Annotated in this window: 117 protein-coding genes and 1 tRNA gene (2 of these 118 only partly in view); 32 read left to right on the top strand and 86 right to left on the bottom strand. The window is 36.9% G+C overall.

The window, feature by feature from the left end; translation table 11 throughout:
• The 31 genes from PXG98_RS09360 to rpsL form a co-directional block, all read right to left on the bottom strand.
• Positions 1-846 carry the 5' portion of a DNA-directed RNA polymerase subunit alpha gene (locus PXG98_RS09360; RefSeq protein WP_276390520.1) on the bottom strand. It extends 147 nt beyond the left edge of the window, so only the first 846 of its 993 coding nucleotides appear in the window; it begins with the start codon at positions 844-846; its stop codon lies off the left edge, out of view.
• Positions 847-864: 18 nt separating this feature from the next.
• The gene (gene rpsD / locus PXG98_RS09365; protein ID WP_276390522.1) at positions 865-1,470 is read right to left on the bottom strand and encodes a 30S ribosomal protein S4; all 606 of its coding nucleotides are present in this window, start codon (positions 1,468-1,470) and stop codon (positions 865-867) included.
• A gap of 97 nt (positions 1,471-1,567) precedes the next feature.
• Positions 1,568-1,960: a 30S ribosomal protein S11 gene (rpsK, locus tag PXG98_RS09370; RefSeq protein WP_276390524.1), complete on the bottom strand. Its 393-nt coding sequence runs from the start codon at positions 1,958-1,960 to the stop codon at positions 1,568-1,570.
• Positions 1,961-1,970: 10 nt separating this feature from the next.
• On the bottom strand, positions 1,971-2,345 hold the full coding sequence (gene rpsM / locus PXG98_RS09375; protein WP_276390525.1) for a 30S ribosomal protein S13: 375 nt from the start codon (positions 2,343-2,345) through the stop codon (positions 1,971-1,973).
• A 2-nt stretch (positions 2,346-2,347) separates the two neighbouring features.
• Positions 2,348-2,464 (bottom strand): type B 50S ribosomal protein L36, encoded by a 117-nt coding sequence (ykgO, locus tag PXG98_RS09380; protein ID WP_010519235.1) that lies wholly within the window; start codon positions 2,462-2,464, stop codon positions 2,348-2,350.
• A 10-nt stretch (positions 2,465-2,474) separates the two neighbouring features.
• Positions 2,475-2,690, bottom strand: coding sequence for a translation initiation factor IF-1 (gene infA, locus PXG98_RS09385; RefSeq protein ID WP_088341556.1), 216 nt, complete (start codon positions 2,688-2,690; stop codon positions 2,475-2,477).
• Between the two features lie 4 nt (positions 2,691-2,694).
• Positions 2,695-4,038, bottom strand: coding sequence for a preprotein translocase subunit SecY (gene secY, locus PXG98_RS09390; protein WP_276390549.1), 1,344 nt, complete (start codon positions 4,036-4,038; stop codon positions 2,695-2,697).
• A gap of 10 nt (positions 4,039-4,048) precedes the next feature.
• Positions 4,049-4,501 carry a 50S ribosomal protein L15 gene (gene rplO / locus PXG98_RS09395; RefSeq protein ID WP_276390551.1) on the bottom strand — a complete coding sequence of 151 codons (453 nt, stop codon included), beginning with the start codon at positions 4,499-4,501 and terminating at the stop codon, positions 4,049-4,051.
• 12 nt (positions 4,502-4,513) lie between these two features.
• Positions 4,514-4,693: a 50S ribosomal protein L30 gene (gene rpmD, locus PXG98_RS09400; RefSeq protein WP_276390552.1), complete on the bottom strand. Its 180-nt coding sequence runs from the start codon at positions 4,691-4,693 to the stop codon at positions 4,514-4,516.
• A gap of 11 nt (positions 4,694-4,704) precedes the next feature.
• Positions 4,705-5,229: a 30S ribosomal protein S5 gene (gene rpsE, locus PXG98_RS09405; protein WP_276390554.1), complete on the bottom strand. Its 525-nt coding sequence runs from the start codon at positions 5,227-5,229 to the stop codon at positions 4,705-4,707.
• 7 nt (positions 5,230-5,236) lie between these two features.
• Positions 5,237-5,593 carry a 50S ribosomal protein L18 gene (gene rplR, locus PXG98_RS09410; RefSeq protein ID WP_276390556.1) on the bottom strand — a complete coding sequence of 119 codons (357 nt, stop codon included), beginning with the start codon at positions 5,591-5,593 and terminating at the stop codon, positions 5,237-5,239.
• A gap of 10 nt (positions 5,594-5,603) precedes the next feature.
• On the bottom strand, positions 5,604-6,146 hold the full coding sequence (gene rplF / locus PXG98_RS09415) for a 50S ribosomal protein L6 (RefSeq protein ID WP_276390558.1): 543 nt from the start codon (positions 6,144-6,146) through the stop codon (positions 5,604-5,606).
• 19 nt (positions 6,147-6,165) lie between these two features.
• Complete coding sequence (rpsH, locus tag PXG98_RS09420) at positions 6,166-6,564, bottom strand: 30S ribosomal protein S8 (RefSeq protein ID WP_276390560.1); 399 nt, start codon at positions 6,562-6,564, stop codon at positions 6,166-6,168.
• Between the two features lie 18 nt (positions 6,565-6,582).
• A complete protein-coding gene (rpsN, locus tag PXG98_RS09425; protein ID WP_276390562.1) occupies positions 6,583-6,852 on the bottom strand; it encodes a 30S ribosomal protein S14 in 270 nt (89 codons plus the stop codon).
• Between the two features lies 1 nt (position 6,853).
• Positions 6,854-7,405 (bottom strand): 50S ribosomal protein L5, encoded by a 552-nt coding sequence (rplE, locus tag PXG98_RS09430; RefSeq protein ID WP_276390563.1) that lies wholly within the window; start codon positions 7,403-7,405, stop codon positions 6,854-6,856.
• A gap of 2 nt (positions 7,406-7,407) precedes the next feature.
• Entirely contained in the window at positions 7,408-7,719 is a 312-nt protein-coding gene (rplX, locus tag PXG98_RS09435) for a 50S ribosomal protein L24 (RefSeq protein WP_276390565.1), read from the bottom strand.
• 11 nt (positions 7,720-7,730) lie between these two features.
• Positions 7,731-8,099 carry a 50S ribosomal protein L14 gene (gene rplN / locus PXG98_RS09440; protein WP_161437260.1) on the bottom strand — a complete coding sequence of 123 codons (369 nt, stop codon included), beginning with the start codon at positions 8,097-8,099 and terminating at the stop codon, positions 7,731-7,733.
• A gap of 2 nt (positions 8,100-8,101) precedes the next feature.
• Complete coding sequence (rpsQ, locus tag PXG98_RS09445; protein ID WP_276390567.1) at positions 8,102-8,359, bottom strand: 30S ribosomal protein S17; 258 nt, start codon at positions 8,357-8,359, stop codon at positions 8,102-8,104.
• Between the two features lie 13 nt (positions 8,360-8,372).
• The gene (gene rpmC / locus PXG98_RS09450) at positions 8,373-8,564 is read right to left on the bottom strand and encodes a 50S ribosomal protein L29 (protein WP_276390568.1); all 192 of its coding nucleotides are present in this window, start codon (positions 8,562-8,564) and stop codon (positions 8,373-8,375) included.
• A 17-nt stretch (positions 8,565-8,581) separates the two neighbouring features.
• Positions 8,582-9,004 carry a 50S ribosomal protein L16 gene (gene rplP, locus PXG98_RS09455; protein ID WP_276390569.1) on the bottom strand — a complete coding sequence of 141 codons (423 nt, stop codon included), beginning with the start codon at positions 9,002-9,004 and terminating at the stop codon, positions 8,582-8,584.
• Between the two features lie 23 nt (positions 9,005-9,027).
• Positions 9,028-9,744 carry a 30S ribosomal protein S3 gene (rpsC, locus tag PXG98_RS09460; protein ID WP_276390570.1) on the bottom strand — a complete coding sequence of 239 codons (717 nt, stop codon included), beginning with the start codon at positions 9,742-9,744 and terminating at the stop codon, positions 9,028-9,030.
• Between the two features lie 10 nt (positions 9,745-9,754).
• Positions 9,755-10,162 (bottom strand): 50S ribosomal protein L22, encoded by a 408-nt coding sequence (gene rplV / locus PXG98_RS09465; protein ID WP_276390571.1) that lies wholly within the window; start codon positions 10,160-10,162, stop codon positions 9,755-9,757.
• Positions 10,163-10,169: 7 nt separating this feature from the next.
• Positions 10,170-10,448, bottom strand: coding sequence for a 30S ribosomal protein S19 (gene rpsS / locus PXG98_RS09470; RefSeq protein WP_276390573.1), 279 nt, complete (start codon positions 10,446-10,448; stop codon positions 10,170-10,172).
• A 12-nt stretch (positions 10,449-10,460) separates the two neighbouring features.
• Complete coding sequence (rplB, locus tag PXG98_RS09475) at positions 10,461-11,285, bottom strand: 50S ribosomal protein L2 (RefSeq protein WP_276390575.1); 825 nt, start codon at positions 11,283-11,285, stop codon at positions 10,461-10,463.
• A gap of 9 nt (positions 11,286-11,294) precedes the next feature.
• Complete coding sequence (rplW, locus tag PXG98_RS09480) at positions 11,295-11,585, bottom strand: 50S ribosomal protein L23 (protein ID WP_276390576.1); 291 nt, start codon at positions 11,583-11,585, stop codon at positions 11,295-11,297.
• A gap of 7 nt (positions 11,586-11,592) precedes the next feature.
• Complete coding sequence (gene rplD / locus PXG98_RS09485) at positions 11,593-12,222, bottom strand: 50S ribosomal protein L4 (protein WP_276390578.1); 630 nt, start codon at positions 12,220-12,222, stop codon at positions 11,593-11,595.
• Positions 12,222-12,839, bottom strand: a complete 618-nt coding sequence (gene rplC, locus PXG98_RS09490; protein WP_276390579.1) for a 50S ribosomal protein L3 — start codon at positions 12,837-12,839, stop codon at positions 12,222-12,224. The genes rplD and rplC overlap by 1 nt, the downstream gene beginning before the upstream one ends.
• A gap of 152 nt (positions 12,840-12,991) precedes the next feature.
• Positions 12,992-13,297 (bottom strand): 30S ribosomal protein S10, encoded by a 306-nt coding sequence (gene rpsJ, locus PXG98_RS09495; RefSeq protein WP_160129219.1) that lies wholly within the window; start codon positions 13,295-13,297, stop codon positions 12,992-12,994.
• An 11-nt stretch (positions 13,298-13,308) separates the two neighbouring features.
• Positions 13,309-15,435, bottom strand: a complete 2,127-nt coding sequence (gene fusA, locus PXG98_RS09500; RefSeq protein WP_276390582.1) for an elongation factor G — start codon at positions 15,433-15,435, stop codon at positions 13,309-13,311.
• A 6-nt stretch (positions 15,436-15,441) separates the two neighbouring features.
• Complete coding sequence (rpsG, locus tag PXG98_RS09505; RefSeq protein ID WP_276390583.1) at positions 15,442-15,918, bottom strand: 30S ribosomal protein S7; 477 nt, start codon at positions 15,916-15,918, stop codon at positions 15,442-15,444.
• A gap of 22 nt (positions 15,919-15,940) precedes the next feature.
• The gene (gene rpsL, locus PXG98_RS09510) at positions 15,941-16,315 is read right to left on the bottom strand and encodes a 30S ribosomal protein S12 (RefSeq protein WP_013305196.1); all 375 of its coding nucleotides are present in this window, start codon (positions 16,313-16,315) and stop codon (positions 15,941-15,943) included.
• A gap of 507 nt (positions 16,316-16,822) precedes the next feature.
• Here rpsL and PXG98_RS09515 point away from each other — a divergent pair.
• The 5 genes from PXG98_RS09515 to rlmB all read left to right on the top strand — a co-directional run bounded on the left by PXG98_RS09515 (position 16,823) and on the right by rlmB (position 25,113).
• The gene (locus PXG98_RS09515) at positions 16,823-20,074 is read left to right on the top strand and encodes a SusC/RagA family TonB-linked outer membrane protein (protein ID WP_276390600.1); all 3,252 of its coding nucleotides are present in this window, start codon (positions 16,823-16,825) and stop codon (positions 20,072-20,074) included.
• A gap of 12 nt (positions 20,075-20,086) precedes the next feature.
• The gene (locus tag PXG98_RS09520; protein ID WP_276390602.1) at positions 20,087-21,817 is read left to right on the top strand and encodes a SusD/RagB family nutrient-binding outer membrane lipoprotein; all 1,731 of its coding nucleotides are present in this window, start codon (positions 20,087-20,089) and stop codon (positions 21,815-21,817) included.
• A gap of 23 nt (positions 21,818-21,840) precedes the next feature.
• Positions 21,841-22,644 (top strand): hypothetical protein, encoded by an 804-nt coding sequence (locus PXG98_RS09525; RefSeq protein WP_276390604.1) that lies wholly within the window; start codon positions 21,841-21,843, stop codon positions 22,642-22,644.
• Positions 22,645-22,918: 274 nt separating this feature from the next.
• Positions 22,919-24,247 (top strand): aryl-sulfate sulfotransferase, encoded by a 1,329-nt coding sequence (locus tag PXG98_RS09530; protein WP_276390605.1) that lies wholly within the window; start codon positions 22,919-22,921, stop codon positions 24,245-24,247.
• A gap of 128 nt (positions 24,248-24,375) precedes the next feature.
• The gene (gene rlmB / locus PXG98_RS09535) at positions 24,376-25,113 is read left to right on the top strand and encodes a 23S rRNA (guanosine(2251)-2'-O)-methyltransferase RlmB (protein ID WP_276390606.1); all 738 of its coding nucleotides are present in this window, start codon (positions 24,376-24,378) and stop codon (positions 25,111-25,113) included.
• A gap of 4 nt (positions 25,114-25,117) precedes the next feature.
• On the opposite strand, the gene PXG98_RS09540 is transcribed toward rlmB, so the two are convergent.
• On the bottom strand, positions 25,118-25,846 hold the full coding sequence (locus PXG98_RS09540; protein ID WP_276390607.1) for a rhomboid family intramembrane serine protease: 729 nt from the start codon (positions 25,844-25,846) through the stop codon (positions 25,118-25,120).
• A 165-nt stretch (positions 25,847-26,011) separates the two neighbouring features.
• Here PXG98_RS09540 and PXG98_RS09545 point away from each other — a divergent pair, with 165 nt between their 5' ends.
• The gene (locus PXG98_RS09545; RefSeq protein WP_276390609.1) at positions 26,012-27,280 is read left to right on the top strand and encodes a replication-associated recombination protein A; all 1,269 of its coding nucleotides are present in this window, start codon (positions 26,012-26,014) and stop codon (positions 27,278-27,280) included.
• On the opposite strand, the gene PXG98_RS09550 is transcribed toward PXG98_RS09545, so the two are convergent.
• The 6 genes from PXG98_RS09550 to radC form a co-directional block, all read right to left on the bottom strand.
• Entirely contained in the window at positions 27,277-28,260 is a 984-nt protein-coding gene (locus PXG98_RS09550; RefSeq protein WP_276390611.1) for a RodZ family helix-turn-helix domain-containing protein, read from the bottom strand. The two genes, PXG98_RS09545 and PXG98_RS09550, sit on opposite strands and share 4 nt — an antisense overlap.
• Positions 28,261-28,272: 12 nt before the next feature.
• Positions 28,273-29,709 carry a DUF5723 family protein gene (locus tag PXG98_RS09555; protein WP_276390612.1) on the bottom strand — a complete coding sequence of 479 codons (1,437 nt, stop codon included), beginning with the start codon at positions 29,707-29,709 and terminating at the stop codon, positions 28,273-28,275.
• Positions 29,706-30,254, bottom strand: coding sequence for a hypothetical protein (locus PXG98_RS09560; protein ID WP_276390614.1), 549 nt, complete (start codon positions 30,252-30,254; stop codon positions 29,706-29,708). Before PXG98_RS09560 ends, PXG98_RS09555 begins: the two co-directional genes overlap by 4 nt.
• Positions 30,255-30,337: 83 nt before the next feature.
• Entirely contained in the window at positions 30,338-31,027 is a 690-nt protein-coding gene (locus PXG98_RS09565) for a YjjG family noncanonical pyrimidine nucleotidase (protein ID WP_276390615.1), read from the bottom strand.
• Positions 31,020-32,315: a polysaccharide deacetylase family protein gene (locus PXG98_RS09570; protein WP_478284422.1), complete on the bottom strand. Its 1,296-nt coding sequence runs from the start codon at positions 32,313-32,315 to the stop codon at positions 31,020-31,022. Before PXG98_RS09570 ends, PXG98_RS09565 begins: the two co-directional genes overlap by 8 nt.
• A gap of 2 nt (positions 32,316-32,317) precedes the next feature.
• Positions 32,318-33,016, bottom strand: a complete 699-nt coding sequence (gene radC, locus PXG98_RS09575) for a RadC family protein (protein WP_276390617.1) — start codon at positions 33,014-33,016, stop codon at positions 32,318-32,320.
• Between the two features lie 64 nt (positions 33,017-33,080).
• Here radC and PXG98_RS09580 point away from each other — a divergent pair, with 64 nt between their 5' ends.
• Positions 33,081-33,524 (top strand): DUF1569 domain-containing protein, encoded by a 444-nt coding sequence (locus tag PXG98_RS09580; protein WP_276390618.1) that lies wholly within the window; start codon positions 33,081-33,083, stop codon positions 33,522-33,524.
• Between the two features lie 2 nt (positions 33,525-33,526).
• Here PXG98_RS09580 and PXG98_RS09585 read toward each other — a convergent pair whose 3' ends face one another.
• Positions 33,527-34,882, bottom strand: coding sequence for a UDP-N-acetylmuramate--L-alanine ligase (locus PXG98_RS09585; protein WP_276390619.1), 1,356 nt, complete (start codon positions 34,880-34,882; stop codon positions 33,527-33,529).
• A 123-nt stretch (positions 34,883-35,005) separates the two neighbouring features.
• Between PXG98_RS09585 and PXG98_RS09590 the strand changes: the two genes are divergently transcribed.
• Together PXG98_RS09590 and PXG98_RS09595 are read left to right on the top strand one after the other, a co-directional pair.
• A complete protein-coding gene (locus PXG98_RS09590; protein ID WP_276390621.1) occupies positions 35,006-35,323 on the top strand; it encodes a cupin domain-containing protein in 318 nt (105 codons plus the stop codon).
• A gap of 18 nt (positions 35,324-35,341) precedes the next feature.
• Positions 35,342-36,127, top strand: coding sequence for an SDR family oxidoreductase (locus PXG98_RS09595; RefSeq protein ID WP_276390622.1), 786 nt, complete (start codon positions 35,342-35,344; stop codon positions 36,125-36,127).
• A gap of 80 nt (positions 36,128-36,207) precedes the next feature.
• Here PXG98_RS09595 and PXG98_RS09600 read toward each other — a convergent pair whose 3' ends face one another.
• From PXG98_RS09600 to PXG98_RS09610, 3 genes are read right to left on the bottom strand one after another with little or no spacing between them, the layout of a single operon-like run.
• Entirely contained in the window at positions 36,208-36,744 is a 537-nt protein-coding gene (locus PXG98_RS09600) for a DUF4136 domain-containing protein (RefSeq protein WP_276390624.1), read from the bottom strand.
• A 46-nt stretch (positions 36,745-36,790) separates the two neighbouring features.
• Positions 36,791-37,801 (bottom strand): GTPase ObgE, encoded by a 1,011-nt coding sequence (gene obgE / locus PXG98_RS09605; RefSeq protein ID WP_276390625.1) that lies wholly within the window; start codon positions 37,799-37,801, stop codon positions 36,791-36,793.
• 54 nt (positions 37,802-37,855) lie between these two features.
• On the bottom strand, positions 37,856-38,980 hold the full coding sequence (locus PXG98_RS09610) for an adenylate kinase (RefSeq protein WP_276390627.1): 1,125 nt from the start codon (positions 38,978-38,980) through the stop codon (positions 37,856-37,858).
• 125 nt (positions 38,981-39,105) lie between these two features.
• On the opposite strand from PXG98_RS09610, the gene PXG98_RS09615 reads away from it, so the two are divergent.
• Genes PXG98_RS09615 through PXG98_RS09625 form a run of 3 tightly spaced genes read left to right on the top strand, consistent with a single transcriptional unit; the run spans position 39,106 to position 42,828 of the window.
• On the top strand, positions 39,106-40,263 hold the full coding sequence (locus PXG98_RS09615; RefSeq protein WP_276390629.1) for a 5-(carboxyamino)imidazole ribonucleotide synthase: 1,158 nt from the start codon (positions 39,106-39,108) through the stop codon (positions 40,261-40,263).
• Between the two features lie 4 nt (positions 40,264-40,267).
• Positions 40,268-40,756, top strand: a complete 489-nt coding sequence (gene purE, locus PXG98_RS09620) for a 5-(carboxyamino)imidazole ribonucleotide mutase (protein ID WP_276390630.1) — start codon at positions 40,268-40,270, stop codon at positions 40,754-40,756.
• Positions 40,757-40,800: 44 nt separating this feature from the next.
• A complete protein-coding gene (locus tag PXG98_RS09625) occupies positions 40,801-42,828 on the top strand; it encodes a M3 family metallopeptidase (RefSeq protein WP_276390632.1) in 2,028 nt (675 codons plus the stop codon).
• Here the strand turns inward: PXG98_RS09625 and PXG98_RS09630 are convergent.
• Positions 42,825-43,208, bottom strand: coding sequence for a rhodanese-like domain-containing protein (locus tag PXG98_RS09630; RefSeq protein ID WP_276390633.1), 384 nt, complete (start codon positions 43,206-43,208; stop codon positions 42,825-42,827). The genes PXG98_RS09625 and PXG98_RS09630 overlap by 4 nt on opposite strands.
• A gap of 45 nt (positions 43,209-43,253) precedes the next feature.
• Between PXG98_RS09630 and PXG98_RS09635 the strand changes: the two genes are divergently transcribed.
• Together PXG98_RS09635 and PXG98_RS09640 are read left to right on the top strand one after the other, a co-directional pair.
• Positions 43,254-43,814, top strand: coding sequence for a sigma-70 family RNA polymerase sigma factor (locus PXG98_RS09635; RefSeq protein WP_276390634.1), 561 nt, complete (start codon positions 43,254-43,256; stop codon positions 43,812-43,814).
• Positions 43,811-44,038, top strand: a complete 228-nt coding sequence (locus tag PXG98_RS09640) for a hypothetical protein (protein ID WP_276390635.1) — start codon at positions 43,811-43,813, stop codon at positions 44,036-44,038. The genes PXG98_RS09635 and PXG98_RS09640 overlap by 4 nt, the downstream gene beginning before the upstream one ends.
• Here PXG98_RS09640 and PXG98_RS09645 read toward each other — a convergent pair.
• The gene (locus PXG98_RS09645) at positions 44,035-44,856 is read right to left on the bottom strand and encodes a UbiA prenyltransferase family protein (protein ID WP_276390637.1); all 822 of its coding nucleotides are present in this window, start codon (positions 44,854-44,856) and stop codon (positions 44,035-44,037) included. The genes PXG98_RS09640 and PXG98_RS09645 overlap by 4 nt on opposite strands.
• A gap of 136 nt (positions 44,857-44,992) precedes the next feature.
• Here PXG98_RS09645 and gcvP point away from each other — a divergent pair, with 136 nt between their 5' ends.
• From gcvP to PXG98_RS09665, 4 genes are all read left to right on the top strand, one after another.
• On the top strand, positions 44,993-47,845 hold the full coding sequence (gcvP, locus tag PXG98_RS09650; protein ID WP_276390639.1) for an aminomethyl-transferring glycine dehydrogenase: 2,853 nt from the start codon (positions 44,993-44,995) through the stop codon (positions 47,843-47,845).
• A gap of 157 nt (positions 47,846-48,002) precedes the next feature.
• Positions 48,003-49,061: a 3-oxoacyl-ACP synthase III family protein gene (locus PXG98_RS09655; RefSeq protein ID WP_276390640.1), complete on the top strand. Its 1,059-nt coding sequence runs from the start codon at positions 48,003-48,005 to the stop codon at positions 49,059-49,061.
• 4 nt (positions 49,062-49,065) lie between these two features.
• A complete protein-coding gene (locus PXG98_RS09660) occupies positions 49,066-49,596 on the top strand; it encodes a class I SAM-dependent methyltransferase (protein WP_276390790.1) in 531 nt (176 codons plus the stop codon).
• Between the two features lie 25 nt (positions 49,597-49,621).
• Positions 49,622-50,473: a glycosyltransferase family 2 protein gene (locus tag PXG98_RS09665; RefSeq protein ID WP_276390641.1), complete on the top strand. Its 852-nt coding sequence runs from the start codon at positions 49,622-49,624 to the stop codon at positions 50,471-50,473.
• Here PXG98_RS09665 and pafA read toward each other — a convergent pair.
• Entirely contained in the window at positions 50,465-52,147 is a 1,683-nt protein-coding gene (gene pafA / locus PXG98_RS09670) for an alkaline phosphatase PafA (protein ID WP_338150233.1), read from the bottom strand. The two genes, PXG98_RS09665 and pafA, sit on opposite strands and share 9 nt — an antisense overlap.
• A gap of 113 nt (positions 52,148-52,260) precedes the next feature.
• Between pafA and PXG98_RS09675 the strand changes: the two genes are divergently transcribed.
• Both PXG98_RS09675 and PXG98_RS09680 read left to right on the top strand, forming a co-directional pair.
• Positions 52,261-52,998 (top strand): MlaE family ABC transporter permease, encoded by a 738-nt coding sequence (locus PXG98_RS09675; protein WP_276390642.1) that lies wholly within the window; start codon positions 52,261-52,263, stop codon positions 52,996-52,998.
• On the top strand, positions 52,998-53,765 hold the full coding sequence (locus PXG98_RS09680; RefSeq protein ID WP_276390643.1) for an ABC transporter ATP-binding protein: 768 nt from the start codon (positions 52,998-53,000) through the stop codon (positions 53,763-53,765). The genes PXG98_RS09675 and PXG98_RS09680 overlap by 1 nt, the downstream gene beginning before the upstream one ends.
• On the opposite strand, the gene PXG98_RS09685 is transcribed toward PXG98_RS09680, so the two are convergent.
• The 9 genes from PXG98_RS09685 to porV form a co-directional block, all read right to left on the bottom strand.
• Positions 53,762-55,222 (bottom strand): DUF389 domain-containing protein, encoded by a 1,461-nt coding sequence (locus tag PXG98_RS09685; RefSeq protein ID WP_276390645.1) that lies wholly within the window; start codon positions 55,220-55,222, stop codon positions 53,762-53,764. The two genes, PXG98_RS09680 and PXG98_RS09685, sit on opposite strands and share 4 nt — an antisense overlap.
• Positions 55,223-55,225: 3 nt before the next feature.
• A complete protein-coding gene (locus tag PXG98_RS09690; protein WP_276390647.1) occupies positions 55,226-56,311 on the bottom strand; it encodes a mannose-1-phosphate guanylyltransferase in 1,086 nt (361 codons plus the stop codon).
• The gene (locus PXG98_RS09695; protein WP_276390648.1) at positions 56,312-56,911 is read right to left on the bottom strand and encodes a SprT-like domain-containing protein; all 600 of its coding nucleotides are present in this window, start codon (positions 56,909-56,911) and stop codon (positions 56,312-56,314) included. It lies immediately after the preceding gene.
• Between the two features lie 182 nt (positions 56,912-57,093).
• On the bottom strand, positions 57,094-57,774 hold the full coding sequence (locus PXG98_RS09700) for an SDR family NAD(P)-dependent oxidoreductase (protein WP_276390650.1): 681 nt from the start codon (positions 57,772-57,774) through the stop codon (positions 57,094-57,096).
• Entirely contained in the window at positions 57,775-58,716 is a 942-nt protein-coding gene (locus tag PXG98_RS09705; protein ID WP_276390651.1) for a M28 family metallopeptidase, read from the bottom strand. It lies immediately after the preceding gene.
• An 84-nt stretch (positions 58,717-58,800) separates the two neighbouring features.
• A complete protein-coding gene (locus PXG98_RS09710) occupies positions 58,801-60,429 on the bottom strand; it encodes a pyruvate dehydrogenase complex dihydrolipoamide acetyltransferase (protein WP_276390653.1) in 1,629 nt (542 codons plus the stop codon).
• 4 nt (positions 60,430-60,433) lie between these two features.
• Entirely contained in the window at positions 60,434-61,432 is a 999-nt protein-coding gene (gene pdhA / locus PXG98_RS09715; protein WP_276390655.1) for a pyruvate dehydrogenase (acetyl-transferring) E1 component subunit alpha, read from the bottom strand.
• Between the two features lie 173 nt (positions 61,433-61,605).
• Entirely contained in the window at positions 61,606-62,091 is a 486-nt protein-coding gene (cdd, locus tag PXG98_RS09720; RefSeq protein ID WP_276390657.1) for a cytidine deaminase, read from the bottom strand.
• A 121-nt stretch (positions 62,092-62,212) separates the two neighbouring features.
• A complete protein-coding gene (gene porV / locus PXG98_RS09725; RefSeq protein WP_276390794.1) occupies positions 62,213-63,364 on the bottom strand; it encodes a type IX secretion system outer membrane channel protein PorV in 1,152 nt (383 codons plus the stop codon).
• Positions 63,365-63,819: 455 nt separating this feature from the next.
• Between porV and gldJ the strand changes: the two genes are divergently transcribed.
• Both gldJ and PXG98_RS09735 read left to right on the top strand, forming a co-directional pair.
• Complete coding sequence (gene gldJ / locus PXG98_RS09730; protein WP_276390659.1) at positions 63,820-65,493, top strand: gliding motility lipoprotein GldJ; 1,674 nt, start codon at positions 63,820-63,822, stop codon at positions 65,491-65,493.
• Between the two features lie 66 nt (positions 65,494-65,559).
• Positions 65,560-66,834, top strand: a complete 1,275-nt coding sequence (locus PXG98_RS09735) for a UDP-N-acetylmuramoyl-tripeptide--D-alanyl-D-alanine ligase (RefSeq protein WP_276390661.1) — start codon at positions 65,560-65,562, stop codon at positions 66,832-66,834.
• A gap of 302 nt (positions 66,835-67,136) precedes the next feature.
• Here PXG98_RS09735 and PXG98_RS09740 read toward each other — a convergent pair whose 3' ends face one another.
• Together PXG98_RS09740 and PXG98_RS09745 are read right to left on the bottom strand one after the other, a co-directional pair.
• Positions 67,137-68,009: an alpha/beta fold hydrolase gene (locus tag PXG98_RS09740; RefSeq protein WP_276390662.1), complete on the bottom strand. Its 873-nt coding sequence runs from the start codon at positions 68,007-68,009 to the stop codon at positions 67,137-67,139.
• Between the two features lie 157 nt (positions 68,010-68,166).
• Positions 68,167-68,241: transfer RNA gene (locus PXG98_RS09745), tRNA-Val, on the bottom strand.
• Between the two features lie 194 nt (positions 68,242-68,435).
• Here PXG98_RS09745 and PXG98_RS09750 point away from each other — a divergent pair.
• Complete coding sequence (locus PXG98_RS09750; protein ID WP_276390664.1) at positions 68,436-69,200, top strand: exodeoxyribonuclease III; 765 nt, start codon at positions 68,436-68,438, stop codon at positions 69,198-69,200.
• A 25-nt stretch (positions 69,201-69,225) separates the two neighbouring features.
• On the opposite strand, the gene PXG98_RS09755 is transcribed toward PXG98_RS09750, so the two are convergent.
• Complete coding sequence (locus tag PXG98_RS09755; protein ID WP_276390665.1) at positions 69,226-70,461, bottom strand: cation:proton antiporter; 1,236 nt, start codon at positions 70,459-70,461, stop codon at positions 69,226-69,228.
• A gap of 200 nt (positions 70,462-70,661) precedes the next feature.
• Between PXG98_RS09755 and PXG98_RS09760 the strand changes: the two genes are divergently transcribed.
• Complete coding sequence (locus PXG98_RS09760) at positions 70,662-71,135, top strand: Hsp20/alpha crystallin family protein (protein ID WP_276390666.1); 474 nt, start codon at positions 70,662-70,664, stop codon at positions 71,133-71,135.
• A gap of 98 nt (positions 71,136-71,233) precedes the next feature.
• On the opposite strand, the gene PXG98_RS09765 is transcribed toward PXG98_RS09760, so the two are convergent.
• The 3 genes from PXG98_RS09765 to pta are packed head-to-tail and all read right to left on the bottom strand — an operon-like array spanning position 71,234 to position 75,307.
• Positions 71,234-71,998 (bottom strand): patatin-like phospholipase family protein, encoded by a 765-nt coding sequence (locus tag PXG98_RS09765; RefSeq protein ID WP_276390667.1) that lies wholly within the window; start codon positions 71,996-71,998, stop codon positions 71,234-71,236.
• Between the two features lie 7 nt (positions 71,999-72,005).
• The gene (locus tag PXG98_RS09770; RefSeq protein WP_276390668.1) at positions 72,006-73,202 is read right to left on the bottom strand and encodes an acetate/propionate family kinase; all 1,197 of its coding nucleotides are present in this window, start codon (positions 73,200-73,202) and stop codon (positions 72,006-72,008) included.
• A gap of 2 nt (positions 73,203-73,204) precedes the next feature.
• A complete protein-coding gene (gene pta, locus PXG98_RS09775; protein WP_276390670.1) occupies positions 73,205-75,307 on the bottom strand; it encodes a phosphate acetyltransferase in 2,103 nt (700 codons plus the stop codon).
• A 499-nt stretch (positions 75,308-75,806) separates the two neighbouring features.
• On the opposite strand from pta, the gene PXG98_RS09780 reads away from it, so the two are divergent.
• Entirely contained in the window at positions 75,807-76,439 is a 633-nt protein-coding gene (locus PXG98_RS09780; RefSeq protein ID WP_276390671.1) for a WG repeat-containing protein, read from the top strand.
• A 35-nt stretch (positions 76,440-76,474) separates the two neighbouring features.
• On the opposite strand, the gene PXG98_RS09785 is transcribed toward PXG98_RS09780, so the two are convergent.
• Together PXG98_RS09785 and PXG98_RS09790 are read right to left on the bottom strand one after the other, a co-directional pair.
• The gene (locus PXG98_RS09785; protein ID WP_276390672.1) at positions 76,475-77,224 is read right to left on the bottom strand and encodes a slipin family protein; all 750 of its coding nucleotides are present in this window, start codon (positions 77,222-77,224) and stop codon (positions 76,475-76,477) included.
• Positions 77,225-77,429: 205 nt separating this feature from the next.
• Positions 77,430-78,302, bottom strand: a complete 873-nt coding sequence (locus tag PXG98_RS09790) for a universal stress protein (protein ID WP_276390673.1) — start codon at positions 78,300-78,302, stop codon at positions 77,430-77,432.
• A 205-nt stretch (positions 78,303-78,507) separates the two neighbouring features.
• Between PXG98_RS09790 and PXG98_RS09795 the strand changes: the two genes are divergently transcribed.
• Together PXG98_RS09795 and PXG98_RS09800 are read left to right on the top strand one after the other, a co-directional pair.
• Positions 78,508-79,101, top strand: coding sequence for a CDP-alcohol phosphatidyltransferase family protein (locus PXG98_RS09795; protein ID WP_276390674.1), 594 nt, complete (start codon positions 78,508-78,510; stop codon positions 79,099-79,101).
• A gap of 106 nt (positions 79,102-79,207) precedes the next feature.
• A complete protein-coding gene (locus tag PXG98_RS09800) occupies positions 79,208-80,101 on the top strand; it encodes a nucleoside hydrolase (protein WP_276390676.1) in 894 nt (297 codons plus the stop codon).
• Positions 80,102-80,137: 36 nt separating this feature from the next.
• Here the strand turns inward: PXG98_RS09800 and PXG98_RS09805 are convergent, their stop codons facing one another.
• Complete coding sequence (locus tag PXG98_RS09805; RefSeq protein WP_276390678.1) at positions 80,138-80,992, bottom strand: hypothetical protein; 855 nt, start codon at positions 80,990-80,992, stop codon at positions 80,138-80,140.
• A 284-nt stretch (positions 80,993-81,276) separates the two neighbouring features.
• On the opposite strand from PXG98_RS09805, the gene PXG98_RS09810 reads away from it, so the two are divergent.
• The 4 genes from PXG98_RS09810 (at position 81,277) to PXG98_RS09825 (ending at position 89,297) form a co-directional block, all read left to right on the top strand.
• Entirely contained in the window at positions 81,277-82,452 is a 1,176-nt protein-coding gene (locus PXG98_RS09810; protein ID WP_276390680.1) for an efflux RND transporter periplasmic adaptor subunit, read from the top strand.
• Positions 82,453-82,456: 4 nt separating this feature from the next.
• Complete coding sequence (locus tag PXG98_RS09815) at positions 82,457-85,621, top strand: efflux RND transporter permease subunit (RefSeq protein WP_276390682.1); 3,165 nt, start codon at positions 82,457-82,459, stop codon at positions 85,619-85,621.
• 1 nt (position 85,622) lies between these two features.
• Complete coding sequence (locus PXG98_RS09820) at positions 85,623-87,080, top strand: efflux transporter outer membrane subunit (RefSeq protein WP_276390683.1); 1,458 nt, start codon at positions 85,623-85,625, stop codon at positions 87,078-87,080.
• 216 nt (positions 87,081-87,296) lie between these two features.
• Positions 87,297-89,297, top strand: a complete 2,001-nt coding sequence (locus tag PXG98_RS09825; RefSeq protein ID WP_276390685.1) for an alpha/beta fold hydrolase — start codon at positions 87,297-87,299, stop codon at positions 89,295-89,297.
• 234 nt (positions 89,298-89,531) lie between these two features.
• Here the strand turns inward: PXG98_RS09825 and PXG98_RS09830 are convergent, their stop codons facing one another.
• From PXG98_RS09830 to PXG98_RS09885, 12 genes are all read right to left on the bottom strand, one after another.
• Complete coding sequence (locus PXG98_RS09830; protein WP_276390686.1) at positions 89,532-90,641, bottom strand: hypothetical protein; 1,110 nt, start codon at positions 90,639-90,641, stop codon at positions 89,532-89,534.
• 236 nt (positions 90,642-90,877) lie between these two features.
• The gene (locus tag PXG98_RS09835) at positions 90,878-91,510 is read right to left on the bottom strand and encodes a Pr6Pr family membrane protein (RefSeq protein WP_276390687.1); all 633 of its coding nucleotides are present in this window, start codon (positions 91,508-91,510) and stop codon (positions 90,878-90,880) included.
• Positions 91,511-91,542: 32 nt separating this feature from the next.
• A complete protein-coding gene (locus PXG98_RS09840) occupies positions 91,543-92,547 on the bottom strand; it encodes an alpha/beta hydrolase (RefSeq protein ID WP_276390688.1) in 1,005 nt (334 codons plus the stop codon).
• A gap of 472 nt (positions 92,548-93,019) precedes the next feature.
• The gene (locus PXG98_RS09845) at positions 93,020-93,472 is read right to left on the bottom strand and encodes a carboxymuconolactone decarboxylase family protein (RefSeq protein WP_276390690.1); all 453 of its coding nucleotides are present in this window, start codon (positions 93,470-93,472) and stop codon (positions 93,020-93,022) included.
• 64 nt (positions 93,473-93,536) lie between these two features.
• Entirely contained in the window at positions 93,537-94,112 is a 576-nt protein-coding gene (locus PXG98_RS09850; RefSeq protein WP_276390692.1) for a Crp/Fnr family transcriptional regulator, read from the bottom strand.
• A gap of 138 nt (positions 94,113-94,250) precedes the next feature.
• Positions 94,251-95,429 carry an alpha/beta hydrolase-fold protein gene (locus tag PXG98_RS09855; protein WP_276390693.1) on the bottom strand — a complete coding sequence of 393 codons (1,179 nt, stop codon included), beginning with the start codon at positions 95,427-95,429 and terminating at the stop codon, positions 94,251-94,253.
• A 330-nt stretch (positions 95,430-95,759) separates the two neighbouring features.
• Entirely contained in the window at positions 95,760-96,326 is a 567-nt protein-coding gene (locus tag PXG98_RS09860) for a class I SAM-dependent methyltransferase (RefSeq protein WP_276390696.1), read from the bottom strand.
• Between the two features lie 121 nt (positions 96,327-96,447).
• A complete protein-coding gene (locus tag PXG98_RS09865; RefSeq protein ID WP_276390698.1) occupies positions 96,448-97,248 on the bottom strand; it encodes a DUF6090 family protein in 801 nt (266 codons plus the stop codon).
• 81 nt (positions 97,249-97,329) lie between these two features.
• Positions 97,330-98,592, bottom strand: coding sequence for a hypothetical protein (locus tag PXG98_RS09870; protein WP_276390699.1), 1,263 nt, complete (start codon positions 98,590-98,592; stop codon positions 97,330-97,332).
• Between the two features lie 391 nt (positions 98,593-98,983).
• Positions 98,984-101,332 carry an arylsulfatase gene (locus PXG98_RS09875; protein ID WP_276390700.1) on the bottom strand — a complete coding sequence of 783 codons (2,349 nt, stop codon included), beginning with the start codon at positions 101,330-101,332 and terminating at the stop codon, positions 98,984-98,986.
• 306 nt (positions 101,333-101,638) lie between these two features.
• Positions 101,639-101,905: a hypothetical protein gene (locus PXG98_RS09880; protein WP_276390702.1), complete on the bottom strand. Its 267-nt coding sequence runs from the start codon at positions 101,903-101,905 to the stop codon at positions 101,639-101,641.
• The gene (locus PXG98_RS09885) at positions 101,862-102,644 is read right to left on the bottom strand and encodes a DUF6090 family protein (RefSeq protein WP_276390704.1); all 783 of its coding nucleotides are present in this window, start codon (positions 102,642-102,644) and stop codon (positions 101,862-101,864) included. Before PXG98_RS09885 ends, PXG98_RS09880 begins: the two co-directional genes overlap by 44 nt.
• Before the next feature lie 699 nt (positions 102,645-103,343).
• Between PXG98_RS09885 and PXG98_RS09890 the strand changes: the two genes are divergently transcribed.
• Positions 103,344-104,885 carry an FG-GAP repeat domain-containing protein gene (locus PXG98_RS09890; RefSeq protein WP_276390706.1) on the top strand — a complete coding sequence of 514 codons (1,542 nt, stop codon included), beginning with the start codon at positions 103,344-103,346 and terminating at the stop codon, positions 104,883-104,885.
• A gap of 546 nt (positions 104,886-105,431) precedes the next feature.
• On the opposite strand, the gene PXG98_RS09895 is transcribed toward PXG98_RS09890, so the two are convergent.
• The 11 genes from PXG98_RS09895 to PXG98_RS09945 all read right to left on the bottom strand — a co-directional run.
• Positions 105,432-106,214 (bottom strand): DUF6090 family protein, encoded by a 783-nt coding sequence (locus tag PXG98_RS09895; RefSeq protein WP_276390707.1) that lies wholly within the window; start codon positions 106,212-106,214, stop codon positions 105,432-105,434.
• A 167-nt stretch (positions 106,215-106,381) separates the two neighbouring features.
• Positions 106,382-107,257 (bottom strand): nuclear transport factor 2 family protein, encoded by an 876-nt coding sequence (locus PXG98_RS09900; RefSeq protein ID WP_276390709.1) that lies wholly within the window; start codon positions 107,255-107,257, stop codon positions 106,382-106,384.
• Between the two features lie 92 nt (positions 107,258-107,349).
• Positions 107,350-108,228 (bottom strand): helix-turn-helix domain-containing protein, encoded by an 879-nt coding sequence (locus PXG98_RS09905; RefSeq protein WP_276390711.1) that lies wholly within the window; start codon positions 108,226-108,228, stop codon positions 107,350-107,352.
• A 332-nt stretch (positions 108,229-108,560) separates the two neighbouring features.
• The gene (locus tag PXG98_RS09910) at positions 108,561-108,896 is read right to left on the bottom strand and encodes a hypothetical protein (RefSeq protein ID WP_276390712.1); all 336 of its coding nucleotides are present in this window, start codon (positions 108,894-108,896) and stop codon (positions 108,561-108,563) included.
• Positions 108,897-109,056: 160 nt separating this feature from the next.
• A complete protein-coding gene (locus PXG98_RS09915) occupies positions 109,057-110,784 on the bottom strand; it encodes an amidohydrolase (protein WP_276390713.1) in 1,728 nt (575 codons plus the stop codon).
• Between the two features lie 228 nt (positions 110,785-111,012).
• A complete protein-coding gene (locus PXG98_RS09920; RefSeq protein ID WP_276390714.1) occupies positions 111,013-111,519 on the bottom strand; it encodes a hypothetical protein in 507 nt (168 codons plus the stop codon).
• Between the two features lie 120 nt (positions 111,520-111,639).
• Complete coding sequence (locus tag PXG98_RS09925; protein ID WP_276390716.1) at positions 111,640-112,365, bottom strand: DNA alkylation repair protein; 726 nt, start codon at positions 112,363-112,365, stop codon at positions 111,640-111,642.
• Positions 112,366-112,689, bottom strand: coding sequence for a hypothetical protein (locus PXG98_RS09930; RefSeq protein WP_276390718.1), 324 nt, complete (start codon positions 112,687-112,689; stop codon positions 112,366-112,368). It lies immediately after the preceding gene.
• 926 nt (positions 112,690-113,615) lie between these two features.
• Positions 113,616-113,981: a hypothetical protein gene (locus PXG98_RS09935; RefSeq protein WP_276390720.1), complete on the bottom strand. Its 366-nt coding sequence runs from the start codon at positions 113,979-113,981 to the stop codon at positions 113,616-113,618.
• Between the two features lie 298 nt (positions 113,982-114,279).
• On the bottom strand, positions 114,280-114,924 hold the full coding sequence (locus PXG98_RS09940) for a class I SAM-dependent methyltransferase (RefSeq protein ID WP_276390721.1): 645 nt from the start codon (positions 114,922-114,924) through the stop codon (positions 114,280-114,282).
• 200 nt (positions 114,925-115,124) lie between these two features.
• Positions 115,125-115,343 carry the end of a nuclear transport factor 2 family protein gene (locus PXG98_RS09945; RefSeq protein ID WP_276390723.1) on the bottom strand. It continues 231 nt past the right edge of the window, so the window shows 219 of its 450 coding nt (coding positions 232-450); the start codon falls outside the window, past its right edge; its stop codon occupies positions 115,125-115,127.

Consider the following 115,343-nt stretch of genomic DNA (forward strand, 5'->3'; position numbering starts at 1 on the left):
CAAGGTATCAACTTCTGCTGCTTTTAAACAGTTAAGTGCTCTGACGGAAAGATCCATGTCTACCAACTTGGTCTTAAGAAGCTGTCTCATATGCAGAGATTCTTCATCATAGGTTTCTGTCTGAGCGATTTCATCAGCCTCCAAGGTAATTCTCTCATCAGAGAATAACATAAAATGATGAATTAAAACCTTAGCTGCTTCAGTAAGCGCATCTTTAGGATGAATAGAACCATCGGTTACTATCTCAAAAATCAACTTTTCGTAATCTGTTTTCTGCTCTACCCTAAAGTTTTCGATGCTGTATTTAACATTCTTAACCGGAGTGAAAATAGAATCTACGGCAATACTTCCTAAAGCAGCATTTGATTTTTTATTTTCCTCAGCGGGTACATATCCACGTCCCTTTTCAATAATAATCTCCATATTGATGGTGACCTTGGGATCCATATTACAAATTACCAATTCAGGGTTTAGTACTTGATAACCAGAAATGAATTTTTGAAAATCTCCTGCTGTAAGCTGCTCTTTTCCTCCTACAGAGATAGAAACAGTTTCTTCATTCACATCTTCAATCTGTCTTTTAAACCTAACCTGCTTAAGATTTAAGATAATCTCGGTTACATCTTCTACAACACCATCGATAACTGAAAATTCGTGCTCTACTTTATCAATTCTTACAGTTGTAATTGCAAAACCTTCCAAGGAAGATAGCAACACTCTGCGTAAGGCGTTCCCGACAGTTAAACCATATCCAGGTTCCAAAGGACGAAATTCAAATTTCCCTTCGAAATCTGAGGAATCTATCATTATAACTTTATCGGGTTTCTGAAAATTTAATAATGCCATAGTCGGATCTGTGTTGTTTTATTTAGAGTATAACTCCACGATTAATTGTTCCTTAATATTCTCAGGAATTTGAAGACGTTCTGGTACAGAAACAAAGTTTCCTTCCATTTTTTCTGAATTCCAAGTAATCCATTCATAAACACTGCTATTTGCACTTAATGCATCTTGAATAGTTTGCAATGATTTTGATTTTTCTCGCACACCAACTACGTCACCAGCTTTTAAGCTGTAAGAAGGAATATTAACTAATTCCCCGTTAACGGTTATATGTCTGTGAGAGACAAGTTGTCTTGCTCCACTACGGGTATTGGAAATCCCCATTCTGTATACCACGTTATCTAAACGTGATTCACATAATTGAAGTAGTACTTCCCCGGTTACCCCTTTACTTCTGTTTGCTTGTGCAAACAAATTTCTAAATTGGCGTTCTAATATACCATAGGTATACTTTGCTTTCTGTTTCTCCATGAGCTGAACAGCGTATTCAGATTTCTTTCCTCTACGTCTGTTATTCCCGTGTTGTCCTGGAGGATAATTTTTTTTCTCGAAAGACTTATCGTCTCCGAAAATAGCTTCGCCAAACTTACGTGCTATTTTTGATTTAGGTCCTGTGTATCTTGCCATCTTCTTTAAATTTAGGAGTGCGACTATGAATTAAGGCTTATCCTTCGATAATCGTAATTGCACTTCCCCGTGAATTAACCTTTTTATTATGATTTAATTAAACTCTTCTTCTTTTTGGAGGTCTGCAACCGTTGTGTGGTAATGGAGTTACATCAATAATCTCAGTAACCTCAATTCCAGAATTATGGATAGCTCTAATTGCAGACTCTCTTCCATTCCCTGGTCCCTTAACATAAACCTTTACCTTTCGTAAGCCAGCTTCATGCGCTACTTTAGCACACTCTTCTGATGCCACCTGCGCCGCATAGGGAGTATTCTTTTTTGATCCACGGAAACCCATTTTACCAGCCGATGACCAGGAAATAACATCACCCTTCTTATTAGTCAAAGAAATGATAATGTTATTAAAAGAAGCAGTGATATGTGCTTCACCACTAGACTCAACGATTACTTTGCGTTTTTTGGCGGTTTTGGTATTTGTCTTTGCCATACTATGCTAATTATTTAGTTGCCTTTTTCTTGTTAGCAACTGTTTTTCTTTTACCTTTCCTAGTTCTGGAGTTATTCTTGGTTCTCTGTCCTCTTAAAGGAAGCCCTGATCTGTGACGAATACCTCTGTAGCAACCGATATCCATCAATCGCTTAATATTCAATTGGTTCTCAGAACGCAACTCACCTTCAATTTTATAGGAAGCTACGGCATCTCTGATACGTCCGATTTCATCATCATTCCAATCAGATACCTTAGTATCGGCATTTACCTGAGCCTTTTCTAAAATCTCCTGTGCTCTACTTTTACCAATACCGAAAATATAGGTAAGTGCTATAACACCTCTTTTTTGTTTTGGTATATCTACACCTGCAATTCTTGCCATAATTACCCTTGTCTTTGTTTGAATCTAGGATTCTTTTTATTAATTACGTACAATCTGCCTTTTCTGCGTACTATTTTGCAGTCGGCACTTCTTTTCTTTATGGATGCTCTAACTTTCATTCTTTGTTTGTTAGTATCTATATGTGATTCTCGCCTTACTTAAATCATAAGGACTCATTTCTAATTTAACTTTATCACCGGGCAATAATTTGATATAATGCATTCGCATTTTACCAGAAATATGCGCAGTAACTACATGACCGTTTTCCAGTTCTACCCGAAACATTGCATTGGATAATGCTTCGATTATACTCCCATCTTGTTCTATAGGTGCTTGTTTAGCCATATTCTTATGCTACTTTTCTATTTTTACCCGATTTCATCAAGCCGTCGTAATGTCTATTTAGTAAATATGAATTTACTTGTTGTACTGTATCGATGGCTACCCCTACCATAATTAACAAAGAAGTACCACCATAAAACAGTGCCCATCCAGCCTGAATATCTAACAACTTTACTACCAGTGCAGGTAAGACCGCTAAGAGGGCCAAAAATACCGATCCTGGCAAGGTGATTAAAGACATAATCTTATCTAAGAAGTCGCCCGTTTCTTTACCTGGTCTAATGCCAGGAATAAAACCGCCACTCCTTTTAAGGTCATCAGCCATTTTATTGGTTGGAACCGTAATAGCCGTATAGAAATACGTAAAGATTATAATTAACACTCCGAATAAGATGTTATACGCCAAACCAAAAATATCCTGAAACTGCACTTCCATCCACTGCCCTACAGCAGTATTATTAAATGTCCTCCCTAAAAGTCCGGGTGCAAACATAATTGCCTGAGCAAAGATAATTGGCATTACCCCAGAAGCGTTTAATTTTAGAGGAATATACTGTCTTGATCCAGCAATATTCTTTTCATAGCCACCGGAAGCTGTCCGCCTTGCGTATTGGACAGGAATTCTTCTCGTTGCCATTACTAGTAGAACACTGGCAAGTATTACCAAGAACCATAAAATAACTTCAATCAGCATAAACATTAATCCACCAGTGTTATTTGCAGTTCTAGAGATAAATTCTTGTACAAAGGACTGCGGCATCGTGGCAATAATTCCAATCATTATTAATAAGGAAATTCCATTTCCTATACCCTTATCCGTAATCTTCTCCCCTAACCACATAGCAAATACACAACCTGTGACTAAAATAATAACTGATGGCACTATAAATCCTAATCCTTTTCCTAATAAAAAGGCACTATCTGGAACACCTAAAGCTCCTAAACTATAAAGATATGCTGGTGCCTGTACTATACAAATACCAATGGTTAACCATCTTGTAATCTGATTTTTTGTTTTTCTGCCGCTTTCTCCTTCTTTATCTAACTTTTGCAGATAAGGAACTGCAATACCCATAAGCTGCACTACAATAGAAGCAGATATATAAGGCATTATCCCTAATGCAAATACCGAAGCATTCGCAAAGGCCCCTCCAGTAAACGCATTTAGGATACCTAAAATACCTTGTTCAGTATTAGATGATAATTCGGCTAATTGAGCGGTATCAATACCGGGAAGAACCACCTGCGCACCAAATCGATACACCAACAGTAGACCAAGAGTAACTATAATCCTAGTTCTCAGTTCTTCAATCTTCCAAATATTTGATATGACCTCAAAAAATTTCTTCATAGTATAATTCTTATAAATCTATTGCTTCTCCACCTGCAGCTTCTATAGCCGCTTTTGCTGTTGCAGTAAATTTATGTACGGTGACTTTAAGAGATGCTTTTAACTCTCCTCCACCTAATATTTTAATCAAATCGTTCTTATGAGCCAACCCATTGTTAACAAGATCTTCTCTTGTTACGGTTTTCTTTACAACACCGTTGTCTACAAGCTCTTGCAGCTTTCTAAGGTTTATACCCTGGTAGTCCTTTCTGTTGATATTGGTGAAACCAAATTTGGGTACACGTCGTTGTAAAGGCATTTGACCACCTTCAAAACCAACTTTTCTAGAATACCCAGATCTTGATTTAGCTCCTTTATGTCCTCTGGTAGCCGTACCGCCTTTTCCAGACCCTTGACCACGGCCAATAGTCTTTCCGGCTTTATGTACAGATCCTTTAGCTGGCTTTAAATTCCCTAAATTCATTTCAAATATTTTTTAAGCTTCTTCCGTAGAAACTAAGTGTTTAACTTTATTTATCATTCCCATGATATTCGCAGTGTCGTCGTGAATTACCACATGACCAATTTTACGTAGACCTAAAGCCTCCAGTGTTCGTTTCTGGTTTTGCGGCCTCTTTATGCTACTTTTTACCTGCTTAACTTTAATCTTTGCCATACGATTATTTCTTATCCTTTAAAGACTTTTTCCATAGAAACACCTCGCTGTCTTGAAACAGTCCTAGCATCTCTTAATTGTAATAGAGCGTCAAATGTAGCTTTCACTACATTATGAGGGTTAGATGATCCTTGCGACTTAGACAATACATCATGTACTCCAACGGCCTCTAAAACTGCTCTAACAGCTCCACCAGCAATAACACCGGTACCATGAGAAGCAGGTTGAATATAAACTCTGGCTCCACCGTATTTACCCTTTTGCTCGTGAGGCACTGTTCCTTTATTCAAAGGAATTCTAATTAAATTTTTCTTAGCGTCCTCTATGGCCTTGGCAATAGCTGTGGCAACTTCCTTAGACTTACCTAAGCCATGCCCTACAACACCATTTTCATCACCAACCACAACAATGGCTGAAAAACCAAAGGCTCTACCACCTTTTGTTACCTTAGTAACTCTTTGAACACCAACTAGTCTGTCCTTTAATTCAAGTCCACTTGGTTTAACTGTTTCTACGTTTTTATACTTCCCGAACATAATTCTTTTAAAATTTAAGACCAGCTTCTCTTGCTCCTTCAGCCAATGATTTTACTCTTCCATGATATAAATTACCACCTCGATCAAAGGCTACTGCTTCAATTCCGGCCTTCTGAGCCTTTTCTGCGATTGCCTTACCCACTATTTTTGCAATTTCTGACTTGGTTCCTTTCTCCTTGGCCAAATCCTTATCTCTTGAAGAGGCAGCAACTATAGTATTACCTGTATTATCGTCTATTACTTGGGCGTAAATCTCTTTATTACTCCTGTAAACAGACAATCTTGGACGTTCAGCAGTACCAAAGGATACTTTTCTAATCCTTCGTCTAATTCTTTCTCTTCTTTCAGTTTTTGATAATCCCATGATTAAAATATTATGCTGATTTACCTGCTTTTCTTCTTAATTGTTCTCCTACAAACTTGATTCCTTTTCCTTTGTAAGGTTCAGGCTTACGGAAAGATCTAATTTTTGCCGCTATCTGCCCTACTAACTGTTTGTCATGCGAAGTCAGTTTGATGATTGGGTTCTTACCTTTTTCAGAAACTGTTTCTACCTTCACCTCCGGAGCCAAATTCATGACTATATTATGAGAAAAGCCCAAAGCCAATTCCAATTTCTGACCCTGATTACTAGCTCTGTATCCAACTCCTACAAGTTCTAATTCTTTAGACCAACCCTTACTAACTCCCAGAATCATATTGGAAACTAAAGATCTGTAAAGACCATGTTTGGCTTTGTGTTCTTTTGAATCAGAAGGTCTCGTAATAAGAACTTGTCCGTCCTCAGAAGAGATACTTACTGAAGAGTACTCTTGCGTAAGTTCCCCTAATTTACCTTTTACCGTAATTACATTATCCTGTACTTCAACTGTAGTACCTTCTGGAATCGCAACTGGATTATTACCTATTCTAGACATTTTCCTTTCTCTTTAAATCTTAATATACGTAGCACAAAACTTCACCACCCACATTGTCTCTTCTGGCTTGCTTGCTTGTCATTACTCCATGCGAAGTAGATACAATTGCAATACCCAAACCATTAAGAACTCTAGGCATATCACCTGAACTCGCATATTTACGAAGCCCTGGCTTACTAATACGTTGTATTTTTTTGATCACAGGTTCTTTCGTTAGCCTATCGTATTTTAGTGCTATTTTGATAGTTCCCTGAACTTCATTTTCTTCAAATTTGTAACTCAAAATATATCCTTGATCGAATAAAATTTTGGTAACTTCTTTCTTAAGATTAGAAGATGGTATCTCTACCACACGATGCCCTGCTCTGCTGGCATTTCTAACTCTTGTTAAATAATCTGCTATTGGATCTGTAAACATTTTTTTCCTTTTATTGGATTACCAACTTGCCTTTTTTACTCCTGGGATTAGTCCCTTATTGGCCATTTCTCTGAACATAACTCGGGAAATTCCAAATGTTCTCATGTAACCTTTTGGCCTTCCAGTTAGCTTGCATCTATTATGCATACGTATTGGAGAAGCATTTTTAGGCAATTTTTGTAATGCCTCATAGTCACCAGCTTCTTTTAAAGCCTTGCGCTTTTCAGCATACTTTTCTACAGCCTTTGCCCTTTTTCTTTCGCGGGCTTTCATTGATTCTTTAGCCATATTAGTTCTTTTTAAAAGGTAGTCCCAATTCCGTTAACAATGATTTTGCTTCTTTATCTGTTGGAGCAGAAGTCACAAATGTGATATCCATTCCATTTATTCTATTGATCTTGTCAATATTTATTTCTGGAAAAATAATTTGTTCTGTAATTCCCAAGTTATAATTTCCTCTACCATCAAATCCTGTAGCTCTTATTCCCTGAAAATCTCTCACCCTTGGCAAGGCTGTAGTTACCAACCTATCTAAAAATTCGTACATCCGCTCCCCTCTCAAAGTAACTTTTGCACCAATTGGCATACCTTTCCTAAGCTTAAATGCCGCAACATCTTTCTTAGACATTGTAGATATGGCCTTCTGTCCGGTAATCATTGTCAGCTCTTCCAAAGCATGATCAACCAGCTTTTTGTCCGCTACCGCAGCACCAACACCACGACTGAGTACAATCTTTTCCAATTTAGGCACCTGCATAACATTGCTATACCCATATTCTTCCTTTAAAGAAGCAATTATACGCTCCTTATATTCCTGTTTTAATCTTGGTACGTAAGACATAACTAAATTACTTCGTTAGATTTCTTAGAAAAACGCACTTTGTTACCCTCCCTCACTTCGTAACCTACTCTTGTGGTTTCACTCGACTTAGGGTCGATTAAAGAAAGGTTAGACAAATGAATCGGAGCTTCTTTTTTAACAATACCACCCTGAGGATTCTGAGCACTTGGCTTTTCGTGTTTGGACACCATATTAGCACCTTCCACAATTGCCTTATTCTTTTCACGATCTACCATTACCACTTTACCCTCAGTCCCTTTATGGTCTCCGGCAATAATTCTAACGGTATCTCCTGTTTTAATTCTTAATTTCATCTTTCTATTTTTTAAAGCACTTCAGGGGCTAAAGAAACTATCTTCATGAATTGTTTATCTCGCAATTCTCTGGCTACTGGTCCAAAAACCCGAGTACCTCTCATTTCACCCGTTGGATTTAACAAAACGCAAGCATTGTCATCAAATCGGATATAAGAACCATCTGGTCTTCTAACCTCTTTCTTCGTTCTTACCACAACCGCAGTAGAAACAGCTCCCTTTTTTATACCTCCATTAGGCGTAGCCTCTTTAACTGTAACAACAATTTTGTCGCCAACAGAAGCATACCTTCTTTTCGTTCCTCCTAACACACGGATAGTTAGTACCTCTTTGGCTCCCGTATTGTCCGCTACTTTTAATCTAGATTCCTGCTGTAACATAATTATTTGGCTCTTTCTAGGACTTCAACCAGTCTCCAACATTTGGTTTTACTCAATGGACGTGTCTCCATTATTTTTACAGTATCGCCAATATTGCAATCATTGGTTTCATCGTGTGCAACATACTTTTTTGTTCGTAATACGAACTTACCATACATAGGATGTTTTACGCGTTTTACTTCCGCAACAACAATAGACTTCTCCATTTTGTTACTAGTGACAACGCCTACTCTTTCCTTTCTTAAATTTCTTTTTTCCATAAAGCAGAACCAATTATTGGTTATCCCTTTTAGTTAATTCAGTAGCCAATTGAGCCACAGTTCTTCTTGCCTTCCTTATTTGGAGTGGGTTTTCCAGTGGAGTAACCGAATGAGCTATTTTAAGATCAGCATGTTGCTTCTTAAACTCAGCAATTTTTTCTTTCAATTCTTCTACTGTAAATTCTTTTATCTCTGATTGTTTCATGATCGCCATTCTAAAAATTAAGCCGCTTCGTAATCTCTGGCTACAATAAACTTAGTTTTCACTGGTAACTTTTGAGCTGCTAGTCTAAGTGCTTCTTTAGCCACATCCATTGGCACACCTGCTACTTCAAACATAACCCGTCCTGGTTTAACCACTGCTACGAAATATTCTGGAGCTCCTTTACCTTTACCCATCCTTACTTCTAAGGGTTTCTTTGTAATAGGCTTGTCTGGAAAAATTTTAATCCATAACTGCCCTTGTCTTTTCATGTATCTTGTTGCAGCAATACGTGCTGCCTCAATCTGACGTGATGTAATAAAACAAGAATCCAAAGACTTTATACCAAACATACCATTAGAAAGTTGAAATCCTCTTCCAGCATTTCCTTTCATGCGGCCTTTCTGCGCTTTGCGAAATTTTGTTCTTTTCGGCTGTAACATAACTCTGCGTTCTTCTTAAATTATTACTTTCTACTGCGTCGCTTTTTTCCTCCATCTTGTTTACCACCTTTAGACTGTCCTTTAGACATTCCTACTAGTGGAGACAATTCGCGCTTTCCATATACTTCACCCTTCATGATCCAAACCTTTATACCTAATCTACCATAAGTAGTGTGCGCTTCATGTAAGGCATAATCAATATCTGCTCTGAAGGTCGACAATGGAATTCTTCCATCTTTGTAAGATTCGGAACGAGCCATTTCTGCCCCATTTAATCTTCCTGATATCTGAATTTTTATACCTTCGGCATTCATCCTCATTGCTGCCGCAATTGCCATTTTTATGGCTCTTCTGTAAGAAATTCTACTTTCAATCTGACGAGCCACGCTGGCTGCAACTAAATTTGCATCTACCTCCGGTCTCTTTATTTCAAATATGTTGATTTGAACTTCCTTATCTGTAATTTTCTTCAGCTCTTCTTTTAGCTTGTCTACTTCCTGACCACCCTTACCAATAATAATACCAGGTCTTGCGGTAGTAATAGTAACTGTAATTAGTTTTAGCGTTCTCTCGATAATAACTCTAGAAACACTTGCCTTAGCCAAACGAGCATGAACGTATTTTCTAATCTTGTCATCTTCAGCTAGTTTATCGCCGTAGTCGTTTCCACCATACCAGTTAGATTCCCATCCTCTGATAATACCTAGACGATTTCCTATTGGATTTGTTTTTTGTCCCATACTAAATACTCTAGCTTTCTGTGTTATTATTAGTTCCCAAAACCAAGGTAACATGGTTGGAACGTTTTCTTATTCTATGTGCTCTTCCCTGAGGAGCAGGACGTAACCTTTTTAACATTCTTCCGCTGTCTACTTTTATTTCTTTTACAAAAAGTGCAGCTTCTTCAATATTTGCATCCTCATTCTTTGCCTGCCAATTTGCTATAGCAGAAAGAAGTAATTTCTCCATCTTTCTCGAAGCCTCTTTTGGACTAAATCTTAAAATAGCCAAAGCCTTTTCTACCTCCGCTCCACGTACCAAATCTGCTACTAAACGCATTTTTCTAGGTGAGGTTGGACAGTTATTTAACTTGGCAAAAGCAATTTTTTGCTTTTCTTCCTTTAGTCTTTCGGCCATTTGTTTTTTTCGAACTCCCATAGCTTACTTACTTTTTACCTTTATTTTTTGCACCTGCGTGACCTCTAAAAGATCTTGTTGGTGAAAATTCCCCCAATTTATGTCCAACCATGTTTTCTGTGACATATACAGGAACAAATTGTCTCCCATTGTGTACAGCGATAGTCTGACCTACAAAATCAGGTGTTATTGTTGATGCTCTGGACCAGGTTTTAATTACTGATTTCTTGCCAGAGGATACATTCATTTGAACTTTTTTATCCAAACTATAATGAACGTATGGTCCTTTTTTTAGTGAACGTGCCATTTTTTCTTCTTTTTATTTCTTTCTACGTTCTATTATATATCTATTGGTATCCTTAGTCTTCGATCTAGTTCTAAATCCTTTCGCAGGAATACCATTCTTAGATCTTGGATGCCCTCCAGAAGCTCTACCTTCACCACCACCCATTGGATGATCTACAGGGTTCATAGCTACTGGTCTTGTTCTTGGTCTTCTTCCTAACCATCTGCTTCTACCTGCTTTACCAGATACTAACAATTGTTGATCAGAGTTAGAAACAGCTCCAATAGTCCCTAAACATTTTACCAGAACTAAGCGTGTTTCCCCAGAAGGTAACTTTATTGTCGCATACTTTCCTTCTCTAGCCATTAACTGAGCGAAAGTACCGGCACTTCTCGCCATAATCGCTCCCTGACCCGGACGCAATTCGATACAAGAAATAATTGTTCCCAATGGAATCTTACTCAATGGAAGCGCATTTCCTATCTCCGGAGCTGCGTTTTCGCCAGAAGAAACTTTCTGACCCACTTGTAAACCATTTTGAGCAACAACATACCTCTTCTCTCCATCCTTATACTGCAAAAGAGCAATAAAAGCGGTTCTGTTTGGATCGTACTGAATAGACAATACCTCTGCCTCTACATTGTGTTTATCACGTTTAAAATCGATAATACGATACCTTCTTTTGTGACCTCCACCACGATGGCGAATTGTCATTTTTCCTTGACTGTTTCTACCTCCAGACTTTTTTAACGGGGAAAGCAAGCTTTTCTCCGGCTTATCAGTAGTAATCGCGTCAAATCCGTTTACTACTTTAAAACGCTGTCCTGGAGTGATCGGTTTTAATTTTCTAACTGACATTTCTTGTCTTTATAGATTACTGTAAAAATCGATTACTTCTCCTTCTTCTACATCTACAATTGCCTTTTTAAAGGCATTTGATTTACCATGCTGAACTCCGGTCTTGGTAAAACGAGTTTTACGCTGAGGTCCGTAATTCATTGTGCGAACTTTCTTGACAGAAACTCCATAAGCAGCTTCCACGGCATCTTTGATTTGTAGCTTATTCGCCTTGGGGTCAACAACAAATCCGTAGCGATTATACAACTCGCTATCCGCTGTCATTTTTTCCGTTATTATTGGCTTTATCAACACACTCATGATTACCCTATTTTGTTAAATTCGCTTCGATACCTTCTAGAGATCCTTCCAGAAGAACGATTTGATTTGCATTAAGTATTTTGTAAGTGCTTAATTCTGAGTTAGTTACGACATCGTACCCTTTCAAATTACGCGACGACAAATATACGTTATTATTTGAATCACCCAACACAAACAAGGACTTTTTGTTTTCTAATCCGAGAGATTTTAAAACCTGAACGAATTCTTTGGTCTTCGGAGACTCAAAATTGAAGTCTTCAACCACCATAATTGCCTTATCCTGTGTCTTTAAGCTTAAGGCCGATTTTCTAGCCAAACGCTTTACATTTTTATTTAATTTCTGAGAATAATCTTTAGGTCTTGGACCAAATATTCTACCCCCACCTCTAAAAATAGGGGATTTTATACTTCCCGCTCTAGCTGTACCAGTACCTTTTTGCTTTTTAATCTTCCTTGTACTACCAACTATTTCTGCTCTTTCTTTTGCCTTGTGCGTTCCCTGTCTTTGATGTGCCATATATTGTTTCACATCAAGATATACAGCATGCTTATTAGGCTCTATCTTATAAACGCTATCAGAAAGGTCTACCTTTCTTCCCGTTTCTTTTCCTTTGATATCTAAAACTGCTACCTTCATTACTTCTCTATAGTTATATAAGCGTTTTTATGACCAGGAACACAACCTTTTAAAACAATGAGGTTTTTCTCTGGAACTACTTTTAAAACTCTTAGGTTCTGTACGGTTACTTTAGTACCACCCATTCTACCGGCCATTTTCATTCCTTTGAAAACACGAGCAGGATAAGAAGCGGCTCCAATAGAACCCGGTGCTCTTAAACGGTTATGCTGTCCATGTGTCGCTTGTCCAACTCCCGCGAATCCATGACGTTTTACAACCCCCTGAAAACCTTTACCTTTAGAAGTTGCAGAAACATCTACAAACTCTCCTTCATTAAAAAGATCTACCCCTACGGTATCTCCTAATTTGTGCTCACCTTCAAAATCTCGGAATTCAACGACTTTCTTTTTGGTGGAAGAACCTGCTTTTTTAAAATGACCTACTTCAGCCCTATTAGCACGTTTTTCTGCCTTGTCATCGAAACCAAGCTGAAGGGCATTGTACCCGTCAACCTCTTCGGTTCTGACTTGGGTAACTACGCATGGTCCAGCTTCTACGACAGTACATGGAATGTTCTTTCCATTCTCGTCAAAAATACTGGTCATGCCTACTTTCTTTCCTATTAACCCAGACATACTTTTAATTATTAATTATTTAAATATTCAATTCTTATTTCAAAAAAAACAGGATCAAAAATAATTCGATCCCGAATACATTTTTGTTACCGTCTTTCCCTCGCGAAACGCTCAGGACATGTCTCCGTCTCCTTCTGAAACGGATTGTACTATCACACCTTAATCTCTACTTCAACCCCACTAGGAAGCTCTAACTTCATCAGAGCATCAATGGTTTTTGACGAAGAACTGTATATATCCAGCAGTCTTTTGTATGAACTTAGCTGAAATTGCTCTCGCGATTTTTTATTCACATGAGGTGAACGCAAAACCGTAAAGATTTTTTTGTGCGTTGGCAAAGGAATAGGCCCTGTTACAATAGCACCAGTTGTTTTAACCGTTTTAACAATCTTCTCTGCAGACTTATCTACTAAATTGTGATCGTATGATTTTAACTTTATTCTAATTTTCTGACTCATGATGCTATAATTTAAGCCGTTACTCCAGTTGCTGCTTTTATTACTTCTTCTGCAAGATTACTAGGCGTTTCCGCATAATGCGAAAATTCCATTGTTGAAGTTGCTCTTCCTGAAGATAAGGTTCTTAAGGAGGTTACATAACCAAACATCTCGGATAAAGGAACCTCCGCTTTTATAACTTTTGCTCCGGCTCTGTCATCCATATTGTTTACCTGTCCTCTTCTTCTGTTCAAATCTCCAACTATATCACCCATATTCTCCTCAGGTGTAAGTACTTCCAACTTCATTATTGGTTCCATTAAAACTGCTCTTGCAGCTTTGGAAGCTTCTTTATATCCAATCTTAGCCGCCAACTCAAAAGATAACGAATCTGAATCCACAGGGTGGAAAGAACCATCCTTTAAGGTAATTTTCATACTATCCATTTCAAAGCCGGCCAAGGGACCATTCTTCATAGCCTCTCTAAATCCTTTTTCTACAGATGGAATATACTCCTTAGGAATATTCCCACCCTTAATAGTATTTACAAACTCCAGTCCAGGCTTCCCTTCTTCAGCAGGTTCCATGGTGAATACAATGTCAGCAAACTTACCTCTACCTCCAGTTTGTTTTTTATAAACTTCCCGATGGTTGGCAGATCTTGTAAGAGCTTCTTTATACTCTACCTGTGGCTGTCCCTGATTAACATCTACCTTGAATTCTCTTCTTAAGCGATCCACAATAATATCTAAGTGCAACTCTCCCATTCCCGATATAATGGTCTGTCCGGAAGCCTCGTCGGTTTTAACAACAAACGTAGGATCTTCTTCTGCTAATTTCGCCAAAGACATGCCAAGTTTATCCACATCGGCTTTCGTCTTAGGTTCCACAGCTATACCAATAACAGGGTCAGGAAAATTCATACTTTCCAAAATGATCGGATTCTTCTCATCCGATAATGTGTCTCCTGTTTTGATGTCTTTAAAACCAACTGCCGCTCCAATATCTCCAGCTGCAATAGAATCCACAGCGTTTTGCTTATTAGAATGCATTTGGTATATTCTAGAAATACGTTCTTTATTACCAGAACGATTATTCAAGACATAAGAACCAGCATTTAATTTTCCTGAATACGCTCTAAAGAATGCTAAACGTCCTACAAAAGGATCCGTAGCAATTTTAAAGGCTAATGCGGAAAATGGCTCACTTACATCTGGCTTTCTTTCTATTTCGTTTCCAGTATCAGGGTCTGTACCAACTATAGCTTCCTTGTCTAAAGGAGAAGGCAAATATCTACAAACCGCATCTAATAAAAACTGTACTCCTTTGTTTTTAAAAGAAGACCCGCAAATCATTGGAATAATACTCATATCCATCACAGCCGCTCTTAAGGCAGCATGTACCTCATCTTCTGTAATAGAATCTTCATCTTCAAAGAACTTTTCCATTAGGTTCTCATCGTATTCGGCAACCGCTTCTATTAAAGCAGCTCGGTACTCATGAACCTCTTCCTTCATATCTTCAGGGATCTCTATAATATCAAAAGTAGAACCCATGTCTTCCTCATGCCATACAATAGCTCTATTCTTCACTAGATCTACAATCCCTTTAAAGTCTTGCTCCTCCCCAATTGGCAATACAATCGGCACAGCGTTAGACTTCAACATATCCTTAACCTGATTACAAACCATAAGGAAGTTAGAACCTTGTCTGTCCATTTTGTTTACAAAGCCCATTCTTGGAACTTTGTAATTATCCGCCAATCTCCAGTTTGTTTCCGACTGAGGCTCTACCCCATCAACGGCACTAAAAAGGAACACTAAACCATCCAATACTCGCAAAGACCTGTTTACTTCAACCGTAAAATCTACGTGTCCGGGAGTATCAATAATATTAAAATGGTAAGGTTTAGAATCAGAAGTTAATTGTCCATTTTGGGTTGGGAAGTCCCAAGTACATGTTGTAGCAGCAGAAGTAATGGTAATACCTCTTTCCTGCTCTTGTGCCATCCAGTCCATGGTAGCAGCTCCATCGTGTACTTCACCAATTTTATGGCTTACCCCAGTATAGAATAATATTCTTTCTGTAGTGGTGGTCTTTCCTGCGTCAATATGCGCAGCAATACCTATATTTCTTGTATATTTTAAATCTCTTGCCATTTTATCTTAGAATCTAAAGTGGGAAAATGCTTTGTTAGCTTCTGCCATCTTATGTGTATCTACGCGCTTTTTCACTGCAGCTCCCTCTTCTTTAGAAGCAGCTAACACTTCTCCAGCAAGTTTCTGCGCCATCGACTTCTCGTTTCGTTTTCTCGCAAAAAGTATAAGCCATTTCATGGCCGTAGATATTTTTCTATCTGGTCTTATTTGCATTGGAATTTGAAATGTAGCGCCCCCTACTCTTCTACTTCTCACTTCAACATGAGGCATAACGTTAGAAAGTGCGTCCTTCCATAATTCCAGAGCAGACTTTTCCTCATCTGTCTTTTTTGCATCAACTATATCGATAGCATCATAAAATACCTTGAAGGCAACGGATTTCTTTCCATCCCACATCAACATATTTACAAATCTAGTTACCAACTGATCGTTAAACCTTGGATCTGGTAATAATGGCCTTTTTTTCGCCTGTCTTTTTCTCATCTCTTCTTCTTAAAAGTTTTGATTACTTTTTTGGGCGTTTTGCACCGTACTTAGATCTTCTCTGGGTCCTTCCAGCAACACCTGCTGTATCTAAGGCTCCTCTTACAATGTGATATCTAACACCTGGCAAATCTTTCACCCTTCCGCCTCTAACCAATACTATCGAGTGCTCTTGAAGATTATGTCCCTCTCCAGGAATGTATGCGTTCACCTCTTTTCCATTGGTCAACCTAACTCTTGCTACTTTACGCATTGCAGAATTTGGTTTCTTCGGTGTTGTAGTGTAAACACGAGTACAAACCCCTCTTCTTTGGGGACAAGAATCCAAAGCAGCCGATTTACTCTTCTTGGTAATTGTGGCCCTTCCTTTTCTTACTAATTGTGAAATTGTTGGCATATTCTAATATATGTATATAAACTACCCTCGTTTAAGGGCTGGCAAATGTAGTAATTATTCGTAATAATTCAAATGCTATTAGATTAATTTTAAAGTTTTTTTTTAGCATCCAAAATCGACCCTTACGTTTTCCCAAAAAAAGGTCCTTTTATACCTTATATATATATATACATTAAAAAGTCTAAAAAAAAAGACTTTGCTGCGATCACTTCCCTCCTCAAACCCTCAACCCGCCCATATTCTTGTTATTAGGACCCCAAAATGCTAAAAAAAGCAGAATTACCAACTTCCTAATATATTTTGAATCTTATTTCGCTATCCACAACATTCTATCACCGATTCTGTATTTCTCCTATATTTTTAACATTTTTATTAGTTTATAGCGTAACAAAACACTGTTAAATTGTTTTTTTCTCACCCTTTCGTCTTAAAGTTTTATTAAAATAAGTTTGGATTATTAACATGAAATTAGGATTTTCGCATTTAGCTAATTCAAATTATTATAAAATGAGAACAAATTTAAATGGAATCTTGACGCTGCTATTGGCGTTTGTTGTGCATTTATCATTTGCGCAAGACAAGACGATTTCAGGTACGGTTACCGACTTTGAAGGTTTACCGCTCCCTGGTGTTAACATCTTGATTGAAGGTACTACTACTGGTACCCAAACTGATTTCGACGGAAACTTCGAAATTAGGGGACAGGAAGGTCAGGCGTTACTTTTCACTTACATTGGTCAGAAAAATGTAAGAGTCGTTATTGGTGCTAGCTCAAATTATTCTGTACAAATGGAAGAAGATGCACAGGCTCTTGAAGAGGTTGTTGTAACTGCCCAGGGTATTGAGAGAGAAGAGAGATCTTTGGGTTATGCGGTATCAACCGTAGATGAAGGGCAAATCGAATCAAGACCAGAAGCGGATATAGGTCGGGTACTACAAGGTAAAGTAGCCGGGGTAAATATCACAGCGAGTAACGGTCTTTCTGGTTCGGGTACCAACATCATTATTAGAGGTTATTCTTCTGTAACGCAGTCTAACCAGCCACTTTTCGTTGTAGATGGTGTGCCAATTGACTCAGGAACAAATAACCAGGGATCCATATTAGATGGAAACACTGCGTCGAGTAGGTTTTTAGATTTGGATCCAAACACTATTAAAGAAGTAAACGTACTTAAAGGTTTAAGTGCAACCGTTCTTTATGGTAACAGAGGTAGAAACGGGGTAATCCTTATTACTACAAAGAGTTCAACTACCGGAGACGCTCCTAGCAAAATGGAAGTAAGTGTTGCTTCTTCTGTCTTTATTTCGGATGCTATCCTTCCTGAGTATCAGGATAACTACGGTGGTGGTTTCCACCAAGGCTTTGGATTCTTCTTTAGTAACTGGGGACCTAGATTCGACAGAACGGATAACGATGCAGTTTCTTTGGCCGGACAATGGCTGGGTAACCCATCTGGTTTTGCACAGTTAAGTTCACCTTTGAACTTCTTGGCAGATCAGTCTTTAGTTGCAGGCTATGAAGATATTGCTGCACAGCCTTACCCATACAGACCATATAACGGTGTTGAAGAATTCTTCAGAACTGGTTATGTAAATACTACTTCCGTAAACCTTAGAGGTGGAAACGACAAGGCCAGCTTTAACTTTAACTATGGTAGAACCGAAGATAAAGGTGTTACTCCTGGAAACAGAGTACTGAGAAATAACTTTTCTTTAGGTGGTAATGCAAGACTAAATAACAAGTTCACCATCCAAGGATCTTTCCAGTTTATCAAGACAGACTTTAATTCACCACCAGTTGCACCTTCTTTAGGTAGTGGTTCAGCGTTTAATGGAGGTTCTGTTTTTGGTGATGTATTATACACACCACGCTCTGTAGATTTATCTGGACTTCCTTTCCAGGCAATTGACGGTAGAAGTATGTATTACCGTTCTGGTAATGATATCCAAAACCCTTACTGGACAGTTGAAAATGTTAAAACTAGCCAGGATACAGATCGTTTCATAGGAAATACTTCTATTTCTTATGAGATAAATGATTTCATGAACTTGTCTTACAGACTTGGTTTGGATACCTATACGGAACTTAACTCATACGGACAAAATAAAGGTGGAGTTGACGGACAGCCTTTAGGACTATTAAGAACACGTACTGTAAGAAATACTATCTGGAACCACGATTTAATTTTATCGGCGGATAAAAACCTAACGGAGAACTTAAACTTAAAAGCTATTCTTGGGGTTAATGCCAGACGTGATGTATTTAATTCAGATGGTCTTGAGAGTCAAGGACAATTGGTATTTGGTGTTTTAGAACACTTTAACTTTACCACTCCTTCTCCTCAAAACTCTTTCGTTAGAGTTGGAAATAATAATCTAGCACAAACTTTCGAAGAAAACCTATTGGGTGCATATTTAGATTTAACTTTTGGATATGAAGATTGGATCTATGTTAACCTTGTTGGTAGAAATGACTGGTCCTCTACATTAGAACAAGAGAATAACTCTTTATTCTATCCTGGAGCTAGTGTATCTTTTGTACCAACTGCTATTTTTGATGGGATTCAAGGAAATGCACTTAACTACATGAAGTTTAGATTTGGATACGGATCCTCTGCAGGTTTCCCAACTCCTTACAATACAAGAAATGTATTAGGACTTAATGCACGTGCCTTTGTTGATACAAACGGAACTGTAGTTTCATCGAATGACGTAAACAACACTCTGGGTAACCCAGCCTTACAGCCAGAAAGAGTTTCAGAATTAGAACTTGGTTTAGATACTAGATTATTTAACATCTGGAATTTAAATGTGAGTGTATTCGACAAGACTACAACAGATTTGATAACCAACAGACCATTAGATACGTCAACAGGTTTTACATCTACGACAGTTAATATTGGAGAAATAAAGTCTAAAGGTATTGAGGTAGACACTAATATTGATATTCTAAAAGAATACCAACATAAGGTAGGATTTAACATTGCAGCGAACTTTACTGCTATTGAAACTACGGTTACTGATTTAGCCGATGGTACCAATAACATTCTTCTTACTGCCGCTATTGCAGGGGAAGCAGCTAACTACGCTGTAGAAGGAAGACCATTTGGTGTATTCTTAGGAACTACTGTTTTAACAGATGATCAGGATAATTTACTTGTAAATGATGCCGGACGCTATTTGGTAGACAATGAGATCAAAGAAATTGGTGATCCTAACCCAGATTGGAATACTGCAATTATTCCAACCATTACATTTAAGAACTTCTCTCTATCAGCGAACTTTCAGTACCGCCACGGAGGAGATATCTACTCTACTACTGCAACTACTTTGATTGCTAGAGGTGTTGTAGACGATGATACTCCAATTCAAAGAGAAGCTCAGTATATTCTTCCTGGTGTAAGACAGGCAGATGGGCTACCTAACCAGAATGCAATTACTGCTACTGAATTAGGCTTTAGCACCTACTTTGCAGATGGTATAAACACATTCACGGTTTATGACGGAAGTACGTTTAGAATACAAGAAGCATCTTTAACCTATGCGCTACCGTCTAAATCTTTAGACAAGACACCATTTGGAAGTTTATCATTTACCGTTTCAGGGCAAAACTTATGGTTTAGAGCCATTAACATGCCAAAAGACGTAAATTACGATACAAACTCTTCCAGTACCGGTGTTGGTAATGGACAAGGAATTGATTTCTTTACAGGACCTTCTACAAGAAGATTTGGATTCACAGTAAGAGCTTCCTTCTAATAGTTAAGAGAAATGAAAAATATAAAGAATATTATGAAAAACAGGTTTAAGTTTATTGGTGTGGCCTTTGTTGCCTTATCAATGTTACTAATAAATGGATGCGAAACCACCAATTTAGACGTGCAGCCGAATCCAAACTTTTTGAGCCCAGAGTCTGCTGATATTGACTTCTTCTTGAATTCTATTCAATTGAAGGTAGCCAACTTGCATTCTGGAACAGAAGGTAGAGCAGAGAACGGATGGGCACAATTTGGTATGGAGCCCGTAAGAATACAACATGGTTTTGGACCAACGTACAGAGATTTTTACGATCCAGGAGATTTTGATCAAATTTGGGATGATATGTATTCTGAAGTTCTGATCGATATAAGAACTATGACGCCACTAGCTGAAGAAGCGGAATTGTTTACGCATATTGCGATTGGACAAGTTTTGGAAGCTTACGCTATGATGAACATGGTAGATTTATTTGGTGATGTGCCTTATTCTGAAGCAGCAAGAGGTGTTGAAGGAATTTTCAATCCTATTGTTGATTCAGGTGCAGATATCTATGCTGCCCTAGACGCACTTTTAGTTACTGCAATCGGTAATTTTGCCAAGAGTGAATTAACACTTCCAACAAATGATTTGTTTTACGGTGGAGATGAAATACAGTGGGTACGTGCTGCAAACACTTTAAGAATTCGTCTGGCTGTTCAAAGCAGGCTTGTTAACGCTGCACAATCTACAGCAACTATTAATACTATAGTTGGTGGAGGGCAGTTTATTGCTACTTCAGCAGATGACTTGCAGTTCCAATGGGGAACCAGCAATGCTGCTCCAGATAGTAGACATCCTTATTTTGATGCTAACTATGACGGTCAGGGACCAAGTTCAGATTTCTACACTTGTAACTACTTCATGGATTTAATGGCCAATCAGTATGGTGCAATTGATCCAAGAATTAGATATTATTTCTACAGACAGCAAAGTAACTTTGATGGAGCAGATAACATTACAAAAGAGTGTATCAACGAAAACACTATCCCATCTTGGTGGAATGATTTTGCTAATGTTTACTGTATAGTTCCTGCTACTAATGGTTATGGAGGTCTATGGGGAAGAAACCATATGGATGATGATGGTATTCCTCCGGATGACGCATTCCGTACTCTTCATGGGGTTTATCCAATTGGAGGTCCTTTTGATGCAGATGATTACAGAAACGTTTCTGGATCAACTGCAGTAAGTGAAGGTTTAGCAGGTGCAGGTATATCTCCTATGCTTTTAGCTGCAAATACACATTTGATGCTAGCGGAATCAGCTCTTACTTTAGGAACTGTTGGAGATCCTAGAACATACTTAGAAACTGGTGTTAGAGAATCTATGAACAAAGTAGCCGCTTTTGGAGCTGGCCTTGCGACTGGTAGTGGCTTTGAAGCTACACCTGCATTAATTGATGCACATATTGCTGAGATTTTAGCAGCATACGATGCTGCGGATAATACAGGAAAATTGCGTATTATTGCAGAACAAGTATTTATTGCATCTTGGTGTGATGGTATGAGTGCTTATAACACTTATAGAAGAACTGGGCAGCCAGATAATTTAACTCCTGCTTTTGTAGTAGAAAATCCTGGTACTTTCATGAGGTCCATGTGGTACCCACAGACAGCCTCTGATAACAATACCAATATCTCACAGAAAGCTGCACCTGATACACCGATATTCTGGGATACAAATCCACCAGATTTCACTAGATAATAAATAATTTAAAAATGTGCAATATGAAAAATTTAAACAAATTCATTTTAGGGATACTTGCCGTAAGTCTGGCCTTTGTATCCTGTGAGGATGACGACAAAGATCCATTAAGCGTTCATACGAACGATGCTAACAAATCAGCGTATGTACGTGCTTTGGTTAACCAAAATATCTACTTAGTAGAGGAGATCCCTAGTGCAATGTTTGAAGCAACTATAGAAGTTCCAGTAGATAATGTAGCTTCTTATGACTTAGCTTTTTCTTTAATTAGTTCAAGCGGGGAGTACGATACTATTCCATTGACCACTATCACTAGTTTTCCTACAGATATTAGCTATTCCTATTCGGAACTGGCTGGTTTATTAGGGCTAACTGCTGCTGATATCGCTGGTGGAGATATCTTCAACTTCATAGGAACAAGTACAGGCAAAGATGGTAAAGTTTTTGTTGCAGACAATTTCTCTGGCAATGTTACTGCACAACCTGCTCAGTTTAATGGTTTCACGTTTACAGTTTTAGTAGATTGTGCTCCTATTACTGACGTTGAAACTGCAGGTACTTGGTCAGTTGACATGCAAGATAGTTATGGTGATGGCTGGAACGGTGCAACCTTAGTCTTTAGTGTAGACGGTTCTACGGAAGCCTTTACTGTTTCTACAGCTCAAGGTACAGAAGCCTCGCATACGAAGGACGTACCTTCAGGTGCTTTATTGGAGATTTTCTTCACAAATGGCGATTGGGATTCTGAGATCACTTTCCAATTATACTCACCAGATGGTGCGCTTTATGGAGAATATGGTCCTTCGCCTGGAAAATGTGTAAACTAAATCTTTAGTTATTAGATGAGCACTTTTATTTAAGAACTCAACTAGTTTATAACTTGCAAAAACACCGTTACTAAGTAACGGTGTTTTTTTTTGAACTATTGCAACCCTCCTCTCCTCTATTGTTATTCTTCTTTTTCAATACAGCAACCAACTTCTATAAACTATGTGTGCTACTAACTATACAGCCAATTAAATAGAAAAGTTATAAGGCATTCTCCTCCCCATACTTAGAAATATTTCCCATACTTTTGCCAATAGCAAAGAAAATGCCCCTATGAACCTAGTTAGTTTTACACGGCTTTTATTACTTACTTCTTTAATTCCCCTGGTGTTAGTTAGCTGTAGTAACACAGAAGACGTTTCTATTGGTGATGCAGAAATAGAAACCCCTATTACAAAAGAGGAAACTTCAGACATCACGGAAGAAGAGGACCCGCAAGCGGAAGTCTTTTTTTTTAATGCTGATTTAGTTTACGACGGCTTTGTATTAGTAAGTGGTGCCACAGGTAACCGTGTCTATTTGATGGATAAAGAGTCTAGATTATTATTTGATTGGCCCTTAAATGATGCTAAACTTGGTAACGACGCCACTATCTTACCCACAGGAAAACTCCTCGCCATGTTGGAAGATCCCAACGCCCAAATTAAGTTTGGAGGATTTGGAGGAAAAATTCAAATCCTAAATAAAGAAGGGAAGGTAGACTGGGAGTTTCTTTATTCCACAGAAGACTATGTATTGCATCATGATGCAGAAATGCTTCCAAATGGGAATATAATAATGCAAACCTGGGAGCGCAAGACAATTGCAGAAGCCATAGCGGCTGGTTCTAACTTGAATGTTGAATTATTCCCTGATGGAATCATAGAAGTAAATCCTCAGACAAATGAAATTGTCTGGGAATGGCATTCCTGGGATCACCTAATTCAAGAATTTGACGCCACCAAGTCCAACTATGGTCTAGTTTCACAGAACCCACATAGAATAGACCTTAACTACACGCAATTGGAAGATGGGGATATGACCCATGCCAATGGTCTTACCTACGATAAGGAAAATGATGTTATTTATCTTAGTGTTAACTTCTTCAGTGAAATTTGGGTTATCGATCACAGTACTTCCACGACCGAAGCCGCCACCTCTAGTGGCGGAAATTACAACCAAGGTGGTGATCTTATATATCGTTTTGGAAATCCTGAGGCTTACCAAAACGTACTCGGTACCCGTAGATTCTTTAATAACCACCATCCGGTACTAGACCTTCGAAATAACCAGAAAAGTATCTATGTCTATTCTAACGGACAGGATCTTAACCAATCTACTGTATATGAGTTAGCGATTCCAACATTATTTTCCCTAGACGCAGATAAAGACAATGAACCAAAAGAACTATGGAGTTTTTCGGACCCCGAGCTTTATGCGCCAAAAGTATCTGGGGCTGTACCCTTACCAAACGGTAATGTTTTAATAACTGAAGGCGATTTTGGTTTATGGGAAGTGACTAGAACAGGAGAAGTAGTATGGAAGTTTGTCTTTCCCGGTTTTTATTGGAGAGCTTATAGTCTCGACAAGGATGCTCCAGAAATCCTTTCACTAGAATTATAGAAACAACTTTTTATGTGTACCCCAACTTCAATTGAGAAGTATTCTGCTCCTCCCCTAATCGATTTTTAAAAAGTGTACAAGAAAATACTCCGTTAGGCAAAGGAAACCTTTTTTCATACCTTTAAACCATGCAAAAATCCGAACAAATATACGGTATAAGAGCTGTTATAGAAGCCATTAATTCTGACAGTTCTATCGATAAAATTTACATACAAAAAGGCCTTGGCGGTATGCTTTACAAAGAATTGGAGAGTCTTATCAAAGAAAAAGGTCTCGTCTACTCCTATGTTCCAGTCGAAAAACTAAATCGCCTTACTAGAAATAACCATCAGGGGGTTGTAGGGCATATCTCTCCTATAGAATTTGCTGTATTTGAGGAATTAGTAGAGCTAACGCTAGAATCCAAAAAAGCGCCTTTGTTTCTCTTACTAGATCAACTCTCGGATGTTAGAAATTTTGGCGCAATTATTCGTACGGCCGAATGTACTCAGGTAGACGGTATAATCATTCAAAAAAAAGGAGCAGCTCCTGTAACCGAAGACACTATTAAGACTTCTGCAGGTGCCGCATTTAAAGTTCCCATTGCCAAAGTTGATCATATCCGAGATGCCATATACTATCTGCAATCTGCCGGAATAAATGTAGTAGCCGCAACAGAAAAGACACAAAAAAGTCTTTACGATATTAATTTTAAAATCCCGATGGCTATTGTAATGGGCTCTGAACAAAGAGGGATTTCTCCCGCAATATTAAAAACCGTAGATGACAAGGGTAAAATTCCTTTACTGGGAGATATTGAAAGTTTAAATGTATCTGTTGCCTGTGCAATCTTCTTGTACGAGGTTGTAAGACAACGGCTCCTTTAAGACTTTATTCTTCCGAATCCTCTTTCTTAAGATGGTAAATGATTTTTAAGGGAGTATTTTCCGCTTCCTTAGTTTGTTCCATAAAATTTCCATCCGCATCAAAATGTCTTAAGAATTCATCATCTTCCTCCCTGTAATTGTCGTCTTCCCATGCATACTTTTTTGGCTTTGGCACATTAGCTTTTAATATTATTGCCAAAAACAAGCCGGTTACAAAGCCTGCTAAGTGTCCTTCCCAGGAAACACCCTCTTTTATCGGAAAAATAAACCATATCAGACTCCCATATACAAAGACAACAATCAATGAAAGCGCAATAAGCCTAAAATACTTTGTAAAAACTCCTTTAAAAAATATAAAACTAGCCAAAAGATAAATCAGACCACTGGCACCAATATGATAGGCATCACGACCTACCAGCCAGGTAAAAACACCTGTAAGCAAAAGGCCATAAAGAAATACTTTCCAGGAAATATCTCGGTAAAAATAAACCAGCGCAGCGCTGAGAACAGCCAAAGGAATAGTATTGTTATACAGATGACTTATGGAACCATGAAGAAAAGGGCTAAATAATATTCCCTTGAGGCCATCTAAGGTTCTGGGATAAATACCCCAACTATTTAAATTAGTTTGAAATTTAATTTCAAACCAATAAACTGTCCAAATAGACAATACAGAAATCATGGGCACTAAAAGCACCCAATCGGTAAATTTATAATGATATTCCTCTGTCATTTCTAACTAACTAGAATATTCTAAACAAAAGCTTAGCCATTTTTATGCATACTGCTATATTGTCATGGCCCCGATTTTACATTTTAAAATTAGTAAATTCATTAAATCTTTTAGAATCCAATTATTCCTATCCTAAGGAACAAACGTATTTATTACATTTATCATATGAATGAACCTTTAGCAGAGAGAATACGGCCGAAAACACTGGAAGACTATATAAGTCAATCGCATTTAGTAGGAGAACAGGGTTCGCTCACAAGGCAGATAAAGAAGGGGATTATTCCTTCCCTTATCCTTTGGGGGCCCCCAGGGACAGGAAAGACCACTTTGGCCAATATCATTGCCAATGAAAGTGAAAGACCTTTTTACAGTCTGAGTGCCATAAATTCTGGCGTAAAGGAAATTAGAGATGTCATTGAAAAAGCAAAACGAAGTGGTGGTTTGTTTACCTCAAAAAATCCCATTTTGTTTATTGACGAAATACACCGATTTAGTAAATCGCAACAAGATTCCCTCTTGGGAGCTGTTGAGAAGGGATGGGTAACCCTTATCGGCGCAACTACTGAAAACCCCAGCTTTGAAGTTATACCGGCACTTTTATCTAGGTGCCAGGTATATATATTAAATTCTTTTGGGAAAGAAGACTTGGAGAAACTCCTAAAAAGAGCAATGGCCCAAGATACTATTCTTAAATCCAAACAAATTACTCTTAAGGAGACCGAGGCATTACTTCGCCTGTCTGGAGGCGATGGAAGAAAACTTCTCAATATCTTTGAATTAGTCGTTAATTCAGAAGAAGACGGTATTGTAATAACCAATGAGCTTATATTAAAAAAGCTACAAAAAAATACGGTGCTATATGACAAAACCGGAGAACAACACTACGACATCATTTCTGCCTTTATTAAGTCAATTAGGGGAAGCGACCCAAATGCCGCCGTATACTGGTTAGCCAGAATGGTTGAAGGAGGTGAAGATGTAAAATTTATTGCAAGACGCCTTTTAATTTCTGCTTCTGAAGATATTGGTTTGGCAAATCCAACCGCCTTAGTAATTGCAAATTCAACTTTTCAGGCGGTAAGCACCATAGGATATCCCGAAGCGCGAATTCTATTAAGTCAGTGTACCATTTATCTGGCAACATCGCCCAAGAGCAATGCCAGTTACATGGCAATTAAACAGGCACAAGAAATGGTGCATAAAACAGGAGATCTTCCTGTTCCCCTTCCCTTGCGAAATGCCCCTACCAAATTGATGAAAGACCTGGGTTATGGTGGTGACTACCAATACGCCCATGATTATGAAGGAAACTTTGTAAACCATGAATTCTTACCCGAGTCTTTGTCTGGAACTACTTTTTATAGTCCAGGTAATAACCATAGAGAAAAAGTCATAAAGGAGCATCTGAAGAATTTATGGAAAGATAAATATTAGAACTTTAAAAAGAGTTCTTCTACTTTCTTTTTACCCGATTCGTAGTATTCAAAAAACCATTTCCCTTCTCTTTTATACACCACGCCGTTGGTTTCCTCACTTTCGGCAATGTACATATCCGCGGTTTCTGTTTTATAAATTTTTAATCGAACCTTTGGCGATTTGTCTACAAGCTGATAACCATTGGGAATTTCCTGCGCATACCAAGTATTCTGATCAGGGCTACTACCCATGTTTACGGTAGCGACAGAAGTTGCGACTACGGCGGTCGACTTAGTAGTATTCGCTTGGGCAGCAGGAACTGCTGTTGTTTCCCTAGCCTGGACAGGGGAAGAAGGAGGCGTTGTTTTCTGTTCCGCTGTCGAAGCGTCTGCCACGGCGACAGTGCTCATTGTAGGTTCTGAATTAGTCGTTGAAACTGTAGAAGAAACTGCCTCCTTAGCTTTTTCCGGCTCATTAGAAGGCATATTTTGCTCTTCAACTCCTGCCACGGCAGTTGATCTTGTGTTGTTCACATCCGAGGACTTTGCCAGTGGCTGTTCCATTACCTTAGATGGTGTATAGGCATATGGAATGGCCATTATAGAAACAAAGGCCCCTTCAATTGCTTCATGATAACTCTTTTCAACATCTTTTGCTTTACTCTTTCCTTCTTGTGTTGTATACACTTCTTTTGAGGTACAATCTTTTAAAACCAATGTTGCGCCGGTATAAAACATATTAGAGCTGTGCACTAAATCTACCGTAACGGCACTACATCTGTCCGCATTTATTTCAAACGGGATATTGTTGTCATAATATACTTCAAAACCTTTCTTTGTAAAAAGATGCTTAATTAGTGTACTGGTTTTATACTGATTATCCTTTTTAAAACCATTAAAGCTAACTGGGACGATGACGTATTTATATTTATCTAATTGAGCGTATAAACCAAAACTTAAGCCCAGCATAAAAATGACCCCTAAAACTATTCTTTTCATTACTTCTGTCTATCAATTAAGGTTCCAAGATATGATATTTAATCCTAATTGGAAAGCAGCAAAATTGCTGTCTGCTATATTGCCATAAGACAATAAATTACTACCCATTAGATAAACATTTACCGGACCTGCTTGCACACTAAAGCCCAGGCCAATGTTGGTTGCAGAGAATTTATCCACAGTGTAGGTAGTTTTAAGCGCCAGTATATTTCCGAACCTTCTTTGATAAAACCCCGATAAGGCGGCCTGTGGCCCCCTGGGTCTGTTAATAGCAAATAATTGAAGACCTACACTATTTAAATATGCGGTATTCCTTGCCGGTGCGTCTATTTGTGTATCACAATCACAGGATCGCTGAGATTCGGCTTGCTTCCCGAAGTTATATCTAAAGGAAGAATAAAGTTTTACAGGCCGAATGGTGACATAATTATCATTATTTTCTTCGAAAGGGAGCAATTCTTCAATTTCATCCACAAGGTCTTGCCATAGGTCTGCTCCAGGATCGGCCAAGGCATCTGGCAGAATAACTTCTACTCCCTCAACAGACGCATTTCCTTTAAGACTATAATTAACAATATCTGTAGTATGATATATCATCCCCAAATCTAAAAGACTACCGGTAAGAAGCATTTGCTTGTTTAAATAGTAGGTAACGCCTACATCAATCCCCAGGCCTATATCTCCACCAAAAAAACCTCTTTGGGTAAAAAGACTTGTTACCGACCTTCCCGAATCGTCGAGGTTAAAAAGCTCGTTAAAACCAGAACTTCGAACTTTTACATCGGCACTAAGCGTATTTACTAACAAGTTATCCCGTCCAACATCCGTTAAAAAGTAGCCTTTGTTACTTGTGCTTTTATAATCAACAATGGCAGAATAAAGTTTCAGTCTTCCGCCTAAGGTAAGTTTATTATTTATTTCCCTATTGATTCCAAAGTGAAAAACATTTAGCATCTGGCCGCTAGAATTAAGATCGCTCAAATCAAAACGACGGCCAAGTTGATCGGCATTACCATCAAACGCTAAAAAGGCCAGGTCTTGAGGCCAGTAGTTTACTACGTAGCCTTCCGTATACAATCCAAAGGAGTAGAAATTCTTAGGATTATTTCTTCCCCTAAACCCCCCATTAAGGATGTCGATTTGAAATATTCCATTTACCTCGTCCTTTTTGGTGAGACTATTTAGGGCTCTCTCTCTTACTTTTTGATTAATATCTACTCCGTCAGCAGCAAAAAGATCATTGACCGTTACACCACTAGTAGCACCGGCGGCATATACTCCGGAAATAAAAGGTACACCCGCGTACCATTCATAGGATACCTCTCTGCCAGGATTTAGCAAAAGTGATTCAGGAATCTCAAGAAAATCATATAGAACCTCTTTATTTTGGGCACTTATTAGGTTAGAGCCTATTAGAAAGACCCAAAATAAATAGCGAAGACGCTTCATTTAAGATTGATAGAAAATTGGGCACTAGAGCGTAAGTAGATAGTTGGCTCTGGTAGTGGAGAAACACTTGTATTGTCACCTCGATTTACTGCCGAAACCCTGATGGCAGAAGTATTCCGGATTATATCCATACTTCTTCCGTTAGGTCCATAGGCAATTTCTCTAGTCAAAATTGCCGTCGGTGCTGCTTCTATAGAAAAGAATTCTATGTCCAAAGAATTACCAAATTCATCCAAAAACTCAAAAGTAATATCTAAGGGTTTTGAAGTTGTGTTTTCAACTTCATAGGTAATAACCCCTTCAAGAATATTCTCTTCCACGAAGGGCTCATTGAATGCATCAAAATTAAAGGTTTGGGTATAAAAATTAATACCGCTAACCTGGTTTATTATACGTTCTGGAGTTTCTACATAAAGCAAGCTAGCCTCAACATCGGGCACTATTGTTAGATCATCAAACTGATCAAAGTCCTGCCTATCAGCACAAGAAAATATTATACCAATAATCAAAATCTGTAAAAGAATAAAAATACCTGTTCTTTTCATCCTGCTATAGTTTCCAAGACTTTTAACCTCCTATAAAGCTTCTTATTTTATAAAAGGATTCCACTATTCTATAGAATATAACTCTATAAATAATTTTTTATTTCCCTTAAATCAAAAATGATTTTACCGTGCTGATGATCTGGCTCGTTATGAGCATTCAAATGCAGGGTATGCAAGCCAACTGCACGGGCTCCTATAATATCAGCTTCCAAACTATCCCCTATCATAATAGCCTTATTTGGCAGAACCTGAGCCTTTTCCAGTGCGAGCTCAAAAATTATTGGATTCGGCTTTTTAACACCAGCCATTTCCGAATTAATTATTTGATCAAAATAATCCATGATATTGGCATTACGCATTTTCTTATTTTGAATTTCTTCAAAACCATTGGTGATAATATGAAGTTTATACTTGGGTCTTAAATATTCCAATATTTCCACGGTATTTGGAAGTAGATTATTATGGCTACTTAGCCTAAGGATATAGGCTTCCGATAATTTATGGATAAGACTATCACTTATAGGATAGGAAAGCGTATCAAAACTGAGTTTCAATCTTTCATACCGGAGTTGGTTCTTGGTTATCCTTTCTTCTCTATACAATTTCCAATAAGATAAATTTATAGGAATGTATACTTCCAAAAAATCAGATAGGGATAGATTAATATTGCTATCCTTAAAAATTTCTGTAAAAGTCAAGGCAGAGTTTCTTTCAAAGTCCCATAGGGTATGGTCTAAATCAAAAAATACATCGGAAACCAAATCCCTAAACATGACAGTTGTTTATTGCTTTATGATATAGTTCTAGCCAACTAAATTTATGGTCCCCTCCTAATAATTCATTTGAAAAGACGGTGATAAAATGCCCATTGACTCTTTTAACTTCCTTATAGACTTCTTCTATTAAACCCAAAGCCTCTTCTTCTGATTGCACATTAGTTAATGAATAATCATGAACGGCAAAAGGATATATCTTAATTGGTTGCTGTGCATCTATGGCTGCATCGTAAAAATAAAAAGGGGTGCATGTACCAGCCTTGAAACCAATTTCATGCGTATAGCCCATAGTATAATCAGCGGTAAACTCAGATTCTACCATATCGCGATAGGTTTTAGGTATATCCAGTCTATTATACCGCATGCGAACAAAGTTTACAGGTTTATTAATCACATTTGAAAGTCTCTTTTTCTCTTCCTTTAACAAATCAACATCTCGGTACGAGCTAAAAGAAGCCGATAATGCCACTTCGCTATAATCGGCAACAGCTTTTATTAAATATTTAAAACTATTATTCTCAGGAGACACATTTTTGTCATAGGTTGAATACTCCGCAAATTGAAAAAAGAACATACTTTTAAGACGAAGTTTTTTGTGCCAGTCTATCAATTTAAAATAATTATCAAACGGGTCTTTTTTTAGCTTCAAACTAACGGAGATTCGCTGTATTACCCTTCTAAATTTAAACGTTCCTAAATCCAACATAAGTCCGGCGAAACCCCTAATTGGTCCTCGATGTGCAAAACAGTGAGATGTAGTTACATCAACAATGGAAGTGTATTTATATGACCTGGTTTTATACTTCAGTGCAGGAAAACGCTTTTTCAATTCATTTAAAAATGTAAAAGCCCATAAATCAACCAATGGATATTTAAGTAGCTTGTTTTGCATTGCAAAACTCTCCGAAGGTGGAAATCGGCCATGATGATCTTTTAGGAACGGTAAATACTCTTCGTATCTGCTTAATAAATAAAAACTTGCGGCAAAAATATCATAAGGTATCGCAGAAATTTCATTAGTTGGAAAAAAACAAGGATTGCCCTCCCATTCTGAAATTGGTATTTGAAAATCGCGTATTCCATTTTCAAAAAGCAGTTCGTGTGACCGAATAAAAAACTCGTTTTGAAGAGGGTTTTTACTATATGTTATTTTGGGGCCATTATGCTTAATAAAATCTTCCACTTTTGTGGTGTAAATGATCTCAATTCCCAATATCCTCGTAAAGATTTGCTTCATAATATAAATGAAACGAGGTGTAATCTTGTAGGTGTAAACTAGGAGCATATTTAGATTAAATTATTATCAGCAAAACTAAAGTATTTGTCATTAGCAATTATAACATGATCTAAAACCTTTATATCTAGAGCTTTTCCTGCAACACATAATTTTTTAGTCACATTTTTATCTGACCGGCTTGGTTTTAAGGTGCCGGAAGGATGGTTATGTGACAGGACAATTGCGACGGCATTCGCTTGCAGAGCTTGCTTCATTACTAATCTGGTATCCACGAGGGTTCCGGTTATGCCTCCCATACTTAATCGAGCCTTTTTTAATACTTGATTTGAATTATTTAGGTATAATATCCAGAACTCTTCATGGAGTAAATCAGAAAGAAGTGGTCTTAACAAATCAAAAACGTCCTCACTTTTAGCTATTCTTGTAACGCTGGCCTTCTTTTCATAACCCCTTCGACGTCCAATTTCCAAAGCCGCCGCTATAGTTACGGCCTTTGCTCGTCCAATTCCTTTGAAATTCATTAAATGATTAACCGAAGCATTTCCTAGTTGTTCCAGTTTATTGTTAGAAGCCTTTAGAATTCTTTTCGCCAAATCTACAGCCGTTTCTTGTTTCACGCCCGTACCAATTAAAATTGCCAAAAGTTCTGCATTAGAAACTGAGAAGGGACCCTTATACAAGAACTTTTCTCTAGGCTTATCCTCATCGGACCAATGTTTTATTGAGATAGAGTCTGTTTCAGCTTGCATAGGTTAAAGATAGTCAACTTAAAAAAAAATTGTAATTTCAAATTAGAATTTCTTTTTACACTCTATGAATTCTATTTTTGAATCTTCTTCTTACAAAGAAATAACCCAAAGACTAGGAAAATTAAGTCCCGAATCTAAAGGTCTTTGGGGCAAAATGAGTGCAGCCCAAATGTTATGGCATTGTCAATTCCCAATTCAATTAGCTATTAAGAATAAGAAACCTACTAAATCTCCAAATCTTCTAATGCGATTACTGTTTAAGAAGTCTATGTATAATGATAAACTGTGGCGAAAAAACCTACCTACTGTGACAGTGGCAAAAGCCACCGAAGCGAAAGAATACGAAGTGGAGCTTAAAAAACTTAGAGATAAATTAGAAGCACTTTATCAACTGAGAGAAAGAGAAGATTGGCAACCACACCCAAACTTTGGAGAATTTACCTCAACACAATGGGGTCAGCTTCAATACAAACACCTGGACCATCATTTTAGACAATTTGGAATATAGCCTTAGTCTATTAAATCTATTACTTCCTGCATGTCTAAACCACCATAGTTTCCTGAGCTCATAAAGAGGAGTACCGAATTATGTAAATTCTGTGTTTTAAGAAATTCTCGAAATTCCTGACCATCTCCAAAAATATTATCTGTATCTAGATTAAATGCCTCTGCAATTTCCTCGATCGTCAGAATTGCCAATCCCTTTATAGCCAGAGATTCTTGTATATAAAAAACAGCAGCAGAATCGGCGTCTTTTAAGCTATTTTTGTACTCCCGCAAAAAAGTACTGTTAAGGCTACTATAGGTATGTAGTTCCAAACAGGCAATAATCTTTCTATCGGGATACTGTTCTTTTACAGCTTTAGTAGTTGCGATAACCTTACTTGGGGAATGGGCATAGTCTTTAAATATTATGGTGTCTTTAGTTTCGGCGATTTTCTCCAGTCTTTTGGAAGCGCCTTTAAAAGAAGAAATTGCCTCATAAAAATCTTCTTCATCTACTCCCATATTCTGGCAAATCCACTTGGCACCTGCCAGGTTATTTAAATTGTGCCTGCCAAATACATTAATAGGTAAAGGTCCCTCAGGACTTTCTATAAAGGTTTGTTCATTTTCAACAAAGAATTCCGGAGTCTTATATGGAAATTTTCGAATAGAATTCTGAGACTCTTCTACAAGTTCCTTTACATGCTCATCCTCCTCGTTGTATGTAATACTTCCCCCATTTACAATGCTTTGAATAAAAATTCTGAATTGTTCCAGATAATTATCAAAGGTTGGGAATACGTTAATATGATCCCAAGCTATTCCACTCAACAGAGCAATATTTGGTTTGTATAAATGGAACTTAGGTCGTCGATCAATTGGAGATGAGAGATATTCGTCTCCTTCTAAAACGATAAAGTCATTTGTATTGGTTAGGTGGACCATTCGTTCAAATCCTTCAAGCTGCGCTCCAACCATATAATCTACTTCCTTGTTATGGTACTGCATAACATGCAATATCATGGAGGTTATGGTTGTTTTGCCATGGCTCCCGCCAATAACTACCCTGGTTTTATTTTTAGACTGCTCAAACAAAAACTCGGGATAAGAGTAAATTACCACATCTAACTCCTTGGCTCGTAATAATTCCGGATTATCCTCCTTAGCATGCATCCCCAGTATTACAGCGTCTATATCTGAGGTAATGCGTGTGGGATCCCATCCCATTTCCTTCGGTAATAGCCCTTGTGCAGCCAACCTACTTAGCGAAGGTTCAAAAATAACGTCATCACTTCCAGTAATTAAATCTCCTTTGTGATGAAGAGCCAGGGCCAGATTATGCATAGCGCTCCCGCCAATGGCTATAAAGTGTAATCGCATCCATTCTACATTTAAGCCCTAAAGATAGGAATTGAAAAGAGCATCTCAAATCTTATTGTGCGTTGTATTCTTTTTATCTTAGTAGAACAACTAAACGTTACTATCTTCTAAAAAATAAGAATAATGCATTTTAATCTAAGTGAGGTACAAGAAAAAGAAATAATGCCGGGGTATCACGGTAAGATGATCCATTCAGATCATATAACCATTGCCTATTGGAAGGCAGACAAGGGGGCAAAAGTTCCAGAGCATTCTCATCTAAATGAGCAAATTATGCAGGTATTGGAAGGTTCATTTGAATTTACAGTAAATGGGGTAACCGGCATTTATGGCCCAAATGAAGTGGTAGTAATTCCCCCTTATGCGAAACACAGCGGAAAAGCTCTTACGACTTGCAAGCTGATGGATGTTTTTAGTCCGGCCCGTGAAGAATATAAATAGCTAAAGAACGCAATCATTATGGAAATATCTTTACACAATAGAAATGCTCTTGTGGGTGGAAGTAGTCGTGGCATTGGAAAAGCAATAGCACTACAATTAGCCAAAAGTGGCGCAAAGGTTACCCTTATGGCCAGAAGTAAAGAAGGCTTAGAGAATGTTTTGCACGAATTAGCTGAATTTGGGGAGCAACCGCATGACTATCTTTTGGTGGATTTTAATAACTACGAATCTTTTGGCAATACACTAAAGGACTATTTTAGCAAAAACAAAGTAGACATCCTAGTTAATAATACCCAAGGACCTCCTTCAGGAAATAGCTTAGAGGTAAGTCCCTCAGACTATCAAAAAGCCTTCGATCTTTTATTCAAAACGGTGGTGCTAACCACAGAATTGGCTTTAGAGCATATGAAAAGTAATAAGTGGGGACGTATTATTAATGTGGCCTCTGTATCGGTAAAAGAACCCCTGTCTTATTTGGCCTTATCCAATACAATCAGGGCTGCGGTTGTAACTTGGGCTAAGTCATTAGCTACCGATATAGCGCCTCATGGTATTACGGTAAACAGTATCCTGACAGGCTATTTTAATACCGAAAGAATAGCCCAACTTACCCAGAAAAAGGCAGAACAATTGGGAATTAAAACAGAGGAAGTAAGAGAAACTATGAAGCAAAATGTTCCGATGCAAAGAATTGGAAATCCCGAGGAATATGCTTATTTGGTTACCTTTTTAGCCTCAGATAAGGCCGCCTATATTACCGGTTCAAATATTCCTATAGATGGTGGGCTCTTAAAGTCTCTTTAGCCTAATGGCTGGGAAATTACCTCATTTTCGAAAGAGGGTGATATTGAAATTTTATCCGATTATTAGGCCCAATTAAAGTTCTATTTTTTCGACACTTTAGCAGACGGGGGATATTTAGAGAATACTTTGGCAACAACTTTTTGAAGACGCAAAGCTTTTTGGGTTGGGGAATCATTTTCTTTAAAAGCAGCATTGCTCGTTGCCTGCCAGAAAAGAACATCTCTTTGACTATCAATCAGGTCGAAAACTAATTCTCTTTTTAGATTGGCTCCTCCAATTGGTACACCAACAGAAACTCCACCCCCGACATTTCCTCCGGTACCACCTAGACCTATACCTACAGAACTATTAGAAGGATTCTGATAGTAAGTACTAATGATATTAATATAAAAGTCCGGTTCTTCCGAGAGCTGAATACCCTTTATTCGCAAAGTAGAATCAATTGCCTTATAAAGCCTATTTGCATCGAGATTATTAAGTCCAGAATCCATCTCAGGGTAATAATTATAGGTGCTATAGGAAGAAAAGTCTACCGCCCTGTCGTAATCATAAGTAACGCTAATGGAAGAGCAGTTCGTGAACGCTAATACCACAAAAAGTATTATAAAATTTCTCATGATCAAGGATATATAAAAGTAACGTAAAAAATGTGGCTATGGTATGCTATCCTTCAGATTCGTTCAGAAGATTCCAAAGCTCGTCCTTCAAGTTTTGCATGCCCTGACCAGTAACAGAGGAAATAAAGATATGGGGGGTACCGGGAATATCCTTTTGAAGTTCCTCTGCCATTTCCTGCATTAGTTCTTCATCGAGCATATCGGACTTACTAATGGCAAGAAGGCGGTTTTTATCTAATAATTCTGGATTGTACTTCCGAAGTTCCTTTAGTAAAATATTGTATTCTTTAGCGATATCTGAACTATCTGCAGGCACCATAAAAAGTAAGGTTGCATTTCGTTCTATATGTCTTAAGAAGTAATGCCCAAGTCCTTTTCCCTCTGAGGCCCCTTCTATTATACCTGGAATATCAGCAATTACAAAGCTCTGAAAATCCCTATACTGTACAATCCCCAAATTTGGTTTTAAGGTTGTAAATTCATAGTCTGCAATTTTTGGCTTGGCTGCAGTCAAAACAGATAATAAAGTAGATTTACCAGCATTTGGAAAGCCTACTAATCCTACATCGGCTAGGACTTTTAGTTCTAAGGTATACTGTTTTTCTTCTCCGGGAATTCCTGGTTGAGCATAACGCGGCGTTTGGTTTGTAGGCGATTTAAAATGCCAATTTCCTCTACCTCCCTTACCGCCTTCTGCTATTATCCTTTCTTCATTGTGCTCCGTAATCTCGAAAAGCACCTCGTTCGTTTCTGGATTTTTTACAATAGTTCCTAAGGGTACTTCCAAAAATATATCTTCTCCATCGGCACCCGTACTTCTACTTTTACTACCGTGTTCCCCGTGACTTGATTTAAAATGTCTCTTAAACTTAAATCCCAATAACGTCCAAAGATTCTGATTTCCTTTAAGAATAATATGGCCGCCTCGTCCTCCATCACCCCCGTCAGGACCACCCTTGGGGATATACTTTTCCCTTCTGAGGTGAGCAGAACCCTTGCCCCCATTGCCCGAAGCAACATTAATCTTAACATAGTCTACAAAATTCCCTTCGGTCATCTGTGGTCAAATTATGGTTTATATGGTATTCCTGCTAATTCTTCGAAGGAACTATTAACCGGAGACTTCTAAACTACTTATAACTTCTCCAAGTCTATTGGTTACCTCTTCAATTTCTCCTATGCCATTAACACTAAAAAACTTGCCTTGAGACTCGTAAAACGACCTTAAAGGAGCCGTTTTAAGATTGTACTCTTCAAAACGATTCCTAATCTTATCTTCATCCTGATCGTCTGTTCTCCCACTGTCTTTTCCTCTTGCCAATAAGCGTTCAATTAAGATTTCATCATTGGCATCGAGAGCAATAGTGGCATGGATTTCCATATCCTTAGACTCTAACAAATTATCTAAAGCTTCGGCCTGTGCCACAGTCCTGGGAAAACCATCAAAAATAAAACCTTTGGCATCGGGATTTTTCTCTACCTCATCCCGTAACATCTTAATTGTAACTTCATCTGGCACTAGGTCTCCATTGTCCATATATTCTTGGGCCAATTTCCCTAAATCGGTTTTATTTTTAATATTATATCTAAAAACATCTCCTGTTGAAATATGTTTTAAATTATGCTCATTTTTTAAAAAAGAAGCCTGGGTACCCTTACCGGCCCCGGGCTTCCCAAACAGTACAATATTTATCATTTTCGTGTTGTTTAGTTGGTATACATTTCTCAAATTTCTCCCCTGTTCTTTATAATCCAAACCATAGCCTACAATAAACTTATTTGGTATTTCTAACCCAATATAGTCAATAGGATACTCCCCGTTATACACCTCAGATTTATAAAAAAGGCTGGCAACCTTAAACTCCTTTACATTTGTATTTGAGAAAAGATGCACCAATTCCTTAAGGGTTCTTCCTGTATCAATTATATCTTCTACAATAATTACACTTCTTCCTTCAATATTTTCAGGTACTTCTAATAGGGTTTCTACAATCCCCGTAGACGTAAGTCCGCGGTATGAAGCAAGTTTAACAAAGGACACTTCTGAGGGATAAGGATAGTGCTTTAAAAGATCTGCAATAAACATAAAGGCGCCATTAAGTACACCAACAAAAATGGGCACTTCGTCCTTAAAGTCCGCAGCAATTTCGCCTGCGATTCTCTTTACAGCAAGCTGAATTTCTTCCTCTTTTAAAAAGGGCTTAAACTCTTTATCATGTAGTTTTATTAGAGACATAATTTTAATAGGAAGGCAAAGATAAGGTTTTGGTTTTTCTTTTTTCTATGGGCAGTCTTCGATTCTCACAATATGATGTATTTTTGTGGGACTTATAAACTTAAATATACTTAAGGTTGATGTAGATGGAATACTTCTCTTCAGATTTTAAACTTGGAATATTAGGCGGTGGGCAACTTGGTAAAATGCTGCTTTATGAAACAAGGAAATTAGACATATATACAAAAGTTCTCGACGCTTCATTGGATGCTCCATGTCGTATTAGCTGTAATGAATTTGTACAGGGAAGTCTCATGGACTATGACACCGTGGTCTCTTTTGGGAAAGATGTGGACCTTCTCACTATTGAAATTGAAAATGTAAACATCGATGCCTTAGAAGCGTTAGAGACTAATGGGGTAAAAGTATATCCTACGCCAAAAGCCCTAAGAATTATTCAAAACAAAGCCAAACAAAAGCTTTTTTATGTAGATCATAATATTCCGACAGCAGATTTTTCACGCTTCGCATATTCTAGTGAAATAGAAGAAAGTATTGCAAATGGAGGCCTGCATTTACCATTTGTATGGAAAGCCGCTCAATTTGGTTATGATGGACAGGGTGTTAAAATTATTCGTTCCCTAAAGGACTTAAAAAGCCTTCCAAACGTAGAGTGTATTGCTGAACGTCTAATACCTTTTGAAAATGAACTTGCGGTAATAGTAGCTAGGAATGTAAAGGGCCAGGAAATTACTTACCCTGTTGTGGAGATGGAGTTTCATCCAGAGGCAAATCAGGTAGAATACGTACTTTGTCCGGCCAGAATAGACCATTCCATAGCTGAAAAAGCCAGATCAATTGCTGTGAATGTGGCAGAACAGCTAGAGCATGTTGGCCTCTTGGCCGTTGAAATGTTTCAAACAAAAGATGGTGAGATTTTAGTGAATGAAGTGGCTCCCAGACCTCATAATAGTGGGCATTACAGTATTGAAGCGAGTTTTACAAACCAGTTTGAACAGCACTTAAGGGCCATATTAAATTTACCTTTAGGAAAAACAGACAGTAAATTATCCGGGGTTATGGTAAATTTGGTTGGGGCTGAATCTTATCAAGGTCCGGTTCATTATGAAAATATTGAAGAAATTTTAGAATTGAAAGGCGTAACTCCTCATATCTATGGGAAACGAGAAACAAGACCATTTAGAAAAATGGGACACGTAACTATCGTAGATAGGGACATTAATAAGGCTAGAGAAGTTGCAGAGGAGGTGAAAAAAAGAATCAAAGTAATAAGCAAATCTTAATTAAATGAGCAAAGTAGCGGTTGTAATGGGAAGTACAAGTGATCTTCCAATAATGCAGGAAGCTGTAGACATCCTAAGTGGTTTTGATATTGAGGTGGAAGTAGATATCGTGTCTGCACATAGGACGCCTGAAAAGTTATATGAGTTTAGCAAACAAGCCCACAAAAATGGTTTCGCTGTAATAATTGCCGGAGCAGGAGGTGCAGCACATCTTCCTGGTATGGTAGCCTCGTTAAGCCCCTTACCTGTTATTGGGGTTCCTGTGAAAAGCAGCAATTCTATAGATGGATGGGATTCTGTGCTATCAATACTACAAATGCCCGGTGGTGTTCCCGTGGCAACAGTTGCTCTAAATGGCGCAAAAAATGCGGGTATTCTTGCTGCGCAAATTATTGGATCTCAAGATAAATGCGTTATGGACAAAATCTTACTCTATAAAGAAGGTCTTAAGGAGAAGGTAATCCACGGGGCCAAAGAACTGAAGAAAAAATAACTTACTTACTGCTTAAAAACGCCTTACTAAATTTTCCTTGAACTATGAATCCTTTATTAAAGCCATTCGATGTCCCGCCATTTTCTAAACTTAACGATTCGCACTATAAGCCCGCTTTTCTAGAAGCTTTGAAAATTGCCGAAAAGGAAGTGGAAACCATTGCCAACTCCGAGGAAGAAGCAACTTTTGAAAATACTATAGAAGCATTAGAGTTTTCTGGCCAACAATTAGAAAGAGTTGCCAGCCTCTTTTTCAATTTAAATTCCGCAGAAACAAACGATAAGATTCAGGAGATTGCCAAGGATATTTCTCCCTTGCTTGCCAAGTTTAGCAACGACATTGTTTTAAATGAAAAATTATTTGGCAGAATAAAGTATGTCTTTGAAACTATTGACAAGAATAGCCTATCCGCTGAAGAGAATACACTCTTAGAGAAAAAATATAAGAACTTTAGTCGGAACGGCGCAAATTTAAAGGAAGAGCAAAAATTAAGGTTACGGGAAATAGATGCAAAATTGGCTCCGTTGAAATTGCAGTTTGGAGAAAATGTACTCAAAGAGACACAGAGTTATGAACTTCATATAACCAGGGAAGAAGATTTGGCAGGGCTACCAGAAAGCGTCAAGGAAGCTGCAGCACAAATAGCGCAGTCTAACAATAAATCAGGTTGGATAATCACCTTAGACTATCCAAGCTATATCCCATTTATGAAGTATGCCAGCAACAGAGCATTGAGAAAAGAACTTTCCACTGCCTTTGGAGCTAAAGCCTTTCATGGTGATAGTTTAGACAACCAAAATAATGTACTTTCTATTGCAAAACTAAGACATGAACGAGCACAACTGTTAGGGTATAAATCTCACGCTCACTTCATTTTGGAAGAACGAATGGCAGAAACTCCAGAAAACGTCTTTGAGTTTCTGGATAACCTTTTAATAAAGGCAAAACCCGCAGCATTAAGAGAACTAAATGAATTAACAGATTTTGCAAAAGGATTGGATGGAGTAGAACGTCTTGAATCTTGGGACGCTGCCTATTATTCTGAAAAATTAAAACAACATCTTTTTCAATTTAATGATGAGGTCTTAAAACCCTTCTTTGAGTTAGATCGGGTAATTGCTGGCGTTTTTAAGATTACAGAAAATCTCTATGGACTAAGATTTGAGGAAGTATTCGACGTAGAAACCTATCATCCAGAAGTTAAAACTTATCGCATTTACGATCAAAATGGGGCATTTATTTCTTTGTTCTTTGCAGATTTTCATCCAAGGGAAGGAAAAAGAGCCGGTGCATGGATGACTTCCTTTAAATCGCAGTATATATTAAAAGGGAAAAACGAGAGACCTCTTATTTCTAACGTTTGTAATTTTACCAAACCAACAAAAGAAAAACCTTCCTTACTTACCTTCAACGAAGTAACCACACTTTTTCACGAATTTGGACATGCACTTCACGGTATTTTGGCAAATACTACCTACCCTAGTTTGTCAGGAACTTCGGTGTATTGGGATTTTGTAGAACTTCCTAGTCAAATTCTCGAAAATTGGTGTTATGAAGAAGATGCATTAAAGTTATTTGCCATTCACTACAAAACAAAAGAACCTCTTCCAATGGGTTTAGTGAAAAAAATCAAGGATGCCGCAAAATTTCAAGAAGGAATGGCTACTTTGAGGCAAATAAGTTTTGGACTATTAGATATGTCCTGGCATGCCCAAGACCCATCAGACATCAAAAGTGTAAAAGAGCATGAACTTAAGGCTTTTGAAAAGACGGCACTTTATCCAGATAATGCAGAAACTTGTATGAGCACTTCCTTCTCTCATATTTTTCAGGGTGGTTATTCGGCAGGATACTACAGCTATAAATGGGCAGAAGTATTAGATGCAGACGCATTTGATTACTTCAAAACAAAAGGAGTGTTTAATAAGGAGATTGCTGCTAAATTTAAAGAAAATATCCTCTCTAAAGGAGGAACCGAAAAACCCATGGTGCTATACAAACGCTTTAGAGGAAGAGAACCTCAAATAGATGCATTACTGAAGCGGGCCGGACTAACCGATGTATCCGACTAATTATGCTCGGCTAACCAAGCATCAAAGCCCCCAGTTAGGTTAATCACATTGGAATAGCCTAGGGATGCTAGTAATTCCTGAGCCTTGGTACTACGTCCTCCCTTTTTACAGTAAAGATAAATTGTTTTAGTCTTGGGAACTTCTTGTATTTGGTTGGCAAAATCCTCCGAAAACCAATCTATATTTAAGGCTCCATTTAAGTGACCTGCCGAATATTCTTCCGCTGTTCTAACATCTACCAATACGGCATCCTCTAAATTAATCTCTTCCCATGTAGTTATGGATTGGCTTTTAGTTTGCGCGGATAATACCACAGTTACCAAAAAAAATAGTAAAACACATAAACCTCTCATATAATACTCTTTAAATATTAAATTCATTTATTAGTCAAAATTAATTTATTTTTGGTTTCGATAAGGAACTAAATGACTTCGAATAAAATTAATCCTGAAAAGTGGGTAGGTAATTATGCTGATTACTTGTATAACTATGCCGTTGTTCGGGTAAGTGATGCTGAAATTGCAAAAGATTTGGTTCAGGAAACTTTTCTTGCTGGGCTTAAATCTGCTATTAATTACCAGGGGATTGCCTCTGAACGCACCTGGCTAATTGCTATTTTAAAACGAAAAGTAATTGATCATTACCGAAAAATAAATTCTAAAAAAGGGAAGGCAGAAGTGAGGATGAATTATAGTAACCAGACAGACGCTGAAGGAGATTGGTTAGAAGAACAGGTAGCCGACCCTCTTAGTCTTTTGGAAAATGACAACATTGAAAATGAAGAGCTAGGTTTTGCTATTCAAGAATGCATTGCCCAGCTACCCCAAAAACAGTCGGATGTTTTTACGATGAAAACCATTAAAGGCCTTTCTACGGAGGATATATGTAATGAATTAGATATTAATCCGTCTAATTTATGGGTAATGATACACCGGGCAAGAACCTCCCTGATGGGATGCCTTAATGAAAATTGGTTTGAATTATGATGAATTGTGAAGAAGCAGCCAAAGTGTGCAATAAATTGCAGTATAAAGAGGCTAGTTTATGGGAAAAAATACAACTCAAATTCCATCTTTTGATTTGTAAAGCCTGTGCCACCTTTTCTAAAAAGAATAACAGACTTACCACTTTAATGGATAAGGCCCCGTTGCAATGCCTATCTATTCAAGAAAAAAAGATTATGGAAGAAAGTCTGAAAACCGAACCCTAATTTACTTCTGAAATAATTACTACGAGTGCCCAAAGAATAGGAATTGCCTCTACATAGAAAGCGGCAAAATATTTTCGTTGTTTTTTTTTTGTTGCACCTATTACACAAAGCAGCAGAATTGATACAAGTGCCTTCTGGGTCATAAGGGAGTTAGATAAGGCATCTTGCAAATAGATTGAACCAAAATAACAGAATACCAATATAACTCCTCCTATTTTTGTTTTTTGTACACCAAATCTTTGTGGGATGGTTTTTAAATTGGGCTTATCCGTATTCAAATCTCTTATCTCAAAAGGAATCATTAGAATCAGCACTAATATAATTCGTTGAAACATCGCTAATCCAAGATCCCAACTGAGTTGCAAACGTGCATCCAGTATCGGTATTACAACCGTGGTCCCAGCCCAAACCAATGCAACTAACAACACCTTTGTGATTCCTAGGCTTCTTAAATTCTGACCCTTATTTGTAACCGGTAAGGTATAGCTACCTACTAAAATGAGTAGTAAAAAAACAAACAACCAGGTATTCTTATTCAGAAAACTAAAAAAATAAGCGCTTACAATTAGAGAAATTATACTAAGAAAAAAAATGATATTGCCATACGGGTAGTTATCATTTTGTTGAGGTCTTAGCTGCACCCCATATTTGATATAATTATAGGACCAAATGGTGCCAAAAAACACAAAATACAGAACTTCCTTTTTTAGGACTATGCCTATATTACTATAAGTAATAAGGGTAAGGCTTAATACCGCCAGAGCTACATGAATACTTGCATCTAGATAAAAATTTAGAAGAATTTTCGCTCTCGACATTAAACAAAATTAAGGAAAGTGTTTATAACCATACATTTCGGTTAAAAACTTTAATCCAGAGTCTTCAAAATTCTATATAAAATCGAGATTTAATCGTTAATTTTGTGAGCTAAATTTTTAGATAAATTCAAGACTTATGAGCACTGAATTATTTGCTTCCAGACATATTGGAATAACAGAAAATGATCTTCCAAAAATGCTTGATATTGTTGGTTCTAATAGCTTGGAACAGTTAATAACAGAAACCATCCCGGATGATATTCGACTTAACAAGCAGCTTCCTTTAGATAAGGCAATGAGCGAGCATGAATTCTTACTCCACACCAATAGTCTTGCTAAAAGAAATAAGATTTTCAAAACCTATATAGGCCTTGGGTATCATGAGAGCATAACTCCTTCTGTAATTAAACGAAACATACTGGAGAACCCAGGTTGGTATACAGCCTACACACCGTACCAGGCAGAAATAGCTCAGGGAAGACTAGAAGCGTTATTAAATTTTCAGACTATGGTTTGTGATTTAACGGCTATGGAATTAGCCAATGCTTCACTCTTAGACGAAAGTACAGCGGCTGCAGAAGCGATGACGATGCTCTTCGATGTTCGGAGCCGAGAACAAAAGAAAAATCAGGTGGCATGTTTTTTTGTCTCAGAAGAAGTCCTGCCTCAAACCATTGCATTATTAAAAACAAGATCCGAACCCTTGGGTATAAAATTAGTTATTGGTAGTCATGAGGAATTCGATTTTAGCCAAGATTTTTTTGGAGCACTTCTTCAGTACCCGGGAAAGTACGGACAGATATATGACTACCAAAGCTTTGTAAGCAAAGCTAAAGAGCAAAATATTAAAGTAGCAGTTGCTGCCGACATCCTAAGTTTAGTACTTCTAACCCCTCCAGGGGAAATGGGTGTTGACGTCGTGGTAGGTACTACACAGCGTTTTGGGATACCCTTGGGCTACGGAGGGCCTCATGCGGCATTTTTTGCCACAAAAGAAGCCTTTAAGCGAAGTATTCCAGGTAGAATTATTGGCGTAACCAAAGATACCAATGGGGATTTTGCACTCCGAATGGCACTTCAAACTAGGGAACAACATATTAAAAGAGACAAGGCCACTAGCAATATTTGTACTGCTCAAGTACTTTTGGCGGTTATGGCCGGGGCATATGCCGTGTATCACGGTCCAGAAGGCTTGAAGCGAATTGCTAAAAACATTCATACAAAAACCAAAGTATTATCCAGAAGCTTAGAAGAAATTGGATTTAAGTTAATCAATGATTCTTTCTTTGACACAATAGAAGTAGACCTAAATAATACTTCCGGTTTACAGCGTATTGCAGAAGGGAAAAACATTAACTTTTATTATACAGATAAAGGAAGTGTATCTCTTTCCATCAATGAGACTACTTCAGAGAAGGACTTATTAGACATATATAGTTGTTTTACGGAGCTCCAAAATATTGAACACCCTCTAAATTGGAATTCTGACGACTTAAATGTTATTCCCTTCGCACTGAACAGAAACTCTGCATTTCTGGAGAACGAGGTATTTAATTCCTACTATTCAGAAACGGAGTTAATGAGATATCTTAAGAAACTAGAGCGTAAAGACATGGCCTTAAACCATTCTATGATTTCTTTGGGCTCTTGCACCATGAAATTGAATGCAGCTACAGAAATGCTTCCTTTAAGCATGGCAGAATGGGGTAATATACACCCATTTGTACCTCTAGACCAGGCAGAAGGATATCAAATAGTCTTAAAAGAACTAGAAAAGGACCTAAACATCATTACAGGTTTTGCGGGCACCTCTTTACAACCCAATTCTGGAGCGCAAGGAGAATACAGCGGTCTAATGACCATAAGAGCATTTCATAGGTCTAAGGGAGAAGGGCATAGAAATATTTGTCTTATACCAGCTTCAGCTCATGGAACAAATCCCGCATCTGCTGTTATGGCCGGCATGAAAGTGGTGGTTACCAAAACAGATGAAAAAGGGAATATAGATTTTAAGGACTTAGAGGAAAAAGTATTAATTCACGCTGAGAATCTAGCTGCCTTAATGGTTACCTATCCAAGTACGCATGGCGTTTTTGAATCTTCCATTATTAGGATTACTTCCTTAATTCACGAACACGGGGGGATGGTATACATGGACGGTGCTAATATGAACGCTCAAGTAGGACTTACAAACCCTGCTACGATAGGGGCCGATGTTTGCCATTTAAATTTGCACAAAACTTTTGCCATCCCTCATGGAGGCGGTGGTCCGGGTGTTGGACCCATATGTGTTGTCAAAGAGCTTGTACCTTTTTTACCAGGTAATCCGATTATTAAGACGGGTGGGGAAGATGCCATTTCATCTATTTCAGCTGCCCCTTGGGGCAGTTCTTTGGTCTGTTTGATTTCCTATGGATACATTAAAATGTTAGGGGCTCACGGGCTAACACGGGCAACAGAAATAGCTATACTAAACGCCAATTATATAAAAAATCGCCTAAATGGTTCTTACGATGTACTGTACACCGGAGAAAAAGGTAGAGCAGCCCATGAAATGATTATAGACTGCAGGCCATTTAAACAAAAAGGCATAGAAGTAACAGATATTGCTAAACGTTTAATGGACTATGGGTTCCATGCCCCAACGGTATCTTTTCCTGTGGCTGGTACACTTATGATAGAGCCTACGGAAAGTGAGAGCCTAGCGGAACTGGACCGTTTTTGTGATGCTATGATTTCCATAAGAAAAGAAATTGAAGCAGCAGATACTAATCTCCTAAATAATCCTCTAAAAAATGCCCCTCATACATTAGCCATGGTAACAAACGACCAATGGGAATTCGCTTATTCAAGGGAAAAAGCTGCCTACCCATTGGCATACGTCAGAGAAAATAAGTTTTGGCCAAGTGTAAGAAGGGTTGACGATGCCTATGGCGATCGTAATTTAATATGTACCTGTGCACCCATCGAAGCCTATGCGGAAGCATAACTAATTGTTATTAAGTTAGTTACCACTAGTCGGAGATTAAAAACATAAATATATTTCAGTTAAAAATACCACTGACCATCGTATTCGTTTAAGGGTTCAGAATACAAAAGGGTTAAATTTTTAAGACATTCGTTTTAGACCAGCAGATGTATCAAATATGAGTATTGGAATAAGTGGAATAGGAAGTTACATCCCTAAAATTACAAGTGCAAATAAAGATTTTGAAACGAACATGTTTCTAAATACCGACGGCTCACCCTTAGGTTATTCTAACGAAGTTATTATCGAAAAGTTTAAAGCTATCACAGGAATAGAGGAGAGAAGATATGCGGATAAAGAATTAAATACGTCAGACCTTGGTTATTACGCAGCCAAGGAGGCAATAAAAGATTCCGGAGTAAATGCAGAGGATTTAGATTACATCATCTTTGCTCATAACTTTGGAAATGTTTCCTATGGGCAGTCACAGGGAGATACCGTCCCAAGTCTTGCTACTAGAGTAAAACACCGCCTTAAGATAAAAAACCCCAAATGTGTAGCCTACGATATGCTTTTTGGATGTCCGGGATGGATTGAAGGTGTAATACAGGCCAAAGCCTTCATTAAAAGTGGTATAGCCAAAAAATGTCTGGTTATAGGTGCAGAAACCCTTTCCCGGGTAGTAGACGAACATGATAGAGATTCTATGATCTATTCTGATGGCGCTGGAGCATGCATTATTGAAGACAGTGAAAAAGCAGGGGAGATTTTAGAACATATCTCTGCCACCTATACTAACGATGAGGCTTATTATTTGTTTTTCGGCAATTCCTATAATAAAGACAAAAAAGACAATATACAGTTTATAAAAATGTATGGTCGAAAAATTTATGAATTTGCATTAAACCACGTACCCCAAGCAATGAAAACCTGTTTAGATAATAGTGGAATCCCAATATCAGAATTAAAAAAAATCTTCATCCATCAGGCAAACGAAAAAATGGACGAGGCCATAGTTAAGAGGTTTTATCAACTCTACAAGCTGCCCGTGCCGGCTAATGTGATGCCCATGAACATAAAAGAACTGGGCAACAGCTCTGTGGCTACGGTACCAACACTGTTCGACATGGTGACTAGCGGAAAAATAAAAAATCAGCATATAGAAAAAGGGGATGTTGTTATCTTTGCAAGTGTTGGCGCAGGAATGAATATTAATGCCATCGTTTATAGATGCTGAAAATATGTACGAAAAAACCTATCCCAGTAAAAGGTATATAAATACACTGGAATTTCTACAAAAACATATTTCGAAAGACGAAACCATTCTCGATCTAGGCGTGAACAATCCCTTTTCCGAGTTAATGAAGGCAAATGGTTATGTGGTTACCAATACCAATGGAGAAGACTTAGACCTGGAGTTCAGCAGAGTTACCAAAGGAACGGAAGATGTTGTAACCGCCTTTGAAATATTTGAGCATATGCTGGCTCCATTTAATGTCTTAAGGGCAGTTAGGTCTAATAAATTAGTAGTGAGTATTCCGTTAAAACTATGGTTTGCCTCTGCCTACAGAAGTAAAACTGATCCCTGGGATAGACATTATCACGAATTTGAAGCCTGGCAATTCGATTGGCTGTTAGAAAAATCTGGCTGGAGAATAATAGATAGATCTACATTTACAAACCCAGTTAAAAAATTAGGTATCAGACCGCTATTACGATTATTTACCCCAAGATATTACTTAGTCTACGCCGAGAGAAAAAAGAAAGATTAAAAAACACTCACAATTACAACTCGTTTTGAGATATTTCATTGTTATCTGCGCGCATAATGAAGAAGAGTTTTTAGAACAGACTTTAAAGTCTGTTCTAGATCAAAGCATATTACCACAACAAGCAGTGGTCGTAAACGACAACTCTGTAGACAATACAGAAGGTATTATTGATCTTTTTGCAACTGAGTCCGCAGTCATTCACAAAATTAATCACAATTCTACGGAATTGCATATGCCTGGATCCAAGGTGATCGATGCCTTTTATGCTGGCTTATCTGTCATTCCAAAAGAGTACGACTTTATAGTAAAGCTAGACGCAGACATCATTTTACCCGAGAATTATTTTGAAAAAATTATTGAACTAATCCGGTCCAATCCAAAAGCCGGAATCCTGGGAGGATTTGCATATGAAGCAGATAACCATGGAAGTTGGGTGCTAAACCACCCAATGAACAAAGATCACGTCAGGGGAGCTTTTAAAGCATATACAAAAAACTGTTTTACAGCAATAGGTGGATTAAAAAAGGCCATGGGATGGGATACTGTAGATGAACTTTTGGCAAGATATCACGGGTTTACCGTCATCACCGATGCAAGTCTAAAAATAAAACACCTAAGACCGTTAGGTAGCTCCTATTCCAAAAAGGCCAGGTATTTACAAGGAAAGGCCATGTATAGAATGCGCTATGGTTTTGTTTTAACAGCCTTATCCTCTCTAAAGATGGCTTTCGCCCGTAAGAAAGTTGCTCTCTTTATGGACAGTATTAGTGGGTATTTTATGGCTAGCAAAGACAAAACTTCATTTTTAGTAGATAGTGATGAAGGTGCTTACATACGAAAATACCGTTGGAACTCTATCCGGAACAAGCTATTCTAAGGCCTTTACCACCGGTTCTCCAGTACTCCCATTAGGAAATGCAATACCCAAAAGAACAGCTATCGTAGGAGCAATATCAGTTATTTCAGTTCTTTCAATAGTTGCACCTTGAAGGATTCCCTTCCCATATAATATCAATGGAACATGAGTATCATATATATTAGAAGACCCATGGGTAGATCCTGTTTTGCTATAGTCAATATATCCAGTATTTGGCACTAGCATTATATCCCCTGATCGCATTCTATTGTATCCATTTTGTAGTATATACGGCAGTCCCTTGGTAAATTCCCCGTTTTGTAGTTGGTATGCTGTATAGACATTACGATAATGCCCTTGTTTTAAGAGCTCTTCCGCCAAAGAAGACTGCACTTCTTGAAGAGATAAATCCAGATTCTTTATAACCATATGATCTAAAAATATCTGATTATTGGAAACGTTCCTAATGAGCTCTGCAGCCCCATACGTATACTTTATATTTTCTTTCAGAGACTTTATCGCCGTTTGTTTATTCAAATACCCAGCTGGGATTTTATTATCTTCTAAAAATGCCGGAACATGTACTGCTCCATGATCTGCTGTTAAGAAAACGGTATAATTACCCTCACCAACTCCTTCATCTAAATAGTCTAAAAGGCGAATCAATTCCCCATCCAAACGCATATAAGTATCTTGGACTTCTTTAGAATTAACGCCATATTTATGCCCAACATAATCCGTACTTGAATAGGATATGGCTAAAAAGTCTGTGATCTGATCCTTCCCCAGATTTTCTGCCTCAATGGCCGCCAAAGCAAAATCGGTAGTTATACTATTTCCATATGGGGTACTTCTTAATATATTATAATCGCCGTTTGCATTCCAAATTTCATCTAGATTATGAGGAAATATCGGTGCCTTTTCCTCTTTAAAAACACCCTCGTACTTTGTATTATCCGGACCACTTTCTACATACGAATTAATATCTTCCAAGGTTGTCCAAGCTTTTTTATACTGGGAAACACTTCCTGCCTGATTAAAGGTCTGTACCCAATCAGGAAGCTTATTCATGTAATAGGAACTACTTATCCATCTGCCATCTTTTCCTCCTTCAAACCAATATGCAGCATTAGCTGTATGTCCGCCCGGTAATACGGCACCCCTATCTTTAAGTGCAATCGAAATAACTTTAGATCGCATTTGACTATGCAATCTTAATTGATCCGTTACAGTACTGACTAACATACGTCCTGGCGACATTTTCCCTGCTTCAGAAGATGAACCTATTGTATTGTATGCAGGATCCCCTGCACAATACACAGATTCCCCTGAAAGCTTATCGTACCAATTGTTACCTATAACCCCGTGAACAGAAGGAGTTGTTCCGGTATAAATAGATGCATGCCCTGGACCTGTACTGGTAGGAGCATAGTTATAATGGTTATTCTTACAATTAAAACCACCGTTTACCAATCGCTTAAATCCCCCATCCTGAAACCGGTTCCAATACCTAGTTAAATAGTCATAACGCATCTGATCCACCACAATACCAACCATTAGTTTAGGCTGAGTGTATAGGGAAACCTTATCGGGCAAAACTTCAGATTTTTTTGACTTTCGCTGGCCTTGAACTGTAGTGATACACAAAAGCAAGCATATGAACGAGAAAGAAAGAAAAGAAAGTCTAAAAGGCATAAATACAATATTAATTAGTCAAAAATACTTAATTAAAGTTTTTAAAATATGAAATCAAGGTCAAATCAATGCTAATATTACTATTTTTACGATTAGAATCGCAGAACGTTTTCATGGGATATTTAGCGTCAATTGGGAATTACTCTATTATGGTCAAAGAGGTTTTTAAAAAACCAACCAAATGGTCGATCATGAAGAATTTAATTCTAAAGGAGATAGACGAGTTAATCTATGGTTCGTTAGGGATAATAATATTTATTTCAATTTTTATTGGTGGAGTTGTTGCCATTCAAACGGCTCTAAACATGACCAATCCACTTATTCCAAAAAATTTAATTGGTTTCGCTACTAGACAATCCGTAATCTTAGAATTTGCCCCGACCTTTACTTCTATTATCATGGCGGGTAAAGTAGGCTCTTATATCACTTCTAGTATTGGCACCATGCGAGTTACAGAGCAAATAGATGCCCTGGAGGTAATGGGCGTAAATTCCTTAAACTACCTTATTTTTCCAAAAATAATTGCCATGCTTTTTTATCCTTTTGCCATAGCCATAGCCATGTATTTAGGTGTTTTGGGAGGTTTAATTGCAAATGTAATGGGAGAACATAGTACCACAGCAGAATTTATTGAGGGAATACAAATAGATTTTATCCCTTTTCATGTCACTTATTCATTTATTAAAACTTTGGTATTTGCTTTTTTAATTGCTACTATTCCCTCTTTCCATGGGTATTATATGAAAGGTGGAGCTTTAGACGTAGGAAAAGCCAGTACTACTTCGTTTGTTTGGACTAGTGTGGCAATAATTATTGCAAACTTTGTACTGACACAACTATTACTTGGCTGATGATTGAAGTTAATAATTTACATAAATCATTTGGAGAAACCCATGTTTTAAAAGGGATTACCACTTCCTTTGAAAAGGGTAAAACCAATTTGATCATTGGACAAAGTGGCTCGGGTAAGACGGTTTTTCTTAAATGCCTCTTAGGCCTTTTAATTCCGGATGAAGGAGAGATAATCTATGATGGTCGTTTTCTCTCCAAATTATCCATTACCGACAAAAGAGATCTTAGACAAGAAATTGGGATGGTTTTTCAAGGGAGTGCCCTCTTCGATTCTATGACGGTAGAAGAAAATGTAATGTTCCCACTAGATATGTTTACCAAGCAGGCGAAATCTGAAATGGAGGATCGCGTTAATGAAGTATTAATGCGGGTAAATCTAGAAGAGGCAAAAGATAAATTCCCATCAGAAATATCTGGGGGCATGCAGAAAAGAGTAGCCATCGCCAGAGCTATCGTGATGAAGCCCAAATACCTCTTTTGTGATGAGCCTAATTCGGGATTAGATCCCAAAACCGCCATCCTTATAGACAATCTGATTCAGGAATTAACCCAGGAAAACGATATTATTACGGTGATAAATAGTCATGATATGAATTCCGTCATGGAAATTGGGGAGAAAATTGTTTTTCTAAAAAACGGCCTCAAAGAGTGGGAAGGCACAAATAAAGAGATTTTTAAAACCGACAATAAAGCGGTGACTGATTTTGTTTATTCTTCCGAATTATTCAAAAAAGTAAGGCAAATGTATATTGAAGAGCGTAACTAAGACTGCCGCTGTTTTACCTGTGCCTTTTTATCATTAATTCGCAGTTTTAACCATTCTTGCAACTTTTCACTATCTTTTCTCACCTCTCGCTTTTTCGCTCCTTTTTTCCACACTACTTCAAAAATGGGAATAGTGTCCATTTTATTAAAATCTGTCACCAAGGTATAGGCGAATCCTAGACTTTCTAAATTTTCATAATTGGCCTTTGCCTCGGCACTTATCTGTTGAAAAGGTACTTGTCTGGTTGTTAGCTTACTAAGTTTGGCAATTTCATTTTCAAGCAACCTTATTCTTTCATCTTTGTTTTGGATTTCCACTTTTTTGGATTCATATAGTTCAGTAATGTAATTAAACTTCTCTTCAGAATCATCTCTTCCCCCCTGAACTATTTTCATTTCTGTATTCTTCAATCTGCTGTAGGTATTCTTCTTGGCAATCCAGGTTTCAATTACGTTGCTAGGTATCTCCTCATTACCCATACAAACAATTTCTATATTAGAGGTTCCCTTTCTGCTATAATTGATTTGGGTTAGATTATCCAAAAACCTTCCTTGTCCTTGAAATTTATAGGCCCCAATAGTAGTATTAACCAAGTCTTGTGCCTGCACCATAAATCGGGATTGCTCAAAAACATTGTAAAAAGTTATTATCGCCGGGATCATCACCAATACTGCAACCAAAGACGCTATTCTTGCGAAAATCATTCGTTTCTTAGAATTCACATACCTAACCATAGGAAAGCGCAAAAACTTGAGAACAATGACGGTGGCTAGGGCTATAAAAATGGTGTTGATGGTAAAAAGGTAAATAGCTCCTAAAGCGTATTCCATATTCCCAATTGCAAGACCAAAGCCAACGGTACAAAGAGGTGGCATCAAAGCGGTAGCAATAGCAACTCCGAATATTACTGTTGCCACAGTTCCTCTCTTTGCCCTGGCTATAACTAATGCAAAACCACCAAAAAAAGCAATAAGTACGTCTCTTATATCCGGCGCTGTACGCGCTAGAAGTTCAGAAGATTCGTCGCGGAGTGGGAAAAAAGTAAAAAACAAATAGGCAGTCAGAATACTGATAACTACCATTACAACAAAATTCTTTAAAGATCTTCTTAAGGTATCAATATCATTGATAGCAATAGACATCCCAATTCCCAGAATTGGTCCCATTAGGGGTGAAATAAGCATGGCTCCAATTACCACTGCAGTAGAATTGGCATTTAATCCAACCGAAGCAATAAAAATTGAACAAATCAATATCCATATGGTATGGCCCTTAAATGGAATATCGGCAATTATCGCAGCCTTGGTAGCTTCTTGATCCGTATCATTTCTAATATTAAGTAATTCCCATAAAAACTTTCTAGCGCTTCCTAAAAAACCCTGAAAGTCTTTTTGAACCTTTTCTCTGCTCTCTTTGGTTTCTTCTGATTGCAGGTCTTTTTGTTGTTCGTCTTTCATAACTTAGGTATAGTCTTCTCCAAAAGTAGTTTTCACTTTGGCCAAAATCTTTTTTATGTCCTGTTCTTTAGACTTAGGATAGATCATTAACACATCATCCTTGTCCACAATAATATAATCTGATATCCCATCAATAACAGCAACTTTGTTCTTTGGCAGGCGTATCATATTACCACTTGCGTCTTCTGTTAGAACTTGGCCATTTACTATGGCATTGTTCTGAGCGTCTTTCTGCAATTTATCAAATAACGAGCCCCATGTGCCAAGATCATTCCAATCAAAAGTTGCCGGTATTACATAGATAGTCTTTGCCTTTTCTAATATTGCATAATCTATAGAGACGTCCTCTGCTTTAGGGTAACTTTCTTCTATAAATGGGGCTTCCTCAGCTGTATTAAAAACTTCCATGCCTTGTACAAGTAAATTATAAATGTCTAATTGGTACTGTCGAAACTCTTCTAAAATAGTAGCGACACTCCAAATAAAAATACCCGCATTCCAGAGAAAATTACCTTGATCCAAAAACAACTTGGCGGTTTCATAATCCGGTTTTTCTCTGAATCGCTCTACCGGGTAAAAACCACTATCGAGCATTTTTTCGCGATATTCTATATAACCAAATCCGGTATTTGGAAAGCTAGGTCTTATCCCCAAAGTACAAATTGCACCCGGTTGAAGGGCCTGTTTAAAACTACTTAAAATATTTCTTTCAAACTCCTGCTCATCCTCAATCCAATGATCGCATGGGGCAACAATCATTAGAGCATCTGGATTTAATTTATGAACCTTTAATGCCGCATAGAGTATACATGGAGCAGTATTTCGCATTACTGGTTCCAATACCACCTGCGAAGCCGTTATCATTGGTAGCTGTTGCAAACATAAATCCTTGTATTTCCTGTTGGTAAGTATTAGAATATTCTCAGCAGGAATAAAACGATTTAAACGGGCAAAGGTTTTCTGAATTAAGGTATCCCCGGTGCCCAGCATATCGTGGAACTGTTTGGGGTAGTTTTTTGTGCTAACTGGCCAAAATCTTGAACCAACTCCACCTGCCATTAAAACGGCATAAAAATTACTGTTGTTCATCTATTCTTTTATTAATTCTACTTCGGCATGGGGTTGAAACAGATATACCCTGCCTGTTTTTAGTTCCACACACTGGATTCTTTTTACCTTTTTTAAACCTCTCCTAAAGAGTTTCCCATTGTAAAGTCTAAATATACTGCCATAAGGTAGTTCAAAAACAGGAATTAAATCGGATGGCAAATCATATTTTTTAAGAGCTAGGGCCAAAAGTGTATCTGTACTACTACTAGCTTTTGGGTTCTTAAAATGTCTGGCAATTAACGGCAAAAGGCTGTTTGGAAAAATCTCAGGTCTTATAAAGGGTAGCATAAGACTTTGGAAGGTCCGTTTCCATTCTAATCCATGTGGTTTAATATGCCTTCCATATTGCTCAAAAGCCATTAAATGAGCTACCTCATGGACTAAAGTGATTAAGAACCTATACTTATTTGGGCTAGAATTAATGGTAATTTGATGAGTTCCATCCGGCATTCTCCTGTAGTCTCCATGTCTTGTAACTCTCTGATTTACGATTTTTAAATGAACTCCATTTATCTTTACCAGTTCTAAACATGGGTTAACAGCATACTCGGGAAGATAGGAATGTAAGGCGTTATCCATTATATATCTAGCTAAAATTTATCCATCTTTCTAAATTAGTCTCAAGCCATTCTCTTTCAGCGTATACTTCCCTTTCCATAACTTAAAAATACTTTATTCTTATAACAAAGCTGACCCTCAGATTATAACTCTAATGGAGTCCTATTGGCAAATGAGAAACGCTATTGGACCTACTAGGCAATCTAAGGAGTACTCTTACTCACTGGTAAGAGTTTACCGTTGTAATACCTATGTCCATTTAATGCAAATTCCATGATATAAACCGCCATTTCAACAGCTGTTAAGGGAGCTTTGTATCCTGGAAAAGCTTCTTCTAACATCTCCGTTTGAACAGCACCTAAGGCAAGAACATTAAAAGAAGGGCCTGTCTCTTTAAATTCTTCTGCCCATAATTCTGTTAGGGTAATTACAGCAGCCTTACTAGAACTATAAGCCGCAAGTCCCGGAAACTTAGCGCTCCCCTGCACTCCTCCCATAGAACTAATCGTTACCACATGTCCTGTTTTTGACATGAATGGCAGAATCCTTCTGGTTACTTCTGCTACTCCAAAAACATTAACTTTATATATTGCCTCAAAATCTATAGAAGAAGTATCCAGAAATGGTTTATTTAACAACTTCCCGGCATTATTAATGAGTATATCTACCGTTTTCCATTCTTTCGCAATATATTCTATCAAATAGTCTACGTCTTCAGACTTGGAAATATCAAAAGGAAAAGTCTCAATATTTGGATTAGCTAAAGACTTAACAGGAACAACATTCCTGGAAATAGCCAAAACCTTGTTCCCTTCCTGTGCAAACTTTTGTGCCAATTGAAAACCTACGCCACGACTACAACCAGTTATAACTACTCTTTTCATTTAATTATATTTTATCTCCCTGTTCTCAGCATTTGTAATCTTTTCTACTACGGGAATCATTTTATTAATAACATTAGTCATATGCTCAAAATCCATAAGCTCAACCTCGTCCCCGGGTTGATGATAAAAATTAAAATTGGTAAAATCAAAGGATGAAAATGTCTGGGAGGGTGCATTAAAAACATTGTGAAATGGAAAATTATCAGACCTCTGAAAAAGACTGAACTCTTTTGCTTTCGGTAAAAAGCCTACAACTTTCTCACCGGCATAGCCATTGCCTACAGCGGCAAGATTTGATCGTTCATATCCGGATAAGTACAGCAGGTAGTCTTTATCTACCATTGGCACGCCAATCATTTCAAAATTAAGCATCACATACAGATCCAAATTTTGGCCTTTGAGTTTTTGCGCAAGATGTTTTGAGCCCAACAGTCCCTTTTCTTCAGCACTAAATAACACAAAAAGCATGCTTCGTTTATTACTCTTGGTCTTACCGAAATATTTCGCCATTTCCAAAACAGCGGTAGTTCCTGAAGCATTGTCGTTTGCTCCATTTGCTATTTGATCTTCTATGGCAGTGGTATCTACCCCTATATGATCATAATGGGCCCCAATAATAATGAATTCGTTTCTCAGGGATTTATCCTTCCCTTTAAGGTAACCTACTATATTATAGGCTGGTTGTTCATAGTTCGTCAAGGTATCTTTGTAAGTTTCAAAAAATGGCTTTACACCATTCGTCTTAAAAATCTGCTCGGTAAAAGTAGCCGCCTTTTCTATTCCATCAGAACCAGTATCTCTCCCCTGAAGTGCATCAGAGGCCAAAAAATTCATATCCACTGCTACTTCCTCCTTTGAGGTGTAATACAGTTCTTTATTTTTTTTAAAAGATCCGCAGGCGGTAAATAATACTAGAAACAAAATTATACTGCTGTATTTCATATAAGTGTTTTTAAAGTAAAAGGCATCCAAAAATATGGATGCCTCTGTTTATTTTAGTTATAATACATGTAAATCAATAGGCATTTAGGCCAACATGGTAACTGGATTCTCTAAATAGGATCTTAGAGTCTGTAAAAATTGAGCTCCAGTAGCCCCGTCTACTGTTCGATGATCGCAAGCAAGGCTAACTTTCATAGTACTACCCACGACAATTTCACCGTTTTTAACCACTGGTTTATCAATTATCGCCCCAACGGATAAAATAGCAGAATTGGGCTGGTTTATAATGGAAGTGAACTCCAAAATACCAAACATCCCTAAATTAGATACTGTAAAAGTACTCCCCTCCATTTCGGCCGGAGTAAGCTTTTTTATTCTGGCACGTCCGGCTAAATCTTTCACCTGAGCACCAATCTGAGTTAGGCTTAGCTGATCTGTAAACTTCAATACCGGAACTACCAATCCATCCTCAACTGCTACTGCAACCCCGACATGGATGTGTTGATTATATCTTGTGGTGTCGCCATTCCAACTTGTGTTAACCTGAGGATGTTTCTTTAGTGCCATAGCACAAGCCTTAACAACCATATCGTTAAAAGATATTTTAGTATCAGGTAGTCCATTAATCTGAACCCTAGAAGCCTTGGCATTATCCATATCTACCTCAATCATCAGGTAATAATGAGGAGCCGTAAATTTAGATTCGCTAAGTCTTTTCGCAATAACCTTGCGCATTTGAGAATTTTTCACTTCTTCGAAATGCTCTTCTCCAACAGCTAAAACTGACTGCTGCACTACTGGAGTTGTTTCTCCTTTAGTTGGACTTTCTCCTACTTCTCGGACAGAGGCTGCGACGGGTTTGTAATTTTCTATATCACGCTTAACAATTCTCCCTTGATCTCCAGAACCTTGTACCTCCTTTAGATTGATTCCCTTTTCTTCAGCAATTTTTCGCGCTAGCGGAGAAACAAAAATTCGTTGCCCTTCTGCTACCGTCTTAGTTTCAAGAGTTTCTGTATTCTCTACCGCCGTTTCTTTGGCAGGCAGATTGTCGCTGGCTTTGGAAGCCTCTTCGGTTTTGGGCTTTGCGTTTAAGACAGAATCTACATCTGTACCTTTTGGCCCTATTATCGCCAACACTTCATCTACAGGAGCCGACTCTCCCTCCTTAATTCCAATGTAAAGAAGATGTCCGGCATAAAAAGATTCAAACTCCATTGTTGCCTTATCCGTCTCTATTTCCGCAAGAATATCACCTTCTTCTACCTCATCGCCAACTTGCTTTAACCAAGTAGCCACAGTACCTTCCTCCATGGTATCACTTAAACGTGGCATTTTAATAATCTCCACATCGTCGGGAATAGAAACTTCAGCTTGGGAAGTACTTACCACTACTTCAGCCGGCTCGGGAACTGTTGCTTCTTCAACTGCCTGAGTACTTGATCCTCCTGAGATTAGACCAGTAATGTCCTCCCCTTCCTCACCAATAATGGCTAATAATGTATCCACAGGAGCTCCGTCACCTTCAGGAATTCCAATATGGAGGAGTGTTCCTTCATGAAACGACTCGAATTCCATAGTAGCCTTATCTGTTTCAATTTCGGCTAGAATATCCCCCTCCTCAATTTTATCTCCAACATTTTTTAGCCATTTAGCAACGGTACCTTCTTCCATGGTATCGCTTAATCTGGGCATATTAATAACTTCGGCCATTTACTTATATTTTATGTTCAATAAAGGGATAGTCTTCCTGTTCATATACCATATCGTATAGTTGTTCCACCGGAGGGTAGTCAGATTCTTCTGCAAACTTCTCACACTCCTTAACCAGGTTCTTTACACGATCATTGATTTCCTTAATCTCCTCTTCAGTGGCATACTTCTTATCCTGAATCACATCAAGAACTTGAGTTATAGGATCAATCTTTTTATACTCTTCAACTTCTTCTTTCGTCCTGTAATGCTGTGCATCCGACATGGAATGACCTCTGTATCGATAGGTTTTCATTTCTAAAAATGTAGGCCCCCCCCCACTTCTTGCTCTTTCTATAGCCTTGCTCATTGCCTCAGCAACTACGACGGGGTCCATCCCATCTACAGGAGCGCAAGGCATTTCATATCCCAGTCCAAGTTTCCATATATCAGTCGTATAAGCAGTCCGTGCTACAGAAGTACCCATTGCATAGCCATTGTTCTCACATATAAATACCACTGGTAATTGCCAAAGCATTGCTAAATTAAAAGTCTCGTGGAGCGATCCTTGTCTTACTGCTCCATCACCCATATAACAAAGTGTAACAGAATCTCTTTTAAAATATTTATCCGCATAGGCCAGGCCTGCGCCTAGAGGTATTTGGCCTCCAACAATACCATGGCCTCCATAAAATCTGTGTTCTTTTGAAAAAATATGCATAGATCCTCCCATACCCTTTGAGGTCCCTGTTACCTTCCCATACAGCTCCGCCATTACCCTTTTGGGGTCTTCTCCCATACCGATAGGTTGTACGTGATTACGATAAGCCGTAATCATTCTATCCTTGGATAAATCCATGGCGTGCAATGCACCAGCCAAAACGGCTTCCTGTCCGTTATACAAATGCAAAAATCCTCTTACCTTTTGTTGGATGTAGACAGCTGCTAGCTTATCTTCAAATTTTCTCCAAAACAGCATGTCTTCATACCATTTTAAATATACCTCTTTCGTGATTTTTTTCATTAATTACGTTTCTTTTAATGTCCCTTTGGTTGATTCCCTAGGCCTCTGCTTAGAATGGATATTTTTAAAGGAAAAACAAAAATACACATTAAATCAATAGTGTAAAAAAAATGACTAAAAAGGTATTGAATAGCTTTAAATAAATATTTGATCCGCAATAAGTTATTGAAATATTATTTTAAATAACTCGATTCAAAACCCAGTGGAAGAATGTCCGCTAGTGAATTAATCTTATAAACCGGACCTGTACTTCCCATCATTAAAATACGAATAGGAGATTTTTGTTTATGCTCATACTCCGCAATTGATTGACGACAATTACCGCAAGGTGCCGCAGGTTTATTCAGAATATATAATTCAGATGCTGCGGAAATGGCGATTGCCTTTATAGCAATTCCTGGAAAACAAGCTCCTGCCTGAAATACGGCTACTCGTTCAGCACACAAACCCGAGGGATAGGATGCATTTTCTTGGTTATTACCAAGTACAACTTCTCCATTTTCCAGTAATACTGCCGCCCCAACTTTAAAACTCGAGTAGGGAGCGTACGCCTTATTCCGACTCTTAATGGCCTTCTGTAATAAGCTTTGATCTTCTAAAGGCAACTTCACCAATGATTCATATGTATACAAATCAAATGAGATAGATAACTTTTCCATAAGTAAGCCAATTGATATATAGGTAAATATACTTACAATTCTCCCAAAGAGGTGTTTCAGAAAAAATGAGCAAAAAAAAACCCGTCAATTGACGGGCATATAGGTTTTGTAATCATGTCTTTTAATCATTGTAATACTCTTCACCAAGATTAAATGTCAATGAAAAACGCAAAGTATTTTCTAACGGATTTTTTACTTGAGATGTTGCAAAAAGATAGGATAAATCTACCTGCGCAGATTTAAATTTAAAACCGGCTCCTAAAGTAAAGAACTGTCGAGCCCCTTTATTTGGACTTTCGTGAAAATAACCTGTCCTAAAGAAAAATGCGTTTTGGAACGCATACTCTGCACTCAATGCCCATGTAACCTCCTGTAATTCTTCACTTAAACCGCCTGGCGCATCTCCAAAGGATTTAAAAACTCCTTCGAACCAACCAATTTGTTGGTAAATATCGTTGTCTTCCGAATCAATTACCCCATCACCATTAAAATCTTGCGGAGTAGGAACCAATAGTTTATTAAACTCTAGGCCTAGTGCCAGAACATTGTCTTGATCGAAAATAAAGTCAAATCCACCCCCTAGACCCAGGTTGGCAGGTAGAAAGTTCTGTTGTCCTCCTTCTTCGTATTGTATTTTTCCTCCAAGATTGGAAATGTTAAAACCACCTTTCCATCGACCATCAAAACTATTGTAGGCAATTTCCCTTGATCTAAAATACCCGGCAACATCTACAGCAAACGAGCTGGCAGACTGCGAATCAACACTGCCGTCATCAGGCAGTCTTAGATTAGAGTTGATATACCTACCTCCAACAGCCATGGAGAATTGATCGCTTAATTTAAGTGAATAAGAGCCGTCAATAGCTAATTCATTTGGCTTAACAATGGTGCCGGGGTCTCCAGCAAACTGTCTAAGTTCAATTTCTCCTAAAGTAAAATAACGTAACCCAAAGGCAAATGCACTTCTATCATTGAGTTTATTATAATAACTACCGTTTAATAGGGCTATATCCGTAATGATACTTTCTAAGTATGGTGTGTAACCTATACCAATTCCCATTTTTCGCTCCGCAAATGCAAATTTGGCGGGGTTCCACTGCTGGGAAAAAGCATCAACAGAGGTTGCCACTCCCATATCAGCCAGACCACCGGCTCTAGCGTCCGCTGCGATTCTTAAAAATGGTACGGCTGTAGTGATAACCCTATCCTGGTTATCTTGGGCCGATATTTTACAAAAACCCGCCAGCAGGATTAAAACGGTCAATTTTCTCATTTTTCTCATAAAAATAGAATTAGTGCAAAAATGTATATTATTCTGTAATAATTGCTATAAAAATCGTTGAATACTTGATTAGTAACGATGATTTAAAAAATATCTTGCCTAAAGACCAACTTTATTTACATATTATACCTTAATAATAAGCTCTAATAAATAAACTTGCCACAAACAGGGTTTAGGATTCAGGAGTTTCATGAAGAATTGCCCTCTAAATTTAATTCTTATCAAAAAACAATCATGTACATACTATATAGCTAAATACAGCGTTATGTTCATGAATATTTACCGTTGAAATACCGATGGTAAGTGATCCTAAAAAATTTTAATCGGCAATAAAATATAATGTTTAAAACATCGTTTAATTAGCCGAAAGAAATACATTTTTATTTAAATATCTTATCAAATTAACGCTAGGTTAGTTTGATTTGGAACCTAAGTCCTAAATACAGATGAAAAAACAGTTGATCAAAGTTGTACTTTCTTGTGCCGTGGTAGCCGGAAGTTTTACACTAAATAGTTGTAACAAGTCTTCCTCTTCTTCTTCCAAGAATGTTTCAAGAGCAACAGGATGGAAAATCAATGCCAAAGAAGGTGGTTTTCAGTATAATTCCGACTTTAAAGAACAAGAAACCGCACCAGGTCTTGTTTTTATTGAAGGTGGAACCTTTACAAAAGGTAAAGTGCAAGATGATGTTATGCATGATTGGAATAATACGCCAACGTCACAACATGTTCAGTCTTTTTACATGGATGAAACCGAGGTTACCAATGTTATGTATTTGGAATACCTAGATTATTTAAAGGCGGTATATCCACCTGAAAATCCTAAATATGCCAATATATATAAGGGTGCCTTACCAGACACCTTAGTATGGAGGAATAGATTGGGTTTCAATGAAACAATGACCAACAACTACCTGAGACATCCGGCTTATGCTGAATATCCTGTGGTTGGTGTTAACTGGATTCAGGCTGTACAATTTGCTGAATGGAGAACAGACCGAGTAAATGAAGCGATGTTAGAAAGAGAGGGTTATTTAGCACAGGATGCCAAATACAAGGCCTTAAATGGAGATTTAGAAGGCACCTTTAGTACAGAGGCTTATTTAAATAGACCAGAATCTGTCTATGACGGACAAATTGATTCTCTTCAAGGAAAGAAAAAACAAGACTCTATTTCTTCTTTTGCTAAAAGGAGTAGTGGTATTATAATGCCAGAATACAGACTGCCTACAGAGACCGAATGGGAATACGCAGCTGCTGCCCTTCAAGGTAGTAGAGAATACAATAACTATCGAGGTAGGAAAAAGTATCCATGGGAAGGTGATTATACTAGAAATGGACAGCGTGTTGGCCGAGGAGATCAGCTTGCAAACTTTAAACAAGGTAAAGGTGACTATGGCGGAATAGCTGGATGGTCAGATGATGGTGCCGATATTACTGCAGAAGTTAAGTCTTACAAACCCAACGATCTTGGATTATATGACATGGCTGGTAATGTTGCAGAATGGGTAGCTGATGTTTACCGACCAATTGTGGATGATGAAATAAGTGATTTCAATTACTATAGAGGTAATATATATATGAAGAATGCAATAGGAGAAGATGGAAAAGTAACCGTCTTAAGGGATAGCGTTATTTTTGACACCCTACCTAATGGTAAAGTTGTAGCGGTAAATTTACCGGGAGAACTAAAAATGGTGCCAGTAGATGAAGAAGAAACGTATTTGCGTACAAATTTCTCTAGTAGTGATAATAGAGGGTATAGAGATGGAGATCCGGGTTCTTCACGATTCTTTGACAGATTTGCAGATGAAGAAGATGCAACAGCCGCAAGAAAAATGTACGACGCTCCGAAACATAAGGTAGAAAGAGACTCCTCTGGAACGCTTATCAGAGAATACGATAAGAACAATAATAGAACCAGTTTAATCAATGATGAAGTTAGGGTGTATAAAGGTGGCTCTTGGAGAGATAGAGCTTATTGGTTAGATCCTGCCCAAAGACGATTCTTACCGCAATATATGGCCACGGACTATATCGGATTTAGATGTGCAATGTCTAGAGTTGGTTCTAAGTCTAAAACAAAAAACAAAACGGTTAGAGGCAAAAAAGCCAAATAAATCTAATCCTACTAACAACCATACAGCCCCGATGATTTTCATCGGGGCTTTTTATATATTTGACACATGAACATCGAAGAACTTCACAAGCTTTTTCTACAACATCCTTCCGTGTCTACAGACACTAGAAGTATTGCTAAGGGAGGAATCTTTTTTGCTTTAAAAGGCGAGAATTTTAATGGAAATGCTTTCAGTTCTCAGGCTTTAGAAAAAGGTGCCGCCTATGCCGTCATTGACTCCCCAGAATACAAGCTAGGCAAAAAAACTATTCTTGTAAAAGATGTCTTAATAACACTGCAGGAATTGGCAACATTTCATAGGCATTATTGTGATGCGAAAATAATTGCTCTTACTGGTAGCAATGGGAAAACAACCACCAAGACATTAATCAACGCAGTTTTATCTCAAAAATATAATACCATTGCCACCCATGGAAACCTGAATAACCATATTGGTGTTCCTTTAAGTCTTTTAAGGTTAAAGGAAGAAACAGAAATTGGAATTATTGAAATGGGTGCCAATCATCAAAAAGAAATAGAATTTTTATGTGACATCGCTCAACCAGACTATGGCTATATTACTAATTTTGGAAAAGCCCATTTGGAAGGGTTCGGAGGTGTGGAAGGAGTAATAAGAGGTAAAAGTGAATTGTACACTCATATTATTGACCATAAGGGTCTGATATTTTATAACGCCGACGATCCCATCCAGGTAGAAAAGACAAGAGATTACCAGTATAAGTTTGCGTACAGCGCATCAGACAAGGCAAACTTTAGTATCAAGCTGTTAGAAGTTAATCCTTTTGTTGTTCTAAAGACCCAAGGAACTATCATAAACACCCAACTAATTGGTTCCTATAATTTTCCCAACTGCTGTGCTGCTATACTCATGGGTGAGTATTTTAAAGTTCCCTTAAAATCAATTAAAAAAGCCATTGAGGAGTATAAACCAGATAACAATAGATCTCAAATCCTCGAAACAAATGGCCATAAAATCATTTTAGATGCCTACAATGCAAACCCCAGCAGTATGGAAGTTGCCCTGGAGTATTTTAATCTATTAGACGAGCCAAATAAAACTGTTTTTCTGGGAGATATGTTCGAACTGGGAGAGGACGCAAAAATTGAACATCAAAAAATTGCAGAATTAGCCCAGTCCATGAAGTTTGATATGGTGTTTCTTATTGGAGAAAATTTCAGCAAAACCACTGTTAAACTTAAAAAATACAGTTCTTTTGAATCGCTTGCTGCCCATTTAAAAAAGTCGCCTATTACTTCTTCTACCCTACTAATAAAAGGTTCTCGAGGAATGGCTTTGGAAAAAATCCTCGACTACCTTTAGAAGCAGCAAGAAAGTGGATTGCAATTGGGTTTTTCATCTAAGAGGATATTCTTTGGGCTGATCTTAACCTCAGATTTTTATTGGTTTGATCAGCCCGAAAGAGTTTTTATTGAAAATAACCGGTTTTATGGAAAACTGTATTTCGATTATCGGTTTAACAGCCCCGGATTTATAGCTAGACCCTATTCTAAGTTTGCCAAAAAAAGTGGGAATCTAAGGGATAAAATAAATGGTTTATTCGGGTCTTTTAAGGCAGACATGGAAAGGCAAAGACATTTGTAATATCATGATTTCATACGACCTTAGAACTCGGCCCAATCCATAATCCAGTTTTCAATTAGCTTGTTCTGTTCCTTGCTGGGGACGTGTTTAGTATTTTTAAGAAGTTTACTGTTTAACAGTGTAGGAAATATTTTAGAGGCTCTGTTAAGCAACTTTTTTCCAGGAAACATAAGGTCATTCTGAGAAGCAAAAATGGTAATTGGCGTATTTATTGTTTTTGCCTTATTTCTAGTGATAACTGGTACTGGTCTAAAGTCCATTCTAAATTCTAAAAAAACTTTCGAAAGATATTTTATGGCGAACTCATCTCGTTCTGAAAAAAGCTCTGATAGAAACTTCTCAACATATTTCAACTTTTTGGTGGCCATATATCTTTTTATTGGAATAAAGACTTTGAACAAGGCCATTATGGGGTTTCCATTAACAATATAAGCTGGGGAAGTCAAAAAGACCTCTTTAATTTTACTGTCATTATATTCAAGAGTTTTCAGAATTACTAAACCTCCAAAAGAAAATCCTGCCATAGTCACCTTTTCAATTTTCAGTTGCCCAATTATTTCATCCATCCATTCTCCGTACGAATCGTCTTTCATATCTAACCTGGTTTCCGCGCTTTTATTTGGCTGGGCTAAGACATCAATGGCGTAAACACAGAATAAAGCACTCAGATTCGGGTAGGTTTCAAGGGCTATAGGAGCGCAACCATTTGACCCGTGGACAAGAATAATTGGTGGTTTTTGTTTATCTCCGGTCCTTATGACAGTTGTTTGTCCAAATCTTGTATTAACTTCTATATATTGAAATTTTATGGCAAGCTCCTTCAACTTTTGATCGTATAGATTCAAAATTTCAACTTTAGCTGTTTCTGTTTTAAAGAGTGATTGCTTAGACATAACTTGTGCGATGAGTGTACCAAGAATAAAAATGTTCTCTTACGGCTGGGAATTATAATTATATACGGAGTTTGAAATAGTATTAGGACAATTGATTGCTTTTCCGATAAAAAGATGAAACAACTGTGCTGAAAAAGAAAACTATCCAAATAACAAGTGGAGTGTATTGGATTCGAACCAACGACCCCCGCCCTGTCAAGGCGGTGCTCTAAACCAACTGAGCTAACACTCCTTAAAACCACAATTCAAAAATCATTTTCTGAATCGGGCTGCAATATCGGAAAAAACTATAACACCACCCAAGAGATGGCCCAATGGAATGCCCTATTTCAAGGAATTTAAAGCAAAACATTTTTACAGTCTTTTATGTTCTTTACTTTAAGCTTCGTATTTTGTGTTTTGCTTTTAACTACAAAAGATAATTTTATGAGAATAGTATCCTGGAACGTGAATGGTATTCGGGCCATTATGAAAAAAGATTTTCAAAATTCCATTGAAAAAATAGGCTTTGATATTATTTGTCTCCAAGAAACCAAAGCACAAGACCAGGAAGTAGAAAAGGCTTTATCTGTTTTTCCAGATTTATATCTCTTCGTTAATTCTGCGGAAAAGAAAGGATATTCTGGCACAGCTATTCTAAGCAAACGTAAACCACTGGAGGTGTCTTACGGGATAGGGCAAAGCGAATTTGACAATGAAGGTAGAGTTCTCTGCGCTGAATATCAAGACTTTTTTTTAGTAAATGTTTATGTCCCTAATTCGGGTCAAAAACTAGACAGATTGTCTTATCGGGCTAAATGGGATACTGCCTTTCTGAAGTATCTCAAGGCCAAAGAAAAGAAGAAACCTGTAATCGTTTGTGGGGACTTTAATGTCGCCCATAGAGCCATCGACCTTAAAAATGACAAATCTAACTACAACAAAACTGCGGGCTATACACAGGTAGAAATTGATGGTATGAATAACTTTACCTCCAGTGGTTTTATTGATTCTTTTAGAACATTACACCCGGACGAAGTCTTATACAGTTATTGGAGCTACCGATTCAAGGCGAGAGAGCGCAATACGGGCTGGAGAATAGACTACTTTTTGGTAAGCAAAAATCTTTTTAAAGAGGTAAAAAGGGCAGATATTTTAACGACTTATTTGGGCTCTGATCATTGTCCGGTTTTGTTAGAACTTAAGCCTTAATATCAATAGAACACAAAGGGTTCGTTCATCGTAGTCTTTCAACTAATTTACCCACTGTGAGCCCTTGCACGATGATTGAAAAGATTACTACCACATAGGTCATCACCAAAAAAAGATCCCTGTGCATCTCCACGGTTAGTCCAAGTGCCAAGGCAATGGAAATAGCCCCTCGTAGCCCCCCCCAGGTCATAATTATATTTGTATATGGAACAAAATCTAACTTTTTCTTAAATATTGCTACCGGGCCCGATAACGAAATAAACCTGCATAAAAGGGCTATTGGAATTGTTAATACCCCTGCCAAAATAAACTCAGATTCTAGGTCTAGGACTAATAGCTCCATACCAATTAAAACAAATAGTATAGTGTTCAATAAAATATCTATCAACTCCCAAAACTTATCAACGTATCCCTGCGTTTGCTCTGACATGGCCTGCGCGCGTACTTTGTGCCCGCCTATCATTAATCCGGCAACGACCATCGCCAATGGTCCTGATATATGCAAATAAGACGCAATAGCGCTACCGGTCATCACTGCCGAAAGGGTTAGTATCACTTCTATATTGTAATCATTAATAGACTTCATTAACTGGTATGTAATCCATCCAAGTAAAGCCCCTAACAGTATTCCACCGCCAACTTCAACAACAAACAATTCCAATACACTTATAAGGGAAAACTCTTGGTTAGAACCACTTGCAAGACCATAAATAGTTAAAAAGATTACTACCCCAACCCCGTCGTTAAATAACGATTCCCCAACAATTTTCATTTCCAACTTCTTGGGTACCTCGGCCTTCTTTAGAATTCCTAAGACGGCAATTGGGTCGGTAGGAGAAATTAATGCCCCAAACAGAAAACAGTAAATTAAATCGACTTGCAGACCTATTCCCTCCAACATGAGAAACACTACTCCGCCTATTAGAAAAGTAGACACCAAGACTCCAAAAGTGGCAAATAAAAGTACCGGCCAACGCAGTGTTCGAAGTTGTTGCAAATCTGTATGCAAAGCTCCGGCGAAAAGTAAAAAACTAAGCATAATATCTAGAAGTACTGCTCTAAAATCTATATGACTAATGATATAGCGCTCGGCATTTAACAAGGTATCATCAAAATAGCTCAATGCAAAAATAAAAAAGGTAAAAACAATGGTAATTACTGTGAGGCCAATGGTACTAGGCAGCTTAATAAATCGAGTGTTTAAATATCCAAAGGTCGCTGAAATAAACACTAAAGCAGTTGTAATAAGATAATAGTCCATAGGCTGCGAATATATCCAAAAATGTCTTAAATAAAAACCGCTAGATTAATCTAAAAGACCAACTAACCATTGGAAACAGGCGACATCATATAACTTCCTCTAGGAAAGTGGTTTCCTAAGCTGATTTAAATCATTTCAAGGGAGTTATAATGACCTTACTTTTAAGCTTAAATAAAGTTGAACCCAAAAAATTTACTACTATGTCACGTATTAAAATGAATAAAAAAAGAAAGCCATTTGTGACGGACTTAGTCACTTCCGATTTTTTTGATATGGAAGATTTTTTTGACAATCGATTTTGGAGCAATCGATGGTTAAATGACAATTTCTGGAATGGCAGAAAAGGAGAACCTGCTCTAAACATTAAAGAAACAGAGGATAAATTTGAAATTGAAATAGCGGCCCCAGGTTTCGAAAAAAAAGACTTCGTAGTTACTCTGGAGGAGGGCACCTTAATTGTTAAAGCTGAAAAATCTTCTGAAGAGGACGAAAAGGATGAAAGTTTTACTCGCAAAGAATTTAGCTACAGGGCTTTTGAAAGAAGGTTAGTCTTACCCGAAAATTTAAAAGAAGAAGAAATCAAGGCGGTTTATGAAAATGGCATTTTACGCTTTAATCTTCTAAAAAAAGAAGAAATTGAAAAATCCAAACCTACCATCGTAGAAATTAAATAAATCCCTTGGATTTTCTGGGTGTTCCTCATACAACTAAACTCGTCCATGTAGTAAGGTCTTGAGGGGCACCCTATTTTTTTAAGTTCTCCTACTTATTTTTAAAATATCAAATGCTTATGCTGCTCTAGAGACTCTACCGCTGCCTGATATCCAAGATTAAAAACAGCATCCATATCTTTTACGGTAAAAGTACCATGATTCACCAAGTCTTTTGGTGAAATAACAAGACTACAATCATTAAATTTTTCCAAAGAAGTCTTAGCGGCCCTTATTTGGTATGCCCTTTCCAATACATTGTAGGAATACTTTAAATCGTTCATGGTGACTTTCACAAAGGGATTAACATAAGCCCCAATTATCTTATCACAGTGGTCTTTAATGAGATCTACCGGAAAATTATTCAGTACTCCTCCATCTACGTAGAACTCCTTATCTATTTCTACCGGAGTAAACATACCTGGAAAAGCGGCAGAAGCCAACAAGGGTTTAATTAATGGGCCACTTGAAAATACACGCAAATTACCTTCTAATATATTTGTAGCGGTAATATATAGGGGAATGTTTAAAGACTCAAAGCTATCTTCTTTAAATAAGTGGGTAAACTCCTTGTGAAACTTTTCTGAATCAACAAGACCTGGTTTCGTAAGGGCAAACTTCTTTAAACTAAAAACATCTACTGTTTTAAAAAAATGAAGTATTTCTTTCCAGTTTAATCCAGCCGCAAACAAGGCACCTACTATTGCTCCTGCACTTGTCCCAGCAATAGAAGAAGGAACTATTTCTCTTTCTTCTAAAGCTTTTAGAATTCCTATATGGGCTAACCCCCTAAAACCTCCTCCGGAAAGCACCAAGCCTGTTTTCATCTCTCAATTAAATTTTATTCTCTTTTACTAAGGCATAGGTTTGTTTGGCAATTTCTGCTTCTTCATTAGTAGGCACCACCAAAATTTTAACTTTAGAATCAACCTCCTGTATTTCCCTTAAATGATGCCTATGCTCACTGTTTTTCTCTCGATCTAAACTTATCCCAAAAAAAGACATATCCCTGCATACCATTTCTCTTATCAGGGAAGAATTTTCTCCTATCCCTGCTGTAAATATAATGGCGTCTAAACCATTTAAGACCGCAGTGTAGCTACCTATATACTTCTTTATCCGATAGGCATTCATTTCCAGGGCCATTATGCAATTTAAATCCCCTTCTTTAGCAGTCCTTTGAATATCTCGTAAATCTGTTAATCCACTTAAACCAAGCATTCCGCTACTTTTGTTCAACAACGCTTCTACTTCCTCTAATTTATAACCTAAATTCCTAACCATATAAAAAATGATGGAATGATCAATATCGCCACTACGACTACCCATTATTAAGCCGTTAGAAGGGGCAAAACCTAAACTATGATCGATACTCTTACCATTCTTAACCGCCGTAATACTGCAACCATTCCCCAAGTGAATTGAAATTATATTTTCTAAAGAATTTCCAAAATAACCATTTACTTTTTCGGTAACATATTTATGACTTGTACCGTGAAACCCATAGAGTTGAATTCCATTTTCGTCGTATAATACATTTGAAATAGCATATTTTTTTGCCTTTTCAGGAATGGTTTGATGAAAGGCCGTATCAAAAACAGCGACTTGTTTTGCCTTTGGAAATAATTTTTCTGCAACAGTAATCCCGGCTAAATTATGTGGATTATGCAGAGGAGCCAGTGTTCCCAATCTATCTATGGCTTCTTTTACCTCTCGATTTATCAAAGTAGTATCACTAAAATCATTTCCTCCATGCACCACCCTATGACCAATTGCGGATACATCTTCAGCGCTAGATATGCTACCCTTTTCTGTATCTAATAAAAGGGCAACTATAGCTTCCAAGCCCTCAAGATGGGTTTTTATAGCTATTTCCTCCTTTATTTTAACATTCTTATTTTGATAAGTCAACTGAGAAGTTTTCCCACCAATTCGCTCTATAATCCCGTGAGAAAGTACTATTTCTCCCGGCATTTCAACTAATTGAAATTTTATGGATGAACTCCCAGAATTTATAATAAGTATTAGCATTTTTAACTCTCTTCCATTGCTTGTGCCTGAATGGCGGTGATGATAACTGTATTAAATATATCTCTGGTGGTACTCCCCCTGCTTAAGTCATTAACAGGTTTGTTTAGACCTTGAAGTATAGGGCCAATAGCCAAGGCACCTGTTTCTCTTTGCACCGCCTTATAGGTGTTATTCCCTGTATTTAAATCCGGGAAGATAAAAACCGTTGCCTCCCCGGCTACATCCGACTCAGGCATTTTAGACTTCCCTACCTTTTTGTCAACTGCCGCGTCGTATTGTATAGGCCCTTCAATTTTTATTTTCGGAGCTCTGTCCTTAACTATGGCTGTTGCCTCCCTTACCTTCTCTACATCCTCCCCTACACCAGATGTTCCCGAGGAGTAAGACAGCATGGCAATTTTTGGCTCAATGCCAAAAGCAATACTCGTCTTAGCCGAAGTAATGGCAATTTCGGCCAACTGTATGGCGGTTGGATTGGGATTAATAGCACAGTCACCGTAAACCGTAACCCTATCCTCTAGGCACATAAAAAATACTGAGGAGACAATGGAAACACTGGTCTGAGTCTTTATAATTTGTAAGGCCGGTCTTATGGTATGCTGGGTGGTATGAATAGCTCCGGAAACCATCCCATCTGCATGCCCTTTATAAACCATCATGGTTCCGAAATAGGAGATATCCGCCATTAGGTCTCTGGCCATAGACAAGTCAACATTCTTGTTTTTCCTTAGCTCGAATAATGTAACAGCATAATCATCGAAATATTCAGAATGTATCGGATCAATAATAGAAATCTTGCTAAAATCGAGGCGTATATCTAATTGTTTTGCCCTCTCTTCAATCTGTTCTTTCTTACCCAATAAAGTAATTTTTACAGCATTGGCATTGGTTAGGTCATGGGCCGCTATAAGAACCCGATCGTCTGTGCCTTCTGGCAAAACGATGTGTTTAATGTTTTTTTGAGCCCGTTTTAATAAATTGTATTGGAACATCCTCGGAGTTATCCCGTTAGCCTGCGAGGTAATTAGCCTTGCTGCTAATTCATTTACGGGTACATATTTTGTAAAATCATTGATAGATGTTTCTATCTTCTGTTTGTTTTCCGCATAAATCTTAGGTCGTATAGCACCTGTTCTGTTCGCCACGGCAAAGGTGCCTTCAGAAACAGAGATAATCGGTACTACGTCGGACAAGCCTTCAATAAGCCTAATAACAGGTTCTTCAGGAATAAGTCCCCCGGTGAGAATAATGCCAGACGCTGTTGGGTAATTAGATGAAAGGTTGGCCTGTAAGGCTCCCAATACAATATCTGATCTATCTCCAGGGGTAATTATTAATCCATTTTCTTTAAAGTGCGTAAGATAGTTACGCAGTTGCATGGCCCCAACGCTAAAATTACTCACTTGATTGTTAAGGTACTGTTCCCCAAAAAGCACTTTCCCTTCCAACTCTTTTACAATTTCCTTCACACTTGGATTTCCCAATACAGGATTTAAAGGGATAACTCCGACCAAAACGTTTCTTTTTAAGGCCTTAACTAGCCCTTGATTAACCAAGTCTATATTTTCTGGCTGAACCATATTGGCTATTACCATCAAGACTTCAACTCCTTTTTCTATAAATGAATCGTAAGCTAAATAGAGGTTGTCTACTAATTCTTCCAAAGTCTTCCCCACCCCTGTATTAATAATTACAGTAGGTATCCCTAAATTTTTTGCCGTTAACACATTAATATCCCACTCAATTATAGAACCTTCTCCTGAGAAATCCGTACCCTCAACAAGAATAAAATCGAACTTAGATTCTATCGCTTTATATTTTTCAATTATCTTATCGAGTACCTCGTCGTTTTTGTCTTGGTTATGCTTTTGAATTACTTCAGACCTGGTAACGGCAAAGGTCTCCGGATACTCCATTTTTATATCGAAGTAATTAAGAATAGTGTAAATATGATTATCCATTTCCCCATCGGGATAGTCATCAATAATTGGCCTAAAGTACCCAACCTTGGCTGCTTTGCCCAACAACATATTCATAAGACCTATGGAGAGAATAGATTTTCCGCTGTTTGATTCTGTTGTGGCAATGTAAATAGCTTTACTCATAGCAAGAAAAAAATATACGATTACAAATTTATAGTATTCCTTTTGTTTATGCGTTAACTAGAAACTATTTTAAAAATATGTAGCCATGAAGAGATTGGTACTGCAGCATGTTAAGCAAGATAGTCTGTATTTTGAGGTAATAGAACTGCATATAATACTCTCATAGGTGAAGAACATTTAGTTTTACCCTAGATTCTTTTAAAATTTCCAAACCTAGATCTAACTCTTACTCTTATAATTATACCCAAAAATACCTTTCTTCGAACTTCGCGAATTATCTGTTCCAAACACGGTATGCCCAGATAGAGATAAAAGCTAATTCACTTCGAAACATGTGCTCTGACAAAATTCAGGATCGATCTACCAACCCAAATAAAGGACTAATAGAATACTACAAAAGTTAAGGGGGTGGCAACTAGATAATGGATGACCAAGGTCATTGCAGTACTCCCGATGCTATAATAGTTTTGTGCTATAATAAATCCCAAAATTAAACATCATGAAAAAGTCAGTTTTATTTCTTTCGGTTTTCCTTTTCCCTTTTATCATTTTTGCTCAGAATCTTTCTGGTCTTGATGAAATTGCTCCATTTAATGAAGGTTTAGCCGCCGTTCGTAAGGGGGAAACCTGGGGGTTCATCAATAAAAAAGGAGAACTTGTAATTGATTTTCGAAATGATTTGGTTTGGCAAGAAAAATCCATGATTACCGAAAAAGACTTCATTTCTTCTTCATACCCTAGGTTTGTAGATGGAAGGTGTATGATAAAAAGTACTATGTCCGAAGAGGGGATTACTGTCTATGGCTTTATTGATAAAAATGGCAAGGAAGTCATAAAACCAGAGTATTTAAATATCACCGAATTTCAAGAAGGTTATGCTCTTGGTATTTTAGTTACCAAGTCTTTTAGAGGTAAAAATAATTTTCAATTAAATATCTACGATTATAGTTTTAGTGAGGTTCTCCTTGATACCAAAGGGGAGATAATGCTATTGATTAAAAAGAGAGATGGTATATCAATGTCTACAAGGCGATACGAAAGACCACCGCTCACGACTAAATTTTTATCGCCTAAATCATTGGCATTGAAATCTTCTGAAAACACTTGGGAAATAAAACCACTTGATTTATGAATATAATACTTTGGTGTTATAGGCAATACTTTTGTTTAGCTGGAAGAATCATCCTTATTAATTCTAGGAAGCACTTCTTCTGGAAATGGAAACAAGATGGTGGAATTTTTTTCTGCTGCAATATTCGACAAGGTTTGGTATAGTCTCAATTTAATGGCCGAAGGAGACTTATCCATCTGCAATCCTGCTTCTAGGAGTTTTCCAGCAGCTTGTTCTTCAGCCTGAGCCAGGATTATTCTAGCTCTTCTAGAACGTTCCGCTTCTGCTTGATTTGCCATCATTCGCCTCATGTTTTCAGGAAGTTGAATGTCCTTAATCTTCACATCAATAATTTCTATTCCCCATTCGTGTGTCTCCTGTTCTACAATGGCCTTGATATTTTTGCCCATTTCCTCTCTTTTTGATAGGATTGTATCTAATTCTACTTTTCCGCAAACATCCCGCAGTGCCGCCTGAGCAAGCTGGGTAATAGCAAATGAAAATTCCTCTACTTCCAACACTGCCTTTTCGGGATTGTTAATTTTAAAAAAGACCACCCCATCAATACTACAGGGCACATTATCTTCAGTCATTACCTCTTGTGAAATAATATTAATAGTAATTACTCTTATGTCTACTACCTGAATAGATTCAACAATAGGAATTATCCATCTCAACCCTGGCTGTAAGATTTTAATATACTTCCCAAAGCGAAATTTTAGAGCTCTTTTGTACTCAAAAACTATTCGTATTCCGGACAACAAAAACATCGTGAGAACAAGAAAAAATATCAAAAGTGGATTCATAATAAATGTATTTAAGTTTTAAACAACTTTGAGCTATGGGATATAACTATTTATAATATGAGCTGACAAAAAGAAAGACGCTTTTTTTTTGTCAACACCCTACCCTCCTTTATAAATTACAAATAAAATCAATCGTTTCAAAATAAAAACAAGACCCTATTTGAATCCAAACCTTTATGAATATTACAAGAATTAAATCGTTTTCTTACTTTGATTCTTTCCGTAGAAACTCTCGCAGACTTTCTTTTTTAAAACTCCATAGCGGGTATATTCTTTCGAGCTTCATTTTTTCAACCATATCGAGGCGCCAGAAATTAAGAAAACTATCTTTATCCTCTCTCTCTAACATCACCAATATAGCGTTAGTAACATTATTTAAGTAAGTGTTTAAGGCGATTTGAATATTGTTGGAAAGGATTAGTTCAAAACTAATTCTAGAATAAGAAACCTGTTCTTTCAGCATTTCCTTAAACCACTCTAACTGCTGCATACCGGCATATTCTTTTTCGGTTGAAATATGAATTAATTTTATTGGCTTCTCAAGACATCTGGCAATTTCTGCTAGAGATTTTATAGCGAGTATATCCGCTTCTTCAAAATCCGTTGCGTAAACAAAAGATTTTAGGTCCTGCAGGATAAATTCATCGGGAACGGCAAGGAGAGGAACCAAAGATCCTTTTATTAGGTTGGTGGCAGTGCTCCCCATAAAAAATTCTTTCCACCTATTTCCACGATGCATGCCAACAATAATAAGATCGGCCTTTATTTCTTCTGCCAGCTTTATAATTGCTTCAGAAGCGATGCTGTGTTCTTTTAAATGTACATTAGAAATTTCCCAGCCTGCATTCTCTTGGCTTTTACGCGCACAAAAATTTATCAGTCGCTCTCTATTTTCCTGTATAAGCCTTTTTTCCTTTTGGGCATAGCCCAAACTAAGTGTACTCATATACGATGGGGTCATTTCAAAAACGTTTACAGCCTGTACCTCCGCTTCTAATTTCTCAGCCAGAAAACATGCGGTATGAAGTGCTGTTTCAGCTGCTTTAGAATAATCTGTAGCAATTAATATCCTTTTCATAATGGTATTGGTAGAGAATTTCAATTTAATCAGAGAATACGTAAAGTCCTATGACCAAAGTCATAGGTCTAATACATATAATTAATGACATTATATCCTCAAAAGTTCTGACAGTAGGGCCATGGCAAACCTAAAATAGGTGACGGATTGTTTTAGATAATCCTAATTCAAAGCTGTGTCTATTGTCTATATTGAAATAGGGAAAATGTCTTTTTTTAAGAATTTTAATATTGCAGATTGGTTCTCCTTTTACCGCATAGCAGCCGTACCCATTCTATTAACTTTTATTCTCATAGATCAGAAAGATTGGTTTAGTTGGTTTTTGCTAATCAGTTATAGTACAGACGCCATTGATGGCTTTCTGGCAAGAAAATTAAAAATTTCCAGCGCAAGAGGCTCACAGCTCGATTCCTATGGAGATCAGCTTACTTTCGTAATGGGTCTTATAGGAATATTCTATTTTGAACCAGGCTTTATAAAAGGGAACTATCTCCTGCTCACTATCGCCTTTACTCCTTACCTAGTTCAGATGGTACTGGCATTCAAAAAATACGGAAAAGCTACAGCCTTTCATACTTATCTAGCTAAAATATCCGCAATTATACAAGCCTTATTTATCCTTATGCTACTCTTTTTTGGACCAATATATTGGCTTTTCTATACCATGTTGATCATAGGAGTTCTGGAAACCATTGAAGAAATCAGCTTAATTTTTCTTTTTGATCATTGGGTAGAAGGCGTTAAAGGCCTTTATTGGGCATTGAAAGACAAAAAACGCAATACTGGATCAAATAAGTAATCCTTTATTTATAAGCTTAGTCTTTAAAAATTAAAGCCTAAAAGGAACATGGTAATTTTGATTAATTTCGGAAGAGCTATATCTTTAACTGAAATACCAAAAAAATATGAAAGTCTTTCATTTTCTGTGTATTCTCGGCTTTAGTATAGGGCTGTCTGCACAAGTAAAAACCAAAGTTATATTAGACGCAGATACTGCTAATGAGGTAGATGATCCTTATGCCATTGTAAGAGCTTTTGCAGTTCCCGACTGGGATATTCAAGCACTGAGTGCGGCCCAATGGCAAGGAAGTCAATGGTCTACAGCTCGCAGCATGGAAGATAGCCATCGTCTCAATCAGGTATTAACAGCCTATTTAAAACCAGAAAACACCAAGGTAATTAGGGGAGGCCATAGACGCATGTACGACTGGGGTGACATGGCAGTGCATTCGGCGGCCGCCTATAATTTAATAAAGCAGGCACATCTTCAAAAAAATGGTGAAAAACTAACTGTAATCGCCTTAGGGGCACTTACCAACATTGCTTCTGCCATTTTTATAGACCCCAGTATAACCCCAAAAATTAAACTCTATTGGTTAGGCACACAATACGACTTTGAAAATGCAGTTTCTACTCGAACGGATTTTAATCCTATGATGGATCCACAAGCCATAGAAATGCTCCTGGCTACCCAATTAGAAATGCATATAATTCCGGTAAGTGAAGTAAATCAGATGAAGTCTAATTTTGAGGAGACTAAACAAATTCTTTCAGGAATTCATCCTTTAGGGGAATATCTAATCCAGCACTGGTACAATCATGACGATGGGGGAAGAGAAGAAAGAGTCTTATGGGATATCGCAATAATTGAAGTCATGTTGCATCCTGAATGGGTTACAGAAGTAGAAGTAGACAACTTTAAGAACAAAAATGTTTACTTATACAAAGACATGAAAAAAGAAAAAATCCTTGAGAACTGTTTTAAAGAGATAGTAAGAAAACTTAACGAACTGGAATAGAAACTTTCTTATTCCATTCTCAGTATACAACACAGCTTAAAAGTTTGCCGTTACCCCAAAAGAAGGTCCGGTAAATGCCATGTCAAAATTGCCTTTCCAGTTTTTATTGTTGAATTCGGCATAATAGTTAAGATAATGATAAGCAACACTTAAACCTAGATTATCTATAATCTGAAAATTTACTCTGGGACTTATATTCCACAAACCTCCTGAAATATCTCCAATGTTAATAAACAGCCAATCTACATTGGCCATAAAAGACCATCTTTTAGACGGGGCCCATGTGTACCATGCACCAATATTTGGAAGCGGCAACAGTATGTCCACGTCTTGTCTTCGAAAGCCAACATCTTGACCATTTATTGTGGCATTCCCTTCCACAAAGGCATCAGGTCTTACCGCGTGGATTCCAAGACCTGCTCCCAGCTCATGCTTATCTCCAGTGCTAATAACTCGTCCAAAGAAGGCGCGGAATAATGAAAAGCCAAAACCAGCACTTACACCACTTCCAGCCTCAAAAGTTACGTCTTCCCAAACAACATCTTCTTCTAAAACTGCCTCTCCTCTCGCACTAACCCTAAAATATTGCCCTGTAACGGACCATAACTTAGATTTAGAAAAACGCCATGTAAAATCCATATTAAAAGTTGTTTGCGCACCCCCTATACCAAAGGTTCTATCGAAATCAATACCTCCTAATTCCGTAATTTCTAGATTGGCATCTACCCCTACCTCCACCTGCCTGTCTGGAACAAACAAGGCCGCCCTAGCCAAAAACCGGTCTGTCAACAACTTATTCTTGTCTTCTTGAGCAGATAGTTTTACCCCAGTCATTAGAAAACCCACTAATAGTAAGAAGGAGATACCCTTAAGGGATGTAATTTTTTTCATATTTACATTTTTAACGCCTCGAAATAGTTTGGTATAACAGGGAGAGACATCCTGTTTATAATTCCAACCACTTTAACAGGAACCTTTCACGTTATAAAGACCAAGATACAATAATCTATCAAATAGCAATCAACTATTAAACGCGACCACGAGAAGTATTAGAATAATTCTTTCAGGATTAAAAACCTCAACTAATCTGTTTTATCTTATTATTTATTCCTCAATAATCATTAAATTACCCGTTTAAATTGTATTTCCAATAGTAATTTTATTAGCATATCATTATGGATCAAAAATTCTTCTTCCAAATCATGGTCCTTGTAATAGGGAGTTTTATACTGACCACTTCATGCAAAGACAAAGATCCTACAACCAAACCCATTCCACCTATAAATGTTTTAGAAGTGCTGGTAAAAGACGTGCCCTTGGAAAGAGAGTTTGTTGGCCAGGTTTACGGATTTCAGGATATCCCTATAAGAGCAAGGGTAGAAGGCTATTTAGAGGGTTTACATTTTGAAGAGGGCTACCCGGTTAAAAAAGGTCAGCTTCTTTATACTATAGATGCCCAACCTTTTGTTGAAAAGGTAGCCTCCCAAGAAAGCATGGTGGCAGAAGCACAGACTTATTTGGTCAATGCCGAAAACGAGTTGACTAGATACAAACCTTTGGCAGAAATCAACGCGGTTAGTAAGAGTGACTTGGATGCAGCACAAGCAAGCAGAGATGCAGCGGCCGCATCTCTTGAAGCAGCTAAGGCAAATTTACGTATGGCGGAAATTAATCTTAGTTATACCCGAATAGTATCTCCAATTAATGGACTTATTGGAAAGACTGAAGCCAGGAAAGGAGAATTTGTAGGCAGAGATCCTAATCCTGTGATTCTAAATATTGTATCTGATATTAATAGAATGCGCGTGGAATTTTTTCTTACGGAGTCGGAGTATTTATCTGTTGCTCGCGACTATAACGATAGGATTGCTGAAGATGGCACGATTAAAAGAGAAAATCCAAAAAATGAAAACAATCTCACTCTAGTACTAGCAGATGGAACGGTCTATGACGAAGAAGGAAATGTAGAATTTTTAGGCAGGGCGATTGATGCCAATACAGGTTCCATTTTAGTTCAGGCCTCCTTCAATAATAGTAAAGGTCTACTTAGACCTGGAATGTATGCAAAAATAAGGGTGGAGTTTGAAACTGCGAAAGATGCCATCTTGGTTCCCCAAAAATGCGTAACCGAACTGCAAGGACAATATTCTGTATTTGTTGTTGAAGAAGGTAATATTCTAAAATCTAGACAAGTGTCCATAGGTAATAAAATTGAGGACCTTTGGATAATCACAGAAGGCTTAAAACCAAAAGATAAAGTAGTAATCGATGGATTGCAAAAGGTAGCATCGGGCATGGAAATTAATCCTGTAGAGACTACTTACAGTGCTGAAAAAGATATAAAAGAATAGAAATATGGCGGACAGTTCCGGAAATTTTTTTGTGCATCGGCCTATTGTGGCCATAGTTATAGCCATAGTCATCGTAATAGTAGGTAGCGTATCCCTTTTAGGACTTCCTATTGAACAGTATCCTAATCTTACACCACCAATTGTTCAGGTACGTGGCACGTATACAGGAGCAAATGCCATAAGTGTAGAAGAGTCTGTTGCCACACCATTGGAACAAGAAATAAATGGGGTTGATAATATGATCTACATGAAGTCGACCAACGCCAATGATGGAACTATGGTCATTGATATTTCCTTTGATGTTGGTACGGATCCGGATATGAATACGGTTTTGGCTCAAAACAGAGTCTCCGCAGCCTCAGCCAAATTACCACAAGAAGTTACAAAATTCGGTGTTTCCACTAAAAAGTCGTTGCCGAATATAATGATGGCCATGACCTTAACCTCTGACGGACGTTATGACCAGGAATTTTTGGGTAATTATGCCTTAATTAACATAAAAGATCAGTTATCGAGGATTAAAGGAATCGGGAGAGTAGATATAATGGGAACCTCCGATTATTCTATGAGAATTTGGGTAAAACCTGATTTACTTTCAAAAATGGGAATAACGGTTCCGGAAATTTTGAATGCCATTAACGAACAAAATGTGATTGTTCCCGGCGGGAAGTTTGGAGCAGAACCTGCACCTCCCGGCACAGAATTTACTTATACGGTGCGCTTACCCGAACGGTTTAATTCTGCAGAAGCATTTGAGGATATTGTGGTTAGAACAAATGAAGACGGGTCTCAGGTAAAAATTAGAGATATTGCTTCAGTAAATCTAGGGGTTGAAACTTATGCTATGATACCCAGGATGAACAAAGAAACATGTGCCATAATTTCCGTATACCAGGCCCCAGGATCAAATGCTGTAGAATTAGCTCAAAATTTAATTAGCGAAATGGACAATCTTTCGAAAAATTTTCCGGAAGGTATTAAATACGAAGTAGCTTTAGATTCTACATTACCCATAACTGCTGGTATAAAAGATATAGTGGTTACCCTTGTTATAGCCTTACTTCTTGTGGTTTTAGTTGTGTTTATCTTTATTCAGGATTGGCGTGCCACCCTTATTCCTACCTTAGCGATTCCTGTCTCCTTGATTGGAGCTTTTATATTTTTTCCAATTTTAGGATTTACTATAAATGTACTTTCCTTACTTGGACTGGTCCTTGCAATAGGAATCGTGGTAGATGATGCTATTGTTGTGGTTGAGGCAGTGCAGGTAAATATTGCCAAAGGTATGGGTTCAAAGGAAGCTACTTTAGACGCAATGCGAAAAGTTTCCGCACCGGTTATTGCTACCACCCTTGTACTGGTTGCCGTTTTTATCCCAGTGGCGGGAATGGCGGGAATTACTGGCTTACTATATCAACAATTTGCGATAACAATTGTAGTATCCGTTTTGGTATCTTCAGTCAACGCATTAACCTTAAGCCCTGCTCTTTCTTCCTTGTTGCTAAAAGAGCCTAAACCATATAAAGGCTTACTTGGAAAATTCTTTGGAAAATTCAACCAGGGAATGGATAAATCTACTGAGGCTTATATGAGTTTTACAAATATAGTAACACGAAAACTAAAGAGGGGAGTTGTGTTTATTGTCCTAATGACGATAGGAGCAGGAATATTTGGCAGTTTGGTCCCCGGCGGATTTATTCCGGAAGAGGATATGGGATATTTTTTTGTTAATATCCAGCTTCCCAATGCCGCATCTATTCAACGAACAGATGCCATTGCCAAGGCGGCTGAAGAAATAGTCTTAGACAATCCAGACATTGAATACCTAACTACGGTAGTTGGTTATAGTATCCTAGCAGGATCTGCCGTTCCGAATAACGGACTAATGTTCGTAACCTTAAGCGAATGGGGAGAAAGAGAGCGAACAGCCAGAGAAGTAATCGCAGAACTAAACAAAACATTTGCCCAGAAATTGGAAGGGGCCCAAATTTTTGCATTTGGACCACCCGCCTTACCCGGGCTCGGTAATGGTTCCGGATTTAGTCTTATGGTTCAAGACCGTGGTGGTAACACCGCGAATTATCTTGGTGAAAATACCATGAAGTTTATTCAAGCTGCAAACCAACGCCCGGAAGTGGGAGCTGCATTTACCACTTTTCAGGCAAACGTACCTCAGCGATATTTGGATATCGACAAAGAAAAAGCTTTAAAATTAGGGGTATCCCTAAATGATCTATATACTACGATCGGAGCGTTTATGGGTGGAGCCTATGTAAATAATTTCACCCGTTTTGGTCGTTTATATAAAACCTATATACAGGCAGAACCAGAGTACAGGGTAAATGAAGAGCAGATAAATAATTTCTTTGTGAAGAACAATCAGGGCAATATGGTCCCTCTAAGGACCATTGCAACCGTAAAACCAATTTCTGGTCCGGACTACACCACTCGATTTAATCTATATAGATCTGTAGAGGTAACTGGCAGTCCTGCACCCGGTTATACCTCTGCAGAAGTAATGACAGCTTTAGAAGAAGTAGGTGATGAAGTACTTCCTCCCGATATGACTTATGCCTGGAATGCCATGTCGTACCAAGAGAAACAAGCCTCGGGCTCCTTAATGATTATCCTTACTTTTTCCTTAGTATTTGTTTTCTTAATCCTAGCGGCCCAATATGAAAGTTGGTCTTTACCTTTCTCCATTTTAATGGGAACTCCATTCGCCATATTTGGTGCTTTAATTTTTCTTTGGATAGCCAGAATATTCAGTCCTACTTTTGAAAACAATATTTTTGCTCAGGTATCTTTTGTTATGCTTATAGGAATGGCGGCAAAGAATGCCATTTTGATTGTCGAATTTGCAAATGATGAATTTAAAAAAGGAGCAAGTCTTTATGAGGCGGCCTTAGAGGCTGCGAAGTCTAGATTTAGACCAATACTAATGACTGCTTTTTCATTTATTCTAGGTGTCTTCCCTTTGGTAATTGCATCCGGTTCTGGTGCTGAAGCGCGGAAAGTTATGGGGATGGCTCTATTAGGAGGAATGACTTTGGCCACTCTCTTAGGAGTGTTTTTCTATCCCATGTTATATATCCTTGTTGGCAAGATTTCGGGATACGAAAAAAAGAGAGAAAAAGCAGTAGCATTATTAAAAGAAACATCAAAATAAAATGAAAAAAATTCAAGGCTTAACATGGAAGACTTGTATTATCCTATTAGCGATAGGCAGTCTCATTTTATTTGATAGCTGCAAGGTAGGTCCAAGTTTTAAAACCCAACGTACAGAAATCGATTCTACAGCAGTTTATCGATATGATAGTATCCAATTAGCTATGACCGATTCTGTGCTAAACATAAGTTGGTGGGAGCTTTTTGACGATCCCGTATTAGCAGATTTAATCGAAATCGGGTTGGTAGAAAACAAAGATGCCCTAATCGCTTCTTCAAGAATAGAACAAGCCATGGCCCAATTAGGTTTCACAAAAGCCGATATGGGACCTAAGATAGAATACAATCTTGGTGCTCAAAGGGGCAATGTCATAGGAGGGGCCCCAACCCAAGGGTTTAGTGCTTCAAATTTGTTCACTGGATTTGGTTCCTTAAGCTGGGAATTAGACTTTTGGGGTAAATTTAGACGGGCAAATGAAGCAGCCAGAGCTGAACTTCTAGCCACTGAACATGGACAACGAACGGTCCAAATTGCGTTAATTTCGGCAATTGCATCTACATATTATGAACTACTAGATTTTAAATGGAGGGAATTTATCTCGAGAAAGACCTTAGATTTAAGACAAGCTTCCCTAGACATTATTCAAGCCCGCTATAATAGCGGAATTGTTGCCGAAATAGATTTAAATCAGGCACAAATTCAGAGAGCCATTGCAGCCTCAGCGGTGCCTAGATTTCAACGATCTGTGGCGCAAACGGAAAATGCGTTGGGAATTTTATTGGGCAGGAGTCCTGGCCCTATAACTACTGGAGCAGAATTAAATGATCAAAACCTTCCCCCAGATATTCCTGTTGGCCTTCCCTCGATGTTAATGGAAAGACGTCCGGATATTTTAGAAGCTGAAGCCCTTCTGCACGCACAAAACGCACGAATTGGAATCGCAGTGGCACAACGTTTTCCGTCTATAAGTCTTACAGGGCTTTTGGGTGTGGCGAGCAATGATATTTCGAATTTAACCGCTAATCCAGCCGCATTTGCTATTGGTGGCAGTTTGTTGGGACCATTATTCGAATTTGGAAAAAATAAGAAGCGAGTTGAAATTGAAAGAAAAATAACAGAACAATTCCTCTATGAATATGAACGAACCGTTATTGTCGCTTTCCAAGAAGTAGAAGATGCTTTAGTGGCTATTAGTACCCTAAAGGAAGAAAGACAGGCTAGGATGAACCATGTTCTTGCCGCGCAAAATGCACAATACTTATCTGGAGAACGATACGATAAAGGCGTAACCAGTTTTTTAGAATTAATAGAAAGTCAACGGCAGGCTTTTGAAGCGGAATTAAGCCTTTCTGAAACCACCCAAAAACTATTTAATTCCTATGTAAACCTATATAAAGCCCTTGGTGGGGGTTGGCTGTCTCAAGAGGAAATGAATGCTGCAATGAATGAGGATGAATAATCCTTTTTCTCTCACCTCCATTAGAAGTTTTTTAAAAAGGGTTTAGTCTGCCTAGTTAGGCAGTTTTACAATATACCTTCAAATTCTAAGCCAATTGTTTTTAGGTCTACTTGTCTTATCTAAGAAGCATAATTAAGTCCCATTTTTCGAACCCTAAGCCTAGTTTTTTCCATTAATTATTTTGTAACTTCTTACCATATTCTAAATCCATTCTCGATGATCAGGCCAATTTTGAAACTCCTATCCTATTTTATCTTTTTCTTATTTTTTTCCTCTACCATTTATGCACAAGGCAAAGAGAGGGAAATTATTTGGTCTGATTACCCTTATCCCATCTCAGAAGAATCCAAAGAGCGCCTACAATTTGGCCATATAGTTGTTCCTGAAACACGAAATTCTGAGAATCCTCGAAAACTTAAAATTGCCTTTTGTATAATAAAAGGGAACCATAAAAATGAATTAGATAATCCCATTATCTTTCTGCCCGGTGGCCCTGGTGGCGGTATGACTCAGGCGGCTGCCTATTATACTTCTCCAACAGACCAGTGGAAAGAACGACTTAAATTTACGGATATCGTTTTTTTCGACCCTCGTGGCTGTGGCAAATCCGAACCAGATCTTTGTCCAGCTATGGATAATCCTGAAATCCAATATATGGGGCTTATGGGGAAGACGGAGGAGGAAATAAACCAGGAGGTTGTGAGAATTCTCCAGCAATGTTCTGATTCGTTATCGAAAGAAAATGTAGATACAAATGCATATGGATCAGACGAGGTAGCACGGGATATAGAAGATCTTAGAATTAGTTTGGGTGTAAGACAATGGAATATTCAAGCAGCCTCTTACGGTACAAGATATGGACAGGGATTGATTAGAAATTTTCCGGAAACAGTTAGAAGCGCTCTTTTTAGTGGTTTAGTACCTACGGTAAGAAACTATAAAGACGACGCCCTAAGATCTTTCTCTAGCTCCTTTCAATTAATCCTAAAGGATTGTAAGGAAGATCCAAATTGTAATAGCAAATACCCAAATCTGGAAAACCAATTATTTGAGGGCTTGGAATATTACAATAAAAATCCATTGGTAATCGCCCCAGAGGAACAAAAACTAGTTAAAAGCAACAATATTATAATAAATGGCGAAGTAATTGCGCAGGGGATTTTTCAGTTATCCTACGGACCTGAAGGGATAGAAATAATCCCCAAAGTAATCCGGGCAGTAGCAGAGAAAAAAGATTGGGTAATTAAGAATTTTGTTAATTCCATTGGGGATATGTTCTCCGGTAATAGTGATATGTATTTGTTCATTAACGCTAATGACAATCCGGAATACGGTGAAAAGATGGATATGACTGGCTATGATAATTTCACAAAAAAACTAGCACCTTATTTCTATTCTCCTATACCCCTTTCGGAACGAGAACAGGCCCTATATTTAGATATAGAACAGGACAGCCTTCAGGAAATTCCCATTGCCTCAGATATCCCTGTTATTCTACAAACAGGTGTCTATGATCCAATAACGCCCCCCGGAAATACCTTTATTACGGCAGCATATCTTACAAATTCTATTACACTAAGCTTTCCTGGCCAGAGTCATTGGGCCAGACCTAATCCCTGTTTCAGTAAGTTAATTACCGAATTTTACAGAACTGGAAAAATCCCAGCAGACGCTGAGGCCTGTCTAGGGGAGGCTATACCCATTCAGTTTGTTACCAATATAGTATACAATAAAGGAATTGCTGAAATAGGCAGTAAACTGCTAATGGAGAAAGGAAATCAGATTTACATTCCACTAGGAATCAGCTTAGTCCTAGTACTCATTGGATTTGTTGGCATTCCATTCTATGGCCTTATTAATTGGTTAAAGCGCAGAAAGAAAAAAGAGTTGGCGAAGGAAAAGCAACCTTGGTTCATATGGTTAATGACTGCAATGATTGTAACTTTTGGCATCCTCTTTTATCTGGCCATAACAGGCAGTATAGATAGAAATCCTTATATCCTTGGCTTTGGTATACTATCGAACTGGAATTGGATTTTTTGGCTTGTGTATATAATCCTGGGATTCTTAGTATATACTTTCTTTAAAAGCAGGTCAGCACCCGAAAGAAACACAACTAAATTCAGTAAATCCCTAGCCTATATCAGTTGGGGTGGGAGCTTAATTTTTGTCTGTTTATTGTTTTATTGGAATCTTCTTTGGCCCTTATCAAGCTAATTCAAAGTACTGTCAATTCGGTTCAATTTTTACTTGCGCACAACCTTCTTGAAGATAGCTCGTAGCATGTAAACTAGCAATTAGTTTAGGATTAAGTATAAGCCAGGTTTTTAAATATTACTGTTTATCTTTTTTATAAGGAAATCGCTAAATTTTTAAATTTGACGATTTCCTAATACACCTCTACTTTTATCAAGCAACTAATTAGCTATATACGCTATTGATTACAGTGATTTAATTGGCATTCTGTTCTCGATTTTCCTGTGATTTTACAATCATTTCAATGGCGTATTTATTCTGTGGGTTCAAGGAAAGTGACTTTGAGTAGCTAATGATAGCATTATTCCATTCTTTGTTTACAAAATACGCTTCACCCAAACTGTCGTACAAATTCGCATTATTGGGCATTAACTCTAAACCATATTTAAAGACTTTGATTGCTCCTTTTGGGTTTTTGATTTGTGTTAGCCATTCGTAGCCCAACTCGTTAATAATATTATCAAAACCTTGATTTAAGAATTCTTGTTCAGTAATTACATTATCACCAAGTAATTCCTCTAAAAGCAAAGTAGGGTGTTCAGGATTATTATACTTCTTATAATGCTTAACCCCTTTAGAGTTTTCAGGAAATAGGTCAGCTATCATTACTCGGTGACCACCTTTTCGTAATTCCTTCTTTAAATCCAATTCAATATAGCTAGCAAAATCTTGAAATAAATGCACACGAATTGTAAGCTCTTTTAAATCATAGACTGTTGTATACTGGGTTGGTGCAATTCTAAATTGTGCAAAATTTGACATTGCCTCTGAACAATAGTCCAAAGTCTGTGTTTGTTTTGTGCTCTCTATAAAACTTTGTCCTTTCCTAAAATAGGGTAAACTAACATCATCTATTGATTGAATTTGTGAATAATAAAAGTTGGAAAAGGTTTTTTCGTTTTCGTCACCAACAAACATCTTATCTCCTTCAACAATAAGATATGTACCCGATTCATCTACAAACACAAGTTGTCCATTCTGCAAGGAACTTAGATTAATAGTGCTTAAATAGGACTGTACCTCTTCCACATTTATCTTTGTTTGCATTACCTTTTTCAAAGCTTCTTGTATAGGAACTTCTATCTTACCTTCTGAATTTTTTATTTCTAAATAAGGTTCCCAAAATCCGTCAAAAACTAATCCTTTTTCGTTAATTGCTCCTTGAGCAAAGTTGTTAAGTAATCCCATATACATTACACCAAAACTGTTTGCATCGCCTTTTTCAAACCAAAACTGACTATTTGGGCTAATATAATCTTCATTATTACCAACAATTGTTTTTCCGTTCTTAGTCAGTTTATACATACTGCACGCGAAACTTAACTTGGAGAAGAGTAAGGCCATTGTTAAGAAGATAGTCAGCAAACATTTCATTGATTTAATTTTTGATAATTTTTAATTTGACGATTTAATACACGTTAATTCTCGCTCTAGCAAAGGCTTTAGCAATTCCGCGAAAATTCAGAGATGGTAGAATCTACCGACTAAACTAAGGGACCGACGTACTCCTTTAAAAATAAACATAAATTAGTAAATAGCTGTTATACATTGTTGGCAACAGATTTTTTACTTACCATCTTTCCGATATAATAGAATACTAGTAATAAAACTATTATTAAGGATAATAAAAACAAAGAGTTTAGGACTACCTTTTGAAATCCCAACGTTTGTACATCCAAGAATGGATAAGGGTAGAAGTTCGAAAAGAAACCTCTTATTAAAACAAATGTTATATAACCTATTGGATAAAATACCCATTTCAAAAGGCTTTTTAGATCAACAATACTTTTCTTGGTTGAAAGAATCCACAGGACTAAAGTACCTACGGGAACAATTGTATGGTGTATTTCACTCAGGATCATTGATAGGCCTTTCGGATCCCAAATAGGCTTCAATGCAATGTGATATACTATTCCAACAACTAGTATAAAGGCTGTTAGTGCAGTTAGTGTCTCAGGTTTTTGCAGCCTAGGATTTAAATAAGGCCCCATATTTACTAACTGACCGGTACAATAGATAGTGACTAATAGATTGGTAAGTATTGTAAAATAACTGAAAAACTGCACTGCTGATTCTAATGGGGAATAGGTTGCTTCTACAATTCGGAGATATAATCTTACAATTAAAGTTAACCATCCAAGAGCTGTAAGTATTACAAGGATCGCTTTTCTCATTCTTTTCTAATTGTAGCTAAGGATCTCGGTTATTATTTTAAATGCTTATCTAAAAACGCTATTAACCTTTCTTGAAGAGATATACGTGTAGCATCATCTCCCAAAGACACAGAATTCCTTGGGTAAAAGTGTCCAAATCCTGGTATCCATATTAGGTTATAATCCGATTCTACCTCATGCATTCTTTTCGTCAGTACTCCGGCAAATTCTAACACAGCAGGCTCGTCAAATTGCGATATAACATGTAGCATTGGAGGAATTTCATTATTGCTTACTGCCTTATTTAAATTCAATCCAGTAACAACTGGCGATAAAGGAAATACAGCACTTACCGGAACATCTAATCCATAGGTAGCGTTTAATACCGTTGTTGCGCCGGCTGAATGCCCTCCAAGACCAATTTTTCCAGAATCAATATTGAATTGATCCTCAGTGTTCTTAACAAACTCTACAACTTTTTTTATATCCTCAGCTGCCGATATTAATGTTTTCCAAATCATTGTTTTTGCTTCTGCCGTCTCCAGTGCTTCTTTACCGTCATATGTTCTGGCTAGATTTGCTCGCTTAACAGCTGTTTCTGTTATCGCATCTTCCATATTTAATAACCATGACGCATCTAAAGCTGTTTCAGGTACTGGTAATTCATCAGACAATCTGTATTCTACAATAAAACAAACATATCCTAGCGGTGTTAGCGTTTGCGCATAATCTTCCATTCTAGAATGAAGGGCTCCATCTTCCGTATAGGGTGCTTGTCGTGGGCCGCCACGCTGAAATCCACCACCATGGACTAAAATTACTGCAGGGTATGGTGGTTTTTTTTGCAGGTCTTTGGTATAATCTTTATTTGCATTTGAGGGCAAGTATATATCTAATAATAAATCCCGCTCAACTATTTTTCCTTCTACCGTTACTTTTCCTTTTCCATATGGCACATCTGTTAGGGTTTCATAACCTAAATTAGGTTTTTCTTGACTAAAAGAAAAATTCATAAAAACTATGATAAAAATAAAGGTACACAGGTCTTTTTTATTCATGTTAAACTGTTTGTTATGGGTTTTTATATAATTAGTAAAGGGGAATCGGTTACGCTTTTTGAACAGAATACTAAGTTAATTACTTCCGAGGGATTTCCGATAAGGAAATTAAAAAGTAATTAATATTACAGTTTATTCTATAAGAATACCGATAACAACGAGCACTATTTCACCAATTGCATATTTAAAATACTTTATAGTATTACCTTCGGAAAGTAGTTGCTGTCTTATTTGTCTAACGAATGTTAGCATTAGTAGTGGTTGATTTTAATGAAGCTAGCATTCGGTATTAGAAGCATAGGGCAATAAATAAGCACCATCGTTTCGATTAAGAACTTAGTTCTTTATAATGGTTTACATGCTTTTTTACTTAATTGCCAAATTTTATATTTAGCGGACTTTATGAATATACAATGGCGTTTGAATTAACCCCATACGCCCTATGTTTTTAATACATTGTTGGCAATAGTATTTAATTACTTGCCTCGTAGTTTCCTGGAATAAACCGAAATGTTTTCATTAATCTAGTCCAAGTATTTATTTGAGAAATCGCTAAAGTCAGCATACAAATTTCTTCTTTTGAAAAGAAATTTAATAATGGATTATAAAATTTATCTGAAATGGGCTCACTAGGTAATTCTGTTAAAATATCTGTGAATTTAAGTACTGCTCTTTCTTGATCCGTAAAATAGGGGGTTTCTTCCCAAACACATAAAGATGACAATCTCAAGTCATTTTCGTTAGTTTTTTTTAATTCTTTATGATGCATATCAACGCAATATGCACACCCATTCTTTTGAGCTACTCTTAGTCTCATTATTTCAAGCAATTTAAAATCTAAGGTAGATTCATTAATGAAGCTTTCAGTTTTCAATAAAATGTCAAACATTCCATTGGGAATATCTTGATAGTTAATTCGTTCCATAATTCTGTTTTTAAATTATAGCACGAAGGTATATTCAGGCTTAACCATAAATCCTTAAGATATCTTAAGAACTGTGTTTTTTTCGAACTTCGCTTAAATACTCTGGTGTAATGTCAAGGTAAGATGCTATCATGTATTGAGGAACTCTTTGAGAAAAATCAGGTATCTGTTCAATCATGTCGTAATAACGTTCTCTGCTATTTTTTTTCATATAGATATCGCTTTTTCTTTGAATAGCAATTATCATATTAGCATAGATTTTTCGAAAGGCCTGCTCTAATTTAGGGATTTCTGCATATAAATATTCAAGTTCTTCTTTCGTAATTTGAAGAACTGTAGTTTCTTCTATCGCTTGAATAGAGTTTATAGAAAGTGTTTGATTTATAAAGCTGTCTAGATTAGAAATCCACCAGTTTTCTATTGCAAAAACACTAATGTTTTCATTTCCATTATCCTCTACTCTAAATTGGCGAACTAATCCTTTTAGAATAAAGAATTTGTATTTACAGATATTGTTTTGTTTTAATAAAAAATCCTTTTTCTTATATGTCTTAACAGAACATTTTTTATAGATTGTCTCTATTTCCAGCTTGTTAAAATTGGAATACCGAATTAAGTATTTTGCCAGTTGTTCCTTCATTTAATACGTAAAATTGCCAACAACGTCCAATTGTCATCTATAAGCTTAACATTCAGATACCTTTAAAAGTACCTCCTTACAATAGCCTTTGCAAATAGCTAAATTAACGTATGGGCGTTTGTGTTTGTTATCACTTGTTCATTCTTTATTTACTGAAAGTTCTGCTGCCTTCTTGAAGTATTTTTCCGATTCTGCCCTGTTGTTTAAGGACTTGTAGACATTCCCAATTCTCTTTAACAAATCACTTGAATCAGGAAACTCCACTAGCATGGTGTTATATATATCCAAAGCCTTTTCAAAATTCCTGTTTTTCTCATGATACTCTGCAATTTCAAAGCAGCGGTATTTCATGTCCCTAATAAAGTCATCATTTACTAGTTCATCTGCGAAGATATTAAAATGGTCGTAGTCATTTGCTTGAATAGCACTTCTAATGATGGTGTATTTAGACCAGTTAGACAACTCTGGTGAAAAGCCATATTTTCGACCTCTTTCTCTGGCATAGGCATAGGCATAATCCAAGCCACCGGCTCCAATGAACTTTTGAAGATTAGGTGCGTGAAGTTCATAATAATATTCAAAATACGACCTAATACCATGGTATAGCGTAGGAAAGCCCGTCGAGTGATGTTCTTCATTAGAGAATTTTGTAAAGGTCCAATCCAAGTCTTTGATTGCATTACTGGAAAGCACAGAATCAAGTTTATTTACAGCATGATTGATTTGAAATTCATCATGGCTCACTGAAAAGTACAACTTGGTGTTGAGACTTGAATAATCTGCCAATGAATCTGTTTCATCCCAAATTGGAATTGGACTGGCTAGCAGATAGCTATCAAAAGAAATAGTATCGTCGAGCATGATGTCGAAGGCAAGACCCGCTGCGTATTGCCATCCGAAAAGTAACTTTTCATCATTGGTATGATAACTATCCTCGATAAATGGGAGTACTTCTGAAGTAATAAATTCAATGAATTTATCTTCTTGAGCTCCAAAAAGATCATAACGTTCTGGAAAAGGAGTATTGATTCCCACAACAATAAATTCTGGTGTGAGCTTGAATTGTTTAAATGTTTTACTTAGACTGACCGCATGGTGGAAGAATAGTTGTCCATCAAGCAAATAAAGAACAGGGTAATTCGAACCTGAATCGGTGTAACTAGGAGGCAGAAAGATCTGTATTTGTCTTTGTTCTCCCAATATCTTAGAATGAACAACATGATTTATAATATCAACGTCTTCTTGCTGTGAGAATTGACCATTGACTGGAAAAGAAAGTAAACAGAATATACCAAATAGAATTGTAAAATGTTTCATGATAAAGAATGTGATCTTTTGATTTATCTTTTTGAAAAGACGAGAATAGCTTTAAAATTTGGACTTTTACATAACTAAGGAAATTTTAACAATTAATTCGCATTTCAAATAAGTTTTGTAGTGAGCCAAGTTATAAGGTTTGCCTATGCGCAGTACAGATTGAAAAACCGAAGCTTTCAATCTGCGGCAAACAGCAGCCAAAGCTGGGATTTCTGTTTTTAAATTTATTCAGTAAATATGTTTAAGAGGAGTTTTTCAGGATAGAAGCACCAACTATTGGACCATCTCTTCAGGCCACATTGCGTACAGGGTTTGTTGTGATTAGTGATTTCATTTTTCAACGACTATCATTCTGCAGTCCGTTACAGATTTATGTCCAGTGTCACTGTCTTCAAACGAGTATGTAAATTTCTTATCAGTCAATCTTGAAAGTTCTTTTTCATAGTCAAGTGCCTGATTTAAAATTTGAGCTTTGTCGCCAGTGTCCTGAATACATACCACTATGAGACAACCCTTTCTAATATCTGAAACTATTCTTTTGACCAGTCCAATTTCCTTTTCCCTATCTTTCTTTGCAAAATGAAACATACTATCTAAGAGAACTATATCGAACTCGTGATATCGGTCGAATGAATAGATATCTCCGACTTGTCCGTACAAATTCAGATTTTCGATTTCAACGATTTTGTTCATTTGTTCGATACCAACTTTTGAGTTGTCAATTCCTGTCACAGCATATCCAAGTCGAGCCAAAGCAATTGCATCTCTGCCTTGTCCACAACCTAGGTCAAGCACTTTTCCTTTTTTAGGATAATTCGAAATAAACTCAACCAATTCAGGATAAGGTTCACCAAATAAGTCTTTAGTTTGATAGTATTTGTCGTAGGTTCCTGTCATTTCGTTTTTTTACTTTAAGTACAACGAACGGCTATATGACGTACCAGCAAATTCGGGGAGTGTGTAGGCTCGCATTGAATTTCCCGTGGCCTGCCTCGCTGGCATGGACGAATAACTATTTTTAGCCTCTCGCTTTTTTTATTTCACGATCTAAAGTTTCAATTATTTTTTGCATTTTTTCCTTAAGTGATTGCCCTTCTAAATTGCAAACTTGAGAAAAAGTGAAAATAAATGTTACCAAGCCTTCAAGACGTGGATCTTTTAAAATGGATTGAACATCTATTTCTTTAGGACTTTTTCCCATGGTCAATGTTTGGTCGTTTTTCCCTTTATCCAAAAAGCCCATTCTAAGTTCTTGTGCCTTCCAAAAAACATGGTTCGCATTTCGCATTATTCCAACTTCTTTCATGTAAGGAATGATATCAGAAATATAATGGTCATGTTGGATTAATTCAGACTCCTTGTATGACCTAATATCTGAAGTCCAATGGGATAGTAATTGCTTTAGGGTGTCATTCCTTATCAATTTAATATTTCCAGAATTTATTATATCAATTTCAATTGGATCAAAAGTGGGGTCCATAAAAAAAGTCGCAAATATCATTGAAAGAGAATCTTCACTTATTAGTATTTCTTTTGAAGTAATTTCAAAAACATTAAGACTTTCTTCAATCAATTTACGTCTCATTTCAATCTTATTTTCCAATTGAAGTAAATTCGCTTTGTAATCGGATTTAAGTTGTTTAAGGATTACTTGCTCTTGCTCAATGTCCTTTTGTTTTCTATTATAATTATTGATTGCTAGAGCAATTAAAATACCGATAACAACGAGCACTATTTCCCCAATTGCATATTTAAAATACTTTATAGTATTACCTTCGGAAAGTAGTTGCTGTCTTATTTGTCTAAAGAATGTTAGCATTAGTAGTGGTTGGTTATAATGAAGCACAACGTTTGTGTGCAGTGCGTATCCCGCAGGTATGTACTTTATGCTGTGTTGGCATTAGTGTTTTACTCTTTGATAGTTTAAGGTATTTCCTCTCCCAAGATAAGATAGAGATAAATTCTTTTCATCCATGGAAATGATATACCAGCACAATTCACTCTTTAGTCCAGAGATATAATCATCTTCTTTAGATGCTGTGCCCTCACCATTTATACAATTGTTAGATAAAATATACGCTTCAATATCTTCAGCACCTGAATTGGTTTCTATTTTGAAACTACTTGTAAATTCAATAAAATTGTTTTCATCATTAGTGCTTTTCCACTGTCCTATAAGCAGACTTTTGCGTAGACCTTCTTTTACAAACCTTTCACTTGTTATCGGATTATAATGTCCCCCTCTTCCGTCATCAGAATAGGAAATGACAGTAGGGTTTTCAGATACTATTTTTAGCTCAAATTTCCCTGAGTTGTATTTTCCTTTAAGAACACCTGAACTTTCAGCTGCGGGAACAAAATAATCTTCATTACTGAATTTAATAGAATAGCCATTTTCATCTTCCCTTTTTATTTGAAAATATGCAGGATCAATAGGGCTAGATGAATTTTCTTTCTTCCAGTAACCTATAATACTGCCATCTGAAATATGCTTATCCTCTTTTTTGATACTAAATATTAAATTCTTGCCTTGAAACGCTCCTTTGTTATCAATAGTAAATTGATCCTCCTTCCAAATTTCCTCTTCTGATGGCTCTTGGTCATAGTTGGCTCTATACATTGTTCTGCTAATACTATCTTTTGAGATTTTTGATTCCAAATGTGTAAAGCCTTCAATATAATCCCCTTGTGTAATTAAAAGAAAATCAATCATACGCCCTTTTTTATCATAATTAACTAAGTACGATTCATACCAACTGTTTCTATCTTCAAAGCCAATAATAAAAGAGTAATAATCAGTTGAAAAATTAACTGATTCAGTAATCAGACAGTTTCGATTTAAATTAACTGTCGGTTTTATTTTAAATAAATCTAACGTATTGAAAAAAGACTGATTGATAGTTTTCTGTAATTTGACATGCCTATCAATTTCTAAATCAATCGTGTTTTCTTGTATATCTTTTTCTATTAAGAATTTTTCAGCATTGTTAAGCTCTCTGTTTTCAATCAAAAAAGGTTTTACCTCAAATGATACTTGTTTAGGTTCTTCAATTATATCATCAGTAACCTTAGAAGTTTCAAACTGTTTATTGCCTCCTTTTGAATCGTTGCAAGCGCTTAGCAGTAGTATTGAAAGGCCTATAAGTGGTATTATCTTATTCATTTATCTTTTCTATTGAAAGTTGATGTTAGTTCTCGTCATATTAATGCTAACGTGTTTGCGTATGATTAGTTGCATTGGCTGGAACTAAGTGAGCAAAGTAAAACGAACCAGAGGAAAACCCTACGGATTCTCCGAGTCCATACAGGCTTTGGCAATTCCGAGTGTAACGCTACGCAAGTTTGCACTTTGTGCTCGTACCTGAGGCATTCGAATCGGCCGAAACGAGCGAGGCGAACTGACACTTTTAATTGCGGTTATACAATGTTCGCAATAGTATTTCAAGGCTATTCCCTGTCGGCCCCAATAAAGCTATCAAAATGGACAGACATTAATTTTGCCGCTTCACCTCCTATGGCACTCTTACAAACTTGTGAACAGATTAAAAAATAAACTACTCTAATTCAATTACTACCTTATCTATTGTATCGGTAAATCTAAAAGGAGATGAATATTGTGATCTAATTACCGAACCTCCATTATCTACGCCTACATCAAATGGTTCTGAAAGTGAATATTTACCAAGGACAATATGATCAATTGTTCCACTGCCTACTGCATTACCGTCTACAAAAAGTTTAATATTAGCGGATGCATCCATTGGATTTTCACTCTTAACGGCCTCATACACTAGCTTAATCTCATGTTTTCCGGCAGATAGAGGTGAATTTGCCTTAACTTCATAATACTTTTCGTCATAGAAATTATAGCCATAAGTAAGAATATTATTCTTTACATATAAGCTATATCCAGCAAAATAACCCCCACTGCAGTTAATCACTCCATTGGTAGAACCATCAGTTTCAATAAATGCAGTAATTGAGTGATTGCGATTTTTTAATGGAGGACTTGCAGACTCTGCAATAAACTCTGCCCCTGGGCTATAATAAGTGTATACTGTTTCGGAAGGTGGATGAATTCTATCCGTAACATTCTTTAATCGATTAGTAACATTGTCATACAGTGGATAAACATTATACTTCCATGCTAACTCATCAAACTTTTGTTTAAGCTCTTCTATTTTTTCAGGATTACTATTTGCTAAATTATTTACTTCGGTAGGATCATTTGTAATATCATATAACTCCCATTCATCTTCTTCAAAATTAAATGTACCACCAAGATTCCATGGCAATCTTCCGCCGTGAAGAGAAACTGCTTTCCATCCATTATCATAGATTGCTCTACTGCCTAATTGCTCATAATATTGAACAGGATGATTAGTTGGTGCATCAGCATCATTAAATGAATACTGAAAGCTAACACCGTCAAAAGGCATCTGCTCTACACCATCAATCTCGTTCTGAAATCCAACACCAGTAACATCCATTATTGTTGGAACGACATCGGTAATATGTTGATACTGCTTTCTTAATTCTCCCTTCGCCTTAATACCATTTGGCCAGTGAACAACTAATGGGTCAGCTATGCCCCCATTGTGTACAGTTTGCTTAAAATACTTAAATGGCGTATTCCCCGCCGCCGCCCAGCCTGCATGATAATGATTATCTGTCTCAGCAGTTCCCCAAAGCTCATAAAAACGTAAATTCTCTTCGTGAGGAGTTCTACCTATACCATTTAAAACTAACATTTCATTATGAGATCCTTCCAATCCACCTTCACCACTACTGCCATTGTCAGATGTAACGATAATAATTGTATTCTCTAGCTCTCCTATTCGTTCAAGAGCATTTATTACTCGACCTATTTCATGATCTGCTTGTGTGAGTGCCGCTGCTGCTGCTTCCATTTGCCTGGCATACATTTTCTTTTTTTCTTCTGGAACATCCACCCAAGCTTGAATATCATCTGGTAACTCTGCGAGTTGAGTTCCAGATTCGTGAATACCTAAGGATATTTGATTTTCCAAAATCTGTCGTCTTACTTCATCCCATCCCATATCAAATTTGCCTTTATACATATCTAAATACTCTTGTGAGGCATGATGTGGAGCATGTAATGTTGGCGTAGCATAAAACATCATAAATGGCCTGTCTGGGGAAACAGATTTGTGAGCGGTAAGCCAATAAATGGCTCTATTAGCCAAATCTGTATTTATGTGGTAGTCTTCTTTTCCTTTGGATGGATTTGAAGGCCAGTGATCGTTATACATAATAGGTTTAAAATTGTGAACATCTGCAGACATAAACCCATAAAAATGATCAAAACCTTCTTCGTTTGCCCAGCCATTAAATGGGCCTGTACTATTAACCTCCCAAAGAGGTGTATGATCCCACTTACCTAGTGCATAAGTGCTGAATCCATTTTCCTGTAGCATCTTAGCACCACTTGCCGCAGACTCTGGTATCATACCATTATAGCCAGGAAAGCCCATTGCTGTAAGTGCATGACTACCCAGCCCAATGGAATGATGATTTCTACCAGCCATTATGCTTGCTCTTGACGGGGAACAAAGGGCGGTTGTGTGAAAGTTGGTATAGTTTAAGCCATTGGCAGCTAAACGATCAATGTTAGGAGTTTCAATTAGTCCTCCGTTTGCACCGATTTGAGCAAATCCTACGTCATCAAGCAAGATAACCATAACGTTCGGTGCTTCATCAGGTGCTTGCACTCGCTCCGGCCAATCTTCTACGGATTCTTCATAAGTTTTGGCAATTTTACCCTTAAACCCGCCAAGTCTCGGGTCTTCTTCAGTGGTATTCCTATCACTTTTTTGGTTACAACCAAAATTTAGAAGGACTATTCCTGTAAGGAATATCAGCTTCAGGTCTATCTTTTGCATATTTAGATTGATTTAGATGTTATTATTTGTTCACAATGTTCTAGTGTATGGCTCGTTATGGAAAATGTCCATCGGAATTTTCACCGTTAGTGAAAGATAGTAAATTGTAATGGATTCCGATAAGTAATTCAGCCGCAATGGGCTATGCAGGTTGTTGCGCTTAGTTTTTATTTTCTAAATCATCACTGTTTTTTAAGTGTCTTTTCCTTAGATTTTCTGCGTATTCAATAAATGAACCGTCAAAAAATTGTTTATTCGGACTACTTAATAATGTTCCAAAACCGGGAGATGGTATCATGCCATGAACTAATGATTTTCTAGATTCCCAATTTTTTTACTTAACATTTTGTTTTCGTTCTGTAAAAAGAGATTCTCAAGGTGCCGTATTTCAGCAGCAAATAAGTGAAAACCATGATTGTATTCTTCTTCCGTCAAGGAATCTGGATTCCCTGAGAAAGTTGAAATTATTCTTGATGATTCTTTAGAAGAACCTAAACTTAGAAGTATATCAATATCTAAGGCAGCAATCTCATAAAAAGTTGAGTTGTATATCAATTTTTCGGATAAGCTCATTCGCCCATTTTTCCTTACTTTCAAGTCCTTTTATGCCTATTTTTAACCTAATGGACAGTTGGTTCAAATAGTTTTCGAGACTTATGTCATCCCTAATATCTTGTGGTTGTAAAATAGGTCGGTTATCATTGTTGTACCTAGTAAGAGCATACTGACCCCCTTGTCCGTCAAGGGCCATTACATTTTTAGAAAATATGTTATAATTATTTATAAGATTATTTTCATTATAAACGTTGATAAACCTTTTAGTTTCAGTGACGTGTTGTTCAAGTCCTATGTTATTGAAATAATTTGATAAATCTTTGGTCAAACTATCATTTGTAATATTATTCCAATAGCCCGTACTTGTAGCTATATCAAATGAAGTTCTGTTAGAACTTGGTAATATAAAATAAACTATTAATTGAAAATCATTTATGAATTGATGAGTGTCTTCAAGGGGTTTTGAAGTATCAATTATATAATCCAGAAGCCTTAGTGCAGACGTATTTTGAGAAGTTTTAAATTCTTTTACGTTTCTAAATTCTTGAATATCACTTTCTAAATCTCTTTTTATATTTTCTAAAAGAGTTTTTTCTATTTGACGGTCTTTTTTTTCTATTTGCCAAGTATTAATCTGTAAAGCAATCAAAATTCCAATTACCACCAATACAATTTCACCAAGCGCATAAATCAGATATTTCCTGAAATTGTTTTCAGAGAGTAGTTTTTGTCGGATTTTACGAAAGAATTTTATCATTGATTAGTAGTTGTTCAAAATGAAGTAGAATAATATAGGTTAAAATTAGTTACATCTGTTAGTATCTTCCTTTAAAAGTCCTCCTGCAAGCAGTTATAACCCAAGTTGGAAATTCCATAGGTATTTCCAAAGTAGGCGAGAAAGAGAAATGAATTATAGCCATTGTTGTATTTAGTTGTTTTTCTAATCCAGTATATTTTATAGGGTAATTATAAAGTGTTAAGGATTCATCAATCACAAAGATGAAAATTCATAAAACGGGACAACGATATTTCTAATTAATTAAGCAATTCAAGACTTAAAAATAATGTCTAACTTTTTGGTAGTAAGCCTAATGATTATTTCGTAAGAAATAATACTGATGATTATCTTATTATTTTCGATAATTTCAAAGAATATGAAAAGTTAGCATTTTTTAATGAATTTCAAATCAAAATGCTAATAATATGACTATTAGACATCTTCAGTTTACTGCTTTGTAAATGAAACATAAAAGCCATAAAAAGGTAGTAAAAGAATTTAGGTTACTCAAGGTTTGCCTAAGTCTAAACAAAATATTATCATAAATTAGTACTTCAAAAATAATATTTAATGCAGTTAAAGCAGATGCTATTAAACAATTGTTTTTGATATTGTAAAAAACCTGTAAGTAATAAGAAAATAAATAACAGTGACTATGAATTTTAAATATAAATTATTTTGAAAAAGGGTTTAAAAATTGTTTTTATTCTATTTATCATAGTATGTTTTAGTTGTAAATCAGACACTACAAAACCTTCTGTAACCAAAGAGGTTATTAAAACTGATGGTGAAGTATTGGCTAAAAGACATTGTGTGCGTTGTCATTCTTTTCCAGAACCTACTGTTATGCCTAAGCGCTATTGGAAAGAAGTGCTTCCATTTATGGGATTCCATTTAGGAAAGGCACCTAAAGGAAAAACGCTAAGTGATTTTAGAAATGAGGTGGCAAAAAAACGTCTAGATCAATCCGGATTATTTCCTTCAGAAGCCATGATTTCTGATAATGAATGGCAAGCTATCATTGATTTTTATGACAAAAATTCCCCAGAAAATCTTCCCGTTGAACAAAAGCTATCGCTATATCCTGAAACTAGTGTTTTTGAATATGAAGTCTTACCATGGAAAACTTTTGGGGGCGGGCTTACATATCTTAATTTCAGTAACAATATTTATCAAGTAGGATTTAATACAGACAAAGGAGCTTCGTACTATGCTAAAATCCAAAAATCGGGTGCCCCACTAAAAAGCTATCAAATTAATTATCCGTTAGTTGATGTTGCATCTATAGATGGGGTGGAATTTTTGCTAAGTATGGGTCGTATTTTCAATATAGATGAACCTACAGGAAGCATATCTGTACTCCAGGATAGTCTAAAACCTTTTATAGAAGACTTGCAAAGACCTGTAGATTTTATTTTAGATGATTTAGACAGAGATGGGATTGTTGATGTTTTGGTTTCTGAGTTTGGCAAATACCTTGGAGGAATAAATATTTATTCTAATAAAGGACAGTTTGGAAAAACTAATCTACATCCAAAATCAGGAGCAATTAATTTTGTACTAAGAGACATTAATAATGATGGTTTGAAAGATTTTTATGTGCTAGTTGCGCAAGAAGACGAAAGTATTTATCTTTTTATTAATAAAGGTGATTTTAAATTTGAAAAGCATCAATTATTATCGTTACCGTCTTATTATGGAACAACGCATTTTGAATTATTAGATTTTGATAACGATGGTGATGAAGATATTATTTGCTCTAGTGGTGATAGTGATGATTTCACTAGTGCACTAAAACCATATCATGGTATTAGGATTTTCGAAAACTTAGGAAACCATAAATACAATCAGGCATGGTTTCATAAACAAGAAGGGGCTTACGGAACAGCTTGTGCTGATTATGACAATGATGGTGACATAGACATAGCATCAATAGGATACTATGCGTCACTTAAGAATAAAGGTAAAGAAGCATTTCTTTATTTTGAAAACATAAGTCCATCTAAAAATAAGTTAGAATTTAAAGCGTATTCTCCATTGGAAAGTAAGGATAACTGCTTCATGCTTATAAAATCTAAAGACATTGATAATGATGGTGACTTGGATATAATATTAGGAAGTAATTCTCGTATTTTCTCTGGAAAAAGAAAAGGTTCAATAAATGATAATTGGCAGAAAAACGGTGGTATAATCACTATTCTGAGAAATACTACAAAATAAACTAAGGTGTTTTCTTTTTATGATTTTAGCCTATAAATTATTCTTATTCGTTTAAGGCCCGATTAAATATGGCGCCAGTTTTATTTTATAATTGTAATACTTACAATTCCTCTACACAAATATCAATGGCGAAGCATATTAATCTGGATGTGGATATAAAAATCCAGATTGGGACATTTTAATTTTTGAGATTAGGATTGGCTCAGTTCTTCAATGTCAATTATTCGACCTTCAAAAGAATTCTTTGTCAGTCTGTCTATATAAACCGTTATTTGAACACCAATCAAAAGAGTTAAGTTTAATATGATTAATAGAATGTAGCACATGCTATTTCAAATGCACGCAACAGTCTCGGCTATCATACGGTTGCAATTGTCAGCACAGTATGGCAGCTCTCCCATACACTGCCTGCTTCTAATCGATAGCGAAGCGAGCTGCCGGCGGCAAACGTTCATACCTTGACTATTGATTAAATGTAGCTAATAACCTCCGGCTTAGCGAATCAGTAGCAATATTCTATTACCATTGTTGTGCTTTCGTTTTTTATTATTTGATTTCAAAATCTATCATTTGAATGACTTCTTTGGCTTTTTCAATTAACATCTCAGTCTCTTGATTGGTGATTATACAAGTTGTAGCCCTTCTGTTCAGTACGTTTAAAAACTCCATATCAGCCAGAAGTGCCGAATAATCACTTGTCACAAATGGAGCATCTGGCAGTGTTTCTATAGTAACCTTTTCAAAACGTGCCCTTGGAAAAGTAAAAACTTTAACCAGATCATTCCATGAAACATATTTCCCCAGCATATCTAAGTATCTTCCTTTATACAATTCATCTTGATTTACTTCATCTTCAATCATATCGGCCACATCACCAGGCCATTCAATTAAAATTTCTTTAAGGGCGATATTCGAAATCAAATTTATTTTACCTGACGTTAACAAGACATTTAATGATCCAGACTTGTTGTTAAAAGTTGGACCAGATAAAGTTTTGCTGAACAGACTGTCTAAATGGGTTTGAGAGTATTCATCAACAGTCTCTGGCGATAGCTTGAAAATTTCAGTTGCTGCCAAAATCAAATCACGTCTTATGAGATTTAATGTTTCAAATTCTTCGACAGAATTTTTAAAATCTTGTTTCAGGCTCCTTAATATTTTTTTCTCCTCTATTCTGTCCAATCTTTTTTGATTCCAACTGTTAACCTGTAGTGCAAGTAAAATGCCTATCATGACTAAAATAATTTCGCCAAAAGCATACTTTAAATACTTCCCAGTTTTTCCTTCTGAAAGTAGATTTTGTCTAATTTTTCTAAAGAATTTTATCATTAGTTAGTGGTTTGTCATAATGAAGCACAACGGTCTTCTATAGGAGTACTAGCGGATTAATTACACTAGTTATTCTTGTTACAAGATACTAATTTAATGTAAAAACGGTTCGAGTTTACACCCGAACCGCTACTGCTTTTATACCTTGTTGTAGGTACTATTTTTTCCTAAAAGTTGAATTTCCCGTTATGGTTTTTATGTTCAGTAGCTGGTGCAATCGTCTCCATTACATCCCAATGTTCAGCAATTTTTCCATTTTCAATTCTGAACAAATCATAAAAAGAAGTATGTTTTCCTGCAAACTGCCCTTCACTAACAGCAAGTACAAAATTACCTTCTCCTAATACGATATGATTTTTTTCATAAACCATTGTAATTCCATTTTTTGCCATTTCTTCAAGAGCCTTACCTAAACCAGATAGTCCATCTCCAATCATTGAATTGTGTTGAATATAGTTATCTCCATCAAAGTAATTTCCCATTTTATCAAAACCGCCATTCACTAAAACAGTATTTACAAAATCTTTTACGAATTCTTTGTTTTTTTCGGTTTTATCCAAATCAGTTAAAGTAGTACTTCCATCTGTTTGCGTTCGGTTACTTGGGTTAACATCTGTAATCTCAGATAGATTGTCCCAATGCTCAACTATTAGCCCATTTTCATATCTGAATATATCAAATCCAACTTTTGGTCCGAAAAAATCATAAATAGTTTGCGAAAAGGTATAATCTCCATCTTGAAAAGAACGAACAACTTTTGCTTTAAAACCACCTTCTGGAGCATTTTGTAATACAGCTCCAAAACCTTCTAAACCATCAGCAACCCCTAGGTTGTGTTGTTTGTAGTTGGTTGGATTGATATACGCAATGGTTGATTTGTCTCCATTCTCAAGACTTTCTAGTAATGCTGCTGATTTTTCTTTGTTTGTCAATTCTGTTTTTGATTCCATTTTTTCTGTGTTTTTAGTTTTTGACTCCTTTTGGTTAGTTGCGCATGTAGCAATTAAAAGTGCTATTACAACTGTAGCTATTGTTTGTTTCATTTCTTTAATTTTTATTGAATACAAAGTTGAAACAACTCTTACGTACATGGAAGATTAAAAATGGAATAATAATGGTTAAAGTCGAACCAGTTCTATTTATATGTTGATTTAATAAATGAATTTGGGGTTAAACTCGTATGCTTCTTAAAATATTTTGAAAAATTTGTCGGGTCTTCAAAACCTAATTTATACGCTAGTTCTGTAATTTTTAGGTTTGAATTAATTAGATTTCTTTTTGCTTGTAGAATTACAAAATCGTCAATGACGGCTTTGGCTGTTTTATTAACTAATTCTTTGCAGATTGTGTTTAAGTGCTTATAGGTGATAGTTAACTCTTTAGCGTAGAAATCAGCACTTCTGCTTTTTGATAGATTGGATTCAATTAAAGATGTGAATTTTTGAAAGATTTTAATTTTTGAAGAATCTGTTATATGAAAAGTTTGACTTTTTTTTAAATCTTCGGCTTTTGAAATAAGAATTACAAATAAAGATTCAATAATTGTTTTCTGATTGAATGACTCTGTGTTATTAAATTCTTGTAGTAGAAGATTGAAATAAGTTTTGAAATCCGAATGTTTCGGAATTTGAAGAATTGGTGAAAATAATTGTGGGTTGAATAATCTAAAGACAAAATCTTTAGAAAGGTTAGAAAAGCATTTAACAAAATATTCTTCTGTGAATATAATACAAAAGCCATTTAAATTTTTTGAAAAATCAAATGCATTAACTTGCTCCTTTGTAAGATAAACTAAAGTATTTTCCTGAACAGGAAACCAATTAAAATCAATAAAATGTCTACCAAAACCACTGGTAAAAAAAATTAAATTATAGAATTTGAGTTGGTGAGGTAATTCAGGATTGTGATTGTACTTTTCTTTTTTTCTAGCAATTTTTTCAATTGGAAGAATTTCAAATCCAAAATTTTTGTTCGTAGAAGGATTAAATTGGATATGTGGAATTTCCTTTTTCATATTACCTACAACGGTCTGTGTATGAGGCTGTGCCTCCCATGGTATATATTGGTTAAGGTAGTGAAGTCTGCCGGAGCGCACAAATCTGTAGATGCCGCTGCTCTCTGAAAGTCAATTCCTCCCAAATTTTCCGCAGTTAAATTCCATCAACGCCAACCTAGCCGGTAGACCGAACGGGCAAGGTGATCCCAAGATATTCCGATAGGATAGCAACACCTGCCTTTATACATAATGTTGGTATTTCGTTTTCTTTCAGTCAGTCGTAGTCTAGTGAAGCACTAGTTATCTTTAAATTCTACGATAAGAGTTCTAAGTGTGGATTTACCAATATTCTACAATGAATGAGATATAGGATTGGTTAGTTCAATTTTCTGCGCTATTGTTGGTTGTTGTTCTTTTCTACTCCCATCTGGCCCATGCCTTAAAATCTTGGCGCCTTCCATAACATATACATACATCGGTGGGTGATTATGCATTGGCTCGATTTCACCAGGTTCTAATACATGTTCGATGATTCTTACATTGTCATTCTGATAGAGTATAGTATAGAATTCTTCAGGAAGTTCTTGGAAAGCAGAAACTGATGTTTTTGTAAACGTATTGAACCCATACATCGCTGAAAGTCCTATTAAGATTCCAATGGTAAGCGTTAGAATTTGAGATTTCATGAAATTGTGGTGATTAAGTTCTAGGCTATGAATGCTAACGCTCTCGGCTACGAACCTTCGGCTAATGACACCTAAGTTAGTAAAAAGAGCACTGCGCAGTAGAAATTCGATAGGATTTCTCGAAGAATCTTTAAACGGCTAGCCATGGATTATGGCTTTGTTAGCGACTGTTTTTATTTTTATAGAATTTACCATCAAATACTACGGAATGTACTTTAATGTCTTTAATTGATAATGGATCAATTTTTAATGGATTTTGTTCCAAAATTGTAAAATCGGCTTTTTTACCAACCTCTATAGATCCTATATTTGCCTCCTGTTTAATAGCGTAGGCAGCATCTATTGTAACGGCTTTGAGAGCTTGGTAAGGACTTATTTTTTCCTCTGGTCCTAAAGTTTGCCCACTAACGCCGAGTCTGTTTACCGCACACCACATTAGGAAGAGTGGAGACGGAGGTGCCATTGGAAAATCGGAATGTAAACTGAACCTTATACCGTTTTTGGCAAGGGTTCCGGACCTTGAAAAATAATGAGATCTACTTTCTGGGCCAACTCCATTTTTTGTAAATTTTTCTCCTAATGCACGATTATAGTATGGATTAACAGATGCAATAATTCCAAGTTTAGCCATTTTTTCAGACTGCTCTACTCTAGAAACTCCAAAGTGTTCAAATACGGTTCTGTGACTTGCTCTAGGAAAATCATTTTGTAACCGCTCTATAATGCTTAATAAGTCATCAACTCCTTGATCTCCATTAACATGAATGTGTACATCGATGTTGTTTTGCCAAAAAGGCTTCCAAAGTTCATATAAAACCTTTGGCTCAGTAATGTACTCACCTTCATGGCCATCTAAATATGGTTCAGAAAGCATCATTTGTTGGCCAAACATCCCGCCATCAATAAAGAGTTTGATTTGATCAGTTTGATAGATAATATGTTTATTATCTCTTTCAGAATTCTGAGCTATGTAGTCTAGAGTAGCGTCAAATCCTTTTTCATAAAATGTAGGACGTACGTCATAACTAAAATAGCTTCGAGCCGATGCGGTTGAAAACAATTCGTAAGTCGCATCAATTTGTTCTTTTGTTGCACCCAAAAATGCACCAGGACCATGAATCGTAGTAATTCCATTTTTAAGTAACAATTCATTGACCTGCTTTATCCCTGATTTCCATTCATTTATCGAAAATTTTGGCAACCATCGCTGATATAAAAAGTCAAGTTGTTGAAAGTTTTCAAGTACAATTCCCTTATCAAAGTCTGCTTGCGGGTCATTCATATTTTCTCTGTTGTAGCCATAAAAGTCAAGTGCAGCAGAATTGAAAATGTTTTCATGAAATGATCGATGAAAAATATTAATAGGAACAGTAGTGGATATATTATCCAAATCTTCTTTGTAGATGGTTCCATGAAAATATTGACTATATCCAAAGATTTGAAGGGCCTCGTTACTGGAAGAGAACTGATCTGTAAGTAATTGTACTTCTTTTAGAAATTCTTCCTTTCCTATGGTGGCTTTTATTTTACGGTCATTTGGTAAATCCCAATCTTCTGGAGTAACCCAGTGGAGCGGTAATAAAATAGCACCTAAGCCCATGTGTAAATGATTGTCTACAAAGCCCGGTACCATAACATTATTAGCTAAGTCTACAGACGTTGCATTGGGGTATATTTTTTTTGCTTCGGATTTGGTACCAACAAAAACAATAGTCTCATCTTGTGTAACTACAGCTTCGGTAGCACTTTGCTTAGTTTCATCCATTGTAATTATTTCTCCTCCAGAATAAATGGTGTAAGTGGATTCAGCTTTGAGGCTTCTATCATTTCGACTTGTACAACTAAGCAAAATACAAAGTCCTATAATAAGAGTTAAAGTATTTTTCATGGAATATTTAAATGTCGTGAAGGGCATAGTATAACCGTCAGTTATGGGTTAAATTAGCAATTATTTTCGGTTTATCACAGACCTTAGTACTTCCGAGTGGATTCCTACAGCCTGTCCCGATTACTCAGGATAGTCGAATCCGCCGACTAGACCGCAACTACTAACGAACTCCTTTATCAATAAGCATTAGTGGGTAAATCACGCTTATACATTGTTAGCAAAGGTTTTTTATTCATTCGCTATAAATTCTTTCACTACTAGACTTTTTTCAGATTCCATTTCGCAAGTCCAACTATCTATCCACCATCTTTCATTTTCATAATGCAGTTGAATACTGTTCAGTCCTTTAATTTTAGATTCAACGTCTGGGTCAGTTCGTATTTCAAAAGCGCTCCAAACTTGCGCAATATTTCCATATTTGCTGACTTTTCTTTTCAATTCTTTTTCATAGAAATCCTCTTTCGGTGCTAATCCTATCGGTATATATTCCGCTTCAAGAGTATGTGTGTCAGCTTCTCCATTTTCATCGAGTCGAGTTATAAAAGCATTTTTTGAATGAATGTTTTTATCTCTTTCAAATTCCCAGGGATCATCACTTGAACCAGAAACAACATCATAGTATGCAGTTATAATTGCATCTATTGACACTACATCTGCTGCATATTTGTCTGTTTTAGTTTGTCCTAGAACTGAGGTAGAAATCAATATTCCGATTATAATTACTGTGTTTTTCATATGTGGTTCAAATTTTTGCTAACGCATTGTGTATGGGGAATAGCGGATTTTACTAACTACTTGTCAGTTTTACACGGACCTTGGTTTTATGTTCATACGTTCTTTTTATTACTTAAACCGCTATTCCTCAAACACCTTGTTAGCCACTGGATTTCTATATATATTTCTAGGATAGTCCGACATTCTTAAATGTTCTTTTTGCAATTCGCTCAGTGCATTTTTTGCAATCCATTGTGCAGATTTACTCTCAAATTCCAATATTTCTTTTGTAACTTCTATTGCTCTCTCATTAAGGTCAATATTTCGTTTGCCTATATTCCTCAAAGCCCAGTTCACAGCTTTTTTGACATATAGTCTTTCGTCATTAACTTCTCGTTTGATAATTGGAAAAAATTGTTCAAATAATTCGTTCTCTGACGTTTTATCTGCCATACAATAAGAAGCCATAATTGCAAATCCAGCTCTTTTTTCAAATTCGGAATCTCTTTCAGTCCATTCCATTATTTTGTCAAGAGCAAATTTACTTTTTGAAAAGAGTCCCATACTGAAACTGTCGCAAATTTCCCAATTCTCAAAGGTCTTAACCCATTTTTCCATTAGCGGCTCAGTAACATCTTTGGGTTTAAACATTTTGCTACACAAAAGCCGTGCTTCATAAATTCCGCTATCAAATAGTTGTAGGGCAAGCTGATTATTTTGTCCAATTTCTTTTGCTATCATTTTCAACTCCTTATGGTAAATACCTAAAGAGTTATTTGATATTATTCCGAATTTTTTCTCTTTGAAAACAACCTTTTCGGCATCTTTCAAATCATAAAGAGAATCTATAATTTCATTGTAGGTCACTTATTTTTCAGAGTTTATTTCGATTGCCTGTTTTATGTAATATTCCACTGCTTTCTTATTCAATTCTCTTTGTGGCAAAACTCTTATAGCTTTTCCATTGCCTTTTAGAAGCCCTAAACTGTCTTCCATTTTTGCACCTTTTAAAAATCCAAAATCAATTCCATAAGGCATTGTTCGCATATGACAAATCCCTCCTTTTTTATTCGAATAAGTCGTAATTCTCTCTTTTTTGGTTTCTACGATTCCTTCAAAGGATAAGAGAAAATCTCTTGCTTGAAGAAATACTTCTTTGTGTTCTGACTGTAAATCTCTGTCGTATTGCATAATGATATTTTATCTTGTGGCTAACGGCAGACTAAGGTTCGTTACCGTGATTCGTCCGAAGGACAATTAAGCCGACCCTAAAGATAGCTTTTTGCGCGTGATTTTCGTTTAGGAAATCCGCGAGTTATAAATTTTGTGCTTTGTTGTAATTAGAATATTCATTGCAGCAACTCCACTTTATTTTTAGATTCTTATTTGGTAAGCTAGAAATAAACAACCTAATATGATAGCTATGTTTATACAAGCTCTTATTATCCATGGAAATTTTGAGTAATCAAGTTTCGCATAGGTACTTAAAATCACACCAAGGCCCATAAATAAAAACCATGGAGTTAGGAATAGGATAAATTTCCATTTTAGTAACATGATAGCCAGGTCATGGATAAATCCACAGACGACAAAAGTGATTATCAGTGATAATGCATTGGGTAAGATGAGTTTAAGCGGTTTAAATATATATTTTCCCAGATAGAATCCCCAGATTGGATTCCAGTATTGCCAAAATATCGAAAACTTTCCCGCTCCCAGAGAACGGCTCAACATATTACGAAGTGAATCGCTGTTACCCAAAGGCACACCATTTCTTCTTTTTACGTAATCAGATAAATTCAAATGAACAGGTTATATATTCTGTGCTTTAATTAATTACAACGGTCTCGTCTCGGCTATAATTAGTACGGGAATAAAAGGGCAGTTTTGTTTCTGCTTAGTCGGTTAGCCGAATCTTTTTGTCTGTTTTTATTTTTTCTGTTTAAAAGTCAGATCCAAAAGTTTTTGCGGATTTTATAAATATATCCAAACTTTGGGTTGAGCGCAACAGCCCATATTAATTGTAGTCATTGTTGTAGTGCGTTTTAATTCTTGTAAGTTCTTTCTAGTTAATTATTTATGATACATATCAATTAGAATAAAAAAAATTGATTTTATTAATTAACGGGTAATATAATAACGGAATCAACATAATTGAGCAATTTAGTTATACCTTCATTTTCTACACTTCTATAATCTATAGGTGTAGGGTGTCCATAAACTGTTAGACTAGATGTTGAACTATCCTCCGCAAATGGTCTAGGCGTATAATTATAAGAGCTTATTTCCATACTCATCCTAACAATTGAATCTAGTATTTCTTTTGAGGCTTTAGCTGGATAATCTCGTTTATAAACACCCCCTTTTCTCAAAATTATTCCATTACCAAAAACAGTTAATTCATAATTGTATTGAGGATTAGCAATGTTATGTCTATTCACACTCATTGCAAAAATTAGTTCATCATCTTTATATTTTTTCATGTTTTCTGTGTTTGAATTGATAGTAGCGCAACTGCTCAAAGTAACGACAAAAATAAATGTGTAATAGATTGTATACATATTTAGGAATTTCCTCATATTTTCAATTTAAGCTTCTTTTCGGTTTAGCATTCATTTTTTTATTCGTATTTCTCCTATGCACTACAACGTTTCGGCTATGATTCCGTTGTCGAAAATTCCGCAGGAATTGTCCCCTTTAGGAATCATGCATTTAAAAGTAATGTTTTATATTTAGAAGAAAGCAGGAATGGATTGTACCCACTATTAGTAGCAGTTACTTTTATTTTTTTGCTTTAAAGCAAGCATAATTGTTAGATGTTGTCGGATTGTCAACGGACTTTTCAAATTCTTCAATACACCAGGGGTCTCGGAATCCAGCTATGCGAAGTAGTTTCAAGTGTTCACTTGGTTTTATACGTCCTCCCTCGTATTCATAGTCAGATTCCTCTGGTTTAATGAAATCACCATTTAATAAGAGTCCTCCAACGGGCAATATTTCATACGCTGTTCTATAGACATTTAATATATTCTTCTTTTCAAATAAATCATGCAATGCCCATGTTGACACAATCACTTTTGGAGCCATTTTTATTTTCTTATTCCAAGCCTCATTTATTAAATCGGCCTGAATAAAATCAATTCTATCATTGTATACTTCAGTTCTTTTCTTAGCTATTCCCAACATTGATTTGGAAAAGTCCAAACCTTCATAGGTAATTTGAGGTAGTCTATTCAGTAAATAACTTGCTAAAAAGCCAGGTCCTATTCCCAATTCAAGTACTGGCACCTGTTTGCTGTCATCATCTTCTATTTGTTTTAAAATTGTTTCAAATAGTCTGATTCTGTGCTGAGTGGGCTTGAATTTTTCTGTCCAATCTCTTGAAAAATCGGTATTATGAAATTTATGCAAGGCTTGTATTTTCATACTTAATTAAATTACTCACAACAGTATAGTATAACTGTCAGTTACTGAGTATAAAGTTACATTTTATTCCGATGAACGTGAAGTTTGTAAGAAATTAAATTCGCTTAACCATCTAGTTACAAAGAAATTACGGTTATACATTGTTGTAAAACGTAGTTTTAAACATGGATAATCTCTCTTTGGTTAAATTTTTAATAAATTCAGTTTTGAATATATTTCACAGGTTGCCAAGCGGCTAATAACCAGTTTTCATTTACTTTCCGCTGAACTTCCAAAAATCTAGTTGTGAATGTCATCTCTTCATTTTTATAGATGACTTTAACATCAATGAACCCAGTTAGGACGGCAGTATTTTCATAAATACGAACGTTTACCTCTCTTGGAATAAATGATAAATAATCTATTCTTTTAGTCTTTAC

This window comes from Eudoraea chungangensis (assembly GCF_029360665.1).
Classification (GTDB): domain Bacteria; phylum Bacteroidota; class Bacteroidia; order Flavobacteriales; family Flavobacteriaceae; genus Eudoraea; species Eudoraea chungangensis.

Bases quoted from the DNA above. Each gene is read 5' to 3' on its own strand.
- rpsD (WP_276390522.1), bottom strand. From the start codon at position 1,470: ATGGCAAGATACACAGGACCTAAATCAAAAATAGCACGTAAGTTTGGC.
- rpsK (WP_276390524.1), bottom strand. From the start codon at position 1,960: ATGGCAAAGACAAATACCAAAACCGCCAAAAAACGCAAAGTAATCGTT.
- rpsM (WP_276390525.1), bottom strand. From the start codon at position 2,345: ATGGCAAGAATTGCAGGTGTAGATATACCAAAACAAAAAAGAGGTGTT.
- ykgO (WP_010519235.1), bottom strand. From the start codon at position 2,464: ATGAAAGTTAGAGCATCCATAAAGAAAAGAAGTGCCGACTGCAAAATA.
- infA (WP_088341556.1), bottom strand. From the start codon at position 2,690: ATGGCTAAACAAGCACCTATAGAACAAGATGGGAGTATAATCGAAGCA.
- secY (WP_276390549.1), bottom strand. From the start codon at position 4,038: ATGAAGAAATTTTTTGAGGTCATATCAAATATTTGGAAGATTGAAGAA.
- rplO (WP_276390551.1), bottom strand. From the start codon at position 4,501: ATGAATTTAGGGAATTTAAAGCCAGCTAAAGGATCTGTACATAAAGCC.
- rpmD (WP_276390552.1), bottom strand. From the start codon at position 4,693: ATGGCAAAGATTAAAGTTAAGCAGGTAAAAAGTAGCATAAAGAGGCCG.
- rpsE (WP_276390554.1), bottom strand. From the start codon at position 5,229: ATGTTCGGGAAGTATAAAAACGTAGAAACAGTTAAACCAAGTGGACTT.
- rplR (WP_276390556.1), bottom strand. From the start codon at position 5,593: ATGGGATTATCAAAAACTGAAAGAAGAGAAAGAATTAGACGAAGGATT.
- rplF (WP_276390558.1), bottom strand. From the start codon at position 6,146: ATGTCTAGAATAGGTAATAATCCAGTTGCGATTCCAGAAGGTACTACA.
- rpsH (WP_276390560.1), bottom strand. From the start codon at position 6,564: ATGTTTACAGATCCAATAGCAGATTATTTAACAAGAGTTAGAAATGCC.
- rpsN (WP_276390562.1), bottom strand. From the start codon at position 6,852: ATGGCTAAAGAATCAATGAAAGCCCGCGAAAGAAAAAGGGCAAAGGCT.
- rplE (WP_276390563.1), bottom strand. From the start codon at position 7,405: ATGTCTTACGTACCAAGATTAAAACAGGAATATAAGGAGCGTATAATT.
- rplX (WP_276390565.1), bottom strand. From the start codon at position 7,719: ATGAAATTAAGAATTAAAACAGGAGATACCGTTAGAATTATTGCCGGA.
- rplN (WP_161437260.1), bottom strand. From the start codon at position 8,099: ATGTTACAGCAGGAATCTAGATTAAAAGTAGCGGACAATACGGGAGCC.
- rpsQ (WP_276390567.1), bottom strand. From the start codon at position 8,359: ATGGAAAAAAGAAATTTAAGAAAGGAAAGAGTAGGCGTTGTCACTAGT.
- rpmC (WP_276390568.1), bottom strand. From the start codon at position 8,564: ATGAAACAATCAGAGATAAAAGAATTTACAGTAGAAGAATTGAAAGAA.
- rplP (WP_276390569.1), bottom strand. From the start codon at position 9,004: ATGTTACAGCCGAAAAGAACAAAATTTCGCAAAGCGCAGAAAGGCCGC.
- rpsC (WP_276390570.1), bottom strand. From the start codon at position 9,744: ATGGGACAAAAAACAAATCCAATAGGAAATCGTCTAGGTATTATCAGA.
- rplV (WP_276390571.1), bottom strand. From the start codon at position 10,162: ATGGGAGTTCGAAAAAAACAAATGGCCGAAAGACTAAAGGAAGAAAAG.
- rpsS (WP_276390573.1), bottom strand. From the start codon at position 10,448: ATGGCACGTTCACTAAAAAAAGGACCATACGTTCATTATAGTTTGGAT.
- rplB (WP_276390575.1), bottom strand. From the start codon at position 11,285: ATGTCAGTTAGAAAATTAAAACCGATCACTCCAGGACAGCGTTTTAAA.
- rplW (WP_276390576.1), bottom strand. From the start codon at position 11,585: ATGAGTGTGTTGATAAAGCCAATAATAACGGAAAAAATGACAGCGGAT.
- rplD (WP_276390578.1), bottom strand. From the start codon at position 12,222: ATGAAGGTAGCAGTTTTAGATATCAAAGGAAAAGAAACGGGAAGAAAG.
- rplC (WP_276390579.1), bottom strand. From the start codon at position 12,839: ATGTCTGGGTTAATAGGAAAGAAAGTAGGCATGACCAGTATTTTTGAC.
- rpsJ (WP_160129219.1), bottom strand. From the start codon at position 13,297: ATGAGTCAGAAAATTAGAATAAAGTTAAAATCATACGATCACAATTTA.
- fusA (WP_276390582.1), bottom strand. From the start codon at position 15,435: ATGGCAAGAGATTTAAAATATACAAGAAATATAGGTATTGCTGCGCAT.
- rpsG (WP_276390583.1), bottom strand. From the start codon at position 15,918: ATGAGAAAAAGACAGGCGAAAAAAAGGCCATTATTACCAGATCCAAGG.
- rpsL (WP_013305196.1), bottom strand. From the start codon at position 16,315: ATGCCAACAATTTCACAATTAGTAAGAAAAGGAAGGGCCACAATTACC.
- PXG98_RS09515 (WP_276390600.1), top strand. From the start codon at position 16,823: ATGAGAACAAATTTAAATGGAATCTTGACGCTGCTATTGGCGTTTGTT.
- PXG98_RS09520 (WP_276390602.1), top strand. From the start codon at position 20,087: ATGAAAAATATAAAGAATATTATGAAAAACAGGTTTAAGTTTATTGGT.
- PXG98_RS09525 (WP_276390604.1), top strand. From the start codon at position 21,841: ATGAAAAATTTAAACAAATTCATTTTAGGGATACTTGCCGTAAGTCTG.
- PXG98_RS09530 (WP_276390605.1), top strand. From the start codon at position 22,919: ATGAACCTAGTTAGTTTTACACGGCTTTTATTACTTACTTCTTTAATT.
- rlmB (WP_276390606.1), top strand. From the start codon at position 24,376: ATGCAAAAATCCGAACAAATATACGGTATAAGAGCTGTTATAGAAGCC.
- PXG98_RS09540 (WP_276390607.1), bottom strand. From the start codon at position 25,846: ATGACAGAGGAATATCATTATAAATTTACCGATTGGGTGCTTTTAGTG.
- PXG98_RS09545 (WP_276390609.1), top strand. From the start codon at position 26,012: ATGAATGAACCTTTAGCAGAGAGAATACGGCCGAAAACACTGGAAGAC.
- PXG98_RS09550 (WP_276390611.1), bottom strand. From the start codon at position 28,260: ATGAAAAGAATAGTTTTAGGGGTCATTTTTATGCTGGGCTTAAGTTTT.
- PXG98_RS09555 (WP_276390612.1), bottom strand. From the start codon at position 29,709: ATGAAGCGTCTTCGCTATTTATTTTGGGTCTTTCTAATAGGCTCTAAC.
- PXG98_RS09560 (WP_276390614.1), bottom strand. From the start codon at position 30,254: ATGAAAAGAACAGGTATTTTTATTCTTTTACAGATTTTGATTATTGGT.
- PXG98_RS09565 (WP_276390615.1), bottom strand. From the start codon at position 31,027: ATGTTTAGGGATTTGGTTTCCGATGTATTTTTTGATTTAGACCATACC.
- PXG98_RS09570 (WP_478284422.1), bottom strand. From the start codon at position 32,315: ATGCTCCTAGTTTACACCTACAAGATTACACCTCGTTTCATTTATATT.
- radC (WP_276390617.1), bottom strand. From the start codon at position 33,016: ATGCAAGCTGAAACAGACTCTATCTCAATAAAACATTGGTCCGATGAG.
- PXG98_RS09580 (WP_276390618.1), top strand. From the start codon at position 33,081: ATGAATTCTATTTTTGAATCTTCTTCTTACAAAGAAATAACCCAAAGA.
- PXG98_RS09585 (WP_276390619.1), bottom strand. From the start codon at position 34,882: ATGCGATTACACTTTATAGCCATTGGCGGGAGCGCTATGCATAATCTG.
- PXG98_RS09590 (WP_276390621.1), top strand. From the start codon at position 35,006: ATGCATTTTAATCTAAGTGAGGTACAAGAAAAAGAAATAATGCCGGGG.
- PXG98_RS09595 (WP_276390622.1), top strand. From the start codon at position 35,342: ATGGAAATATCTTTACACAATAGAAATGCTCTTGTGGGTGGAAGTAGT.
- PXG98_RS09600 (WP_276390624.1), bottom strand. From the start codon at position 36,744: ATGAGAAATTTTATAATACTTTTTGTGGTATTAGCGTTCACGAACTGC.
- obgE (WP_276390625.1), bottom strand. From the start codon at position 37,801: ATGACCGAAGGGAATTTTGTAGACTATGTTAAGATTAATGTTGCTTCG.
- PXG98_RS09610 (WP_276390627.1), bottom strand. From the start codon at position 38,980: ATGTCTCTAATAAAACTACATGATAAAGAGTTTAAGCCCTTTTTAAAA.
- PXG98_RS09615 (WP_276390629.1), top strand. From the start codon at position 39,106: ATGGAATACTTCTCTTCAGATTTTAAACTTGGAATATTAGGCGGTGGG.
- purE (WP_276390630.1), top strand. From the start codon at position 40,268: ATGAGCAAAGTAGCGGTTGTAATGGGAAGTACAAGTGATCTTCCAATA.
- PXG98_RS09625 (WP_276390632.1), top strand. From the start codon at position 40,801: ATGAATCCTTTATTAAAGCCATTCGATGTCCCGCCATTTTCTAAACTT.
- PXG98_RS09630 (WP_276390633.1), bottom strand. From the start codon at position 43,208: ATGAATTTAATATTTAAAGAGTATTATATGAGAGGTTTATGTGTTTTA.
- PXG98_RS09635 (WP_276390634.1), top strand. From the start codon at position 43,254: ATGACTTCGAATAAAATTAATCCTGAAAAGTGGGTAGGTAATTATGCT.
- PXG98_RS09640 (WP_276390635.1), top strand. From the start codon at position 43,811: ATGATGAATTGTGAAGAAGCAGCCAAAGTGTGCAATAAATTGCAGTAT.
- PXG98_RS09645 (WP_276390637.1), bottom strand. From the start codon at position 44,856: ATGTCGAGAGCGAAAATTCTTCTAAATTTTTATCTAGATGCAAGTATT.
- gcvP (WP_276390639.1), top strand. From the start codon at position 44,993: ATGAGCACTGAATTATTTGCTTCCAGACATATTGGAATAACAGAAAAT.
- PXG98_RS09655 (WP_276390640.1), top strand. From the start codon at position 48,003: ATGAGTATTGGAATAAGTGGAATAGGAAGTTACATCCCTAAAATTACA.
- PXG98_RS09660 (WP_276390790.1), top strand. From the start codon at position 49,066: ATGTACGAAAAAACCTATCCCAGTAAAAGGTATATAAATACACTGGAA.
- pafA (WP_338150233.1), bottom strand. From the start codon at position 52,147: ATGCCTTTTAGACTTTCTTTTCTTTCTTTCTCGTTCATATGCTTGCTT.
- PXG98_RS09675 (WP_276390642.1), top strand. From the start codon at position 52,261: ATGGGATATTTAGCGTCAATTGGGAATTACTCTATTATGGTCAAAGAG.
- PXG98_RS09680 (WP_276390643.1), top strand. From the start codon at position 52,998: ATGATTGAAGTTAATAATTTACATAAATCATTTGGAGAAACCCATGTT.
- PXG98_RS09685 (WP_276390645.1), bottom strand. From the start codon at position 55,222: ATGAAAGACGAACAACAAAAAGACCTGCAATCAGAAGAAACCAAAGAG.
- PXG98_RS09690 (WP_276390647.1), bottom strand. From the start codon at position 56,311: ATGAACAACAGTAATTTTTATGCCGTTTTAATGGCAGGTGGAGTTGGT.
- PXG98_RS09695 (WP_276390648.1), bottom strand. From the start codon at position 56,911: ATGGATAACGCCTTACATTCCTATCTTCCCGAGTATGCTGTTAACCCA.
- PXG98_RS09700 (WP_276390650.1), bottom strand. From the start codon at position 57,774: ATGAAAAGAGTAGTTATAACTGGTTGTAGTCGTGGCGTAGGTTTTCAA.
- PXG98_RS09705 (WP_276390651.1), bottom strand. From the start codon at position 58,716: ATGAAATACAGCAGTATAATTTTGTTTCTAGTATTATTTACCGCCTGC.
- PXG98_RS09710 (WP_276390653.1), bottom strand. From the start codon at position 60,429: ATGGCCGAAGTTATTAATATGCCCAGATTAAGCGATACCATGGAAGAA.
- pdhA (WP_276390655.1), bottom strand. From the start codon at position 61,432: ATGAAAAAAATCACGAAAGAGGTATATTTAAAATGGTATGAAGACATG.
- cdd (WP_276390657.1), bottom strand. From the start codon at position 62,091: ATGGAAAAGTTATCTATCTCATTTGATTTGTATACATATGAATCATTG.
- porV (WP_276390794.1), bottom strand. From the start codon at position 63,364: ATGAGAAAATTGACCGTTTTAATCCTGCTGGCGGGTTTTTGTAAAATA.
- gldJ (WP_276390659.1), top strand. From the start codon at position 63,820: ATGAAAAAACAGTTGATCAAAGTTGTACTTTCTTGTGCCGTGGTAGCC.
- PXG98_RS09735 (WP_276390661.1), top strand. From the start codon at position 65,560: ATGAACATCGAAGAACTTCACAAGCTTTTTCTACAACATCCTTCCGTG.
- PXG98_RS09740 (WP_276390662.1), bottom strand. From the start codon at position 68,009: ATGTCTAAGCAATCACTCTTTAAAACAGAAACAGCTAAAGTTGAAATT.
- PXG98_RS09750 (WP_276390664.1), top strand. From the start codon at position 68,436: ATGAGAATAGTATCCTGGAACGTGAATGGTATTCGGGCCATTATGAAA.
- PXG98_RS09755 (WP_276390665.1), bottom strand. From the start codon at position 70,461: ATGGACTATTATCTTATTACAACTGCTTTAGTGTTTATTTCAGCGACC.
- PXG98_RS09760 (WP_276390666.1), top strand. From the start codon at position 70,662: ATGTCACGTATTAAAATGAATAAAAAAAGAAAGCCATTTGTGACGGAC.
- PXG98_RS09765 (WP_276390667.1), bottom strand. From the start codon at position 71,998: ATGAAAACAGGCTTGGTGCTTTCCGGAGGAGGTTTTAGGGGGTTAGCC.
- PXG98_RS09770 (WP_276390668.1), bottom strand. From the start codon at position 73,202: ATGCTAATACTTATTATAAATTCTGGGAGTTCATCCATAAAATTTCAA.
- pta (WP_276390670.1), bottom strand. From the start codon at position 75,307: ATGAGTAAAGCTATTTACATTGCCACAACAGAATCAAACAGCGGAAAA.
- PXG98_RS09780 (WP_276390671.1), top strand. From the start codon at position 75,807: ATGAAAAAGTCAGTTTTATTTCTTTCGGTTTTCCTTTTCCCTTTTATC.
- PXG98_RS09785 (WP_276390672.1), bottom strand. From the start codon at position 77,224: ATGAATCCACTTTTGATATTTTTTCTTGTTCTCACGATGTTTTTGTTG.
- PXG98_RS09790 (WP_276390673.1), bottom strand. From the start codon at position 78,302: ATGAAAAGGATATTAATTGCTACAGATTATTCTAAAGCAGCTGAAACA.
- PXG98_RS09795 (WP_276390674.1), top strand. From the start codon at position 78,508: ATGTCTTTTTTTAAGAATTTTAATATTGCAGATTGGTTCTCCTTTTAC.
- PXG98_RS09800 (WP_276390676.1), top strand. From the start codon at position 79,208: ATGAAAGTCTTTCATTTTCTGTGTATTCTCGGCTTTAGTATAGGGCTG.
- PXG98_RS09805 (WP_276390678.1), bottom strand. From the start codon at position 80,992: ATGAAAAAAATTACATCCCTTAAGGGTATCTCCTTCTTACTATTAGTG.
- PXG98_RS09810 (WP_276390680.1), top strand. From the start codon at position 81,277: ATGGATCAAAAATTCTTCTTCCAAATCATGGTCCTTGTAATAGGGAGT.
- PXG98_RS09815 (WP_276390682.1), top strand. From the start codon at position 82,457: ATGGCGGACAGTTCCGGAAATTTTTTTGTGCATCGGCCTATTGTGGCC.
- PXG98_RS09820 (WP_276390683.1), top strand. From the start codon at position 85,623: ATGAAAAAAATTCAAGGCTTAACATGGAAGACTTGTATTATCCTATTA.
- PXG98_RS09825 (WP_276390685.1), top strand. From the start codon at position 87,297: ATGATCAGGCCAATTTTGAAACTCCTATCCTATTTTATCTTTTTCTTA.
- PXG98_RS09830 (WP_276390686.1), bottom strand. From the start codon at position 90,641: ATGTATAAACTGACTAAGAACGGAAAAACAATTGTTGGTAATAATGAA.
- PXG98_RS09835 (WP_276390687.1), bottom strand. From the start codon at position 91,510: ATGAGAAAAGCGATCCTTGTAATACTTACAGCTCTTGGATGGTTAACT.
- PXG98_RS09840 (WP_276390688.1), bottom strand. From the start codon at position 92,547: ATGAATAAAAAAGACCTGTGTACCTTTATTTTTATCATAGTTTTTATG.
- PXG98_RS09845 (WP_276390690.1), bottom strand. From the start codon at position 93,472: ATGGAACGAATTAACTATCAAGATATTCCCAATGGAATGTTTGACATT.
- PXG98_RS09850 (WP_276390692.1), bottom strand. From the start codon at position 94,112: ATGAAGGAACAACTGGCAAAATACTTAATTCGGTATTCCAATTTTAAC.
- PXG98_RS09855 (WP_276390693.1), bottom strand. From the start codon at position 95,429: ATGAAACATTTTACAATTCTATTTGGTATATTCTGTTTACTTTCTTTT.
- PXG98_RS09860 (WP_276390696.1), bottom strand. From the start codon at position 96,326: ATGACAGGAACCTACGACAAATACTATCAAACTAAAGACTTATTTGGT.
- PXG98_RS09865 (WP_276390698.1), bottom strand. From the start codon at position 97,248: ATGCTAACATTCTTTAGACAAATAAGACAGCAACTACTTTCCGAAGGT.
- PXG98_RS09870 (WP_276390699.1), bottom strand. From the start codon at position 98,592: ATGAATAAGATAATACCACTTATAGGCCTTTCAATACTACTGCTAAGC.
- PXG98_RS09875 (WP_276390700.1), bottom strand. From the start codon at position 101,332: ATGCAAAAGATAGACCTGAAGCTGATATTCCTTACAGGAATAGTCCTT.
- PXG98_RS09880 (WP_276390702.1), bottom strand. From the start codon at position 101,905: ATGAGCTTATCCGAAAAATTGATATACAACTCAACTTTTTATGAGATT.
- PXG98_RS09885 (WP_276390704.1), bottom strand. From the start codon at position 102,644: ATGATAAAATTCTTTCGTAAAATCCGACAAAAACTACTCTCTGAAAAC.
- PXG98_RS09895 (WP_276390707.1), bottom strand. From the start codon at position 106,214: ATGATAAAATTCTTTAGAAAAATTAGACAAAATCTACTTTCAGAAGGA.
- PXG98_RS09900 (WP_276390709.1), bottom strand. From the start codon at position 107,257: ATGAAACAAACAATAGCTACAGTTGTAATAGCACTTTTAATTGCTACA.
- PXG98_RS09905 (WP_276390711.1), bottom strand. From the start codon at position 108,228: ATGAAAAAGGAAATTCCACATATCCAATTTAATCCTTCTACGAACAAA.
- PXG98_RS09910 (WP_276390712.1), bottom strand. From the start codon at position 108,896: ATGAAATCTCAAATTCTAACGCTTACCATTGGAATCTTAATAGGACTT.
- PXG98_RS09915 (WP_276390713.1), bottom strand. From the start codon at position 110,784: ATGAAAAATACTTTAACTCTTATTATAGGACTTTGTATTTTGCTTAGT.
- PXG98_RS09920 (WP_276390714.1), bottom strand. From the start codon at position 111,519: ATGAAAAACACAGTAATTATAATCGGAATATTGATTTCTACCTCAGTT.
- PXG98_RS09930 (WP_276390718.1), bottom strand. From the start codon at position 112,689: ATGCAATACGACAGAGATTTACAGTCAGAACACAAAGAAGTATTTCTT.
- PXG98_RS09935 (WP_276390720.1), bottom strand. From the start codon at position 113,981: ATGAAAAAATATAAAGATGATGAACTAATTTTTGCAATGAGTGTGAAT.
- PXG98_RS09940 (WP_276390721.1), bottom strand. From the start codon at position 114,924: ATGAAAATACAAGCCTTGCATAAATTTCATAATACCGATTTTTCAAGA.